The organism is Azonexus sp. (assembly GCF_030824335.1).
Taxonomy (GTDB): domain Bacteria; phylum Pseudomonadota; class Gammaproteobacteria; order Burkholderiales; family Rhodocyclaceae; genus Azonexus.
On sequence record NZ_JAVBXX010000009.1, the window covers coordinates 1 to 93,954 of the forward strand.

83 protein-coding genes are annotated in these 93,954 nt (G+C 57.7%); 58 read left to right on the forward strand and 25 right to left on the reverse strand.

Annotated elements, in window-relative coordinates:
* The first annotated feature begins 191 nt into the window (after nt 1-191).
* On the forward strand, nt 192-605 hold the full coding sequence (locus RCI20_RS05985) for a hypothetical protein (protein WP_306603659.1): 414 nt from the start codon (nt 192-194) through the stop codon (nt 603-605).
* Nucleotides 606-614: 9 nt separating this feature from the next.
* Here the strand turns inward: RCI20_RS05985 and glnE are convergent, their stop codons facing one another.
* A complete protein-coding gene (gene glnE / locus RCI20_RS05990; protein WP_306603660.1) occupies nt 615-3,323 on the reverse strand; it encodes a bifunctional [glutamate--ammonia ligase]-adenylyl-L-tyrosine phosphorylase/[glutamate--ammonia-ligase] adenylyltransferase in 2,709 nt (902 codons plus the stop codon).
* A gap of 102 nt (nt 3,324-3,425) precedes the next feature.
* Here glnE and RCI20_RS05995 point away from each other — a divergent pair, with 102 nt between their 5' ends.
* From RCI20_RS05995 to aroG, 5 genes are read left to right on the forward strand one after another with little or no spacing between them, the layout of a single operon-like run.
* The gene (locus RCI20_RS05995; protein WP_306603661.1) at nt 3,426-7,328 is read left to right on the forward strand and encodes a YhdP family protein; all 3,903 of its coding nucleotides are present in this window, start codon (nt 3,426-3,428) and stop codon (nt 7,326-7,328) included.
* The gene (locus RCI20_RS06000) at nt 7,325-8,146 is read left to right on the forward strand and encodes a carbon-nitrogen hydrolase family protein (RefSeq protein WP_306603662.1); all 822 of its coding nucleotides are present in this window, start codon (nt 7,325-7,327) and stop codon (nt 8,144-8,146) included. The genes RCI20_RS05995 and RCI20_RS06000 overlap by 4 nt, the downstream gene beginning before the upstream one ends.
* Nucleotides 8,143-9,588, forward strand: a complete 1,446-nt coding sequence (tldD, locus tag RCI20_RS06005) for a metalloprotease TldD (protein WP_306603663.1) — start codon at nt 8,143-8,145, stop codon at nt 9,586-9,588. The genes RCI20_RS06000 and tldD overlap by 4 nt, the downstream gene beginning before the upstream one ends.
* Before the next feature lie 31 nt (nt 9,589-9,619).
* Nucleotides 9,620-10,243, forward strand: coding sequence for a c-type cytochrome (locus tag RCI20_RS06010; protein ID WP_306603664.1), 624 nt, complete (start codon nt 9,620-9,622; stop codon nt 10,241-10,243).
* Nucleotides 10,244-10,296: 53 nt separating this feature from the next.
* The gene (gene aroG / locus RCI20_RS06015) at nt 10,297-11,400 is read left to right on the forward strand and encodes a 3-deoxy-7-phosphoheptulonate synthase AroG (RefSeq protein ID WP_306603665.1); all 1,104 of its coding nucleotides are present in this window, start codon (nt 10,297-10,299) and stop codon (nt 11,398-11,400) included.
* A 2-nt stretch (nt 11,401-11,402) separates the two neighbouring features.
* On the opposite strand, the gene RCI20_RS06020 is transcribed toward aroG, so the two are convergent.
* The gene (locus RCI20_RS06020; RefSeq protein WP_306603666.1) at nt 11,403-12,557 is read right to left on the reverse strand and encodes a patatin-like phospholipase family protein; all 1,155 of its coding nucleotides are present in this window, start codon (nt 12,555-12,557) and stop codon (nt 11,403-11,405) included.
* A gap of 176 nt (nt 12,558-12,733) precedes the next feature.
* Here RCI20_RS06020 and RCI20_RS06025 point away from each other — a divergent pair, with 176 nt between their 5' ends.
* Nucleotides 12,734-13,564, forward strand: coding sequence for a radical SAM protein (locus RCI20_RS06025; RefSeq protein ID WP_306603667.1), 831 nt, complete (start codon nt 12,734-12,736; stop codon nt 13,562-13,564).
* Nucleotides 13,565-13,605: 41 nt separating this feature from the next.
* Here the strand turns inward: RCI20_RS06025 and RCI20_RS06030 are convergent, their stop codons facing one another.
* Complete coding sequence (locus tag RCI20_RS06030; RefSeq protein ID WP_306603668.1) at nt 13,606-13,911, reverse strand: DNA-binding transcriptional regulator; 306 nt, start codon at nt 13,909-13,911, stop codon at nt 13,606-13,608.
* A 295-nt stretch (nt 13,912-14,206) separates the two neighbouring features.
* Between RCI20_RS06030 and RCI20_RS06035 the strand changes: the two genes are divergently transcribed.
* From RCI20_RS06035 to RCI20_RS06205, 35 genes are all read left to right on the forward strand, one after another.
* Complete coding sequence (locus tag RCI20_RS06035; protein ID WP_306603669.1) at nt 14,207-14,650, forward strand: CBS domain-containing protein; 444 nt, start codon at nt 14,207-14,209, stop codon at nt 14,648-14,650.
* A gap of 68 nt (nt 14,651-14,718) precedes the next feature.
* On the forward strand, nt 14,719-15,819 hold the full coding sequence (gene aroC / locus RCI20_RS06040) for a chorismate synthase (RefSeq protein WP_306603670.1): 1,101 nt from the start codon (nt 14,719-14,721) through the stop codon (nt 15,817-15,819).
* Between the two features lie 56 nt (nt 15,820-15,875).
* Nucleotides 15,876-16,139 carry a YdcH family protein gene (locus RCI20_RS06045; RefSeq protein WP_306603671.1) on the forward strand — a complete coding sequence of 88 codons (264 nt, stop codon included), beginning with the start codon at nt 15,876-15,878 and terminating at the stop codon, nt 16,137-16,139.
* 45 nt (nt 16,140-16,184) lie between these two features.
* Nucleotides 16,185-17,393, forward strand: coding sequence for a major facilitator superfamily domain-containing protein 6 (locus RCI20_RS06050; RefSeq protein ID WP_306603739.1), 1,209 nt, complete (start codon nt 16,185-16,187; stop codon nt 17,391-17,393).
* Between the two features lie 30 nt (nt 17,394-17,423).
* The gene (leuC, locus tag RCI20_RS06055; RefSeq protein ID WP_306603672.1) at nt 17,424-18,830 is read left to right on the forward strand and encodes a 3-isopropylmalate dehydratase large subunit; all 1,407 of its coding nucleotides are present in this window, start codon (nt 17,424-17,426) and stop codon (nt 18,828-18,830) included.
* 12 nt (nt 18,831-18,842) lie between these two features.
* On the forward strand, nt 18,843-19,094 hold the full coding sequence (locus tag RCI20_RS06060; protein ID WP_306603673.1) for an entericidin EcnAB: 252 nt from the start codon (nt 18,843-18,845) through the stop codon (nt 19,092-19,094).
* Nucleotides 19,094-19,732: a 3-isopropylmalate dehydratase small subunit gene (leuD, locus tag RCI20_RS06065; RefSeq protein ID WP_306603674.1), complete on the forward strand. Its 639-nt coding sequence runs from the start codon at nt 19,094-19,096 to the stop codon at nt 19,730-19,732. The genes RCI20_RS06060 and leuD overlap by 1 nt, the downstream gene beginning before the upstream one ends.
* Before the next feature lie 13 nt (nt 19,733-19,745).
* The gene (gene leuB / locus RCI20_RS06070; protein WP_306603675.1) at nt 19,746-20,801 is read left to right on the forward strand and encodes a 3-isopropylmalate dehydrogenase; all 1,056 of its coding nucleotides are present in this window, start codon (nt 19,746-19,748) and stop codon (nt 20,799-20,801) included.
* 52 nt (nt 20,802-20,853) lie between these two features.
* Nucleotides 20,854-21,987, forward strand: coding sequence for an aspartate-semialdehyde dehydrogenase (gene asd / locus RCI20_RS06075; protein ID WP_306603676.1), 1,134 nt, complete (start codon nt 20,854-20,856; stop codon nt 21,985-21,987).
* A gap of 359 nt (nt 21,988-22,346) precedes the next feature.
* The gene (locus RCI20_RS06080) at nt 22,347-23,246 is read left to right on the forward strand and encodes a glutamate/aspartate ABC transporter substrate-binding protein (RefSeq protein WP_306603677.1); all 900 of its coding nucleotides are present in this window, start codon (nt 22,347-22,349) and stop codon (nt 23,244-23,246) included.
* Between the two features lie 226 nt (nt 23,247-23,472).
* Complete coding sequence (locus RCI20_RS06085; protein ID WP_306603678.1) at nt 23,473-24,210, forward strand: amino acid ABC transporter permease; 738 nt, start codon at nt 23,473-23,475, stop codon at nt 24,208-24,210.
* Between the two features lies 1 nt (nt 24,211).
* Nucleotides 24,212-24,892, forward strand: a complete 681-nt coding sequence (gltK, locus tag RCI20_RS06090; RefSeq protein WP_306603679.1) for a glutamate/aspartate ABC transporter permease GltK — start codon at nt 24,212-24,214, stop codon at nt 24,890-24,892.
* 24 nt (nt 24,893-24,916) lie between these two features.
* Nucleotides 24,917-25,645: an amino acid ABC transporter ATP-binding protein gene (locus tag RCI20_RS06095; protein WP_306603680.1), complete on the forward strand. Its 729-nt coding sequence runs from the start codon at nt 24,917-24,919 to the stop codon at nt 25,643-25,645.
* 45 nt (nt 25,646-25,690) lie between these two features.
* Entirely contained in the window at nt 25,691-26,974 is a 1,284-nt protein-coding gene (locus RCI20_RS06100; RefSeq protein ID WP_306603681.1) for a Glu/Leu/Phe/Val dehydrogenase, read from the forward strand.
* A gap of 88 nt (nt 26,975-27,062) precedes the next feature.
* Nucleotides 27,063-28,979 (forward strand): ATP-binding protein, encoded by a 1,917-nt coding sequence (locus RCI20_RS06105; protein ID WP_306603682.1) that lies wholly within the window; start codon nt 27,063-27,065, stop codon nt 28,977-28,979.
* Nucleotides 28,976-30,298: a sigma-54 dependent transcriptional regulator gene (locus RCI20_RS06110; RefSeq protein ID WP_306603683.1), complete on the forward strand. Its 1,323-nt coding sequence runs from the start codon at nt 28,976-28,978 to the stop codon at nt 30,296-30,298. The genes RCI20_RS06105 and RCI20_RS06110 overlap by 4 nt, the downstream gene beginning before the upstream one ends.
* 269 nt (nt 30,299-30,567) lie before the next feature.
* Complete coding sequence (locus tag RCI20_RS06115; protein WP_306603684.1) at nt 30,568-33,723, forward strand: FimV/HubP family polar landmark protein; 3,156 nt, start codon at nt 30,568-30,570, stop codon at nt 33,721-33,723.
* A 66-nt stretch (nt 33,724-33,789) separates the two neighbouring features.
* Nucleotides 33,790-34,380: a hypothetical protein gene (locus RCI20_RS06120; RefSeq protein WP_306603685.1), complete on the forward strand. Its 591-nt coding sequence runs from the start codon at nt 33,790-33,792 to the stop codon at nt 34,378-34,380.
* Entirely contained in the window at nt 34,377-35,165 is a 789-nt protein-coding gene (gene truA, locus RCI20_RS06125) for a tRNA pseudouridine(38-40) synthase TruA (protein ID WP_306603686.1), read from the forward strand. Before RCI20_RS06120 ends, truA begins: the two co-directional genes overlap by 4 nt.
* A gap of 26 nt (nt 35,166-35,191) precedes the next feature.
* Nucleotides 35,192-35,833, forward strand: a complete 642-nt coding sequence (locus tag RCI20_RS06130; RefSeq protein ID WP_306603740.1) for a phosphoribosylanthranilate isomerase — start codon at nt 35,192-35,194, stop codon at nt 35,831-35,833.
* On the forward strand, nt 35,820-37,019 hold the full coding sequence (trpB, locus tag RCI20_RS06135) for a tryptophan synthase subunit beta (protein WP_306603687.1): 1,200 nt from the start codon (nt 35,820-35,822) through the stop codon (nt 37,017-37,019). Before RCI20_RS06130 ends, trpB begins: the two co-directional genes overlap by 14 nt.
* Nucleotide 37,020: 1 nt before the next feature.
* Nucleotides 37,021-37,827 (forward strand): tryptophan synthase subunit alpha, encoded by an 807-nt coding sequence (gene trpA, locus RCI20_RS06140; RefSeq protein WP_306603688.1) that lies wholly within the window; start codon nt 37,021-37,023, stop codon nt 37,825-37,827.
* On the forward strand, nt 37,824-38,696 hold the full coding sequence (gene accD, locus RCI20_RS06145; protein ID WP_306603689.1) for an acetyl-CoA carboxylase, carboxyltransferase subunit beta: 873 nt from the start codon (nt 37,824-37,826) through the stop codon (nt 38,694-38,696). The genes trpA and accD overlap by 4 nt, the downstream gene beginning before the upstream one ends.
* Entirely contained in the window at nt 38,693-40,000 is a 1,308-nt protein-coding gene (folC, locus tag RCI20_RS06150) for a bifunctional tetrahydrofolate synthase/dihydrofolate synthase (protein ID WP_306603690.1), read from the forward strand. The genes accD and folC overlap by 4 nt, the downstream gene beginning before the upstream one ends.
* Before the next feature lie 3 nt (nt 40,001-40,003).
* Nucleotides 40,004-40,735, forward strand: a complete 732-nt coding sequence (locus tag RCI20_RS06155; protein ID WP_306603691.1) for an SPOR domain-containing protein — start codon at nt 40,004-40,006, stop codon at nt 40,733-40,735.
* Nucleotides 40,735-41,226 (forward strand): CvpA family protein, encoded by a 492-nt coding sequence (locus tag RCI20_RS06160; protein WP_306603692.1) that lies wholly within the window; start codon nt 40,735-40,737, stop codon nt 41,224-41,226. Before RCI20_RS06155 ends, RCI20_RS06160 begins: the two co-directional genes overlap by 1 nt.
* A gap of 13 nt (nt 41,227-41,239) precedes the next feature.
* Nucleotides 41,240-42,778: an amidophosphoribosyltransferase gene (gene purF, locus RCI20_RS06165; protein WP_306603693.1), complete on the forward strand. Its 1,539-nt coding sequence runs from the start codon at nt 41,240-41,242 to the stop codon at nt 42,776-42,778.
* On the forward strand, nt 42,778-43,965 hold the full coding sequence (locus RCI20_RS06170; RefSeq protein WP_306603694.1) for an O-succinylhomoserine sulfhydrylase: 1,188 nt from the start codon (nt 42,778-42,780) through the stop codon (nt 43,963-43,965). Before purF ends, RCI20_RS06170 begins: the two co-directional genes overlap by 1 nt.
* A complete protein-coding gene (locus RCI20_RS06175) occupies nt 43,962-45,206 on the forward strand; it encodes an HD-GYP domain-containing protein (RefSeq protein WP_306603695.1) in 1,245 nt (414 codons plus the stop codon). Before RCI20_RS06170 ends, RCI20_RS06175 begins: the two co-directional genes overlap by 4 nt.
* 49 nt (nt 45,207-45,255) lie before the next feature.
* Nucleotides 45,256-46,548, forward strand: coding sequence for a DEAD/DEAH box helicase (locus RCI20_RS06180; RefSeq protein WP_306603696.1), 1,293 nt, complete (start codon nt 45,256-45,258; stop codon nt 46,546-46,548).
* 138 nt (nt 46,549-46,686) lie between these two features.
* Entirely contained in the window at nt 46,687-48,396 is a 1,710-nt protein-coding gene (locus RCI20_RS06185) for a GspE/PulE family protein (RefSeq protein ID WP_306603697.1), read from the forward strand.
* 6 nt (nt 48,397-48,402) lie between these two features.
* Nucleotides 48,403-49,635, forward strand: coding sequence for a type II secretion system F family protein (locus RCI20_RS06190; protein WP_306603698.1), 1,233 nt, complete (start codon nt 48,403-48,405; stop codon nt 49,633-49,635).
* A 33-nt stretch (nt 49,636-49,668) separates the two neighbouring features.
* A complete protein-coding gene (locus tag RCI20_RS06195; protein ID WP_306603699.1) occupies nt 49,669-50,067 on the forward strand; it encodes a hypothetical protein in 399 nt (132 codons plus the stop codon).
* A 91-nt stretch (nt 50,068-50,158) separates the two neighbouring features.
* Complete coding sequence (locus RCI20_RS06200) at nt 50,159-50,740, forward strand: type II secretion system protein (protein WP_306603700.1); 582 nt, start codon at nt 50,159-50,161, stop codon at nt 50,738-50,740.
* Nucleotides 50,741-50,767: 27 nt separating this feature from the next.
* Nucleotides 50,768-51,193, forward strand: a complete 426-nt coding sequence (locus RCI20_RS06205) for a Tfp pilus assembly protein FimT/FimU (RefSeq protein WP_306603701.1) — start codon at nt 50,768-50,770, stop codon at nt 51,191-51,193.
* Between the two features lie 214 nt (nt 51,194-51,407).
* Here the strand turns inward: RCI20_RS06205 and RCI20_RS06210 are convergent, their stop codons facing one another.
* From RCI20_RS06210 to RCI20_RS06235, 6 genes are read right to left on the reverse strand one after another with little or no spacing between them, the layout of a single operon-like run.
* Nucleotides 51,408-51,776 (reverse strand): hypothetical protein, encoded by a 369-nt coding sequence (locus RCI20_RS06210; protein WP_306603702.1) that lies wholly within the window; start codon nt 51,774-51,776, stop codon nt 51,408-51,410.
* A 42-nt stretch (nt 51,777-51,818) separates the two neighbouring features.
* On the reverse strand, nt 51,819-52,295 hold the full coding sequence (locus RCI20_RS06215) for a hypothetical protein (protein ID WP_306603703.1): 477 nt from the start codon (nt 52,293-52,295) through the stop codon (nt 51,819-51,821).
* Nucleotides 52,292-53,212 carry a type II secretion system protein J gene (locus tag RCI20_RS06220; protein WP_306603704.1) on the reverse strand — a complete coding sequence of 307 codons (921 nt, stop codon included), beginning with the start codon at nt 53,210-53,212 and terminating at the stop codon, nt 52,292-52,294. Before RCI20_RS06220 ends, RCI20_RS06215 begins: the two co-directional genes overlap by 4 nt.
* On the reverse strand, nt 53,209-53,667 hold the full coding sequence (locus RCI20_RS06225; protein WP_306603705.1) for a prepilin-type N-terminal cleavage/methylation domain-containing protein: 459 nt from the start codon (nt 53,665-53,667) through the stop codon (nt 53,209-53,211). The genes RCI20_RS06220 and RCI20_RS06225 overlap by 4 nt, the downstream gene beginning before the upstream one ends.
* Nucleotides 53,657-54,127: a prepilin-type N-terminal cleavage/methylation domain-containing protein gene (locus RCI20_RS06230; RefSeq protein WP_306603706.1), complete on the reverse strand. Its 471-nt coding sequence runs from the start codon at nt 54,125-54,127 to the stop codon at nt 53,657-53,659. The genes RCI20_RS06225 and RCI20_RS06230 overlap by 11 nt, the downstream gene beginning before the upstream one ends.
* Nucleotides 54,127-58,155 carry a DUF6701 domain-containing protein gene (locus tag RCI20_RS06235; protein WP_306603707.1) on the reverse strand — a complete coding sequence of 1,343 codons (4,029 nt, stop codon included), beginning with the start codon at nt 58,153-58,155 and terminating at the stop codon, nt 54,127-54,129. The genes RCI20_RS06230 and RCI20_RS06235 overlap by 1 nt, the downstream gene beginning before the upstream one ends.
* A gap of 16 nt (nt 58,156-58,171) precedes the next feature.
* Between RCI20_RS06235 and RCI20_RS06240 the strand changes: the two genes are divergently transcribed.
* The 8 genes from RCI20_RS06240 to RCI20_RS06275 all read left to right on the forward strand — a co-directional run bounded on the left by RCI20_RS06240 (nt 58,172) and on the right by RCI20_RS06275 (nt 65,646).
* Nucleotides 58,172-58,432 (forward strand): hypothetical protein, encoded by a 261-nt coding sequence (locus RCI20_RS06240; protein ID WP_306603708.1) that lies wholly within the window; start codon nt 58,172-58,174, stop codon nt 58,430-58,432.
* A 687-nt stretch (nt 58,433-59,119) separates the two neighbouring features.
* A complete protein-coding gene (locus RCI20_RS06245) occupies nt 59,120-60,040 on the forward strand; it encodes a hypothetical protein (RefSeq protein WP_306603709.1) in 921 nt (306 codons plus the stop codon).
* Nucleotides 60,018-60,731, forward strand: coding sequence for a PilN domain-containing protein (locus RCI20_RS06250; RefSeq protein ID WP_306603710.1), 714 nt, complete (start codon nt 60,018-60,020; stop codon nt 60,729-60,731). The genes RCI20_RS06245 and RCI20_RS06250 overlap by 23 nt, the downstream gene beginning before the upstream one ends.
* Entirely contained in the window at nt 60,728-61,411 is a 684-nt protein-coding gene (locus RCI20_RS06255) for a hypothetical protein (protein WP_306603711.1), read from the forward strand. The genes RCI20_RS06250 and RCI20_RS06255 overlap by 4 nt, the downstream gene beginning before the upstream one ends.
* Nucleotides 61,408-61,770 (forward strand): hypothetical protein, encoded by a 363-nt coding sequence (locus RCI20_RS06260; RefSeq protein WP_306603712.1) that lies wholly within the window; start codon nt 61,408-61,410, stop codon nt 61,768-61,770. Before RCI20_RS06255 ends, RCI20_RS06260 begins: the two co-directional genes overlap by 4 nt.
* Nucleotides 61,767-63,626 (forward strand): secretin N-terminal domain-containing protein, encoded by a 1,860-nt coding sequence (locus RCI20_RS06265; RefSeq protein WP_306603713.1) that lies wholly within the window; start codon nt 61,767-61,769, stop codon nt 63,624-63,626. Before RCI20_RS06260 ends, RCI20_RS06265 begins: the two co-directional genes overlap by 4 nt.
* Nucleotides 63,627-63,638: 12 nt before the next feature.
* Nucleotides 63,639-64,466 (forward strand): ExeA family protein, encoded by an 828-nt coding sequence (locus tag RCI20_RS06270; protein ID WP_306603714.1) that lies wholly within the window; start codon nt 63,639-63,641, stop codon nt 64,464-64,466.
* 91 nt (nt 64,467-64,557) lie between these two features.
* The gene (locus RCI20_RS06275) at nt 64,558-65,646 is read left to right on the forward strand and encodes a lipopolysaccharide assembly protein LapB (protein ID WP_306603715.1); all 1,089 of its coding nucleotides are present in this window, start codon (nt 64,558-64,560) and stop codon (nt 65,644-65,646) included.
* A 2-nt stretch (nt 65,647-65,648) separates the two neighbouring features.
* Here the strand turns inward: RCI20_RS06275 and recQ are convergent, their stop codons facing one another.
* From recQ to RCI20_RS06305, 6 genes are read right to left on the reverse strand one after another with little or no spacing between them, the layout of a single operon-like run.
* Entirely contained in the window at nt 65,649-67,469 is a 1,821-nt protein-coding gene (recQ, locus tag RCI20_RS06280) for a DNA helicase RecQ (protein WP_306603716.1), read from the reverse strand.
* A 4-nt stretch (nt 67,470-67,473) separates the two neighbouring features.
* Nucleotides 67,474-68,223 (reverse strand): UDP-2,3-diacylglucosamine diphosphatase, encoded by a 750-nt coding sequence (locus tag RCI20_RS06285; RefSeq protein ID WP_306603717.1) that lies wholly within the window; start codon nt 68,221-68,223, stop codon nt 67,474-67,476.
* The gene (locus RCI20_RS06290; RefSeq protein ID WP_306603718.1) at nt 68,220-68,711 is read right to left on the reverse strand and encodes a peptidylprolyl isomerase; all 492 of its coding nucleotides are present in this window, start codon (nt 68,709-68,711) and stop codon (nt 68,220-68,222) included. Before RCI20_RS06290 ends, RCI20_RS06285 begins: the two co-directional genes overlap by 4 nt.
* A 9-nt stretch (nt 68,712-68,720) precedes the next feature.
* A complete protein-coding gene (locus RCI20_RS06295; RefSeq protein ID WP_306603719.1) occupies nt 68,721-69,281 on the reverse strand; it encodes a peptidylprolyl isomerase in 561 nt (186 codons plus the stop codon).
* 2 nt (nt 69,282-69,283) lie between these two features.
* Entirely contained in the window at nt 69,284-70,585 is a 1,302-nt protein-coding gene (locus tag RCI20_RS06300) for a murein L,D-transpeptidase family protein (protein WP_306603720.1), read from the reverse strand.
* Nucleotides 70,585-71,676, reverse strand: a complete 1,092-nt coding sequence (locus tag RCI20_RS06305) for a tetratricopeptide repeat protein (protein ID WP_306603721.1) — start codon at nt 71,674-71,676, stop codon at nt 70,585-70,587. The genes RCI20_RS06300 and RCI20_RS06305 overlap by 1 nt, the downstream gene beginning before the upstream one ends.
* Nucleotides 71,677-71,779: 103 nt before the next feature.
* Between RCI20_RS06305 and cysS the strand changes: the two genes are divergently transcribed.
* On the forward strand, nt 71,780-73,159 hold the full coding sequence (gene cysS / locus RCI20_RS06310; protein ID WP_306603722.1) for a cysteine--tRNA ligase: 1,380 nt from the start codon (nt 71,780-71,782) through the stop codon (nt 73,157-73,159).
* 51 nt (nt 73,160-73,210) lie between these two features.
* Here cysS and RCI20_RS06315 read toward each other — a convergent pair whose 3' ends face one another.
* The 4 genes from RCI20_RS06315 to grpE all read right to left on the reverse strand — a co-directional run bounded on the left by RCI20_RS06315 (nt 73,211) and on the right by grpE (nt 78,342).
* Nucleotides 73,211-74,452: an ABC transporter substrate-binding protein gene (locus RCI20_RS06315; RefSeq protein WP_306603723.1), complete on the reverse strand. Its 1,242-nt coding sequence runs from the start codon at nt 74,450-74,452 to the stop codon at nt 73,211-73,213.
* Nucleotides 74,453-74,522: 70 nt separating this feature from the next.
* Nucleotides 74,523-75,665, reverse strand: coding sequence for a molecular chaperone DnaJ (gene dnaJ, locus RCI20_RS06320; RefSeq protein WP_306603724.1), 1,143 nt, complete (start codon nt 75,663-75,665; stop codon nt 74,523-74,525).
* 83 nt (nt 75,666-75,748) lie between these two features.
* Nucleotides 75,749-77,680 carry a molecular chaperone DnaK gene (dnaK, locus tag RCI20_RS06325; RefSeq protein ID WP_306603725.1) on the reverse strand — a complete coding sequence of 644 codons (1,932 nt, stop codon included), beginning with the start codon at nt 77,678-77,680 and terminating at the stop codon, nt 75,749-75,751.
* Nucleotides 77,681-77,784: 104 nt separating this feature from the next.
* Nucleotides 77,785-78,342: a nucleotide exchange factor GrpE gene (grpE, locus tag RCI20_RS06330; protein ID WP_306603726.1), complete on the reverse strand. Its 558-nt coding sequence runs from the start codon at nt 78,340-78,342 to the stop codon at nt 77,785-77,787.
* 150 nt (nt 78,343-78,492) lie between these two features.
* Here grpE and RCI20_RS06335 point away from each other — a divergent pair, with 150 nt between their 5' ends.
* A complete protein-coding gene (locus tag RCI20_RS06335; protein ID WP_306603727.1) occupies nt 78,493-79,860 on the forward strand; it encodes a serine/threonine-protein kinase in 1,368 nt (455 codons plus the stop codon).
* Between the two features lie 69 nt (nt 79,861-79,929).
* Here the strand turns inward: RCI20_RS06335 and RCI20_RS06340 are convergent, their stop codons facing one another.
* The 4 genes from RCI20_RS06340 to hrcA all read right to left on the reverse strand — a co-directional run bounded on the left by RCI20_RS06340 (nt 79,930) and on the right by hrcA (nt 84,908).
* A complete protein-coding gene (locus tag RCI20_RS06340; RefSeq protein ID WP_306603728.1) occupies nt 79,930-81,552 on the reverse strand; it encodes a methyl-accepting chemotaxis protein in 1,623 nt (540 codons plus the stop codon).
* Nucleotides 81,553-81,587: 35 nt separating this feature from the next.
* On the reverse strand, nt 81,588-82,655 hold the full coding sequence (locus RCI20_RS06345; protein WP_306603729.1) for a VCBS repeat-containing protein: 1,068 nt from the start codon (nt 82,653-82,655) through the stop codon (nt 81,588-81,590).
* Nucleotides 82,656-82,776: 121 nt separating this feature from the next.
* A complete protein-coding gene (gene hemH / locus RCI20_RS06350; protein ID WP_306603730.1) occupies nt 82,777-83,880 on the reverse strand; it encodes a ferrochelatase in 1,104 nt (367 codons plus the stop codon).
* Complete coding sequence (gene hrcA / locus RCI20_RS06355) at nt 83,880-84,908, reverse strand: heat-inducible transcriptional repressor HrcA (RefSeq protein WP_306603741.1); 1,029 nt, start codon at nt 84,906-84,908, stop codon at nt 83,880-83,882. Before hrcA ends, hemH begins: the two co-directional genes overlap by 1 nt.
* 48 nt (nt 84,909-84,956) lie before the next feature.
* On the opposite strand from hrcA, the gene RCI20_RS06360 reads away from it, so the two are divergent.
* The gene (locus tag RCI20_RS06360) at nt 84,957-85,874 is read left to right on the forward strand and encodes an NAD kinase (protein ID WP_306603731.1); all 918 of its coding nucleotides are present in this window, start codon (nt 84,957-84,959) and stop codon (nt 85,872-85,874) included.
* The gene (gene recN / locus RCI20_RS06365; RefSeq protein ID WP_306603732.1) at nt 85,874-87,559 is read left to right on the forward strand and encodes a DNA repair protein RecN; all 1,686 of its coding nucleotides are present in this window, start codon (nt 85,874-85,876) and stop codon (nt 87,557-87,559) included. The genes RCI20_RS06360 and recN overlap by 1 nt, the downstream gene beginning before the upstream one ends.
* 14 nt (nt 87,560-87,573) lie before the next feature.
* Here the strand turns inward: recN and RCI20_RS06370 are convergent, their stop codons facing one another.
* Complete coding sequence (locus RCI20_RS06370; RefSeq protein ID WP_306603733.1) at nt 87,574-88,170, reverse strand: TMEM165/GDT1 family protein; 597 nt, start codon at nt 88,168-88,170, stop codon at nt 87,574-87,576.
* 14 nt (nt 88,171-88,184) lie between these two features.
* Entirely contained in the window at nt 88,185-88,631 is a 447-nt protein-coding gene (gene fur / locus RCI20_RS06375) for a ferric iron uptake transcriptional regulator (protein WP_306603734.1), read from the reverse strand.
* A 94-nt stretch (nt 88,632-88,725) separates the two neighbouring features.
* Here fur and RCI20_RS06380 point away from each other — a divergent pair, with 94 nt between their 5' ends.
* The 4 genes from RCI20_RS06380 to carA all read left to right on the forward strand — a co-directional run bounded on the left by RCI20_RS06380 (nt 88,726) and on the right by carA (nt 93,865).
* Nucleotides 88,726-89,208: an outer membrane protein assembly factor BamE gene (locus tag RCI20_RS06380; protein WP_306603735.1), complete on the forward strand. Its 483-nt coding sequence runs from the start codon at nt 88,726-88,728 to the stop codon at nt 89,206-89,208.
* A gap of 3 nt (nt 89,209-89,211) precedes the next feature.
* Complete coding sequence (gene dapB / locus RCI20_RS06385) at nt 89,212-90,018, forward strand: 4-hydroxy-tetrahydrodipicolinate reductase (protein WP_306603736.1); 807 nt, start codon at nt 89,212-89,214, stop codon at nt 90,016-90,018.
* Between the two features lie 197 nt (nt 90,019-90,215).
* Nucleotides 90,216-92,591: a response regulator gene (locus RCI20_RS06390; RefSeq protein ID WP_306603737.1), complete on the forward strand. Its 2,376-nt coding sequence runs from the start codon at nt 90,216-90,218 to the stop codon at nt 92,589-92,591.
* Between the two features lie 83 nt (nt 92,592-92,674).
* On the forward strand, nt 92,675-93,865 hold the full coding sequence (gene carA, locus RCI20_RS06395; protein WP_306603738.1) for a glutamine-hydrolyzing carbamoyl-phosphate synthase small subunit: 1,191 nt from the start codon (nt 92,675-92,677) through the stop codon (nt 93,863-93,865).
* The last annotated feature ends 89 nt before the right edge of the window (nt 93,866-93,954 follow it).

The following is a 93,954-nucleotide window of genomic DNA, read 5'->3' on the forward strand; positions in this document are numbered from 1 at the left end:
GTCCTGTCTCGCCTGCCGACTCTGCCCAACAGCCGGATCGGCGAGTTGCTACCGCATCGCTGGGCGCCAGAATCCGCCACCTGAATCAGAAATCAACCTGAGTTCGCCGGGCGCTTACCTTTGTGACGCAATTGCAAGCATTCGTAACATTGGTACCGGACGGTATGCCGGTACTCCGACCTCGGCGTTATGTGGGGCAAGATCATCACGTAACGAAAGGTTTTACCATGCGCAAGCGCCTGATTCTGGCGGCACTGCTGAGCAGTTTTCTGACCGGCTGTGTCGTCGCGACGACCCCTTATTACCCGGGTGAGGTGGTGCGCCATGCGCCGCCGGTACGCTACGAATATCCCGGCCATCCACCGGCGGCTGGTTATCTGTGGATTGGTGGTAACTGGACCTTGGTGGGGCATCGCCATGAATGGCGACCGGGCTATTGGTCGCCACCGCGTCCGGCGCATCGCTGGGTCGAGCCGCCCAGAGGGCACGAGCGGCACCGGTATGCGGTCCCCGAGTCGCGCCACGATTGGTCGCGTCACGAGCGCCACGATCACCGGCGGGATGATCGCAGACATGACCGCCGGGGACCGGGCGACTGGCGCTGAAGTGTCTGGCTAGGCGGTGAAAACTGCCTGCCAGAGCGCGTTGACCGCAGTAATGTGCTTTTCGATCTCGTCTCGGGCAACAGGTGCCTTCGGCGTGGCTGAAAGGCGCTTGGCGTGTTGCAGGCGGCGGTACTCGCGGTAGGCGTTGCCGGTTGCCGCGGCCTGTTGTGCATCGATCAGCCCGAGTTCGCCGGCCATGCGCAGCAGTGCGATATTGCCCAGATTGCCGGTCAGTGTTGCATGCTGATGCGCGTAACCGAGGACCAGGTACTGGACGATGAATTCGACATCGATGATGCCGCCGCGGTCGTGTTTGAGATCGAAGTGTGTTTCGCTGTTCGAGGCGTGTGCATCGAGCATTTTCTGGCGCATCGCGATGACTTCGTCGCGTAGTTTCGGGATGTCGCGCTGCTGGCGCAGGATTTCTTCGCGGATGGCTTCAAAGCGAGCACCTACTTCCGGATCGCCGGCGCAGAAACGGGCTCGGGTCAGTGCCTGATGTTCCCAGACCCAGGCATGGTTCAGTTGATAGTCACGGAAAGCATCGACGGTGACCGCCAGCATCCCGGCATCGCCATTCGGGCGCAGGCGCAGATCGGTCTCGAACAGGATGCCGGCTGGCGTCTGGCTGGATAGCCAGGTGTTCAGACGCTGCCCGAGGCGGGTGTAGTTTTCCTGGGCGTCCTGATCGTCGTCGTTGTAGAGATAGACCATGTCGAGATCGGAAACGTAGCCGAGTTCTTTGCCGCCCATCTTGCCGTAGCCGATGACGGCGAATTTCGGCGTATCGCGATGCCGATGCTTGATCTTGCTCCAGATCAGCGGCAGCGTTTCCTGAACAATGTTGTCGGCCAGTTCGGTCAGGTGGTCGGACAGGCTTTCGATGGTCTGCAGACCAGCCAGATCCTGCGCCAGCAGGCGGAAAACCTGGGCGTGGTGCATCTCGCGCAGAATGTCCATTTCGCGTTCGGTATCGCCGGCGTGGTCGGCTAGATTGCGCCGCAACTGATTGCGGAAACCGTTCCAGTCGGTGGCAATTTCGTAGAGCCGTGGGTCGAGCAATTCGTCGAGCAGCAACGGGTGACGGTTCAGGTAATCGGTGGCCCAGGTCGAGGCGCAGACCATGTCGGCAACCCGGCGCAGCGCCATCGGATATTGCTGCAGCAGTGCCAGATAGGAGCCGCGGCGGGCGATGCTCTCGAGGAAGGCAATGCCGCGGACCAGCGTGGTGTCCGGGTCGGCGGTTGCGCCGGCGGCTTCGATCAGGCGCGGGCCGACGGCATCGAGGCGCTGCCGGTTGGTCGCCGGCAACTGCTGGTAGCGACTGGAGGCGCGCAGGTCGCAGAGCCGGCTGATCGCTTCCTTGGGGCGGCGGAAGCCGAGATTGCCGAAGGCTTCGATGGCGGTGTCTTCGTCGAGCTGGTTCAGCCACAGGCCGGTCAGTGGATGTTCGCCGGATTCCGGGTCGGAGAAGACAGCATCGAATTGCTGGCTGACCCGGCTGCGGTGTTGGTCGAGCACCAGCAGCAAGGCATTCCAGTCGGCAAAGTCCATGTTGCGGGCGATGCGTTCGCGGTCGCCCGGATCGCTCGGCAGCATGTGCGTCTGCTTGTCCTCAACATATTGCAGGCGATGTTCGAGGCGACGCAGGAAAACATAGGCTTCGTGCAATTCCTTTTCCGTTTCGCCGGTGATCAATTGTCGCTCAGCCAGCAGCTTGAGCACCGACAAGGTCGGGCGAATCTGCAAAGCGGGGTCGCGCCCACCGCGAATCAGCTGGAAGACCTGGGCCAGGAACTCGATTTCGCGAATCCCGCCGGGCCCGAGTTTGATGTGATCGACCATGTCCTTGCGTGCGACTTCGCGACGGATTTGCGCGTGCAGGTCGCGCATGGCGTTGATCGAACCGAAGTCGAGGTATTTGCGGAAGACGAAGGGGCGCGAAATCTTGCGCAGCGCATCCATCCAATGGCCGATTGCCGCACCGTCGGCATTCGGGCCGGCGTTCATCACGCGCGCCTTGATCCAGGCGTAGCGTTCCCATTCGCGGCCTTGCGTGACGAAGTAGTTTTCCAGCGAGTCGAGCGAGCAGACCAGTGGGCCGGAATCGCCGTTCGGACGCAGGCGCATGTCGACGCGAAATACCTGGCCGTCGGCGGTCAGGTCGCCGAGTGCCTGGATGACGCGCTTGCCGAGGCGGGTGAAGAAATCGTAGTTTTCAATCGACTTCGGACCGGCAGTGTCGCCTTCTTCCGGGTAAATGAAAATGTAATCCACGTCGGACGAGACATTGAGTTCGCGCCCGCCCAGCTTGCCCATGCCGATGACCAGCAAGCGTTGTGGCTGGCCGGCTGCATCGAGCGGTTCGCCGTAGGTGGCGACCAGTTGGCGATGGTAATAGTCGAGGGCAAAGTTGGTGGTGACGTCAGCCAGCATGGTCATGCTTTCGACGATTTCTGAAAGCGGCGCCAAACCGCACAGATCGCGCAGGGCCAGGTGGGCCATGGCACGCTGGCGCAGGCGGCGCAGCGTGGACTTGAGTGCTTCGTCGTCGGCGAAATTCTGGCGCAACGGAGCAAGCAGCAAATCTTCGGACAGCGGTTGCAGCCAGGTTGATTTCAACTCTGGAATCAGCGTCGGATGCGCCTGCAGCAGATTGTTCAGGTAACGGCTGAGTTCCAGCGCGGCTTGCCAGCGGGGGTCTAGGGTGGTGTCCATGAGATTCGGTCGGCTCCTGGCCGAGAGGGTAAAATAGCGGCTTCGATTTTAGTTTCCCGATTGTAGTGATCTCAGACCGTATCTGGCAAAGCGACGTGACGCTTGAGTAATTCGTCCGGCCCTCATCTTCCCGAAGTTTCTCCAGCGGTGCACCGGGTGCTTTATTACCGGCTGCACGGCCTGCGTGCCTTGCTGGCCCGGCCTTTTGTCGCCGCTGCCCTGCGCCTTCTCGGCTGGGGTTTGCTGGCCGGCTGGTTATTGTTCGTGGTGCTGGTGCTGGTGCTGCGTTTTGCCATCCTGCCCAGTATTACCGATTATCGGGACGAAATTGAGCGTGCAGCCACCCAGGCCGTCGGCCAGCAAGTCAAGATCGGGCGCATTGCGGCGTATTGGCGCGGGTTGAACCCGGAGTTGGTGCTGGATGATGTGGCTTTGCTTGATCAGAACGGCGAACCGGCCTTCTCTCTGAACCGGGTCGACAGCGTGCTGTCCTGGCAAAGCCTCTGGCGTCTGCGGCCGATGCTGGCCTTGCTGGCTTTCGAGCAGCCGGTGCTGCATATCCGGCGCGATGTCGATGGCAGGATCCGGATTGCTGGCCTGAACTCGGAAGGCGACAGCGATCCTGCCATGCTGGAATGGCTGCTCGAACAAAAGAGCATTCGCATCCACGACGCCACCATCGTCTGGGAAGACGCCATGCGCCAGGCGCCGCCGCTGATTCTCGAGGATTTGCAGTTCGGCCTGGACAATCGCGGGCGGCGCCATCGTTTCGGTTTTTCTGCCGCGCCGCCGGAAGCACTTGCCGCACGGGTCGATGTGCGCGGTGAGGTGCTGGGCGATGTGCACGATGCGCTGGAGAGCTTTGCCGGCCAGCTTTTTGTCGAACTGGCCTACGCCGATCTGGCGGGCTGGAAGCCGTGGGTCGATTACCCGATGGATTTGCCGCAAGGACGCGGTGCTTTGCGCATCTGGGGCGATCTTGCGGCCGGTGCCGGCCGTCTGACCGCCGATCTGGCCTTGAGTGAATTGCACATACGGCTTGGCGAGTCGCTTCCCTTGCTCGAACTGACCGATCTGCGCGGCCGCCTGAAGGCGGAGTACAAGGCGCTAGCCTGGGCGCTGGCCGGTCAGCAACTGGAATTGCAGACAGCAGACGGCGTGCGCTTGCCGCCAACCGATTTCAGGCTGGATTGGCGCCAGGCCAATGCTGCCGGAGCAGCGACCATTCCTGCGGTCAACGGCAATGCCAGTGCCAATTTGCTCGATCTCGATGTGTTGAGCCAGTTGGCCACCTACTTGCCGCTCGACGCGCGTAGTCGCCAGTTGTTGCTGGCGCATGCGCCGCAAGGAAAAATTTCTGAATTGCGTACCAGTTGGGGCTTGCAGGGCGACCAACTGACCCGTTACGCGCTGGCTGCCCGTTTTGCCGATCTCGGTGTGCGGGCCGCCAGTTATGTGCCCGGTGCCAGCGGCTTGTCCGGCAGTATCGATTTGAATGAAAAGCGCGGCCTGCTTTTGCTCGAAGCCGGGCAATCCGGCCTTTCCCTGCCGGCGGTTTTCCCGGAGCCGGACATGGCGTTCGACAGCCTCAAGGCCAGGGTGAGTTGGGTGAATGCACCGGAAGCCTTGGACATCCAGATCGAGCGCCTGGCGTTTTCCGGCCCGGATGCGACAGGCGATGCGCAGGGAACATATCGCTACAGTGGCGATGGGCCCGGTGAGATCGATTTGCAGGCGAATATCGAAAAAGCCAATGGCAGCGCGGTCTGGCGCTACATGCCGCATGCCGTGAATAGCGACGCGCGGACCTGGCTGCGCCACGGCATCGTTGCCGGTACAGCCCACCAGGGGAAACTTGTACTCAAGGGCAATCTGAAGGATTTTCCCTTCCGCGACCCGTCGACCGGAAAATTCCTGGTGACCGGCAAGGCCAGGGATGCCAAAGTGCATTACGCCGATGGCTGGCCGGATATCGACGCCATTTCGGCCGATATGAGCTTCGATTACGGCATGCGGATCAAGGCGCATGCCGGGAATATTCTTGGTGCCGGGATTTCGGCGGTCGCGGTGGAGATTCCCGATTTCGATGTGCCGGATGAAATGCTGCTGGTCCGGGGGGCGGCGCAGGGGCCAACCAGCGAGTTTCTCGATTTCATCGAGCGCAGCCCGGTGGCCGAAACGATCGACCGCTTTACCGAGGGCATGAAGGCGCAAGGCAATGGCCGGCTCGATCTGGAGCTCGACATTCCGCTGCGTCGGCCACATCAGACGCGCGTTCGTGGCAAGTACCATTTCCACGACAATCAGGTGCATCTGGTCGATGGCTTGCCGATGATCACGCAGGTTAATGGCAATCTCGAATTGAGCGAAAAATCGGTGGCGGCCAAGGAGATTACCGGTCGTGGTTTCGGTGGTCCGCTCAAGGTGCAGATCGGCAGCAATGCCGGCAAGGTCGCGGTGGTCGCGAGCGGCACCGCGAATATTGCCGAAGTGAGCCGTCACTTCGAGTGGCCGCTGATCAATCATTTGACTGGTTCGACGCCCTGGAAGGCTGAAATCGGTATTCGCAAGCGCAGTGCCGATGTATTGGTGACCTCCGACCTGGTCGGTATCAGTTCGCCCTTGCCGGATCTGCTCAACAAAACTGCGACCAGCCGTTTGCCATTGCGCGTCGAGCGGACGGCCCCCTCCGCAGCCGATGAGCGTTATCGGATTACGCTGGGCAATGTGGCGCGTGGCATCGTTGTGCGGCGTGCCGGCAAATGGGCACAGGGGGCAATTGCGCTGGGTGACAGCGAGTTGACGTTGCCGGAGCGCGGCTTGGCGGTACGTATTGCTTTGCCGGAGATCAATGCCGATGCGTGGCGCAATTATCTGCCGGCCCAGGGAGCGGCCTCGGACGGGGCCGCCGATGATGGTCTGGCGCTGACCCAGGTCAGCCTTAAAACCCCCGCTTTGCGCCTGCTGGGGCGTGATTATGCGCAAGTTAATTTGTCGCTCAAGCCGCAGGATAACGGTTGGCTGATCGGGCTCGATACGCGTGAGGTGGCTGGCGATCTGCTCTGGCGCGGGGCTGGAGATGGCTGGATCGAGGGACGTCTGCGGCGTCTTCATCTCAGCTCGGCGACGGCGGGTGGCGATACGGCTTCGGCGACCGACTCCTTGCCCGGCATGAGTCTGCAGGTCGACGACCTGTGGCTGGATAAAAAGGCGCTCGGCCATCTTGAGCTGCGGGCGCGTAACCAGCGCGGCAGCTGGCAACTGGAAAAGTTGCGTTTGCGTAATCCGGATGGCGAACTGGTCGGCAGCGGGCGTTGGACGCAGGAGGGTCGGCAGCGGACGGATCTGGAATTCGTGTTGACCACGAACGATATTGGCAAATTGTTGATGCGTCTCGGCTATGAAGACGCGGTGCGTCAGGGCAAGGCCAGTCTGTCGGGCGATTTGCGCTGGAATGGCGCGTTGACCGCGCTGGATTACGCTTCTCTGGCCGGAGATTTGCAGGTCAAGGCAGAAAAGGGGCAGTTCAACAAGCTGGAGCCGGGGGTTGGTCGCCTGCTCGGCCTGATTTCGCTGCAATCGCTGCCGCGTCGGTTAACCCTGGATTTTCGCGATCTGTTCAGCGATGGTTTGGCTTTCGACAGCATCGACGGCAAACTGGCCGTCGAGGCTGGCGTGATGAAAACGCAAGGTAGTTTGAAGATCAGTGGTCCGGCAGTTCAGGTCGTGATTGATGGCAAGACCGATTTGCAACAGGAAACGCAGGATCTGCAGGTGCTTGTCCGGCCGGAAGTCGGCGGGCTGGCTGCTGTTGGTGCTGCTGCACTGGTCAATCCGGCTGTTGGCGCGGCGGCGCTGGTGGCCAATACCATCCTGCAAAACCCGCTGAACCGCTTGTTCAGCTACCGCTATCATGTGACGGGTACCTGGGATGATCCGCAGGTCAGGAAGGCCGGCCAGATTGAGGAAATCCTGCCGGCAGCCAGCGAGGAAGAGAAACGATGAGTTTGCAGAATTGCCGCATTGCCGCGATCCAGATGGTTTCCGGCCCACGGGTCGAGGAAAATCTTGCCGTTGCCGGTCGATTGGTCGAAGACGCGGTGGGGCAGGGCGCACAACTGGTCGTCTTGCCGGAGTATTTTCCGATCATCGGTGCCGCCGACGCGGACCGGGTCAAGGCGCGTGAAGACTTTGGCAGTGGACCGGTACAGACCTGGCTGGCCGAAACCGCGCAACGGCACGGCATCTGGATTTTTGCCGGCTCCCTGCCGTTGACCGCAAGTGTGCCGGACAAGATGCGCAACGCCTCGCTGGTCTTCAATCCGGTCGGCGAGTGTGTTGCCCGTTACGACAAGATTCACCTGTTCGGCTTTCGCAAAGGCGACGAGTCCTACGATGAGGCCGCGTTTATCGAGGCCGGTGAGCAGCCTGTTGCGGTCGACACGCCGTTTGGCCGGATTGCCCTGTCGATCTGTTACGACCTGCGTTTCCCCGAGCTTTACCGGGCGCTGGCGCCGGTCGACCTGATTCTTGTGCCGGCTGCTTTTACCGAAACGACCGGCCGGGCGCACTGGGAAATCCTGCTGCGCGCCCGCGCCATCGAGAACCAGTGCTACCTGTTGGCCGTCGGACAAGGCGGTCGGCATGAAAACGGTCGCCAGACGCACGGCAACAGCATGATCATCGACCCGTGGGGCGAGATCCTTGATCGCAAGCTGAAGGGGCAGGGCGTCGTCATCGCCGATCTGGATCATCAACGTATTGCCGAAATTCGCGAGAGCCTGCCGGCGCTCGCCCACCGTAAATTAAAGGATGTGTCATGACCCAAAAAAGCGCGCTGGCGCAAGCTGAATCTCTGTTGCTGGCCCCTTTTTCGCTGACTGAACGCGACTTGGCGCGGACCTTCGGACAAATCCTGAATCATCAGGTCGATTACGCCGATCTCTACTTCCAGTATTCGCGCTCCGAAGCCTGGAGCCTGGACGAGGGCATCGTCAAGTCGGGCAGTTTCAATATCGACCAGGGAGTTGGCGTGCGTGCCATTTCTGGTGAAAAGACGGCCTTTGCCTACTCCGACGATATCAGTTCGCAGGCGCTGGGCGATGCGGCGGCGGCGGTGCGGGCGATTGGCGCGGCCGGGCAGAATGGCGTTTTGCCGGTATTCAGCGCGTCGACCGCGGCACGTTCGCTGTATCTGCCGAACGATCCCATTTCGTCGCTGCCGGCCGATGCCAAGGTCAAATTGCTGGAACGTTTCGAGGGCTTTGCCCGGGCCATCGACCCGCGGGTATTGCAGGTCAATGCGTCGATTGCCGGTGAGTACGAGGTGATTCTGGTTGCCGGTTCCGATGGTCGTCTGGCAGCCGATGTGCGGCCACTGGTCCGTTGCTCGATCTCGGTCATCGTCGAGGAAAACGGCAAGCGCGAGCAGGGCGCCTCGGGCGGCGGCGGGCGTTTTGATTTTGCCTACTTCAGCGACGAAGTACTGCAGCGCTATGCGCAGGAGGCCGTGCATCAAGCCGTGACCAATCTGCATGCCGAACCTGCGCCGGCTGGCCAGATGACTGTGGTGTTGGGCGCTGGCTGGCCCGGCATCCTGTTACACGAAGCGGTCGGCCACGGCCTGGAAGGCGATTTCAACCGCAAGGGCAGTTCGGCCTTTGCCGGGCGGATCGGTGAGCGGGTGGCGGCGAAGGGCGTGACCGTGATCGATGACGGTACGATTGCCGAACGCCGCGGGTCGCTGAATATCGACGATGAAGGCAATGCCACGCAGCGTACCGTACTGATCGAGGATGGCATTCTCAAGGGCTATTTGCAGGACAGTATGAACGCCCGTCTGATGGGGGTCGGTCCAACCGGCAACGGGCGCCGCGAGTCGTTCGCCCACCTGCCGCTGCCGCGCATGACCAATACCATGATGCTGGCCGGTGAGCGCGATCCGCAGGAAATCATCCAGTCGGTCAAGAAAGGCATTTATGCGGCCAATTTCGGTGGCGGCCAGGTCGATATCACCAGCGGGAAATTCGTTTTTTCGATGAGCGAGGCTTATCTGATCGAGGACGGCAAGATCACCCGGCCGATCAAGGGGGCGACATTGATCGGCAACGGGCCGGATGCCATGACCCGCGTTTCGATGATCGGCAACGACCTGAAACTGGACCCCGGTGTTGGCACCTGCGGCAAGGAAGGACAGAGTGTTCCGGTCGGTGTCGGCCAACCCACATTGCGTATTGATGGACTGACGGTGGGCGGAACGGCATAATTCCATTTTGTTAAAAACCCGGAGTCCATTCATGCGTGCTTTCCTGTTGCTGGCCGGTTTGTTGGCAAGTGCCCCGTTATTTGCCCAGGCTCAGACCGCGGCCCAAGAACGCATGAAAGCCATTCAGGCGGATCCGGCGGCTTTGCAGGCTGCTGTGACGGCCGGGAAAAAGGCCAGTTTTTTCTGTGCCAACTGCCATGGTGAAGGCGGTGTCGCCAAAACGACTGACGTTCCCAACCTTGCCGGACAAAATCCTGGCTATCTGCTTGAGCAGATCCGGAAGTTCGGTAGCGGGGAGCGCAAGGATCAATTCATGCAAGGATTGATCAAGGTGCTGAAGGACGAGGAGCGTGTCCAGATCGCCCTTTACTACGCCAGCGTGACGGTACCGCCGTCTCGTGCTGATGCAACGCAGGTGGCACGTGGCAAGGTCATGTTCGACAAACTGTGTGCGCGCTGCCATGGCGAGAATGCCCGCGGCCATGAACTCTATCCGCGTCTGGCCGGTCAGCAGCAGCCGTATTTGCAGAAATCGATCACGCATTACCGCGATGGCACCGGGATACGCAACAACCAGTTGATGTCGATCGCAACGGCGCCGTTGAAAAATGAAGATATCGTCGCCTTGTCGCATTATCTGACGCAACTGCCCTGATCTCGCTCTGCCGTCGGCTTCCGGTAGAATCGGCAGTTTTCGGCAACGAGTGGATGGTTCTGGATATGGCAGCGCACAGCACGGCAGCAGGCAAACCGGTTACTGATGATGTACGGATCAGTGAAATCAAGGAACTGGTACCGCCCACCCACATTTTCCGGGAATACCCGCTTTCCGAAGCGGCGGCCCAGGCGACCCACGTCGCCCGGCAAGCCATTCACCGGATTCTGCACGGGGCCGACGACCGGCTGCTGGTGATCATCGGCCCCTGTTCCATCCATGACTACGATGCCGCCATGGAGTACGCCCGGCGATTGGTAAACGAGGCTGAAAAGCATGTGAACGATCTGGTGATCGTCATGCGTGTGTATTTCGAGAAGCCAAGGACAACCGTCGGCTGGAAGGGCTTGATCAATGATCCTCGCATGGACAACAGCTTCCTGATCAACGAAGGCCTGCGTCTGGCGCGCCGTATCCTGCTTGAAATCAACGAACTCGGCCTGCCTTGTGCGACGGAGTTCCTCGATACCATCACACCGCAATACACGGCGGACCTGATTGCTTGGGGCGCCATCGGGGCGCGGACCACCGAGTCGCAGATACATCGCGAACTCGCTTCCGGCCTGTCTTGTCCGGTAGGTTTCAAGAACGGTACCGATGGCAACATGCGTATCGCGGTCGACGCCATCCGTTCGGCAAATTCGCCGCATCATTTCCTGTCGGTCACCAAGTCTGGCCATACCGCCATCGTCTCGACCATGGGGAATGAGGATTGTCATGTCATCCTGCGCGGTGGCAAGGAGCCTAATTTCGATGCGCCGAGCGTTGATGCAGCGGCGCAGGAAATTGCCAAGGCCGGCCTTGCGGCGCGTTTGATGGTCGATTTTTCGCACGGCAACAGTCGCAAGCAATACAAGTTGCAGATGGAAGTCTGCAGCAGCGTGGCAGCACAACTGGCGGCTGGCGAGGAACGCATCATGGGCGTCATGGTCGAGTCGCACCTGGTCGAGGGGCGTCAGGATTTGTCGCCGGAGAAGCCTTTGACCTACGGGCAGAGTATTACCGATGCCTGCATCAGTTGGGATGACAGTCTGAGCGTGCTTGAACAACTGGCGGCGGCGGTGCGTGCCCGGCGCCTGGTCGAGGCTGCTGAGTAAATCTATAGGTCGAGAAAGATGCCGACTTCACTGCTGCGTGCCAGTGTGTCGGCGTAGCCGAGATCAATCAGCGTTCGGGTAAAGCGTTTTTCGAACAGCAGATAACTGGTCAGGGCACCGCCGTGACGGTTCAATGCCCCGATGCCGCCAAGCAGCATCTTGATGGCGCCAGGCAAGGCGTCGGCGTGCTCAGCAGCGATCCGGTCAATGCGTTCGGAGGGCGAAATCACCAGCGTTTCCAATGGGCGCAGCTTGATGTCGGTCTGTTCCCGGAGATTGTCCGGAATGGCGGCAAGCGTCCGATTGATGCGCTGTATCCGTTCAATGTCGACCGCAAGACCGTCGACAAAAATGCTGGCCAGGGCGTGGCCGGCAATTTGCGCCAGCGACGGATATTCATCGCCCTTGGTGCGCTCGTGTTTCTCGTTTTTCCGATTGGCACCAACAATGAGCAGTCGTTCGGCCCCCAGATGAATGGCAGGTGAGAGCGGCGCCAGTTGGCGCATTGAACCATCGCCAAAATATTCCCGGTTGATGCGGGTTGCCGGAAAAATGAAGGGAATGGCGCTTGATGCCAGCAGGTGCTCAACCCCAAGTTCGGTGCGCATGCCGATACGCTGGAAGCGATGCCAGGGCGTCGCGCTGGGATGGGCCTGGAAAAAATTGATGTTTTCACCCGACTCGTAACCGGATGCCGAGATGCTGATGGCGTGTAAGGCGCCCTTGGCGATTGCGCGCTCAATACCGGAAAAATCTACATTGCGCCGGAGCAGTGCGTGTAGCGGTGCGTTATCGAGCAGGGAGCGGGGTGGTTTGCCGAGCAGCCAGCCCAGAGTCAGTGCTGATAACCAGCGTGTACCGGATAGTGCAACCCCGAGTGGGTCGGTGCGGTAAATGTCGCCAGCGTGCATGTTGCGCCAGAAGCTGGCGAGAATACTTGTGGCTTTGCCGAAATGCTCAGCCTGACAGGCCAGACCGACCGCGTTGATGGCGCCAGCGGAAGTGCCGCAGATGATGGGGAACGGATTGTGCCGCCGGTTTTTTGAAAGTTTGGCAATTGCCAGCAGAACGCCTACCTGATAAGCCGCGCGAGCGCCGCCGCCGGTCAGGACGAGCGCGGTCCCGATGCCTTTTTCTGTCTGCTGATCCTGCTTCAATCCAGTTGGTGCCGGGGCTTGTCTGTCCGGCAGGGTAGTTTCAATAGCATGGCGGGATTGTGCAGGTGGCGATACGAGCTGTGTGGGGTATGGTGACCGACATCGAGCGCCAGACTGCGGGCGATGTGCATGTGGGGAAAACTTCGACAAGTCGGGCACAGATTATACAATGGGTCATGCTCCGTACCGATGATCACAGCCGCGACAGTGCCGGCCTCCGCTATGTCTATCCCGTTATTTCTCGCCGTGCTGGCGGGGTGTCGGTCGGCATCAATCTGAATCCGAACAATGCCTGTAATTGGGCCTGTGTTTACTGTCAGGTGGAAGGCTTGACGCGCGGTGGGCCGCCACCGATTGATCTGGATTTGCTGGAGCAGGAACTCTCGGGCTTTCTTGAGGCTGTGCTGCACGGCGATTTCATGCAGCGTTGTGTGCCGCTCGAGGCGCAGCGTCTGATGGACATTGCCTTTTCCGGCAATGGCGAGCCAACTTCGTCTCCCGAGTTTCCTGGTGCAGTGGCGCGAGTGGCGCGGGTGCTGAGCAATTTTTCCCTGAACCTGCCGCCGCGTCTGATTACGAATGGCAGTTTGTTGCATCGTTCCGACGTTCAGTCCGGCATCCGTCATCTGGGGAGTCTGGGGGGGGAGGTCTGGTTCAAGCTGGACCGGGCTGGTGCCGACGAAATTCAGGAAATCAACGGGGTCCCCGGCGCACCGGAAAAAATTTCCCGCGCCCTCGAAACTTGTGCCGGTTTGGCTCGAACCTGGGTGCAAACCTGCTGGTTTGCGCTCGATGGCGATCCGCCGTCTGCTGGTTCGGTTGATGCGTATTGCCTGTTACTGCGCCCGTTGGCTCACCAACTGGCTGGCGTTCATCTGTATGGTTTGGCGCGCCCCTCAATGCAGGCGGCAGCCAGTCGTCTGACCGCCCTGCCTGAACCGGATATGCAATTGTTCGCTCGGCGGATCGAAATTGAAACGGGCCTCAAGGTGATCGTCTCACCCTGAAGCCCGTTGTCGGGTTGCTGCAGCGCCTTGCGGCGCGGAGGTCAGGCTGCTTTCTTGGCGTGGGTACGAGCCGATTTTTTCAGCGATTTGAACAGTTCCGGTTCCTGCTGCTTCAAGTACTCGACCACTTCCAGGTCTTCACGCTTGATGGTCTTTATGTCGATTTGCTCAACGTGCACCAAGCGGAGCAGTTCGCGAACCGGTTTCGGCATGTTGCGACCGCTTTCGTAACGGGAGCCGCCACTCTGGGTTACACCCAGCGCGGACCAAAATTGCTGTTGATTCAGACCGAGCTTGCGGCGGATTTCACGAGCGTCGATTTTTTCGATGGTTTTGACGGAAGTCATGGTGCTTTCTCTCCTATGCTGTTCGATTTGATATAACCGTCTGTCTTAAGTGGGTATTACTTAAGTCATATGAAAATTTTATATCTATCTATGACGTTCGGCAAGTGTCAAAGCCATAAATTTTGTCAAATAGGGCAATAGTTTTTTTCATTCGGCAAAATTTTTGGTTTTTCCCGTTGCTTTGATCGGCTTCAATTGCCTCCTCGCTTGCCGCCCATGCTTCGGCCCTTTGCGAATTAGCCACCTTCATCTAAGATCGCTCGAATAACGACGAAACTGAATCAAGGAGAGAAAAATGCTGGTCAAGGAAATACTGCGTGTCAAAGGTGGTGCGCTCTACACCGCAACCCCCAGGCAGTCACTGGCCTCGGCCATTGATGTCATGGCTGATCTGGATGTCGGCTCTTTGGTCGTCATGGATGCCGGGCAGATGGTGGGTGTCGTGACCTTTCGCGAGGTATTGAAAGCACTGAAGACTGGCGGGCTCCAGCGGGATGCGCTGATCGGTGATGTCATGGTGGCCGATCCGGTGATCGCCTTCCCGGACATGGATGCCAATGATTTGCGCCGCCTGATGATCGAAAAACACTCGCGCTACCTTCCCGTAGTCGACCAAGGTGAGCTACTCGGTGTGATCTCGTTTCTTGATGTGGCCAAGGCTGTGCTCGAGGAACAGAGCCTGGAGAATGCCCTGTTGAAAAATTACATCAAGAATTGGCCGGAAGAATCAGCAGCCTGAATTGGTCAAGCCGGGAGGGCGAAGCCGGCATGGTAAAATCCGCCCTCCTCAAAACGGTGTGAGCTCGCATGTCCGGCAATACTTTTGGCACTCTTTTTACCGTCACTTCCTTTGGCGAATCGCATGGCCCGGCAATCGGCTGCGTGGTTGATGGCTGTCCACCGGGGCTGATGCTTTGTGAGGCAGATATCCAGATCGAGCTGGATCGTCGCAAGCCCGGAACCTCGCGCCATGTTACGCAGCGGAGAGAGCCGGATAGTGTGGAAATCCTGTCCGGGGTGTTTGAAGGCAAAACGACCGGTACGCCAATTGCCTTGCTGATTCGCAATCAGGACCAGCGCAGCAAGGATTACGGCAATATTGCTTCGACTTTCCGTCCGGGGCATGCCGACTATACCTACACGCAGAAATATGGATTTCGCGATCATCGAGGCGGTGGGCGTTCGTCTGCCCGTGAGACAGCCGTGCGTGTTGCAGCGGGGGCGATTGCCCGGAAGTGGTTGAATGAGCGTTACGGGGTAACGGTACGCGGTTGGATGAGCGCCCTTGGGCCGATCGAAATTCCTTTTGTTTCCGCCGCCGAAATTGATGGCAATGCTTTTTTTGCCCCCAATGCCGCCATCGTGCCGGCGCTGGAAAACTATATGGACGATCTGCGCCGATCACTGGATTCTGTGGGGGCGAAAATCACGGTGACCGCCAATGGTGTGCCACCAGGTTGGGGCGAGCCGGTTTTCGACCGGCTGGATGCCGAGATTGCGCATGCAATGATGGGTATCAATGCCGTAAAAGGCGTGGAGATTGGTGCGGGTTTCGCATCCATTGCCCAAAAAGGCAGTGAGCATGGCGATGAGATGACCCCGGCAGGTTTTGCCAGTAATCACGCTGGCGGCATCCTTGGCGGTATTTCTACCGGCCAGGAAGTCGTGGTCAACCTGGCGATCAAACCCACTTCGTCGATTGCCCAGGCACGGCATTCGATTGATGCCAGTGGGCAGTCAATTGAGGTCGCCACGCAAGGTCGGCACGATCCCTGTGTCGGTATCCGGGCAACGCCGATTGCCGAGGCGATGCTGGCCCTGGTGTTGATGGATCACGCAATGCGGCATCGGGCGCAATGTGGCGATGTCGTATGCCAGACGCCGCGGATTCCAGGAAAAGTCGCGTAAAATCTTTCGTTTTTTTCCGCGCCACAGCGGATATATAAAGCCTTAGGGAGAGAACCATGCAAGTTGAACACCACGATCTTCTCAGCGAATTCCCGGAATTTGCCGATGCCATCAGCGCCTTGAAAGAGGGAAATGCCCATTTTGGCCGCTTGTATGCCACTTACCATCGTTTGACCGGCAAGGTCGAAAATCTGGAAGAGCACGACATGCCGGTCGCCGATTTCACCCTCGAAGACATGAAGAAACAGCGCGTCAAGTTGAAGGATGAGCTTTACCACATTCTGTTGGCTTACCGCGCCGGGCAGCAGGCAGCCAAGTAAGTGCAGTTTCCCCGACAGTGCATCCGCTAGAGGTGCTGGATGCATTTGCTGCCACGTTGGCGCCTGTCGGGCTATTATTTTTTCTATTTCGCCTTCATTGGCGCCTTCTCGCCGTATTTCGGCCTCTACCTCCAATCCCTGAAGTTTTCGGCCTGGGACATTGGCTTGCTGATGTCGCAGATGCAGTTGATGCGCCTGTTCGGCCCCAATCTGTGGGGCTGGCTGGTTGACCGCTTTGGTCGCCGGGTGGCCATCATTCGTCTGGCCGGCGTGGTTGGCCTGGCGGGCTTCATGGCTTTTTTCTGGCTTGACCGCCTGCCCGGCATGCTGGTGGCGATGGCGGTGCTGGCCTTTTTCTGGAGTGCCGCGCTACCGCTGGTTGAAACGCTGACTTTTGATCATCTACGCGAAGAGCGTGGGCGCTACAGCAGTATTCGTCTGTGGGGATCGGTCGGTTTCATCGTTGCAGTCATGGGAACCGGGGCCTTGCTGGACTTTGTTGCACCGGTTGGTGTGCTCTGGGTGTGCACTTTCATTCTGCTGGGTATCCTGGGGGTTGCGCTGGTCTTGCCCGAGGCGGCGCAGAGTCATTCGTTGGCCAGTGAGCAACCGATTGCCCAGGTGTTGCGTCAACCCAAAGTGCAGGCGTTGATGTCGGCCTGCTTTGCCATGTCGGCGGCGCATGGCGCGTTCTACGTTTTTTATTCCATCCATCTCGATGCCAGCGGCTACACCAAGACAGAGGTCGGTTTGCTCTGGTCCTTGGGGGTTCTTGCCGAAATCGTGGTGTTCATGCTGATGCCGCGTATTGCCCGCCGTTTTTCATTGCGCGATATTTTGTTGCTCTGTTTTGCGGCGGCCGTGTTGCGCTTCTTGTTGATGGGCTGGGGGGTTGAGTCCGCCGCGGTGATGATTTTTGTCCAGTTGTTGCACGGCTTGACCTTTGGTGCTTATCACGCCTCGGCCATTGCTGCGGTCAACCAGTGGTTTCCAGGAAAATCGCAGGGGCGTGGGCAAGCGCTTTACTCCAGTTTGTCGTTCGGGGCTGGTGGCTTGCTGGGGGCCTTGATCAGCGGCTGGACCTGGGATGACTGGGGGGCTGGCTGGACCTTTTCGCTTGGTGCGGTATTTGCGCTGGCAGGTTTTCTGCTGATCTACCGTTGGGTGGGGCAGGATGCTGTCCCTCAAGGGGGCTCTGTGCCGGGCGCGGTCGACGTGCGCAAACCGGAAAAAACGTCAGATCCTGTGCAATAATTCAAGGCTTTATTGCACACCTAGAGTTCCATGGCGCAGACCCTTTACGACAAGCTTTGGGAGAACCATGTTGTTCATCAGGAAGCTGATGGCACGGCACTCCTCTACATTGATCGCCACCTTGTACATGAGGTGACCAGCCCGCAGGCCTTCGAAGGTCTGAAGCTGGCCGGCCGCAAGCTGTGGCGGATTTCATCCATCGTTGCAACGGCCGATCACAATACCCCGACCGATCACTGGGAAGAGGGGATCAAGGATCCGGTCTCCCGACAGCAGGTTGAAACGCTGGATGACAACATCCGCGAAACCGGTGCGCTGGCCTACTTCCCGTTCAAGGATCCGAAGCAGGGCATCGTGCATGTGGTCGGTCCGGAAAATGGCGCAACCTTGCCTGGCATGACTGTCGTTTGCGGTGATTCGCATACCTCGACGCACGGTGCCTTCGCCTGTCTGGCGCATGGCATCGGTACGTCCGAAGTCGAGCACGTGATGGCAACGCAGTGCCTGCTGCAGAAAAAGTCGAAAACTATGCTGATTGCTGTCGAAGGCAAACTCGGCAAAGGCGTGACTGCAAAGGATGTGGCGCTGGCCATTATCGGCACCATCGGTACCGCCGGCGGTAACGGTTACGCCATCGAGTTTGGCGGCAGCGCCATTCGCGGTCTGTCGATGGAAGGTCGTATGACCCTGTGCAACATGGCCATCGAAGGTGGTGCACGCATGGGTTTTATTGCGGTCGACGATACGACAATCAATTATTTGCAAGGTCGTCAGTTTTCGCCGAAGGGTGAAACATGGGACAAGGCCGTTGCTTACTGGCGGACATTGCATTCCGATGCCGGTGCGCAGTTTGATCGCGTGGTCACGCTTAAGGCAGAAGACATCCGTCCGCAGGTGACCTGGGGGACTTCGCCCGAGATGGTGGTTGCCATCGATGCCATCGTGCCAGACCCGGCGAAGGAAGCCGATCCGGTCAAGCGCGAGGGTATGGAACGTGCGCTGCAATACATGGGCCTGAACCCGAATACGCCGATGCAGAATATTGCGGTCGACAAGGTATTTATTGGCTCCTGTACCAATTCCCGCATCGAAGATTTGCGCGAAGCCGCTTCGGTTCTGAAGGGGCGCCATGTGGCTGCCAATATCAAACTGGCGTTGGCGGTGCCGGGTTCCGGTCTGGTCAAGCGCCAAGCCGAAGCCGAAGGCCTGGACAAGGTTTTCGTTGCGGCAGGTTTTGAATGGCGGGAACCGGGGTGCTCGATGTGTCTGGCGATGAACGCCGATCGTCTGGAGCCGGGTGAGCGCTGTGCCTCGACCTCGAATCGCAATTTTGAAGGTCGTCAGGGGCCCGGTGGGCGTACCCACCTGGTTAGTCCGGCAATGGCGGCTGCGGCGGCGATTGCTGGCCGCTTTGCTGATGTGCGCGAAGTCCTGTAAGCGCTAGTCGGTATGGTGCGCCCTCTTTTTTTTATCCTGATGCTGTTCGGTCTGAATGCTTGTCATACGGCCGAGGGTGTCAAACGGGATGTGGCGGTTGGTGCCGAGAAAACCGGCGAGATTGTCGAGAAAGGGGGCGAAGCCGTTGGCAAGGCCCTGCAAAAAAGTGGCGAAGCGGTCGAAAGCGCTTTGCAGAAGAGTGGAGAAGTGGTCGGCGAAACCTTGAAGAAAGGTGGCGAGGCCGTGCAGAAGGTGGTGAATTAATGGATAAATTTATTCGTCTTGAAGGGCTGGTGGCGCCGCTTGATCGCAGCAATGTCGATACCGATGCGATCATCCCGAAGCAATTCCTGAAGTCGATCAAGCGTTCCGGTTTTGGCCCGAATGCCTTCGACGAATGGCGTTACATGGATGTCGGCCAGCCGGGGCAGGACAGCTCTCAGCGGCCGAAGAACCCGAATTTCGTGCTCAATCTGCCGCGTTATCAGGGCGCCGAAGTGCTGTTGACTCGCGCCAATTTCGGCTGCGGCAGCTCGCGCGAACACGCACCATGGGCGCTGCTCGATTTCGGCTTCAAGGCGATCATCGCCGAATCCTTCGCCGATATCTTCTTCAACAATTGCTACAAAAACGGCATTGTGCCTATCGTGTTGCCAGCGGCCGAAATCGATACCTTGTTCCAGCAGGTCGAGGCGACACCGGGTTACAAACTGGTGGTCGATCTGCAGGCGCAAGCAGTGATTCGTCCGGACGGCTATGGCATTCCATTCCCGATCGATGCTTTTCGCAAGGAATGTTTGCTCAATGGCTGGGACGATATTGGCCTCACTTTGCGCCATGCCGAGAAAATTCGCGAATTCGAAGAAAAGCGCCGTATCAACCAGCCATGGCTGTTTGCCTAACCAAGGAAAAATCATGAAGATTTGTGTTCTGCCGGGGGACGGCATTGGTCCGGAAATCGTTACTGAAGCCGTGCGCGTGCTCAAGTCGCTCGATCTCAAGCTGGAGCTGGAAGAGGGCCTGATTGGCGGCGGCGCGGTCGATGCGACAGGGACCCCGTATCCGGAAGCGACCAAAAGACTGGCTGCTGAGGCCGATGCCATCCTGCTCGGTGCTGTCGGTGGTCCGAAATGGGACGGGCTGGCCCGTGAGCTGCGGCCTGAGCGCGGTCTACTCGGTATTCGCAAGGATTTGAACCTGTTCGCCAACCTGCGTCCGGCCATTCTTTACCCGGAACTGGCGAATGCCTCGACCTTGAAGCCGGAAATCGTTGCCGGCCTCGATATCCTGATTGTTCGTGAGTTGACCGGGGATATCTATTTCGGCCAGCCGCGCGGTGTGCGCGAGGAAAATGGTGAGCGTGTCGGTTTCAATACGATGGTCTACAGCGAATCGGAAATCCGTCGCATCGGCCATGTCGCTTTCCAGGCGGCGCAGAAGCGTAACAAGAAGTTGTGCTCGGTTGACAAGATGAACGTACTCGAATGCACCCAATTGTGGCGCGACGTGATGATCGAGATTGCCCACGACTATCCGGACGTCGAACTCAGCCACATGCTGGTTGACAACGCCGCCATGCAACTGGTCAAGGCGCCGAAGCAGTTTGACGTGATGGTCACCGGCAATATGTTTGGCGACATCCTGTCCGACGAAGCCTCTATGCTGACTGGTTCGATCGGCATGCTGCCGTCGGCCTCGCTCGACGCTAATAACAAAGGAATGTACGAACCGTCGCACGGCTCGGCACCGGACATCGCCGGCCAAGGTGTTGCCAATCCACTGGCCACCATTCTGTCGGTGGCGATGATGCTGCGCTATACCTTCGGCCTTGAGGCGCAGGCATTGCGCGTCGAAAATGCGGTCAAGAAGGTACTGGCCCAGGGCTATCGCACCGGCGATATCTACGAGCGTGGGACCAACAAGGTCGGTACCAAGGAAATGGGCGATGCCGTGCTGGCGGCACTGGCGTAAACCGAACGGCACATTCGTGCGTTAAATACAGGTTCTATTCGGAGAGTTAGTCATGAAGAAGGTTGGTCTGGTCGGTTGGCGTGGCATGGTCGGTTCCGTGCTGATGCAGCGTATGGTCGAAGAGGGCGATTTTGCTCATATTGATCCGGTGTACTTCTCTACTTCCGCCGCTGGTGGCAAGGCGCCGGTATTTGGCGGCAAGGAAGCCTCTCTGCCGCTGCAGGATGCCTCCAACATCGATGCGCTGAAGGCCTGCGAAATCATCATTACCTGCCAGGGGGGCGATTACACCAAGGAGGTCTTCGCCAAACTGCGTGCTACCGGCTGGAGTGGTCACTGGATCGACGCCGCCTCTTCTCTGCGCATGGCTGACGATGCCGTAATCGTCCTTGACCCGGTCAACATGCACGTCATCAAGGAGGCGCTGACCAAGGGCGGTAGAAACTGGATCGGCGGCAACTGTACGGTTTCCCTGATGCTGATGGGGCTCGGTGGGCTGTTCCAGAACGACCTGATCGAATGGGCAACCTCGATGACCTATCAGGCCGCCTCTGGTGCTGGTGCGCAGAACATGCGCGAGCTGATTTCCCAGATGGGCGCCATTCATTCGTCGGTTGCCGACCTGCTGGCCGATCCGGCATCGGCCATTCTCGATATCGATCGCAAGGTCGCCGAAACCATTCGTTCTGACGCCTTCCCGAAGAAGAACTTCCGCAATACGCCGCTCGCCGGCTCGCTGATTCCGTGGATTGATGTGCCTTACGAGAACGGCCAGTCCAAGGAGGAATGGAAGGGCGGTGCCGAATGCAACAAGATCCTCGGCAAGCCGGCTTTCCGCTCGGCCGGCTCGATCCCTATTGATGGCCTGTGTGTGCGCATTGGTGCCATGCGTTGCCACAGCCAGGCGCTGACCATCAAGCTGAAGAAGGATGTGCCGCTCGACGAGATCAGCGACATGCTGGCCAAAGCCAATCCGTGGGCCAAGGTTGTGCCGAACGACCGCGAAGTCTCCGAGCGCGAACTGACCCCGGCAGCCGTCACCGGCACGCTGACTGTGCCGGTCGGTCGTCTGCACAAGATGGCGATGGGCCCGGAATACCTGGCCGCATTCACCTGCGGTGACCAGCTGTTGTGGGGCGCTGCTGAGCCGCTGCGCCGCATGCTGCGCATCTTGCTGGATGCTTGATTCGGCTTGCTTGCGATGCGGGATTTTTCACAAAGTGTAAAAATCCCGGTTTGACAGAACAAAAAACGCCTCGCTTTACAGTGAGGCGTTTTTGCTTTCCGGGTTTCGCGAGTGATGCCGCTTTGTTTCTCGGATGGGGCTCATACGATTGAGGCAGCTGCCCCTGCAGGCCTCGGAAAACCGATGGCTAAATCCTTCTGGTGTCGGTTTTCCGTGTTTCAATATCATGGTGCGAATTGAAACTGTATTTAAAATCAAATATTTATGGGTTTTTGGTGCGTTAGCAAAGGCTGGCATGTCGTTTGCAATGATATGGTCACCGAAGCCCTTTCCCGGCTTCCTTACTTTCAGGAGAAGACATGAAACGTATTGCCCTCGCCGCCGTCCTCGCCGCCGTGTTTTCCACTGCGGTCATCCCGCCGGTCTTTGCCCAGGAAGCCTCGACGCTGAAAAAAATCAAGGATACCGGGAGCATTACGCTCGGTCACCGCGAATCTTCGATTCCATTCTCGTATTACGATGACAAGCAGCAAGTTATCGGTTATTCGCATGAATTGATGCTCAAGGTGGTCGATGCCGTCAAGGCTGACCTGAAACTTGCCAAGCTCGATACCAAACTGATGCCGGTGACTTCCGCCAATCGCATCACCTTGATCCAGAATGGCACCGTAGATATCGAGTGCGGTTCGACCACCAATAATCTGGAGCGCCAGAAACAGGTTGCCTTCTCTTCTACCATTTTTGTCATCGGCACTAAGTTGATGGTCAAGAAAACTTCAGGGATCAACGATTTTGAAGATCTTGCTGGCAAGAATGTCGTTACTACGGCAGGCACCACTTCTGAGCGCCTGATTCGCAAGATGAACGAAGACAAGCAGATGAAGATGAACGTCATCTCTGCCAAGGATCACGGCGAGAGCTTTCTGACCCTGGAAACCGGTCGTGCCGTCGCCTTCATGATGGACGACGCGTTGCTCTACGGCGAAATGGCCAAGGCCAAGCGTCCGGCCGAGTGGGCGGTGGTTGGTACTGCGCAGTCCAAGGAGGCCTACGGCTGTATGTTGCGCAAGGACGATGCTGCATTCAAGAAGGTCGTCGACGCAGCGCTGACCAAGGCCATGACTTCTGGTGATGCCGAGAAAATCTACAACAAATGGTTCATGAATCCGATTCCGCCTAAGGGGCTGAATCTGAACATGCCTTTGTCGGCGGAAATGAAAGCGTTGTACAAGGCGCCGAACGACAAGGCTTACGAGTAATCCCAAGAAACTCAGTAGTGACTCAGGCACCCCGGCTGGGGTGCCTGGATCGGCTTGTCCCGAAAATGGTGAGGAGTTCTATGTTTAACCTCTTCTTCCATGCGGCCTCCTCGCTTGCAGCGCGTTGAGCGATAACAGGAAACTGCATTGCGTTTTCAGGAAATGCTGATTCCGCTCACCGGGAGTTTTGGTGCTCCCGCTCTTCCCGCTCCGACGAGGAAACTTCATGAACTATCAATGGAACTGGCACGTCTTCCTGCAGCCGACGGCTTCGGGTGATGACGTCTATCTTGGCTGGATGCTCTCCGGCTTGCAGATGACCGTGATGCTCTCGCTGAGCGCCTGGGTCATTGCCTTGCTGCTCGGTGCGCTGATGGGCGTCCTGCGTACGGTGCCGAACAAGCTGCTGAGTGGGCTGGCAACCGCCTACGTCGAGCTGTTCCGCAACATCCCGCTGCTTGTGCAGCTGTTCATCTGGTACTTCGTGCTGCCTGAACTTTTGCCGGAAGCCATCGGCAACGCCTTCAAGCAGTCGAACCCGGTGTTCCAGCAATTCCTGGCAGCGATGGTCTGCCTCGGCTTGTTCACCAGCGCCCGGGTTGCCGAACAGGTGCGTTCCGGCATCAATTCCCTGCCGCGGGGGCAGAAGAACGCTGGCCTGGCGCTGGGCCTGACGTTGCCGCAGACCTACCGCTTCGTCATGCTGCCGATGGCGTTCCGCCTGATCGTGCCGCCGCTGACTTCGGAATTTCTCAACATTTTCAAGAATTCCGCTGTCTGTTCGACCATCGGCCTGCTCGAACTGGCCGCCCAGGGGCGCCAGCTGGTCGATTACACCGCGCAGCCCTACGAATCCTTCATTGCCGTGACCGTCGCCTACGTTGCCATCAACGTCATCGTCATGACCCTGATGAAGAAGATGGAAGACAAGGTCCGCGTGCCGGGCTACATGGGAGGCAAATAGCATGTACGAATTCGATTGGTCCTCTATCCCTGGTGCGCTGCCATTCCTTTGGGATGGCATGAAAATTTCACTGGAAATTACCCTGCTGTCGGTTGTTGTCGGCATCGTTTGGGGCACGTTGCTGGCGATGATGCGCCTGTCCTCGATCAAGCCCTTGTCGCTGTTCGCTGCCGGCTACGTGAACCTGTTCCGCGCCGTGCCGCTGGTCATGGTGCTGCTGTGGTTCTTCCTGATCGTGCCCAAGTTCATCGAGCAACTGTTCAACTTGCCGCCGGGTACCGATCTGCGCCTGACGTCGGCGATGATCGGCTTCGCGCTGTTCGAGTCGGCCTACTACTCGGAAATCATCCGCGCCGGCATCCAGTCCGTGCCCAAGGGCCAGATGGCTGCCTGCCAGGCCCTGGGCATGAACTACACGCAGTCGATGCGCCTGGTGATCCTGCCGCAGGCCTTCCGCAACATGATTCCGCTGCTGCTGACCCAGGCCATCATCCTGTTCCAGGACACCTCGCTGGTCTATGTGTCGGCGCTCGCCGACTTCTTTGGCGCGGCCTACAAGGTTGGTGACCGCGATGGGCGACTGGTCGAGATGCTGCTGTTCGCCGGTGCCGTCTATTTCGTCCTTTGCTTTGCTGCTTCGACGCTGGTCAAGCGCCTGCAGAAAAAATACCACCCGGCCTGAGCGCCGCGTTCCCAGGAGAATTCCATGATCCAGATTTCCAATGTCAGCAAGAGCTACGGTACCTTCGACGTACTGAAGGACTGCTCCACCACGGTCAGCAAGGGCGAGGTGATCGTCGTTTGCGGCCCGTCGGGTTCCGGTAAATCGACGCTGATCAAGTGCGTCAATGGTCTCGAACCGTTCCAGTCCGGCGAGATCATCGTCAACGGCATATCAGTCGGCGATCCGAAGACCAACCTGTCCAAGCTGCGCGCCCGTGTCGGCATGGTGTTCCAGAATTTCGAGCTGTTTCCGCACATGAGCATTACCGACAACCTGGCCATCGCCCAGATGAAGGTGCTCGGTCGCAGCCGCGACGAGGCGGTGGACAAGGGACTGAAACTGCTCGACCGGGTCGGCCTGAAAGCGCATGCACACAAGTTCCCCGGCCAGTTGTCCGGCGGTCAGCAACAGCGCGTGGCGATCGCCCGGGCGCTGGCGATGGACCCGATCTGCATGCTGTTCGACGAGCCGACCTCGGCACTCGACCCGGAAATGGTCAACGAAGTGCTCGACGTGATGACCGAACTGGCCCAAGAAGGCATGACCATGATGTGTGTCACGCACGAAATGGGCTTTGCCCGGCGCGTCGCCAACCGGGTCATCTTCATGGACCACGGCCGCATCGTCGAGGACGACGCCAAGGAAGCCTTCTTCGCCAATCCGCGTTCCGAGCGGGCGCAGCAGTTCCTGGCCAAGATCCTGCACCACTGAACAAGCGCACCACAGATCAAAAGACCTCAAAGAGGAGACAACAGCATGACCGAGAATACCCTGCCGTCCTATCTCTCGCCTGAGCATCTCGGGCCATGGCAGACCTACCTGAGCCAGATTGAGGCGGTCGCACCGCATATCGAGGTTTCCTTGCGCCCCTGGATCGAAACGTTGCGTCGGCCGAAGCGCTCACTCATCGTTGACGTGCCGTTGCGCCGAGATAATGGTGAGATCGTGCATTTCGAAGGCTACCGTGTACACCACAATACTTCGCGCGGGCCGGGCAAGGGAGGCGTGCGTTATCACCCTGATGTCACGCTCTCAGAAGTGATGGCCTTGTCTGCCTGGATGACCATCAAGAATGCTGTAGTCAATGTGCCCTACGGCGGCGCCAAGGGAGGTATCCGCGTCGATCCGAAACTGCTCAGCATGCCCGAACTGGAGCGCATGACCCGGCGCTATACCAGCGAGATCAACATACTGCTTGGACCGGACAAAGATATTCCTGCGCCGGACATGAATACCAATGAACAGGTCATGGCCTGGATGATGGATACCTATTCAGTCAACCAGGGACGGACGACGACAGGGGTTGTCACCGGCAAACCGATCTCGCTGGGCGGTAGTCTGGGGCGGCGTGATGCGACTGGTCGAGGTGTATTCGTTACGGCTTGTGCGGCGGCGGCAAAGATCGGGTTGGCCATACCTGGGGCTCGTATTGCCGTGCAGGGGTTCGGTAATGTTGGCGAGGCGGCCGCACGCATTTTCCACGATGCCGGTTCCCACCTGGTGGCAGTACAGGATGTTGGGGGGACTATCTACCATCCGGCAGGTATTGATCCGTATGCCTTGAAGCAGCATTTGCTGGTTGGTGGAAAAATCGGTGAGTTTCCCGGTGCGACATTGATTGCTCCCAGCGAATTCTGGTCGCTGGATTGCGACATCCTCGTACCGGCGGCGGTTGAGGGGCAGCTTACCGCCGATAATGCTGTAGGCATCCGGGCGCAGATGATCGTCGAAGGGGCTAACGGTCCAACCACGCCGGCTGCCGATGCCATCCTGCACGAGCGCAACGTGCTTGTAGTGCCGGATGTTCTGGCCAATGCGGGCGGTGTCACTGTCAGCTATTTTGAATGGGTGCAGGATTTCTCCAGCTTCTTCTGGACCGAGGAGGAGATCAATGCCCGTCTGGCTCGTATCATGAGCGAAGCTTTCGATGCTGTCTGGGAAGTTGCCGGGGAGCGTGGCCTGCCTCTGCGAACTGCCGCCTTCGTGGTGGCGTGCAAACGGGTGCTGGCGGCACGGGCAATGCGCGGCCTCTATCCCTGATCGGAAAAATGGCTTGGCTGCACTTCCTTGTGCTCAGCCGGGCCTGTGGCATTCCCCGTACAATGACCCATTAGCCCAGACGATGATCATGCCGGAATCCGACACTTCCCTGCCAAGCTCGCTGCCCCGTCCGCATCGCGTGCTTGGTTTGCTTGGACTGCTTGTCGCTTTTCTGCTGTTGGCACTCCTCTCCTATCGGGTATCCGAGCACTTTGGTATTGAGTCCATGCGTCGGGATGCTTCGCACCAACTGGACATTCTTGGTGCTGCCATCGATAGCGAGGTGACGCGCCATGCCTCGATTCCTAGTGCGGTCGAACTCAATCCGGATGTGCTTGCTTTGCTGCGTGCGCCGAGCGAGGCGCAGGACATTCGTCAGGTCGAGGCCAACCGCTTCCTGCAGAAGCTTAATGATCATCTGGGCGGCCCGGCCATTTTTGTCCTTGATATGACAGGCCGCGTGGTCGCTTCCAGCGACTGGATATTCTCCGATAATCTGCTCGACTCCGATCTGTCGTATATGCCGTTCTTTCGCGATGCAGTGCGGGGTACGCCAGCGCGCCATTATGCGGTTGATCATGTCCGGCATGAGCCGGGTTATTACTTTGCGTTACCGATCCGCGACGAAACTCGGGAATGGGCCATCATCGGTGTCGCCGTCGTCAAATCGGGCATTCGCGAGGTCGAGCGGCGATGGCTGGCGCAGGAAGCGCCAGCCTTGATCGTCGACCGCAATGATGTGGTTTTGCTCGCGTCGCCATCGACCTGGCGTTATGCAACCTTGCATCAACAGCCGCCAGCCGTGCTGGAGCGTCTCGGTCGGCAGCAGTTCGCCGGACAACCGCTGGGGACGATCAGTCTCGATATCGATCTCGACGGGACCAATGAGGGGAAAGTCATCCATCTGCCCAGGCACTTGCGCGCTGACGTGCCGCCGACGCTGGGCGCCCGCCCATATTTGGCGATGGCTCGCCACTTGTCGGGAACGGCCTGGCGCGTTGTCGTTTTTTCCGATCTGCGGCCGGTTGGCGTGCAGGCTGCGACGCATGCAGCGCTCAGCGTCGCAGCCTTGGGCTGTCTGCTGCTCGGCATCCTTTACACCCGCCAACGGCGGCGCCTGGCGCGCGGACGCGAGGAGGCCAGGGCGATGCTCGAACGCGCCAATCAGGAACTGGAATGCAAGGTCGAAAAACGTACTGCCGATCTATCGGAAGCAGTTAGCGGTCTGCAGCGCGAGGTCCAGGAGCGGCAGCGCGCCGAACAGACTTTGCGCGCGGCGCAGGCTGAACTGGTGCAGGCCGCCAAGTTGGCCGTGCTTGGTCAGATGGCCACCGGCATTACCCATGAACTCAGTCAGCCGCTGGGTGCCATTCGCACACTCTCGGCCAATGCCGCCGAATTCATGCGCCGGGGCGATGCGGCGACGGCTGGCAAGAATCTGGCTATCGTCGAGCAGTTGACTGAGCAGATGGGGAATATCATCGGGCCGCTGAAAACTTTTGCTCGCAAGTCGCCTGCCGTATCGAGCGCTGTTGACTTGGCGCAGGCGCTGGATGGTGCATTATTCCTGTTCGAGTCGCGACTGAAGAAGGAGTCGGTGGTGATTGAGCGCCGCATCGCTGCCGATGCAGGTATGGCATGGTGCGATCGAAATCGTCTGCAGCAGGTGTTGGTCAACCTGATCGGAAATGCCCTTGATGCGATGCAGGATGAGCCGGTGCGGCGTTTGAGCTTTGCCGTGGACCGGGCCAGTTCAGGGAAACTTGCTTTGGCGGTCAGCGATAGCGGCTGTGGCTTTTCCGAAGAGGCGCTGGCGCATTTGTTTGAACCTTTTTTTACCACCAAGCAACCGGGTGAAGGGTTGGGCCTGGGTCTGACCATTTCGCGCGATATATTGCGCGATTTTGGCGGTGACCTGATGGCTGGGCCGGCACCCGGGGGCGGCGCCCGTTTCGTCGTCTTGCTGCCGCCACTGCCGGCGGATTACCGGAAACCCACGCCATGAAGATGCTGCTCCAGGTCCTGCTTGTTGAAGATGATCCGAATGTTCGCCTCGGTTGTGAGCAGGCCATGCAACTGGCTGGTATTCCGGTCGTCGCCGTTGCCTCTGCGGAAGAGGCCGAGAAATATCTGACGGCCGATTTTCCCGGCGTCGTTGTCACCGATATGCGACTGCCCGGGATTAGCGGCATGGACCTGTTGTGTCGGGTGCGCGCGCGCGATACTGGTTTGCCGGTGATCATCATCACCGGCCATGGTGATGTGACGCTGGCGGTGGAGGCCATGCGCAATGGCGCCTACGATTTCATGCAGAAGCCGTTTTCGACCGACGACCTGATCGAAGTCGTGCATCGGGCGCTGGAAAAGCGCGCGCTGGTGCTGGAAGTCGAGGCTTTGCGCCGCCGTCTTGATCAGCGTGACGACTTGGAGGCCCGGTTGATCGGGCGCTCGCCGCAGATGCAGAAAGTGCGCCGGTTGATCCTGGATGTCGCTGATGCTGGGGTCGACGTACTGATTTACGGAGAAACCGGAACTGGCAAGGAAATGGTCGCACGTTGCCTGCACGACTTGTCGCGCGCCGGCCAAGAGAACTATGTCGCGCTCAATTGTGGCGGCATGGCCGACAATCTGCTTGATAGTGAGCTGTTCGGACATGAGTCCGGTGCGTTCACCGGTGCCCAGAAGCGGCGTATCGGCAAGATTGAATATGCCAGTGGCGGCACGCTGTTTCTCGACGAACTGGAAAGCATGCCGATGAGCATGCAGATCAAATTGTTGCGTGTGTTGCAGGAACGGGTTATCGAGCGTCTCGGTTCGAACCAGCAGATTCCGGTCAATTGCCGGATTGTCGCGGCCAGCAAGGAAGACTTGAAAATCTGGTCGGAACAGGGCAAGTTCCGCGCTGATCTTTATTACCGGCTGAATGTTGTGCGAATCGAGTTGCCACCCTTGCGTGAGCGGCGTGAGGATATTCCTGCGCTTTACGACGCTTTTCTGCTGCAGGCGGCCAAGCGCTACAACCGGCCATTGCCGGTGGTTTCCCCAGAAAATATGCACCGCCTGATGGCACAGGACTGGCCGGGCAATATCCGCGAATTGAAGAACGTTGCCGATTGCCATGTGCTCGGGATTGGCAGCGATGCGGCGCCGGTCGGCGAGGTCGGCAGGGCCTCGCTGACCGAAGCGGTGGAAAACTACGAGCGCTTGTTGATTACCGACGAGTTTTCACGACAGCACGGCAACATTCAACGTACTGCGGATGCACTGAAAGTTGCCCGGACGACGATGCACGACAAACTCAAAAAATATGGCTTATTACAGTGAGCCGGCTTGCACGAACCCGATGTGGATGCAGAATGCAACGGGAGCCTGGGAAAGCGTCTGAATTAGTATATTTTGCCGTAAAAGCAAGGTCCGGCAAGAGCGGGGGCACAAGGAGGCAGAGAAATCGTATAAGAGTATTGTGTGGTGCGACTGCTTGATTTCCTGTTGTTTTGGTGATTTTGCCCCATGCTGAGAAAGCAATTCAGCTTGCATTGCTAAGTGCATGATGTTAATTTGATTATCCCAAATTGAACGCTCAGGGCATGGCCGTGACCGAGAATAATTCTTCCAAACTCAAGAAACGTGCGCTGGCGGTAGCCGTCGCTTCCTGTTTGTCGCTTGCGTCTGTGGCTTCAGAAGCCGCCGGGCTTGGAAAACTCACGATTTTTTCCGGCTTGGGGCAACCGCTCAGGGCGGAAGTGGAAATATCGGCCACCCCTGAGGAGCTGGCGGGAATGACCGCTCGTCTGGCATCGGCCGATGTGTTCAAACAGGCCGGCGTGGATTTTTCACAAGCGCTCTCCAGTTTGCGTTTTGATATCGAGAAGCGGGCTGGTGGTAGGTCGGTTGTCAAGCTGACATCAACGCGTCCGGTCAATGACCCATTTCTTGACTTTTTGGTCGAGTTGAATTGGCCGGCTGGTCGTTTGGTTCGCGAATATACTTTCCTGCTTGATCCGCCTGAGTTTGCTGCGGCGCAAGGTTTGCAAAGCAGTGTTGATGCAAAGGTTGTCGAGACGGTGCGTGGCGGAGGGCGTCTCCCGGAGCCACGAGTGGCGCCGCTTGCTCCTGTTGCAGCCAAGCCGGTAGCCAAGCCGGCGCAAACTGAAAAGCCGAAGTCGCAACCCGATCAGACGACCCGTCTTGTCGAACGTGGCGATACGTTGCGCAAGATTGCCGGAGAAACGCAATATCCTGGCGTTTCGCTTGAGCAAATGCTGGTCGGCTTGTACAGAAATAATCGGGATGCATTTATTGCCAACGATATTCATCGTTTGAAGGCGGGTGCCATTCTGAATATTCCGGATGAGGCTGCTGTGGCTGCCGTATCTGAAAAAGACGCGCGTCAGGTGTATGTTTCCAGCGGTGATTTTTCGGCCTACCGCCGTAAGTTGGCAACTGCTGCAGCAACAACTTCGCAGGATGACACGCCAGCGGTGCAGCGTTCTGCCGGGCGTATTACGCCGAAAGTTGAAGAAAAAATGCCCACAATTGATCCGCTCAAGGATCAGGTGCGGGTTTCACGTGCTGACGCTTCGGCGAAGGGCGATGGCAGCGACTTGGATAAATTGGCTCGCGAGAAGGCGCTGCAGGAGGCACAAACCCGCCTTGCCATGCTGGAAAAAAATGTTAGCGAGTTGCAGACCTTGCTCGCGATGAAGAATCAACGACTGGCCGAGCTTGAGAAGCCGGTTGCGCCGAGCGTTCCCGCACCAGCGGAGCCGGTGAAGCCTGCGGTGGAAGCAATGACTCCCCCGGTTGTCTCGGAGGCCGTGCCGCCAGTTGCCGCGCCGAAGGCTGAGGCTTCGGATACAGCGAGCCAGGTGCCTGTTGAGTCAGCGCCTAAGCCTGTCGATGCTCCGCCGGTTGCCAAGGCTCCGCCACCGCCGGTACCTTTAGCGCCAGTAGCTGTCGAAGAGCCGGATTTGCTGGATTCGCTTTTGGAAGATCCGTTGCCTTTGGCTGGCGGTGCGGCGGTCTTGGCTCTGTTGACGGGCTTACTGGTGTTTCGCCGGCGCAAGCAGGGGCAGTCATCCCAAGGGGCGACAACTTTGCCTGCGGCTTCCGGTCTTGGTCCAAACTCTGTTTTCGGTTCAACCGGGGGGCAGAGCGTAGATACCGGTAGCGTGCCGCAGCATACCGGCGAGTTCAGTCAGGCTGGTCCGGGCACAATTGATACCGATGATGTTGATCCGGTAGCCGAAGCGGATGTCTACATGGCCTATGGCCGGGATGCGCAAGCCGAGGAGATTCTGCTCGAAGCGATGCAGAAGGATCCGAATCGTTTGGCCATCCATGCCAAGTTGCTAGAGATTTATGCGAATCGTCGCAGCCTCAAACAATTTGAAACCCTGGCTGCAGAGTTGTATGCACAGACGGCAGGTATCGGGCCGGAGTGGGAGAAAGTCGCGGCTTTGGGTGGCGGGATTGATCCTGCCAATCCGTTGTACGGGCAAAAAGATCACGCGGCAGGTTTGTCGGACGTCTCGGGGAAAACCTTCGATCCTGATGCGACGCTCGTGGTTCGGCCTGCCCAGGCTGCTGCGACGATGGCCGGGATGGTCCCGATGCTTGATGCCAGCGATACGGGTGATGAGCAGTCGGCTACCGATGTATTGGGGTTTTCTTCCGAGCCTGCCAAGCTTGCCGGCGCTGAGCCATCTTATGAGGCAACCTTGGTTAGTAGTACACCGCTGGCTCAGGAATTTTCGTCCTCGGCCGGGTTGGGTGAGGTTGAGGATGGTTTGAGTCTGGACTTCGATCTGGGGAGCGCCTTTGAGGCATCGCAGCCCATCGAGAAAAAACTTGATGCCGTTGCTGATCCGCTGCCAGAGCCAGTCGTTACGCCTGGTTTTGCTGCCACCGAGAACAGTGATTCTTCCGAGGCCCTTGATTTCGATCTGAGTGGCATGGTTGGCGGTGATTCCGGGCTTGGTGTTGGCAAGCCGCCGGTTGCTGAACCGATTGTTGATGATCTTGCCGTGCCAGATTTCGGCGCCATTGATCTGTCGCCGCCGGCCACCAAAGAGTCAGTCTCGCCGATGGATTTTTCCCCGGAAGAAACCGTGGTGAATGCAGGCGGTGTGGGTGGTGGAAACTCGATTGATACTGGGTTCGATCTGGGTGAGATGCCGGTGGGTACGGTGCCGGATCTTCCGGTCGATGTTTCCGTGATGGAAGATTTGGCTTTTGTGCCAGGCATGGCGGATTTGCCGGAGTTTGAGTTGCCGCTGTCCGGAATCACCAAGGCACCGACAGCCAAATCTGTGGATACAGATCTCGCGGTCGTGACAGATGATTTTCCTGATATTTCGTCTGTGCCAAGCGCCGATGCGGGCAATGAGATGGATTTCGATGTCAGTCTCGGTGATTCAGCCGTTCTTGGCGAGTCGGTGCCTGCTTCTGAATTCGATCTCGGTGCGATCAATCTCGATTTGTCAGCAGCACCGAACAGCCAGCTTGTGGATTTTTCTGCCGGGCCCGCAGGTGACGACATAATCCCGGTCGAGCTCGAAGAGGCTGCATTTGCTGCGCCGAACGATCCGCATTGGGAGGAGGTCAATACCAAGCTGGATCTTGCCAAAGCCTACGAAGAAATGGGTGATCTGGAAGGTGCTCGCGAGTTGCTGCAGGAAGTCCTTGGCGACGGTCCTCCCGACTTGGCGGCGCAGGCCAAGGCAATTCTTGAGCGCGTGGGCGGTTAAAATACTGTCTGGCAAACGGCAAATGGCCCCGTGTGGGGCCATTTGTATTTATGGAGCCTCTTTTTGTTGCATCCTTCTTCCGCGCTCATTGCATGGTTTGCCGCTCTAGTGGCGGTTCAGTCCCTTGACTACCCGGGTTTGTCGGCGTGTGCCGTGCTGTTGATGCTGGTTCCTGGTGTCGCTCAGCCGTGGTTGGGTTTCGTGCGTCGGGCGCGCTGGTTGCTGGCGACCTTGTGGCTGATCCTGGCTTACAACACGCCCGGTGAGGCGTACGCGGATATCGTTTGGGCGCCGACCTACGAGGGGCTGGCAGAGGCCAGTGTGCATGCTGTACGGCTGATCGTCATGCTCGGTTGCCTGTCCTGGCTTTTTGTTCGTTTGGGACGGGATGGGCTGCTGGCTGGCCTGTGGGGCGTGCTGCAGCCCTGGCGCTACTTTGGGCTGGATACCGAGCGACTGGTCGTGCGTCTGTCGCTGGTGTTGGAAAGTCTGAAAACACCACAGGAAAAAGGGGCCTGGCGAAAAATTTTGCTTGCCGAGCCGGATTTCGCCGATGGGGCGAACAGCATAAAATTCGCCTCCGCTGTGTGGACCGGGCGAGACAGTTTGCTGATTGCCGGTGCCTTGTCGTTATTGATGGTTGTGGTGCTATTTTGAGAATTGCGCTGGGTGTCGAATATTACGGAACGCCGTTTCGCGGCTGGCAAAGCCAGGCTGGCGGCGGCACGGTGCAGGATGTGCTGGAAGCGGCGCTGGCGGTTATCGCCGGGCAGTCTGTCGGTACGATGTGCGCCGGGCGCACCGATGCCGGCGTGCATGCGACGCAACAGGTGGTGCATTTCGACGCGCCGGTCGACCGACCATTGACGGCCTGGGTGCGCGGCGTCAATACCCATTTGCCGGACGGTGTGGCGGTGCGCTGGGCGCAACCGGTCGGCGACAATTTTCACGCTCGCTTCAGCGCTCGCGGCCGACGCTATCGCTATCTGCTGCTCAACCGGCCGCAGCGTCCTGGCTTGTGGCAGGGGCGAGTCGGCTGGTTTCATTTGCCGCTGGATTTGGCCGCGATGCAGGATGCTTGCGGTCGACTGCTCGGTGAGCACGATTTTTCCGCCTTCCGCGCTGCACAGTGCCAAGCCAAGTCACCGATCAAGACCGTGAGCGCAGCAAGCGTGCGCCAATGCGGATCGATGTTCGTTTTCGATTTTGCTGCCACTGCTTTCCTGCATCACATGGTGCGCAACCTGGTTGGCACGCTGGTGCATGTCGGCAAGGGGGCGCGGGCGGCCGACTGGGTGGACGAACTGCTGCAGATGCAGGATCGCAAACTGGCCGCGCCGACCTTTTCGCCGGATGGCTTATATTTTCGCGGGCCGGTTTACGAAGCGCAGTGGAACTTGCCGGAGCCGGTTGATGATTTTCTCGATGGAATGTTGAAATGAAATCCGCTGACATGAAACCCGCCGCCATGAAAACCCGCATCAAGATCTGCGGCCTGACCCGCGAAGAAGATGTCGATGCCGCTGTCGCCGCCGGTGCTGACGCCATCGGTTTCGTCTTCTACCCGCCCAGCCCGCGTTACGTGACGCCGCAGCGGGCGGCTGAACTGGTCCGGCGCATTCCGCCCTTTGTCGAGGTGGTCGGCCTGTTCGTCAATGAGCCGGCAGAGAATGTGCTGGCCGCCTGCGCCGCCGTGCCGATCAACGTCCTGCAATTTCACGGCGATGAGGATGCGGCGTATTGCCGTCAGTTTTCAAGGCCTTATCTCAGAGCGGCACGGGTAAGGCCGGGGCTTGATCTGGTAGAATTCGCCGGCTCGTTTCCTGACGCCCGGGGTTTGTTGCTGGATGCATTTGTCGACGGTTACGGTGGGGGTGGCCATGTCTTTGACTGGACGCTGATTCCACCGGGGCTACCCGGCTTTTTGATACTTTCCGGCGGGTTGACCGCAGAAAATGTCGGTGCCGCCATCGAACGCGTGCAACCGTTTGCGGTCGACGTCTCTTCCGGTGTCGAAATGAGCAAGGGCGAAATACGTAAGGGCATCAAGGATCACCAAAAAATCGCTGCCTTCGTGGCGGCTGTACGGAAAGCCGATGAATCAATATAACTTCCCAGACGCCAAAGGCCATTTCGGCCCCTACGGTGGTGTGTTCGTGGCCGAGACGCTGTTTGGCGCACTCGATGAACTGAAGCAGGCTTACGCCGCGGCGCAGGCCGATCCGGCCTTCCGGGCCGAATACGAATATGAACTGAAGCATTTTGTCGGCCGTCCGTCGCCGATCTACCACGCCAAGCGCTGGTCCGAAATGCTCGGTGGCGCGCAGATTTACCTGAAGCGCGAGGATTTGAATCACACCGGCGCGCACAAGGTGAACAACTGCATCGGTCAGGCCATGCTCGCCAAACGCATGGGCAAACCGCGCGTCATCGCTGAAACCGGTGCTGGCCAGCATGGTGTGGCGACGGCAACCGTTGCCGCCCGCTACGGCATGGAATGCGTGGTCTATATGGGTAGCGAGGACGTCAAGCGCCAGGCGGCCAACGTCTATCGCATGAAGCTGTTGGGGGCGACTGTCGTGCCGGTCGAATCCGGCTCGAAGACGCTGAAGGATGCGCTGAACGAAGCGATGCGCGACTGGGTGACCAACATCCACAATACCTTCTACATCATCGGCACGGTGGCCGGCCCGCACCCGTACCCGATGCTGGTCCGAGATTTCCAGAAGATCATCGGCGAGGAATGTCTGGAGCAGATGCCGGAAATGACCGGGCGTCAGCCGGATGCGGTGATCGCCTGTGTCGGTGGCGGTTCCAACGCGATGGGCATTTTTTACCCCTACATCAACGTCGAAGGCGTTCGCCTGATTGGCGTCGAAGCGGCTGGCGATGGTATGGAAACCGGCCGTCATTCGGCGTCGCTGACTGCCGGCGTACCCGGTGTGTTGCATGGCAACCGCACCTACCTGCTGCAGGATGAAGACGGTCAGATCATCGAGACGCATTCGGTATCAGCCGGTCTCGATTATCCGGGCGTCGGTCCGGAGCATGCGTGGCTGAAAGACCTCGGCCGCGCCGAGTATCAGCCGGTGACCGACAGCGAAGCGCTCGATGCTTTCCATACGCTGTGTCGCATCGAAGGCATCATTCCGGCGCTGGAGTCCAGTCACGCGTTGGCCTACGCCGCCAAGCTGGCGCCGACGCTGGACAAGGACAAGATTCTGCTGGTCAACCTCTCCGGTCGGGGTGACAAGGACATGCATACCGTGGCCGAAAAATCAGGGATTCAGTTCTGATATGTCACGTATTCAAAAAGCTTTCGAACGCCTCAATGGCGAGGGCCGCAAGGCGCTGATTCCGTTCATTACCGCTGGTGATCCGAGCGCCGATCTGACCGTACCGTTGATGCATGCGCTGGTCGATGCCGGGGCCGACATCATCGAATTGGGTGTGCCTTTTTCCGATCCGATGGCCGACGGCCCGACCATCCAGCGGGCTTCCGAGCGTGCATTGGCGCGTGGCATGACGCTGCGCAAGGTCTTGCAGCGGGTGAGCGCCTTCCGTACCGAAAACGACAAGACGCCAGTCGTGTTGATGGGTTACGCCAATCCCATCGAAGCCATGGGCCTCGACGTGTTTGCCGAAAAGGCTGCGCAATCCGGCGTGGACGGCGTGCTGGTGGTCGATTATCCGCCGGAAGAGGCGGAGAAATTCGGTGCTGCGATGAAGGCGAACGGCATGGATCCGATTTTCCTGATCGCGCCGACGTCGACCGCAGAACGTATCGAGCAGGTGGCAAAAATCGCCAGCGGCTATGTGTATTACGTGTCGCTGGCCGGGGTCACTGGTTCCGGCGCGCTGAATGTCGAGGCGGTCGCTGAAAAGTTGCCGGCCATCCGGCAAAAAACCGGGCTGCCGGTCGGTGTCGGCTTCGGTATTCGCGATGCGGCCACCGCGTCGCGCATTGCCGTCTTTGCCGATGCCATCGTCGTCGGTAGTCGCATTATTGAAGAAATTGAGCAGTCGACCGCAGAAACGGCCTGTGCCAACGTCAAGACGCTGGTTGCGGACATTCGTCGCGGTGTGGATGAGGTAAAAAAATGAGCTGGTTGACCAAACTTCTCCCCCCGAAAATCAAGCGTGAACAGGGCGTGCAGCAGCGCCGCGGCAATCTGCCGGAAGGTTTGTGGAGCAAGTGCCCGGCCTGCGAAGCCGTACTCTATGCCACCGATCTGGCGAGCAATCTGCAGGTTTGCCCAAAGTGCGGCCATCATCACCGGATCAACGCCCGTCAGCGGCTTGACCTGCTGCTCGACCCGGAAGGTCGTTTCGAGATCGGTGCCGAGGTTGTTCCGGTCGACACGCTGAAATTCAAGGATTCCAAGAAGTATCCGGATCGTCTGATGGAAGCCAATCGCGATACCGGCGAGACGGATTCGATGGTGGTCATGCAGGGCGCCATCAAGACCCTGCCGGTTGTTGCGGCGGCCTTCGAGTTCGACTTCATGGGCGGCTCAATGGGTTCCGTGCTTGGCGAGCGTTTTGTCCGCGGGGTCAATGCGGCGCTGGAACATAACACCGCGTTCATTTGCATCACCGCATCCGGCGGGGCACGCATGCAGGAAGGCTTGTTCTCGCTGATGCAGATGGCCAAGACGACGGCAGCGCTGACCAAGTTGTCCGAAGCCGGTCTGCCCTTCATCTCCATCCTGACCGACCCGACCATGGGCGGCGTTTCTGCCTCGTTTGCCTTTGTTGGCGATGTGGTAATTGCCGAACCGAAGGCGCTGATCGGCTTCGCCGGCCCGCGTGTGATCGAACAAACCGTGCGTGAAACCCTGCCGGAAGGCTTCCAGCGGGCTGAATTCCTGCTCGAAAAGGGGGCCGTCGACATGATCGTGGATCGGCGCGAAATGCGCGATCAGCTTGCCCGGACTTTGGCGCTACTGCAAAAATTCCCGGTCGCCGCTTGAAATCGCTGAACGACTGGCTGGCCCATCTCGAAGCCTTGCACCCGAAAGGGCAAGCCGGCATCGAGCTGGGTCTGGACCGCATCCGCCAGGTCAAGGCCGTTCTCGGCCAGCAGCAACACTGTCCGGTAATCGTGGTCGGCGGGACGAATGGCAAGGGTTCGACCTGCGCCTATCTGGCCAACATCATTGCCAAAGCCGGTTACAAGGTCGGTTGCTATACCTCGCCGCATATCCTGGCTTACAACGAGCGGGTGCGTCTGAACGGCGAAGCGGTTTCCGACGCGGCGCTGTGTGCGGCCTTTGAGCGGGTCGAGGCGGCGCGCCTGAGCAGTGGCGTGGCGCTGACTTATTTTGAATTCGGCACGCTGGCGGCCTGGGAGGTCTTTGCTGCGGCCGGCGTCGAGGCAGCTGTGCTCGAAGTGGGGCTGGGTGGCCGTCTTGATGCGGTCAACGCCTACGAACCGGATGTTTCCATTGTTACCGGCGTGGCGCTGGATCACACCGACTGGCTGGGGCCGGATCGGGAGTCCATCGGTTTCGAGAAAGCAGGAATCTACCGGGCCGGCAAGCCGGCCTTGTGTGCCGATCCTAACCCGCCGCAATCGCTGCTCGATCATGCCGCAGTGATCGGTGCCGATTTGCGTTTGCTCGGCCGCGATTTCGGTTTCGAGCGGCCGGCTGCCGAGGCGGCGGAAAATCGCCTGCAATGGCGCTGGTGGTGTCGCTCGGGCGACCAGTTGATCAAACGCTCGCTGGCCTTTCCCGGCCTGCGCGGCCCGACCCAGTTGCTCAATGCAGCCGTCGCATTGGCTGCGCTGGAAGCCATCGTCGACAAGTTGCCGGTAACCATGCAGGCGATCCGGCCGGGCTTGATCGAAACCGAACTGACCGGCCGCTTCCAGGTCATTCCCGGCAAGCCGGCCATCGTTCTCGATGTCGGCCATAACCCGCAAGCCGTCTCGGTGCTTGCCGGCAATTTGTCCAATATGGGTTTTTTCAATGCGACCCATGCGGTCGTCGGCATGCTGGCCGACAAGGATATTGCCGGTGCGCTGGCGCCGCTCAAGGGGCGCGTCGATGTCTGGCATCTGGCGACACTGAGCGGTCCGCGTGCTACGCCGGCTACCGTTTTGGCCGATCTGGTGCGGGCTGGTGAACTGGGGGGCGAGGTCGTTTGCTACGACACACCAGTAGCCGCCATGCAGGCCGCCCGGGAGAGCGCCGGGGAAAGTGATAGAATTCTGGCCTTCGGATCGTTCTACACGGTGGCCGGAGCACTCGAAGCGCTCGGCAGGAAAGCCTGATTGATGGAAGACAACGACGCTCAAACGCAACTCAAGAAACGTGCTCGCCGGCGCCTGGTCGGTGCGGTTTTTTTCGTTTCCGTGGTGGCCCTTGTCCTGCCCATGATCATGGACCACGATCCGCGTCCGCCGGTGCAGGATGTGGAAATCAGCATTCCGGGTCAGGACGACAAGGCATTTGCCCCGCGTTTTGCTGCCGCACCGCAGGAAGGACCGGCGGAAAAGCTGCCCGCCGAGGATGCACCTGCAGCCCGCCCGGCTGACGCGGCACCCGCGCGAAGCGTTGATCCTGTGCGCGATACGCCGCTCAAGGCAGTTCCGGTCGAGAAGCCGGCAATCGAGAAGCTGCCGCCGGCGAAGACGCTTCCCAAACCTGTTGAAAAACCCGTCAAACCAGCAGAGAAACCTGAACCGACGCCACCTAAACCTGTTGCTAACGACGATGCCAAGCGGGCTGCTGCCATCCTGGCGGGGCAGGGACTCGCGCCCGCCCCGGCAGCTGCGGCTGGCGAACATCTGGTGCTGATCGGTGCATTCTCGAACCAAGCCAACGTGGTAACGATCAGGAAAAAACTGGGCGAGCAGGGAATCAAAACATTTACCGAGCCGCTGGATACCCCGCAAGGTAAGAAAATCCGCGTGCGGGCCGGGCCTTTTGCCAGTCGCGATGCGGCGGAAAAGGCGCTGGATAAAATGAAGCGCATTGGTGTTTCTGGTGTTGTCGCTGCCAAATAATGACGCTTTTTGACTATATCGCACTCACCATCATCGTGTTGTCGCTGGCTTTCGGCCTGTGGCGCGGTATGGTCAGCGAAATCATTGCACTGATTGCCTGGGGTCTGGGGATTTTTGCCGCATTCCAGTTCGGTAGCGAAGTCGGCGCTATGCTGCCCGGCGGTATCAATGATCCGACCTTGCGGGCACTGGTAGGCTGTGTGCTGGTATTTCTCGGCGTACTGATCGTCATGGCGATCATTCGCATCCTCATCGTCAAGGCCGTCAAGGCGCTTGGCTTGTCCGTTTCCGATCGCTTGCTCGGCATGTTTTTTGGCCTGGCCCGTGGTCTTCTCATAACGCTGGTGCTGGTCGCGCTCGGTGGCATGACCGCCGCGCCGACCCAACCTTGGTGGCGCGGTGCGACGCTGGCGCCACCTCTTGAAACAGCCGTGCTGGTGATGAAACCCATGTTGCCGCACGATTTGGCCAAACGAATTCGATTCAGTTAGTCAGGAAAAAACTATGTGCGGGATTCTCGGTGTCTTGGCGACCACGCCGGTCAATCAGTTGCTTTACGATGGTTTGATGGTGCTGCAGCATCGCGGCCAGGATGCAGCGGGTATTGCGACGGCGGAAGGTAATACCTTTCACCTGCACAAAGGCCCCGGCTTGGTGCGCGATGTGTTTCGCACGCGCAACATGCGGGCTTTGCCGGGCAACTGCGGTATTGGCCATGTCCGTTATCCGACCGCCGGTTCGGCCTACAATTTTGCTGAAGCGCAGCCGTTCTACGTCAATTCGCCGTTCGGCATCGTGCTCGGCCACAACGGCAACCTGACCAATGCCGAGCAGTTGAAGGGCGAGATGTTCCGCATGGATCGTCGCCACATCAATACCAATTCGGATTCCGAAGTCCTGCTCAATGTGCTGGCGCATGAGCTGCAGTCGGCGGCGCATGGCTACGAGCTCGATGTGGACAGCATTTTCCAGGCGGTGGCGGGCGTGCATCGCCGTTGCCGGGGGGCTTATGCTGTTGTTGCCATTATCGCCGGTTACGGTCTGCTGGCTTTCCGCGATCCGCACGGCATCCGTCCGCTGATTTACGGCAAGAACGAGACACCGGAAGGTACCGAGTACCTGATCGCTTCTGAATCGGTCGCGCTCGATACCCTGGGTTTCGAGGTGGTGCGCGATATCGAACCGGGCGAGGCAGTATTCGTTGATCTCAACCACAATCTGCACAGTCGGCAGTGCGCACAGCAGGCGATGTATGCGCCGTGTATTTTTGAATATGTCTATCTGGCTCGCCCGGACACCGTGATCGACGGCGTGCCGGTTTACGAAGCTCGTCTGGCGATGGGCGAACTGCTGGCTGAGAAGGTCAAACAGAATATTCCGGTCAACGAAATTGATGTGGTCATTCCCATTCCCGACTCCAGCCGGCCTTCCGCGATGCAACTGGCGCACGCGCTGAATATCCCGTTCCGTGAAGGGTTTGTGAAAAACCGCTATGTCGGCCGGACCTTCATCATGCCCGGTCAGGCCATGCGCAAGAAATCGGTGCGGCAGAAGTTGAATACTGTTGGCCAGGAATTCAAAGGCAAGCGGGTGTTGCTGGTCGATGACTCCATCGTACGCGGCACGACCAGCCGGGAAATTGTCGAAATGGCCCGTGCCGCCGGGGCGACCAAGGTGTATTTCGCCTCTGCCGCGCCCCCGGTGCGGTTCCCGAATGTCTACGGTATCGACATGCCGACGCGTGCCGAATTGATCGCCACCGGCCGGACGGATGCCCAGATCGCCGCTGAGATCGGTGCCGATGCCCTGGTCTATCAGGATCTGGAGGCCTTGAAGGAGTCGGTAACCCGGCTGCGCAGCGATCTGACGGTGTTCGACGCCTCCTGTTTCGACGGCCACTACATTACCGGTGATATCGACTCGTATTACCTCGACGCAGTGGAAGGCAAGCGTAACGGTAAGCCGTCCAAAAACGACGACGATGGCGACAACAGTTCTTCGGAACAAATGGTGCTCGGTCTGGGCAATAGCGGACAGAACTGATGACCGGCATGGAAAACTACCGTCCCGAAACCCTGGCGGTGCGTGCCGGCCAGGAACGAAGCCAGTTTGGCGAGCATTCCGAGGCGCTGTACCTGACCTCCAGCTTTGTTTTCCAGAGTGCGGCACAGGCAGCGAAGCGTTTTTCCGGTGAGGAAGAAGGGAATGTTTACGCCCGTTTTTCCAACCCGACCGTCACCATGTTCGAAGAGCGTCTGGCGGCGCTTGAAGGTGCCGAAGATTGCGTGGCCACGGCCAGCGGCATGTCGGCCATCATGGCGCTGTGCCTGGCGCACCTGAAGCAGGGCGACCACATCGTCGCGTCGAACAGCCTGTTTGGCGCGACCGTTCAGCTGTTCAACAACATCCTGTCGCGTACCGGCATCACGACGACTTTCGTCTCGCACACCGACCCCGCTGCATGGGAAGCGGCGATCCGTCCGGAAACGAAGCTGTTTTTCCTCGAAACCCCATCCAATCCGCTGACCGAAATTGCCGATATTCGGGCGTTGACCGCAATCGCGCACGCCAAGGGCATTCTGGTTGCCGTCGACAACTGTTTCTGCTCGCCGATCCTGCAAAAGCCGCTCGCAATGGGGGCTGATCTGGTCGTTCATTCGGCCACCAAATACATCGACGGCCAGGGCCGCGTGCTGGGCGGTGCCGTGTGCGGACCGAAGAAGCTGACCGACGAAGTCTTCAAGTACCTGCGCACCGCTGGCCCGACGCTGTCCGCGTTCAATGCCTGGGTGCTGCTGAAGGGACTGGAAACCCTGAAGATTCGTCTGGATGCGCAAGCTGCCGGGGCGGCGAAACTGGCCGCCTGGCTGGAAGCGCATCCGAAAGTCGCACGCGTCTTCTATCCCGGTTTGCCGTCGCATCCGCAATACGAACTGGCCAAAACCCAGCAGAAATCCGGCGGTGCCATCGTATCGTTTGAAGTGAAGGGCGGACGTGACGAAGCTTGGACCGTGGTCGACAATTGCCACTTGCTGTCCATCACCGCTAATTTGGGCGACACCAAGACCACGATTACCCATCCCGCTTCGACCACGCATGGCCGCATTACCCCGGAAGCACGGGCGGCGGCCGGTATCAATGAGGGCTTGTTGCGTATTGCGGTGGGCCTGGAAGCCGTGGAAGACTTGCAAGCCGACCTCGAGCGAGGGCTGGCGCGGATTGCCGGATGAAGCAGCTTATTTCGGTCGACCGACTGCAACCTGGCATTTTCATCTCGATCAGTGGCCTGGGCTGGCTGGAGCATCCGTTTCTGCTCAACCGGTTTCGCATTGCTGACGCTGAACAGATCAAGGTGCTGCGCAGCCTTGGTTTGAAGGAAATCGAATGGGACCCCGCGCGCAGCACGGCTCAGCCCCTGCCGGAGAAAGCGCCGGAAAGTGAACCGGAAGAAGATTTTTCTGCCGGGGTGATTGCCTCCATGCTGGACAGCAAGCGTGACCGTACCGAAAAAGTGCGCGCGCAGCGTGAAGGGCTGGCGCGTTGTGAGCGTTTATATGAGCAGGAAGCCACCGGCGTGGGCGACATCCTGAAGGCGCTGCACAGTCGGCCTGCGGAGTCGTTCAATCGGGCAAAGTCGACCATCGGTCGTCTGGTGGGCGGTCTGATCGGTAGCAAGAGCGTGGCTATCCATCTGGTCAACATGAAGGTCAAGGAAGCGGGCGTGGCACAACATGCGATGAACGTTTCGGTGCTTTCGCTGCTGCTTGGCAAAGAAGCGGGGCTGGACGAAGAACAACTGCGTCAGTTAGGTCTTGGGGCGCTGTTTCACGATATCGGCAAGGTGGATGTGCCGGCGCGTATCCTGCGCAATGCCAAGCGTACCGCTTCCGAAGAGCAGTTTTATCAGGCCCATGTCGGTTATGGCATCAAGCACGCTGCGGCGATGACCGAGTTGGCAGCAGGGGCCAGGAATATCATTGCCTGTCACCACGAGCGTTGGGATGGCAGCGGTTTTCCGAGTCGTTTGCTGGAAAGCAAGATTCCACGTCTGGCGCGCATCGTGGCGATTGCCAATCGTTACGACAATCTATGCAACCCGTTCGATTTAAGTACGGCAAAAACGCCGGGCGAGGCTGTGGCGTATTTGTTCAAGCATGAAGGCGCGTATTTTGACCCGGCCTTGCTGCAGATGTTTGTCCGGGCCGTGGGGGTTTATCCACCGGGTTGTTTCGTTGCCCTGGATGATGGAAGTATTGGTCTGGTGGTGGAAACCAACACCGGTGACCTGCTTCGTCCGCTGGTCATGCTGTATGATCCCGACGTCCCGCGCACCGAAGCTTTGTTGCTCGACCTGAGCGAAGCTAACACCAAGATAGAGAGCGCGCTCAATCCGGCCAAAATACCGCTGGCCGTCGTTGAGTACCTGGCGCCGCGCGGTCGGGTCGACTACTACATTGAAGGCGTCAACTGACCTTCACCGCCGAATTTTCGGCCATCAGAAGCAATTTCCGGAGTATTACATGCTGTTTTCCGAACTCGGCCTGAAGGCCGAACTTCAACGTGCCGTGGCCGAACAGGGCTACGACACGCCGACCCCCATTCAACAGCAAGCGATTCCCGCTGTGCTGGCTGGCCACGACCTGATGGCAACTGCCCAGACCGGCACCGGCAAAACCGCCGGTTTTACCTTGCCCATCCTGCATCGACTGGTTTCCGGCCCGAATGGCACAAGCAATGACCGCCTGACCCGCGTCGCCAAAACCCCGCGCGTTCTGGTGTTGACCCCAACCCGCGAACTGGCGATTCAGGTCGAGGAAAGTGTGCGGATCTACGGTAAGCATTTGCCGATCAATTCGCTGGCTGTGTTTGGCGGTGTCGGCATCAATCCGCAGATTGCCAATCTACGCCGCGGTGTCGATGTCCTGGTGGCAACGCCGGGTCGTCTGCTTGATCACGTGCAGCAGCGTACGGTCGACCTTTCGGCAATCGAGATTTTCGTCCTTGATGAAGCTGATCGCATGCTCGACATGGGTTTCATCCGCGATATTCGCAAGATCATCGCGCTGTTGCCGAAGCAACGGCAGAACCTGATGTTCTCGGCCACCTTCTCGCCGGAAATCCGTGAGTTGGCCAGCGGTTTGCTGAACAACCCGGTGTCGGTCGATGTGGCGCCGCGCAATACCTCGGCCGAAACCGTGACGCAGCGGGTCATCGAAACCGACCGCGAAAAGAAGAAGGAACTGCTTTGTCATCTGTTCGAGACGCGCGGTTGGCACCAAGTGCTGGTTTTTGCCCGTACCAAGCATGGTGCAGATGCGCTGGCGCGGACCTTGGACAAGGCCGGCATCAAGTCGGCGGCGATTCATGGTGACAAGTCGCAAGGCGCGCGTACTCGCGCCTTGTCCGATTTCAAGGATGGCAAACTGGTCGCGCTGGTCGCTACCGATATCGCCGCCCGTGGCATCGACATTGATGCCTTGCCCTACGTGATCAATTACGAACTGCCCAATGTGCCGGAAGATTACGTGCATCGGATTGGCCGGACCGGCCGTGCCGGCATGGAAGGTGAAGCACTGTCGCTGGTTTGCCACGACGAGCGCGGCAACCTGAAAGACATTGAAAAGCTGATCAAGCGCAGCATCGAGCGCGTCGTGATTCCCGGCTTCGAGCAATCCGCCCATGCGGTACCGCGTCCAGCCCAGCCGCCACGCGGCGCTCGCAAGCCGGCCCAGCCTGGTCGTGCGCCGGGGACAAAAACAGCCCAAAAGCCCGGTGGACCGCAACAACATCGCAGCGGCAGTCGGCATCGTTGATCCGCTTTCGCTCAACAGGCCTGTTTCCCCTGATTGTGGAAACGGGCTTGTTGGCGCCGGAAAAAACCACTACTGTTGAAGCTGTTGCCATAATTTCATATCGTTAACGCTGGTTTTTAAGGTGTTTTGGAGGTTGGGATGCCCCCCCCGCAGAAAATTCGTCTAGGTGACATGCTCATCGAGCAAGGCTTGCTCACCATGGAGCAGTTGAAGCTGGCGCTTGAAGAGCAAAAACGCACCGGTCGCAAACTGGGCCGGGTGTTTGTCGAAAGCGGTTACGTCACCGAAGAAGGTATTTCCAAAGCACTGGCGCATCAATTGCGTGCGCCCTTTGTCGATCTCCGCAATTTCACGCCTCGACCTGAACTGATCAAGCTCTTGCCGGAAGCACCAGCCCGTCGCTTTCGTGCGCTGATTCTCGATCAGTTGCCCGATGGTCGGCTACAAGTCGGCATGTCGGACCCGACCGATCTGCAGGCTTACGATGAAATCACCCGCGTCCTGAAGCGCGATATCGAACAGGCGGTGGTCACTGAGAGCCAGTTGCTTGGCCTGATTGATCGGGTTTACCACCGTGGTGAGCAGATTACTGGTCTGGCCAAGGAGTTGACCGCAGAATTGGGCGATACGCCCATCGAGTTCGGTGAATTGCTCGGCACGGCGCCGGGGGCCGAAGATGCGCCGGTGGTCAAACTGCTGCAAACCGTGTTTGAAGAAGCGGTTCGGCTACGCGCTTCCGACATTCATTTCGAACCACAGGAAAAGTCCCTGCGCATCCGTTTCCGGATCGACGGCGTGCTGCATATCCAGACCGAAGCCGATGCCAAGGTGTCGTCAGCCGTTGCGCTGCGCCTCAAACTGATGTCCGGCCTCGACATTTCCGAAAAACGCCTGCCGCAAGACGGGCGTTTTGGTATCAAGGTACGGGCCAATCCACTGGATGTCCGTATCTCGACCTTGCCGACCCAGTATGGCGAATCCATCGTCATGCGTTTGCTCAGCCAGAATACCGGCATGCTCGGGCTGGACAAGATGAACATGCCGCCGCGCGTGCTGGAGCGTTTCCGTCATGCGCTGAAACGGCCAAGTGGCATGGTGCTGGTCACCGGTCCGACCGGCTCGGGTAAAACGACAACGCTGTATGCCGCGCTGAACGAACTGAACAGTCCAGAGAAAAAGCTGATTACCGTCGAAGACCCGGTTGAATACCGCTTGCCCGGCCTGAACCAGGTGCAGGTGCATGAAAAAATCGACCTCTCCTTCGCCCGCGTCCTGCGTACCGTGCTGCGTCAGGATCCGGACATCGTGTTGATCGGCGAAATGCGCGATCAGCAGACGGCAGAAATCGGCATGCGTGCCGCCATGACTGGCCACTTGGTCTTGTCTACACTGCACACCAACGACGCCATGTCCACGCCAATTCGCCTGCTCGATATGGGCGTGCCGCGTTACATGGTCGCCTTGTCGGTGCACATGATCGTCGCGCAGCGTCTGGTTCGCGTCATTTGCGCCAATTGCAGCGAGCGTTACATGCCAACGCCGAATGAACACGAATGGCTGCGCTATGAACTGGGGGGTGAAGCCGATCAGCACACTTACCAACATGGCCGCGGCTGTGCCCACTGCGCTAATACGGGTTATCAGGGACGGAGCGGGGTTTATGAATTCCTCGAAATGAGCGATGCGCTGGTCGAAGCGATCAACGATGATGACCCCAGTGTCTTCATGCGTGCGGCGCGTGAGCAAATGGCCGGTGAAACCCTGCGTCGCGACGCAGTTCGACTTGTGCTTGCCGGTAAAACCACCATTGCCGAAGCCATGCGCATCAGTAATCAGTTCGAGGAATAATCGGCCGTGGCCAATTTTGCCTACAAGGGTCGCGATGGTGCCGGCAAGGCGGTAGAAGGGGTGCTGGAAGGCATCAACTCCGGTGCCGTCGCCGATCAACTTGTCGGGCGCGGTATTACGCCCTTGTCGATCAAGGAAACCCGGGCCAAGGCAGCGAATGCTCCCTCCGGGGGCATCGAGATCAAACTGTTCGCGCCACGTGTCCAGCATATCGATATCCTGTTTTTCTCCCGCCAGTTGCATACCCTGCTCAAAGCCGGTGTGCCGATCATGCGGGGCTTGGCCGGGCTGCAGGAATCGGCGATCAATCCGGCAATGGCCGAAGTCATCCGGGATGTGCGGGAAAGCCTGGAGGGAGGGCGCGAATTGTCCGTTTCCCTGGCCCGCCATCCGAAGGTGTTTACGCCCTTTTATGTCTCCATGGTCCGCGTTGGCGAGGCTACCGGCCTGCTCGACGAGATTTTCCTGCGGCTGTATGAACACATGGAGTTCGAGCGTTTCATGCGTGAGCAGGTCAAATCTGCCCTGCGCTACCCGATGTTCGTGGTGATCGCCATGGCGGTTGCGATTGTGGTCGTCAATATGTTCGTGATCCCGGCCTTCGCCAAGGTATTTGAAGGTTTTGGTGCCGAATTGCCGTTGATGACCAAAATCCTGCTGGGCTTCTCCAATTTCATGGTCGCTTGGTGGCCGGCGATGCTGGTCGGTTTGATCGGCTGTATCCTCGCCTTCCGGGCTTGGGTGGGGACGCGTAATGGGCGCATGCAATGGGAGGCCATTGCACTGCGCATCCCGATTGCCGGAAAGATTCTGCACAAAGCTGCGATGTCGCGCTTTGCTCGCAGTTTTGCCCTCGGTGCGCGTAGTGGGGTGCCCTTGATGCAGGCGCTCAGCAACTCGGCGCAAACCGTCGATAACACCTATATCGGCGGCAAGATCGAAGGCATGCGCGATAACGTTGAACGCGGTGAGAGCGTCTTGCGCGCGGCGATCAGTTCCGGGTTTTTCTCTCCCATCGTGTTGCAGATGATTGCCGTGGGTGAAGAATCCGGCGCACTGGACGACATGATGGACGAAGTGGGCCAGATGTATCAGCGCGAAGTCGAGTACGAATTGAAAACCCTGGGCCAGCAGATCGAACCGATCCTGATCGTCTCGCTCGGCATCATGGTGTTGATCCTGGCGCTCGGCATCTTCCTGCCGATGTGGGATCTCGGTAAAGTCGCAACCAAGCGTTAATCGACCATGCGGCGCTACCTCGAATCCGCAGTCATGATCCTTGTGATAGGTACTCTGGTCATGGTGCTGTTCAGTTCGCTGAACTCGGCGCGCGACGATATGGAAGAGGCCACCGTTCAGGGCGTCGCGCAGTCGATTCGTACCCAGTTGATGGAAGCGGTCGCCCACCGTGAGACGTTTGGTGGTCAGTTGCCGGCGAGTGATAACCCGATGGACTGGGTCCAGGCGAAGCCGGCGAATTACCTTGGTGCGGTCGACCGCATGCCGGAGGAAAAAAGCGTCTGGTATTACGACGCCAATTCCAGAGTCTTGATTTATGGATACCGTGATGGACGCACGGCCCGATTTCAGCTCAGCCGTGCCGCGCGCGCAGCCGGTGTGCGCGGTGTCATGTCGGGGATCGGGCTGGTTCGCCTGGAGACAAGTCAATGAAAAAGCTTGATCAGGCAGCGGATTGAATTAAGTACTTGAGAAATAACCTTAGCATGGCTACATTAATGAGCTTGCGCAGCGTAGGGTAAATATGTCAATTCAACACACACCGTCCAGCACAGACCAGCAACGTGGTTTCACGTTGATCGAACTGATCGTTGTCGTGATTATCCTCGGCATCCTTGCCGCAGTGGCGTTGCCGCGTTTCATTGATCTCCAGCGCGATGCGCGCATTGCCAAACTGCAGTCGGCGCGTGGCGCAGTCTCTGCTGCGGCATCGCTGGTTCACGCCACTACGCTGTCCCGCGGTAGCGTCGCCGATGTCGCCGCGTGCCCAGGTGGCGGCGGTACTGCCAATAACGATAATAATGCTGCCAGCGGCGGCACGGTATGTACCGAAAACGGTCTGATCTACATGGCCTACGGTTACCCGGCTGTCACTGGTTTTGGCGGCAATCCCGGCATTTTGTCTATGGCCGGTTTAACGGGTATTTTCAACCCGACCGAACTCGAATTAAAGGCCGAAGGCTATACCTATGCCGGTGGCGGCAATGTCGCAACCTTCAGCGTGGTTGGCGCGACCAATCCGGCCAGTTGTTTCTTTACCTACACCCAACCGACCGCGGCCCGTTCTGCTGCGACGATCAGTGGGCTGACGGTATCGGGTTGTTGATTTTTAAATTTTAATAAGGAGCAGGTAATGAAGGCGAGACAAGCGGGTTTTACCCTGATCGAACTGATCGTTGTGATCGTGATTCTGGGTATTTTGGCAGCGACGGCATTGCCGAAGTTTACCGATTTAGGGAGTGATGCACGTAAATCCGTACTGGATAGTGTCCAAGGAGCGGCCCTTTCAGCAGCCAATATGGCTTACGCAAAAGCCCTTGTTGCTGGTGCCGATGTGACCGCTGCATCCGGTGCAACAGCGACGATTAATAGTGTTTCAGTTGCTCTGGTTTACGGATATCCTGCGGCAGCTGCGATACATGGACTATTGCAGGATGCTGGTGGTGCTACGTTTGCTGCTGGTACTTGGACTCTGAAAACGAATTGCACGCTAACGTATGTTGTGCCCACCGCTGCTGGTAGTACCCCAACCTTTACTCGCGTAGATACTGGTTGTTAAGACGTCAGACAGAAAACAGTGGGCGGGGCTATATTCCGCTCACGTAGGAAATAGGGGACCTGCCCCTGTTTCCAAAAAAGGTGAGGCGGAGATTCCTCCTCGCCTTTTTCACGTTCAGCGTTTCCAGTTTTTCCAGAATATTGCGGTCGACCGCAAAAAATCCCTAAAAATCGCAGCATTTTTCTTCTGCGGGAACGCGTCGATTCCTCGTCAATCAGCGCTCAAACCAGCGTCCATCAATTTCAAATTGCACGATCTGGGTCTCACACGTTCTGGCGCGTATGGGTTTCCCGATATTTTTTTCGAGTGCTTTTTGTGCCGGACTGGCTTTGGCGCAGCCCTGGCGGCCAGCGTCGGGATGGCAGCGCATCAGCAGGAAGCGCCATTTTTTATCTTCGAGCAGGTAATAGCCGGAACCGGCGAGAGCGACACGGCCGTTGATTTCCGGTAATTGGCTGTTTGCCGAAGCGCAGGCACGGCGTTTTTCCTGTTCCGTATTCTGTTTTTGACCAAACAGGAAAGGGAAGACCAGAACGCCGATCAAAGGGATGCCAAACAGCAGGGTGAGGTGTGTTTTATTCATCGCTCCGGATAAGGTAAAGCCTGTTTTTCTTTTGATCGGCCCTTACTCGGGGGCAATACTGGTCGCTACTGTCTGCAGGACACGTTCGACATAGCCGGCCGACGTGACGGCAGTGGCGTTGGGACAAGCGCCACCTGTCGGCATGTTGCAGGCCGTTGCGGTGATGTTGTAGACAGTTAGCTTCTTTGGGACGCCCGGCGTACTTTCGCCTTCGTGGAACTCGCTTGAAGGCGTGCATCTGATGCTGACAACAAAACCCGTATCGCTAGTCAGGTCACGATGCCAGGTTGCGGTGGCGGCGCATTCATTATTCCGCAGCGCGCGATACAAGCCTTCTTCCAGGCCGCTGCGTGCGGCGGCCAGTGCGCGCACTGACAGCACGTCCTGGGCTGAGGTCATGTGCTGTATCGAGCCGAAGCGCGTCATGGCTGCGGCCAGTGCTGCCAGGATGACGAGAACGATGATCGCCATGACGGCGCCGAACCCACGTTGTCTGGATAGGTTTGCCGTGTGTTTCATGGGATGTTGCTCACATGGGCGCCGAAGGCGAGGTTGACGCTTTCCTCGGCATCGGTCAGGGTGATTTCCATCCATACCAGCCCGTTCTGCTGCGTGCCGCCGTTGGCCGAGTAGACGAAGTTGCAGGATGCGACTTTATCGGCCAGTACCGGGGCGCCAGCGACAGCCGGGCAACTATTGGGTGTGGTCGTGCCTAATTCACGTTCGACACGATACAGAATGCCAGTGCCTCGGCCGTTGGTGGTGCCGGCACCTGAGCAGACAAAGGCTACTGAGCCGCTGGCCGGTACAACCGAGAAACGGCCCATGTCGTAACCGAGTGCCGATGCCAGCGAGCCGTTGCCCAGGCCGATGCGGTGCGTGCCGAAGGCATTGGTTGCGGGCAGTGTGGTGAAGCTGCTGATCTCTCGGCGATTGGTTCCGCTATAAACCTGTGCGGGCTCCTGATTGCCGATAACCACAAAGTCGCCAACCGCAGGCGTAACAGATTGGGACAGTTGCAGAACATCGAAGGCTTGTTTCAGTGTCGCTGCCGTCAAGTCCAGCGCACACGATTCGGTTGTGTTCGGACAGGTGAGGCCGGCGTTTTCACGTGGCGTACCGTCGTCGTCGAGATGTGCGGCCATGCGGAAACGTCCACCGGCCCTGCTCGGGACGAACTCAACGCAGCTACCGTCGTGTTCCAGAATTGAATTGGGCACGGCGCCACGAATTTCCCGGGCCATGCGCCGTACTGTTGTATCTGCCGTATCGGCCAGTGCCGCCCGGCGCAGTGTCGCGAAATAGCTGTCTACGGCCGGTTTGAAGAACACGGTCACCGATCCGGCGAGGATGCCTGTCAAAACGATGACAACGATCAGTTCGATGAGCGTGAAGCCGCGTTGCCAATTCATCGCGTTGGCTTGTCCTTTTGTCATTGTGCCCAGCCTGTTCGCCAACTGATCAAGGACACGCTTTCATTGGCGTTACGCTGAACGGTTACAGTGATTTTCTTCGATGTTTCACCGGTAAGCTCCATACCAAGCGTGGCATCGTCAACAGCGACACTGACGCTGTAGCCGCTCAGGATGGTATTACCCTCAAGATCGCAGATCGGCTGGCTGTTATAGGCGGCAAAATCACCAATGTCGTCGAATGCCTCCCGCACACATCCCGTGCCAGTGCCTGTTCCAGCGGTGTAAGGAAGCAGCATCACCTCATCGAGCATTCCTTCGGCGATGGCCAGCAACTGCTTTTGCACCATCGGATCGGCGCTGGCCCGGACATTGGTGTTGAACACCGAGAGCACGCCCGCCAGACCGACGGCGATGATGACGATGGCGACGATCAGCTCGATCAGGGTCATGCCGGATTGGTGGTGCTTATTCGACATGACCGGTCTCCGCCCATAAGGTGAGCTTGTATTCTCCACCGCCAATCAAAAATTCGTATTTTTGCGAGTTGTTACCGGTCACCTGGCCGGAGGGCTGGATCACCAGTGTTGCCGGTGTGACCGACAGGCTGACGCCGGGAACACTAACGGTTGCGGCGCCACCGGGAATGCTCAACGTCTGGTTGCAGCCGTTGGCTGGGTGCGCATCGGCAATTTGAAGCGCAAGGACATCGCCGGCAACGCTGATGCAGACATTGCGTCGATGGCTGACCGCCGTCTTTTGTGCAAAACGCAGAGCAGCAGCGACTTCGTCACGCAACTGTACGATACGAAATTCGTTGGAGCCGCTCAGTCGCGGTAGCACCGTGACCGACAGAATGCCGAGCAGCACAATGACGATCACCAGTTCAACCATCGTGAAACCCTGCATGAGACGCAGGGATGCGGTGGGATGGCGCATTAATACAACTCCCTCGTATGCACCGTCCGCCGTGATTCGGCCGGGTAGATACCGAAAGTGACCTTGGCGCAGGGATCGCCGGGGTTTTGTAGCCAGGGCATCGTTGCCAGATTGGCGCAGACATCGGCCGAGCCTTGGCTGATTGCGCTGAAGCGAACCTGCCAGGGGCCAACTGCACCACTGGTGTTCAGGGTCGGCGTCGCCTTGTTCGGTGAGACGGTGAAGAGGGCTGTCGTCGGCAGCGTACAGGTGTCGTTGACGGCGATCCAGCTATTGCCGCTCCAGTATTGGGTTCGCACGGCCATTGGTGGCGGGTTGGCGACGGTACCAAAGGCATTGCTCAGGCGCAGGCGGCCGGAACGAAGCAGGGTAGTTCCTTCGCTGCCGGTTGCCGATGAGACGCCATCGCTATCCACGGTGCGAACCTTTATGGTTGATGGTGCGGTCAACTTGTTAGTGAAGGTAAATTTCACATCGCTGGCCGGATTGATGGTGCCGCTGGAAAATTTGTCAGCCGTGACCGAAGCAGGGGCAAAACTGCCCGCATTAGTGTTCGCGTCCGACAGGGTCAGGTCGCGCGCCCAGTTACCTGCGTAATTTTCGGTAAGGTGATTAAACAGATCTAGTGCACTGACCTTGATTTTGAAAAACTGGCCGGAGTAAGTGAAGTCACTGCATCCTTGAGTGATTTCAGTATTGAAGCGAGCCGGGATGAAGCGGCCGATCAGTGAGCCGCTGCCAGCGATGGCGGGAATCGTCGTGCCCAGATACGGACCGCTGGCAGTGAAACGGAAGGCCCCGGTATCGTCAATGCGCAAATTATTGATCGACTCATCGTTATCCGGCATGTTGAACTTTGGTGGGTCGGTCGGGATGGCGCCAGTGCTGTCGAGGAAATTTGCATTTTGGTCCAGCGATGCATCGCCTTTTTCTACCTGAAGTTCGAGGTCTGCGGCAACGAAACCTTTGGCCAATGCATTGTTGCCCAGATTGGCATTCGCATCACCGATCCCGTCCCCATTGGCGTCATCGGCAGCTTGCCAGCAAACAGCTTTGGCACGTAACGCAAAAGGCTCCCCTGCGACTGCGTACTTGGCGCAGTCTGATGCCGGAGTTGTAGTGCATGTGCCGCTGTCGGCGGTAATCCAGATGGCGAAGGGGCGGAAGGTTGTTATCACTTCACCGTTACGATTCTCGCCAGCATCGCCTGTGGCAGTGCTGCCAGTGTATTGGGCTGATAGCTTGATCTTGCCTGCTGAGGCGTAGCCAAGATTACTCAAAGTCGCTATGCCGCTCCCATTGAAGCTGAGATTGATACCGTTGCCGGTACCTGGGTCGGTGCTTGGTAGATTGGTTCCATTCAGGGTGACGGGGTCGCTGCCTGTTGTCGGTGTGTCGTAGTTGAACCATAGACGAATTTTTTTTGTCTTGTTGTTCCAATTGGCGCTACCGCAGCTTTCGGCTTTCAGTGTCCAGTTTTCCGTCCGTGCGCACATTCGGTCGCCACTGGGCGGGATGAAGCTGAGCTGAGCCCCGGAGGAAGAAAAGGTCATCTGGCAGTTACTGATACTGCCATCGCTGCGTTTGCACACTAGCGGATTCGGCGCGGTTGGGGTGCCGCTGGCGCCAAGGGTTACCGTACTGTTGGCGGTATGTGACAGCTGTACTGTCGCACTGCCACCTGTAAAAACAACCTGGTTGGCTTCGACGCCGGTTCCTAGCCAGTTGCTTGATGCACTTGCCGGTGTAAGGCTGAGTGTTACCGAACCCGTATAAAGTGTGTTGCAGGCTGCATCAGAACAGGCCTTGAGCGTGATGTCGCTGGGGCTGCAAGTCAGGCCTGTGGCCGGGTGATGGATCTCGATGTGGTGCAGGTTGACCGCTGTTGTGACGAAATTATCGGAAAAAACGACGATGCCGGCGCGTTCGGCGATGTTGTGCGTGCGGTTTTTATCGTAGTTCGTGCTACCCGTCCGGACCTCGTCGACCGCTAAGGAAATTCGCTTCGATTCGTTGGTCAGATTTTCAGTACAGCGTCGGAACCAGCCGCCATCGTCATCGCCGCCTGTGCCGGCATCACCCTCCCGAGTATTGGGGGTGGCCAGCGGAATCGGGCGGAAAGGTTGACCGTTGCGCAGCCATTGAGAGGAGTAATTGATTGTGCTGCAAGCATTCCAGCCTTTGACGACGGCTGCTGAACGAATGATTTCGTAATCAATCGTTTTGGTGCCTGCGATGAATGACTTTCGTCCATTGCTTGGCTCGGCAGAGAAGTAGGCCATGGTTTCTGGAGTATTGATTGAGCCGGTCGTGGTTTCCGAGCGTTCGAGCGCAATCTGCATGCTACCGGGAAGAACGTTGGAAATAACGCTGGTTAGCCAGGGTTGCGAGGGGGTGCTGGGAACATTGCCGGTTTCGTTATTCATAGTCTGAACCTGAGCTAGAACAGCCGGGTTAGTCGTGAATCCCGATTGAAAAGCAAGATATTCCCATTCTTTAGTACCACGGGATTGCTGAGCTTTTGTAATTGGAAAGGCGCATGCTTCGAGTTTGTGCCCATCGGGCAGGACAAAGCGTCCAGCTTCAATGGCAAGGAAGTTAACTGCCATGGCAACGTGCGGACCATCTTCGCCTTGGGGTTCGAGTGTCATGATTTCAAACCCCGATTTGGTGACGTTTCGAATGCGGTGTGCTCCTGCATTGTCGCCATCATCAGTCGGCAAGGTGAAAACTAGCGGCGGTACGGTGAAGGATTGGGTGAAATTGACGACAGTCGGTGTTTTTTTTGCGTAGGTATCGATTAGCGTCAGTGCTCCCACCTCCATTTTCGGGGTGCCGTTGATAACCGGACTGCTCGCACAAGCGAGTGCGACGATGTAAACCTCGCCAGTAAAATTACCGTTGTTGTTTCCTGTGCCACCCAATGGTGTGCTGCCATTTTTGATCGAGTCGTTATCAACCAGATTCAGCCCTAGCTTGCCGGTTTTGCTGCCGGTAAAGGCGCTAACTTGCCAGGTGGTCCCTGAGCCGGTAACACTCAGGATGGAGTGACCCGTGACACCATCGCTTGCCGCCAACTGAAAGTCTGTAGCGTCAACGCCGCTGACTGGTGCGCTGAAGGTAACGGTCCATGAGATATTTGAACCGACAAAGGCTGGGTCAGGTTGGTTTCGGGAGATTGAAACGACCTCAACTTTAGTATTGGAATTGTCTTTGCTGTCGTTCTGCCAATTGCTTTCATTCCATGCACAGCCGCCATCGGGGATTCTGGCAAAGTTTCTCTGGCCGTTGTTGCTACGTTGCAGGATGTTGCAACTGTTGGCCAACTGGCATTGTTGTGCGGTGGCCGATTGCAAGGTGTGGGCACTCAAGTCCATGCCGACCCGGAAGTAGTCGACGAGTTTGCCTGTGTTGTCCTTCAGCAGGTAATCGGTGAGTTGCTCATGAAAGCCCAACGAGAACGAAATCACCACGAATTGTCCGTCCGCAGCTGGAGAATAGGAGAAAGTCTTGGTCTCACACACCTGATTGAAGTTGTTTCCCTGTTTTTCCAGAGAGCAGGCGGTGAGTGTCCAGTTGCTGAAGGCAACTTGATTCTTGGCGTAAATTTCGACCCAGTTGTCCTTGGTGTTCGCTTCGTTGATGTAAAAGCTTCCCCGGGAGCTTGAACAAGTTGATGGTGTGCATTTGGGATGTGACGGCGAGCAGGTTCCATAAACCGCGCTTGTGTCCTGAATGTCCAAGGCACTATTCCAGTTGCCAGCAGTGACATTGCCGTAAACCGTGGTGGAACTTTTCAGGGTGACTACATTGCCGCTGGTGATGGAAACCGTGCTGTCCGGTGTTCCCAGGCTGCTATTGGTGACGTTGATTGGCGTTGTGGCGGTGTTCAGGCTACCGTTGGGCATGCTGACATTGGTCAGATTAATGCCGTTGCCAATAATGGCAACAGGGAGTGCGCCTGTGCCGAGCGTGCTGTTGGTAACAGTCACGGCAACGTTCGTGCCGGTGATATTGCCGCTTTGCAAGGTGACTCCGCTCAGGATGATGCCACTGCCACCGCTGGTCGAAAAATTTCCGGAAATGGTGCCGCCGGTGATCGTGAGGGTGCTGCTCGCACTGCTGGCGCCGCCGCTCAGGTTGGTGTTGGTGGTGCTGACGGCGCAGCAACCAGACGAAACCAGCCCCTGGACCGAGCCTCCGTTCAAGGTGATGCCACCATTGCTGTTGCTTACCGTGCCGCTCACCGTTGTGCCAGACAGTTGTAGATTGCCGCTGGTGTTTTTAACGTTGCCGTATATGTAGCTGGTGCCAGCCGCCTGCAGGCCACCGTAATTGTTCTCCAGATTGACGGAGACGCTCCCTGAGCCGAGCGTGTTATTACCCGAAAGCAGGGCGCCAGCTTCGGTCTTGATGGTGATGGCAGTCGAGGGGAGGATCGAGTCGCCAGCGGCCAGTGTCATTGAGCCATTGCAACTGTGTGTGCTGCCGCTGCTGGACCAAGTGCCACCTGTGCAAGTTGGCTTGCTGCTTCCGGAGAAAGTGTATATCGCGGCCTCGCCAATTACGGGAAATAGCAGCAGAAAAACAGGGATTGACCACAATTTTCTGCCCAGATTTCTAGTGAACATGAACCGCGATTTCATGGGGTGTTCCTTCGCTTGTCGCTGTACGACGCCATTGCCAGAATGAGGATGTGCGGCGGCCGAGTGTTTCGTTGCCTGCTGGATTGATGATTCTATGCCTTATCCCGTTTGCGAAACAGGGTCATCCGTTTCTGGCTGCCGTGCCGATGTAGCCTGGGCGGCGATGTGTTGGGTTTTGCCAGGTTTGGTTTTTGGCCGTTGCTTGCGGTCGACCGCAAAATTCTTCCAATTTGGTGCTGGTTTTTTGCTCCATCAGGAATCTGGTTGTATTGGTTTTGTGTTGAAAACCATTGAAAATTAAAACCTTACCAGCTATCCTTCGATAAACACTTTAGATATATGGACAATGTGGTCAAAATTCGGGGCTAAGTTTTCGGCGGGTTGGGGGGCTGTCGTTCGACAAGGCGGCCGCCTTGATCTCGTCCATGCCGTTGCGCTTGCTGGCCAGCGGCCGCTGATCCACGTCCTTGATTCCTTCCAGATTGAAGTCGATGAAGCCGATGCCTTGAGTCGGTTGGCTGCCGCACGGAATCTGAAGCGCTTGCGCTGCACCACTTTGCTGGATGAGGGACAGTACAGTCTGGTTCAGTTTGAAGCGCCCGCCGGACCGGCTGAAGAAAGGGTGGAGGCTTTGCGTTGGCGCCTGAAGGATTCTGTGGATTTCGCGGTCGACGATGCCGCAGTGGCAATTATTGATATTCCGAATGATGGGGCGCGCCAGGCGAATGTTTTTGCTGTGGCAGCAGCTTCGAGTGTGGTGGGGGCTCGAATGGGCCTGTTTCGCGAATCGCATCTCGCGCTGGAAGCTATCGATATTCCGGAGTTGGCATTGCGCAACGTGGCCGCATTGTTCGAGGAAGATAACCGTGGGCTGGCTTTTGTTTCCTTGACCGACGCAGGGTGCATGTTGGTTATTACCTTTCGCGGAGAGTTGATTTTGTCACGGCGTATCGACATGACTTCCGGTGCGCTGGCCAAGGCCGATGAGGAGCGGCGAGCGCAGTTGCTGGAAAGGTTGGCGCTGGAGTTGCAACGAACGCTGGATAATTTTGACCGGCAATATGGGTATGTTTCGATTTCACGCTTGATTTTGGCCTGTGAGCATGATGCTCAGGGAACCGTCACAGCCTTGGCGCAGAATCTCTATTTGCCGTTGGTGGCGATGGATTTGGCCGAGGTTGCTGATTTTCCCGATCTGCCGGACTTGAAGAGTCTGGAACGCCAAGCGCAGGGTTTGCTGGCAGTTGGCGCTGCATTCAGGACGTGAACCCATGAGCCAGCAGATAAATCTTCTCCTGCCCGCACTGCGGCCCCGTTTCGACTGGCTGGGCTTGCCCGTGGTCTTGGCGCTTGCTGTTATTGGTTTGTTGTTGCTGGGTGGCTTGGTCAGCTATGAAAAAAGCCAGGTGCAAGCGTTGGAGGCGCAAGATCAGGAAATCAAACTCCAGATAACTGCCATGCAACAAGCGATTGTGTCTTTGGGGCAGGCAGTATCCGGACGAAAAGGTGATCCCGCGTTGCCCCCGTTGCTTGATGCCTTGCGCTCGGGTAATGAGGAACGGCAGATGGTCCTGAAGGCGCTGGACGGTGGCGTTGGTGGAGAAAAATCGGGTTTTGCCGGAGTGCTTGAGGGTTTTTCCCGCCAAACGATAGAGGGACTTTGGTTGACGCATTTTGAGTTGACCGGGGGCAACGTTCTGATTGAGGGGGCAGTCATTGATCCCTCGCTGTTGCCCCGGTTTATCGAAAAATTGAATGCCGAACCAGTTTTTTCCGGACGACGTTTTGCTGCGCTGGATATGAAAGCCGTCGAGCCTGATGCTGAGCCAACTGCATCTGCGCCTGCTGCGCCGCCAAGTGCGGTTGCTGGTGCGCCGACTAAGGTGCGAGTTCCGTTGCGTCATACCCAATTTGTGATGCGTAGCGATTTGCCCGCCAATACCGGAGGGGCTCGATGAAAGCGTTAATCGCCCGCTGGAAAACTCTCGATGGTCGTTACGCTGCCTTGAGTCGTCGCGAACGTTTGTTGCTCGCTGCTGCTTTGGTGCTGGGGCCCCTGTTTATTGCCAACACTTTGTTGCTGGATCCTCTGGCTGTACGCAAGCGCAACTTGACTGCATCGCTGGCGACTCAGCAAGGTACGCGCGCCGATATGCAGGTGCAGTTGGTTACTTTGCAGCATCAGTCCAGGCAGGATCCGGACGCAGCAAAAAAGCAAGAGCGAGCCAGTCTGCAAGCCACGCAGGCGACGCTGGATGGGCAAATACGGGCATTTTCCGATTCACTGGTTCATCCTGCAGAGATGAATGCACTGCTTGAGGGCTTGCTGGCGCGCCAAACGGGCTTGCGCCTGCTCGGTTTCAAAACCCTTGCGCCACAGAGCATGTTGCCAGCGCCGTCCACAAAGGAGCCGGGAAGCGTTCGGAGGTCACCGTCATTTGATCTCTATCGTCATGGTGTCGAGCTTCGGATTGAAGGGACATACGCTGAATTGTCCACTTATCTGGCTCACCTCGAAAAACTTCCGTCGCGCCTGCTCTGGGGGCAGTTGGATTATCAGGTGATCGACCATCCACGGGCTGAGATGCGCCTCACTGTGTACACATTGAGCAATGAAAGTACGTGGCTGAGACTATGAGATTTTTTCTCCTGATTACACTTCTGGCGAGTGGCCTGGTGCAGGCCGCAGATCCGACACGGCCACCTGAGGCTTGGTTGAGTGCCTTGCAGGGAGAGTCCGCGAAGCCGGAAGAAGAGAGTCCGCGCTTGCAGTCTGTCTTGTTGCCGCAGCGGGGAAAACCCGTGGCGATTATTGGTGGCAAAACGGTTCGCCTGGGCGAGCGTTATGGCAACGATACCTTGATCAGGATTCGGGAGACTGATGTGGTTTTGCGCGGTGCCGATGGCGATACGCGCCTTTACCTGACCCCAGAGGTCGACAAACGAATGATAAAGCCCAAGACCGGCCAGGCCGGCAAGAAGAAGGACGTGCCATGAGTACCAAATGGATATTTGCCTTGTCCTGTGTGACGCTGACGGCTTGCAATTACGAGGTGGTACGCCGCAGCGAGACCTTCGAGCGTATCAATCAGGAAATCGCAACTGCCGCTACACCCAAAGGGCGCACGAGCGAGGCAGCGCAAAATGAAGCCTTGTCGTTGGCCATGTTGCCACCGTTGCAGTTGGATATTCCCGCTGCGCCGCCGCCTGAGTCCCGTTTCGACATGGCGGTAAGCAATGCATCGGTCACACAAGTATTGACCGCGTTGGTGACTGGTACCCGCTACAGCATGCTTTTTTCGCCGGATGTCAGCGGAACGGTGAGTTTGAATCTGAAGAACACTACGGTTCGTGAGGTCTTGGAAACTTTGCGTGAACTGTATGGTTACGATTTCACGATTCAGGGGCAGCGTATTACTGTGCTGCCCAATACGATCCAGTCGCGGATTTTTCGCATCAACTATTTGGCGGGTGAACGCTCTGGGCGGAGTGTGACGCGTGTACCAGCTCCCTCGGCAGGTCCTACGACTCAGGGACAGGGGGCGCGTACAGGCGGGCAAGGAGCTACCGGGGCTTCGGATTGTGAGGGAAATTCCGGTGGGGCTGCGGATAGCGCTTGTGTGTCTACCCGGTCGAAATACGATTTCTGGGGGGCTTTGACGGAAGCGCTGGAAAAGTTGGTGACGGATAAAAACAACTTGATCGTCAATCCCCTATCCGGCGTCATCGTGGTCAAGGGAACGCCGCTGGAGTTACGCAAAGTAGATGATTACCTCAAGGCGACGCAGTTATCGGTCGAGCGCCAGGTAATGCTGGAAGCAAAAATTATCGAGGTTGAACTGGGGGACGATTTCAACTCCGGGATCAATTGGGCTTCGTTCAACAAGAAGGGTGATCCGCGTTGGTCGGTGAACGGTAATACCGATGTATTCCGGCGAGGTGGCGGGGTGACGAGTACGTCATCTCAAACCATGAGTTTGCAGGATTCTCTGGGGAGTACTGCGAATAGTGCTGCAGGAGCCTTTACTTCGGGTAACTCAAGACAGTCGGATACTTCGATGACCTCAAGTGTGACGACCAATTACGATTCGGCGGCTGCCGTAAGCGGTCTGGCCATGACCGGGGTTGGCGGATTGCTGAAATCCTTTCCCGTGCAAGGGGCGCTCGGCCTGGCTTTCCAGAGTGCCAACTTTTCTTCGTTGATCAGTTTTCTGCAGACTCAGGGTACGGTCTACGTGCTGTCCAGCCCGCGTATTGCCACACTGAATAATCAGAAAGCCGTGTTGAAGGTGGGTAGCGAAGATCGTTTCGTGGTTGAAATCCAGCCGCCGACCAGTACAAGTACCGGCGCTAACAATGGTACGACGAGTAATCCGCCGACCGTTATAACCAGTCCATTCTTTTCAGGTATCGCATTGGATGTGACGCCGCAAATTGATGATCAAGGCAATATCACCTTGCACATGCGGCCATCGGTAACCTCGGTGACCGAACGAGCGAAGACCATAGATTTTGGTGCTTCCGGTCAATTCACCATCCCGTATGCATCGTCCAAAGTCAAGGAGAGCGATAGTATTGTTCGGGTGCGTGACGGCATGATTGTGGCGATTGGCGGTTTGATGTCCGAATCTCAATCGGGCAGCGTGGATAAGGTGCCCGAGCTGGGCGACATTCCCTTGTTCGGGCATTTGTTCAAGCAAACGGGGCGCTCGATGCGTAAGCGCGAGTTGGTCATTTTGCTGAAGCCGACGCTGATTCAGGATGATGCCGATTGGCAGCAAATGACTCAGGAAATGCAGAATCGCATGCCGGCCTTCGATCCGCGTACCCAACCGCGTTCGGAATGGAAGTGATAAGAGGCTACCGTGTATCTTGAATATTTCGGTCTGCGCGAATTGCCTTTTGGCATCACGCCGGATACCTCGTTTACTGTAGTGACTCGCGGTCATCAGGAGGCGATCAATACCTTGTTGATCGCCTTGGCCAGTGGTGAAGGATTCATCAAGATCACCGGTGAGGTTGGCAGTGGCAAAAGTCTGTTATGCCGACGTTTGTTGCAGGCGCTGCCGGAAAATAATGTTTCAGCTTACTTGCCCAACCCTTTTTTGGCACCGCGTACCCTTTTCCTGGCATTGGCCGAGGAGTTGCGCTTGCCGGTTGATGTGACCGATGACGACTACCACGTCCTGAAGCGCCTGAATCACGGGCTGCTGCAATTTGCCGCCGAGGAGCGACAAGTGGTGGTTTGCATTGATGAAGCGCAAGCCATGCCGCTCGAAACCTTGGAGTCTCTGCGTCTGTTATCCAATCTGGAGACGGAAAAGCGCAAATTGCTGCAAATCATTTTGTTCGGTCAACCGGAGCTGGATCAAAAATTGGCTGAGCCATCGGTTCGCCAGTTGCGCCAGCGCATTGCATTTCACTATGAATTGCCTGGTCTGGCGCCGGATGAGGTGGCAAATTATCTGGCGCATCGGTTGCGCGTTGCGGGTTATCGGGGAGAGCTTTTGTTTGGCAAGCGGGTTGTCCGCTGCCTGCATCGTGCCAGCCGCGGGCGCCCGCGGCTGCTCAATATTCTGGCCCACAAGGCCATGCTGGCTTGTTTTGGCGAAAATCGACTGGTAGTCAAGGTGTCGCATGTGCGACGGGCCGTGGCAGATACGGAAGGCGCAACGGCGCCGGGGTGGTGGTGAGATGAGCTTGATCAACGAAGTATTGCGCAATCTTGAAGTCAGTCGTCCGGATGATCCGGCGCGGCAAAATTTGCAACGCGAAATTCGTGCCTTGCCGGTTGCCAAGAAAGGTCATGGCAAAGTCTTGTTCTGGGGGATATTCGGTGGTTTGTCGATTGCCGCCGCCGCTGGGCTCATGATGTTTGATGGTCAGCGCCTTGTTTTGCCTGATTTGCCATGGCTCCGTGATCTCGTGCCTGCCTCTGCGCCAGTCGTTGTAACACCGCCGCCCGCGCCGGCACCGACCGCATTGGCCAGTGACAAACTGCCGCCGCAGGTGCCGGTCGTTCTGACTGAGGCAATGTTGCCGCAGCCCAGTATGCAGCTCGATTTGGCAACATCCGAAAACAAAGGCCCCGTGATTTCGTCACCGGCAGCTGTTGTTACATCGGAGCCGGCTCTCCAGGTTGCTGCAACCCTGAATTCTTCTGTGCCAGCAGCAACTCCGGCTATACAGGGGCAAAAGTCTCCCGAGTCCGTTACCGTTGCTGCCCCTGTCCCCGTCCACACTACGGTGTCTGCTCCGCCAGCCCTGCCGGTAGCGGTAACACGTATCGAAAAAACTGCGGTGCCGCCGTCAACCCGGGAATTGGCCGAAAAGGATTATCGTCGGGCCGAATCGCTGATTACTGCTGGGCAAGTGGAGCTTGCTGCGGCAGCTTTGATGCAAGCACTCAAAATTGATCCTGGGCACTTGCCGGCACGTCAGAAGTTGATACGTCTGCAATTGGGGCAGCGCCAGAACGATGAAGCCATGGCGTCGCTTGAGGGCGGCCTTGTTTTGACCCCAAATCAGACTGGTTGGGCGATTTCATTGGCTCGCCTCCAGCTCGACAAAGGGGATATCGGTGCTGCTGTACACACGCTGGAACGTTCGCGGCCACATGCGGAAAACAGGCCTGATTACGCGGGTTTTCTCGGTCATTTGAAGTCGCGCCAGGGTGAGCATGCGGATGCCGCAAAATACTATATGCATGCTGCCCGCCTCGCGCCTGCTGAAGGGCGTTGGTGGTTGGGCTTGGGTTTGGCGCTGGCAGCAGATAATCGCCAAACTGACGCGGCGGAAGCATTCCGCCAAGCTGTGGCGACCGGATCGCTCAGCGGTGATTTGCTGCGGATGGCTCAGCAGCAAGGGAAGTAAGCTTAGCTGGCCTGGCGGATGAGGGCCAGCAGGTCTTCCCCATAATGCTCGATCTTGGCGCTGCCCATGCCGGTGATGGTCGTTAGCAGGCCATGGCTGACCGGCCGTACTTCGGCCAGCTCACGCAAGGTCTTATCGTGCAGGATGACGTAAGCCGGTACGCCTTGTTCGCGTGCTGTGTCGGCACGCCACCGACGCAATAGCTGGAACAGCGCCTCGTCGGCAGCGGACAGTTCGCTGACGGGCTGATTGCTTCTGATGCTGCTGCTAGTCGTCGTTTTTCGTTTGACGGGCCGGCGCAACTGTACGCTGCGTTGCCCTTTGAGTACTTCGCGCGCCGCTTCGGTCAGTTGCAGTGCGCCATGCTCGGCCATATCGACATGTACCAGCCCAGCGGCAGCCAGTTGGCGGAAAACGCTTTTCCAGGCGTGATCGTCGAGATCGCTGCCCACCCCGAAGGTGGGTAGTTTATTGTGTCCATATTGCTGCATGCGCTCGTTCATCTTGCCGCGCAGCACATCGGTCAGGTGCGTGACGCCAAAGCGCATGCCGGTGCGGAAAATGGCTGACAGGGCTTTTTGGGCGGCCAGCGTTCCATCCCAGAGTTCCGGCGGGTCCATGCAAACGTCGCAATTGCCACAGGCTTCGCGTGCTTCGCCAAAGTAGTTGAGCAGTACTTGGCGGCGACAGCGTGGTGCCTCGCAATAGGCCAATAATGCGGTCAACCGTTGTGATTCGAGTATTTTCTGTGCTTCGGCGGCGCCGGATTCGGCAATGCGGGAATGTTGCAGCGCTACGTCCTGCATGCCGTAGCTCATCCAGGCGTCCGAAGGCTCACCGTCGCGGCCGGCACGGCCGGTTTCCTGGTAGTAGGCTTCAATGCTCTTTGGCAGATCCAGATGCGCGACGAAGCGCACGTCGGGTTTGTCGATACCCATGCCAAAAGCAATGGTGGCGCACATGATCAGACCTTCCTCGCGCAGGAAACGGCGCTGGTTGGCGGCGCGCTCCTGGGCCGGCAGGCCTGCGTGGTAAGGCAGTGCCGGGTAGCCCTGGGCGGAAAGCCATTCTGCCGTTTCTTCGACTTTTTTGCGCGACAGGCAGTAAACAATGCCAGCTTGGCCTTTGCGACCGGTCAGGAAGCCGAGTAGTTGTTTTTTGGCATTGTCTTTCTCGACGACGGTATAGCGGATGTTTGGCCGGTCGAAGCTGGACAGGAAGACGCGGGCGGCACCAAGGCCAAGGCGAGCCAGGATTTCGTTGCGCGTCGCCTGGTCGGCGGTAGCAGTCAGTGCGATGCGCGGTACGTTCGGATAGCGTTCGTGCAGCGCCGAAAGCTGCAGATATTCGGGACGGAAATCGTGCCCCCATTGCGAGACGCAGTGCGCTTCATCAATGGCGAACAGCGCTAGCTTCCCCGCTTCGTCCAGCGCGTCGAGCATGGCCAGCGTGCGGTCGAGTAAGAGTCGTTCGGGGGCGATATAGACGAGGTCGAGGTTGCCGTTGAAAACGGACTGTTCGACGGCTTGTGCTTCGCGCCAGTCGAGTGTCGAGTTGAGTACAGCGGCTTTGACGCCAAGCTGGGTCAAGGCGTCGACTTGGTCCTGCATCAGCGCGATCAGCGGTGAGACGACGACAGCGCAACCTGGGCGAAGCAGGGCAGGAATCTGGTAGCACAGGCTTTTGCCACCGCCAGTCGGCATCAGGACCAGCGCATCGCCGCCGCTGGCGACATGGCCGATGATTTCTGCTTGGGCACCGCGGAAGGCGGGGTAGCCGAAGACGTCGCGCAGCAAATCAAGGGCGGATTTTGCGGTCGACACGCGTTCAGGCCTGGTTTTCGGGGAGAATGGCTTGGCGCTTCAGTGCTTCGCCATCCCAGACCAGGCATTCGCCTTGGGTTTTTCCATCGACTTCACGCCAGTCGGCCAGTACCCAGCGTTCGACGTGGATGCCGTCGACGATGTGATCGTGCTTTGCCGGCTGGTGCGTATGGCCGTGGATGAAGGTGGCGTAGCCCTGCTGGCGCAGGAAATCATCGGTCGCGGCAGTTTTCAGATCGGTATAGGGATGCTCTTTTTCGCGCTGGCTGGATTCGCTGACTTGGCGCATATGCGCCGCAATTTCCCGCCGTTCAGCCAAGGGCTTGGCGAGCAGATCGGCTTGCCATTGCGGGCTGCGGACTTGGGCGCGGAACTTCATGTAGGCGACGTCATCCAGACATAGTGCGTCGCCGTGCGACAAGACAAACTGCCATTCTGCGGTCGACAGCGTGTAAGGGTCATTGATCAGGCGAACGCCGCTGGCCGCTGCGAACTTCTGGCCGAGCAGAAAGTCGCGGTTGCCATGCATGAGGCTTATGCGTAATCCGGCATCGGAGGCAGCGCGCAGCGCGGCAAGGATTTCGGCATGGTACGGATCATCGATGTCGTCATCGCCAATCCAGGTTTCGAACAGGTCGCCGAGAATAAACAATTCACTGGCGAGGCGGGCGCGTCCGGCAAGAAAGTCAAGAAACAAACGCGTCGCCCCGGGTGAGCGGGGCGACAGGTGCAGATCGGAAATAAAGAGGATCAAACGACTTCCGCTTTTTCGATGATCACGTCTTCCTTCGGCACGTCTTGATGGAAGCCCTTGTTGCCGGTGGGGAGGGCGCGGATCTTGTCGACCACATCCATGCCTTCAACGACTTCACCGAAAACGCAGTAGCCCCAGCCTTGGCCGGAGGGCGCCTTGAAGTCGAGGAAGTCGTTGTCCACGGTATTGATGAAGAACTGCGCAGTAGCCGAGTGCGGATCGTTGGTGCGTGCCATGGCGACGCTGCCCCGCTTGTTCTTCAGACCGTTGGCGGCTTCGTTTTCAATCGGCTCGCCGCAGTCTTTCTGATTCATTCCCGGTTCCATGCCGCCGCCCTGAATCATGAAGTTCTTGATGACACGATGGAAGATGGTGTTGTCGTAATGGCCGGCTTCGACGTAGGAAATGAAGTTGGCGACAGTCTTCGGTGCCTTTTCAGCATCGAGTTCGAGCGTGATGACGCCGTGGTTGGTGGTGAGTTTGATCATGAGGTTTCCTTATTTTTCGGAGATGATTTTGACGTTTTCAATGATGACCGGTGCCTGGGGCACGTCGGAGTGCATACCGGCGCTGCCGGTCGGAATCTTGGCAATCTTGTCGACCACGTCCATGCCTTCGATGACTTTGCCGAAAACGGCATAGCCCCAACCATCACGGCTGGGATAGTCAAGCGGACCGTTGTCGCGGTGATTGATGAAGAACTGGGCGGTGGCAGAGTGCGGGTCGCCGGTGCGTGCCATGGCGAGCGTGCCGCGCAGGTTTTTCAAGCCGTTCTTGGCTTCATTTTCGATTGGTGCGTGCGGCTTTTTCTGATTCATTTTCTGGTCGAAACCACCGCCCTGAATCATGAAGCCGGGAATGACGCGATGAAAGATAGTGCCGGCGTAAAAGCCATCCTTGGCGTACTGGAGGAAATTGGCGGTGCTTTTTGGTGCCTTCTGGGCATCCAGTTCGACGACAATTTTGCCCTGGTTGGTTTGCAACTCAAGCGTTGGTGCCGCCCAGGCTGCTGCGGTCGACAAGGTCAAAGCGGCAAAAATGCCGATTAGCTTTTTCATGATCAGGCTGTTCCTTCGTAAATGATTTTCCACTGCCCGCTTTCTCGTACCCAATACTGGCGTTTTTTCATGCGGTTGGTGAGGTTGTTGCTCTGGTAATCTTGCTCGAACGTTACGACAAGTACATCTTCTTTGCCTGGGTTGCGGAACATCGACAAATTGTCGAGCTTGATCTTGATCCAGGTTTTGCTGGCATTGACTTGGCGTTTTTGCTCAGCGAATTGCTCAAAATTCTGACCGTTAGCCTTGAAGGTTTTCGAATAGTGCTTCAGGTAACGGTCATTATCCCGGCTTTCCCAATCGCTGCGCCAGGCTTCGATACTTTGATTGAACTGCTCTCGTTCGCGTGACCACTCGTCGACTGAGAGCCACTCAATAGCGTTACTGATGATGACTGGGGTCAGTCCAACCTGCATGTTCCCGGCAATGGAATCCAGATCCTGATTGGTCAGCACGACGCACCCATCGGAGGCCAGCGGTGGGCGAGCAAAGGTGTTGGATGGCGTTCCATGCAACCAGATGCCACTGCCACCACGTCCCTCCCGTTTGTCCAGTTCGTTGGGGTAGTTAATCGGAAAGGCGCCACTGCCGTAGAGATCCGGGAGCTTTTGGCGGGCAAGATTGGCTGTTACGTGGTAAACGCCAATCGGGGTTTTCTTGTCGCCCTCATTCAGTTTGTTGGCCCCCAGTTTGCCTTGGGTGATGTAATAGTCGGCAACAAAGCGCGGGCGACCACCACGGGAGAGGTCGTTTTCGTAGAGATAAAGGCGCGAGCGTTCGGTGTCGACCACCACGGCATGGCGTTGGTCGGGGCGCATTTGCAGCAGGTAGCGCGGCACGTAATCGGCCGGCGGTTTTTCCCGGTAGCCCTGGAGTCGTTTCAGCGCTTCTGCACGCAAATCCTCGATTTGTTCGCGCGGAGCCCCCTTGAGGGCACCGAAGTCCTGAATTGGATGGGTGCGGGCCAGTAGCAGGTCTCCCTTGATCAGGTGCGCCAGCCGATAGTTCGGATATTGTTGGAGCAAAGTTTCGGTGAGCTTGAGGGCCTGGCCGAGATTTCTTCCTTCAATTTCCCGAAAAACCCGAGCCAGCATGGCTTCCGCCCCTGCGTCGGCCTGGCTTGCGTCGGATTCCGTTTGCTTGATCCCCGGACGTTCTGGCCAGACCGGGGTGGATTCTGCTTTTTGGGGGGCGGCAAGATTCTCAGCCAGAGGAGAATCTTCGTCCCGCTGTTGGATCAAGGCGACAGCCGCAATTACTGCCAGACCCAGCAGGCCTGGCAGCACAAACTTCAATTTGCGCATCAACGAGCGTTTTCTTCCTTGATCAACCACTTGCTGCCGGCGCGGACGAAGACCAGCGTCTTGTTGCTGGAACTATTCATGCCGGGCGCCTTGTAGTGCTGTTTGAAACGAACGGTAGCCCGATCACCATTGATCGTAATGCTCGGCTCGTCATAGGTGACGGAGATTTTGCCGGGGCGCGCGCCAATGCGTTGTTCACGCTCTTTTTCCCAATTTGACCGGCTGACTCCCTTTGGTGTGTTGAAGTCACTTGCATAGGTCGCCAGGTAAGCTTTCATGTCCTTGCGTGACCAAGCATTTGCCCATGCGGCCAAGGCTTTGGCTACGTCCTCGCTGGCGGCATCCCTGGCGACAGGCTTGGCTTCAATCGCTGGCGCAGGAGGAGGGGTCGGTTTGGCCTCATTGATGGCCGGTGCGGCAGCTCCCGGCGTCGTTGCGACGACGGTTGCCGTTGCGACCTGTTTGACGACTGGTTGAGCCGGCGTCGGTGCTGGGACAGCTACGGGGGGCGGTGCGCTGACTGCAGGTGCACTGGCGCTTGGCTTGACATTGCTCTTGCCCGAGGTTGTGATCAGGTCGCGGATCAGTGCCAGTTTGTTCTGGGTTGTTGTGTTGCCACCATCGAACTGGAGTGCTTTGTCATAGGCCTGACTGGCCAGCTTGGCATAAATATCACCAAGGTTCTCGTAGGCGATGGCATAAGCCGGGTGAGTCCGGATGGCCATTTCAAGCGCGGTACGTGCCTTGTCGTATTGCTTTTGCTGAGCGTAGAGCACGGCGAGATTGTTGTAGGGCTCAGGCAGCTCCGGGTAGTCCTCGGAAAGCTTGGTGAACACATTGATGGCGTCGGCTGATCGGTTCATTTCGGTAAAAATGAGGCCTTTCAGAAAACGGCCTTGCGCATCCTTGGGACGGCTGCTCAGGTAAGCGTCTACCTTTTCCAGTGCCTGAGCGTGCTGGCCTTGCTTGATCAGGCGCTGGATGTCGGGCAGGTTGTCGGCAAAAACCGGAGCGGCAAAGCCGATAGAGAGGCCGAAAGCCACGGCGCGGAGCGTCCGGAAGCGAGGCTGGAGCAAGGATTTGGTGGTCATCGCCGTGCTATAATTTCCAGGATTTTAATCTTTCAATTCTACCAAAAAAGCAGGCAAATCCATAGATTTAGAGTGCTTTTGCCCACTTCGTCATATTCCCCACATGCTAAAGATATTCAACTCCCTGAAGCGCGAAAAACAGCCTTTTGAACCAATTGAAGCCAACAAGGTTCGCATGTACGTTTGTGGTATGACGGTTTATGACTATTGTCATCTTGGTCACGCTCGTGTCATGGTGGTTTTTGATATGGTTTATCGTTGGCTTAAGGTCTCCGGTTACGATGTGACTTATGTCCGGAACATCACCGATATCGACGACAAGATCATTCGTCGGGCGCAGGAAAATGGGGAGACGATCCAGCAGTTGACCAATCGGTTCATCGCCTTCATGCATGAAGATGCCGACGCTTTGGGCGTTTTGCGACCGGACCACGAGCCGCGGGCGACAGAGTTCGTGCCGCAAATGCTTGAACTGATCGACAAACTGCAAGCCAAGGGCCTCGCATACCAGGCGGCGGACGGTGATGTGAACTACGCGGTCAGGAAGTTTGAGGGCTACGGCAAGTTGTCCGGCAAATCGCTCGACGATCTGCGGGCTGGTGAACGTGTCGAAGTCGATAACGCCAAGCAGGACCCGCTGGACTTCGTGCTCTGGAAGAATGCCAAACCGGGTGAGCCATCCTGGCCATCTCCTTGGGGAGACGGGCGGCCTGGCTGGCATATTGAGTGTTCGGCAATGAGTTCCAGTTTGCTTGGCAAGCATTTCGATATCCACGGCGGCGGTCAGGATTTGCAGTTTCCGCACCACGAGAACGAAATTGCCCAATCGGAAGGGGCGAATTGCTGCCATTACGTCAATTACTGGATGCACAATGGCTTTGTCAGGGTCGACAACGAAAAAATGTCGAAATCCTTGGGCAACTTTTTCACCATCCGCGAGGTGCTGAAAAAATTTGATGCCGAAGTGGTTCGCTTCTTCATTCTGCGGGCGCATTATCGTAGTCCGTTGAATTATTCCGATGCGCATCTTGATGATGCCAAGCGCAGTCTGGACAGCCTTTATTTCACCCTGCGCGATGTGCCGCCCAAGGTTCAGGCAGTTGCCGGTATTGATTGGACGAGCGGTTTTGCTGCCCGCTTTGCGGCAGTGCTGAATGAAGATTTCGATTCGCACGGGGCGATTTCGATTCTTTTTGAACTGGCTGCGGAAGCCAATCGGCAGAAGTCGGGCGAATTGTCGGGTTTGCTCAAGGTCTTGGGGGGCGTTATTGGCCTTCTAGAGCGGGAGCCGATGGCTTATCTGCGTGCAGGTGGTCCTTCTGATGGGTTTAATGACGCAGATATTGAGGACTTGATTGCCCGTCGGGCTGCAGCGAAGGCTGCGCGGGATTTTGCTGAGGCTGACCGGATTCGCGATACCCTGAAAACTGCCGGTATCGTGCTTGATGACAGTGCACAGGGGACCAGTTGGCGACGTGCCTGATCGGTCGAAAAAAAAGCCCGTGAAAACGGGCTTTTTTTTCGACCGCAGCTTTTAGCGTAAAACCTTGCCGCCTGCACCGATCACGGTGAGTTCGACAAAACGTGAGCCGTAGCGAATGTTTGGCGAATAGTTCATGCGATAGCCACCAAGGTCTGTGTTGTTGAGGCTTTCCAGCGAACTGATCAGTTTCTCCCGGGTCAAGTCGCGTCCTGTACGTCGCAAGCCTTCGACCATGGTGCGTGCCATCAGATAGCCCTCCAGTCCGTAGTATGAATAACTGCCTGGTTTTGCGGCAACCTTCTGGTAATCCCGTACGACCGGCGTGACATTGTTCCAGGGGTAAGGAACGACTTGGGATATGCCAATGCCACGGGCTTCTGCGCCCAGTTCTTGAATAAGTTGTTCCGTGCCGACCGGCGATAGTGTCATCAGCATCGGATTCTGCCCGGCACGCTTCATGGCTCGTACAAACGCGGCAGTCGGTTTGTATAGCGTGACCATGACGACAGCTTGCGGATTGGCTTTGGCAATCGATTGTACGGCCGAGGTGACATCGAGCGAGTTGCGTTCGACGGTACCAACGGCTGATGGTGCCAAGTCGTGTTTCTTCAGCGCGGCACTTACACCTTCGAGGCCTGCTTTGCCAAATCCGTCGTTTTGATAGAAGACGGCGATGTTGCGCAAGCCCAGAGAAACCATCTGATTGACGAGGAGATCCGTTTCGTCGGCATAGCTGGCGCGAACATGAAACATGTAGCGACTGTTCGGGTTGGCAGAAATCGGTTCACGCAGCGTGCCTGCGCCTGAGATGGTGCCAACGAGCGGTACCTTTGCCGGTCCGAATACGGTATTCATTGCTTCGGTCGTTGGGCTGGAGCCATAGAACGACAGCAAGGCAAAAGCATTTTTCTCGTTGATCAGGCTACGTGTATTGGCCACCGTACGCTCTGTCTCGTAGCCATCATCGAGTGCGACCAATTGCAGTTTCCGGCCGTGAATACCCCCATTCTTGTTGATTTGTTCAAAATATGACTGAATGGTTTGCCGCATGTCTTCACCGTACGCGCTATTCGGTCCCGAGAAGGGGGCGGACATGCCAAGGGTGATGCTGGTGTCGCTGATGCCGGGCTCTGCCCAGCATGATGCTGAAAGTGCCATGGCAGTTGCTGCCATGAGTCTTTTGAATGACTGCATATTATGTCTCCCCTGTAAACGACCGCTTGATTTTAGCAGTGGATATGCTTCAGGGGGAGTGGTCCCGACAGGTTTGTATTTGACCTGCCGGATTTGCATGTTTTATCACCGAGTCATTTCAGTTGCGGAGGCGTATTGCAACTTGAATGACCCGGTGTGCATACATCGGTCAGTCGCCAAAAAAGTCTTTGACTTTATCCAGCCAGGATTTGGCGCGCGGATTGTGTTTGTGATCGCAATCCTTGCTCGATTCTTCCAACTCTGCCAGCAATTCCTTCTGTCGATCCGTCAGATTGACCGGCGTTTCCACCACGACGTGACACATCAAGTCACCATGCGTGTGACTGCGTACGCCCTTGATGCCCTTCCCGCGCAGGCGGAAAACCCGACCTGTCTGAGTTTCCGGTGGAATCTTGATGGTCGCGGCACCGTCCAGTGTCGGAATCTCGATTTCGCCACCGAGTGCTGCCGTGGTGAACGAAATCGGCATCTCGCAATGCAGGTCATTGTGGTCGCGGGTGAAGACGGTGTGTGCCTTGAGATGAATCTGCACGTACAGATCGCCCGGCGGGCCACCATTGACGCCATGCTCACCTTCGCCAGCCAGCCGGATGCGATCACCTTCATCAACCCCGGCCGGAATCTTGACGGCCAGCGTCTTGTGTTGCTTGATGCGGCCGGCGCCGCCACAACTCTTGCAGGGGTCGGCGATGTAGCGACCCGTGCCGTGACACTTGTGGCAAGTCTGCTGGATCGAGAAAAAACCTTGTTGCAGGCGCACCTGACCGGAGCCCCCGCAGGTGGGGCAGGTCTTGGGTTGTGTGCCGGGCTTTGCCCCTGAACCGCTGCACGGCTCACAGACCTCCATGGTCGGAATGCGAATCTTGGTTTCCGTACCGTGGGCTGCTTGTTCGAGCGAAATTTCCAGGTTGTAACGCAGGTCGGCACCGCGATAGATATTGGAACGTCCGCCACCGCCACCGCCGCCGCCGCGTCCGCCAAATATCTCGTCGAAGATGCCCCCGAAGGCATCGGCAAAACCCGCGCCACCCCCACCGCCACCAAATCCACCCATGCCGGCCTGCGGGTCTACCCCGGCGTGGCCATATTGATCGTAGGCGGCACGCTTCTGAGCATCCGACAGGATTTCGTAGGCTTCCTTGCCTTCCTTGAACTTTTCCTCAGCTGCCGGATTATCCGGGTTGCGGTCCGGGTGGTGCTTCATGGCCAGCTTACGGTAGGCCTTCTTGATCTCGTCGTCTGAGGCATCCCGGTTGACCCCGAGAATCTCGTAAAAATCGCGTTTTGACATTTCTTCTACCCGTCAAGTGACAAAGGCGCCGAGCGCCGCCGGAGGTTTCCGGTAGGCTCGGCGCCGGGCTGTTGCGTCAGGACTTACTTCTTGTCCTTGACCTCGGTGAACTCGGCATCAACCACGTCGCCTTCGTCTTTCTTGTCTTGCTGGGCGCTGGCTTCGGCACCGCCAGCGGCACCTTCGGCGGCTTGCTGCTGGGCGTACATCTTTTCTCCCAGCTTCTGTGCAGCCTGGCTCAGGGCTTCGGTCTTGGCGGTGATGACATCCTTGTCGCCTTCGCGCAGCACGTCTTCGACTTCCTTGATCGCCGCTTCGATGGCTTCCTTTTCAGAAGCTTCGAGCTTGTCGCCGTATTCGGTCATCGACTTCTTGACCATGTGCACCATGCCATCAGCTTGGTTGCGGGCATCGGCCAGTTCGTGCGCCTTCTTGTCGTCCTCGGCGTGCAGTTCGGCATCCTTCACCATGCGCTGGATTTCTTCCTCGCTCAGGCCGGAGTTGGCCTTGATGGTGATCTTGTTTTCCTTGCCGGTGGCCTTGTCCTTGGCAGTGACGTGCATGATGCCGTTGGCGTCGATGTCGAAAATGACTTCGATTTGCGGCGTGCCGCGCGGCGAGGGCGGGATGCCTTCCAGGTTGAACTGGCCGAGGCTCTTGTTGCCGGAAGCGACTTCGCGTTCGCCCTGCAGCACGTGAATGGTCACGGCGGACTGGTTGTCGTCGGCGGTCGAGAAGGTTTGCGAGGCTTTGGTCGGGATCGTCGTGTTCTTCTGGATCAGCTTGGTCATGATGCCGCCCAGCGTTTCGATACCGAGCGACAGCGGGGTCACGTCGAGCAGCAGCACGTCCTTGACTTCGCCTTGCAGCACGCCGCCCTGGATGGCAGCACCGACGGCAACGGCTTCGTCAGGATTGACGTCCTTGCGTGGTTCCTTGCCGAAGATTTCCTTGACCTTGTCCTGCACCTTGGGCATGCGGGACTGGCCGCCGACCAGGATCACGTCGTCGATGTCGCCGATCTTGCAGCCGGCATCCTTGAGTGCCATGACGCACGGGGCAACCGTACGCTCGACCAACTCGTCCACCAGCGACTCGAACTTGGCGCGAGTGATTTTCAGTGCCAGGTGCTTCGGACCGGAAGCATCGGCGGTGATGTAAGGCAGGTTGATTTCGGTTTGCTGGCTGGAGGACAGCTCGATCTTGGCCTTTTCGGCGGCTTCCTTCAGGCGTTGCAGGGCCAGCACGTCCTTCTTCAGGTCGACGCCGGATTCCTTCTTGAATTCATCGATGATGTAATCGATCAGGCGCTGGTCGAAGTCTTCGCCGCCGAGGAAGGTGTCGCCGTTGGTGGCCAGCACTTCGAACTGCTTTTCGCCATCGACGTCGGCGATTTCGATGATCGAGATGTCGAAGGTGCCACCGCCGAGGTCATACACGGCGATCTTCTTGTCCTTGCCGGACACCTTGTCCATACCGAAGGCCAGCGCGGCAGCCGTCGGTTCGTTGATGATGCGCTTGACGTCCAGACCGGCGATGCGGCCAGCGTCCTTGGTGGCCTGGCGCTGGCTGTCGTTGAAGTAGGCCGGCACGGTGATGACCGCTTCGGTGACTTCCTCGCCGAGGTAGTCTTCGGCGGTCTTCTTCATCTTGCGCAGCACTTCGGCCGAAACCTGTGGCGGGGCGATTTTCTTGTCGCGCGCTTCAACCCAAGCGTCGCCGTTGTCGGCCTTGACGATCTTGAACGGCATCAGCGAGATGTCTTTCTGCACTTCCTTCTCTTCGAAGCGGCGGCCGATCAGTCGCTTGACAGCGTACAACGTGTTCTTCGGATTGGTCACGGCCTGGCGCTTGGCCGGTGCGCCGCACAGGATTTCGCCGTCTTCGGTGTAGCCGATGACCGACGGGGTGGTGCGTGCACCTTCTGCATTTTCAATAACCTTCGGCGTGCCGCTTTCCATGATGGCAACGCAGGAGTTGGTGGTGCCGAGGTCGATACCGATGATCTTGCCCATGATGTCTTTCCTAAAGTGAATTACCGATGTTCGTGAGTTGGGGGTTGCTACCCCGATTTCAAGCAATTTTTTGCGGTCGACCGCAAAAAATCGCACTTTTTCGTCTATTTGCCCTGTGCCACCATGACCAAGGCCGGACGCAGTACGCGGTCGGCAATCAGGTAGCCTTTTTGCAATACTGTCACGACAGTATTAGCTTCCTGGTCAGAAGGCACCATGCCGATGGCTTGATGCTTGTGCGGGTCGAATTTCTCGCCGACCGGGCTGATTTCAATCAGCGCATTTTTTTCAAAAGCGGAAACCAGTTGCTTCAGGGTCAGTTCGACACCGGCCTTGAAACTGTCGACGGTTTGCTCAGGCACGGCCAGCGCAGCTTCCAGGCTGTCCTTGACGGCCAGTAATTCGCCAGCGAACTTCTCAACGGCAAATTTGTGTGCCTTGCTGATGTCTTCCTGGGCGCGACGACGGATGTTTTCGCCTTCCGCCTTGGCGCGCAGCCAGGCATCGTAATGTTCTGTTGCCTTCAGTTCGAGCGCACGGAATTGCTCCTCGATACTCGGGAGGGTGTCTGTGTGGACCTCTGCAGCAACCGTCTCGGTGATCGTTTCGCCAGAAATGGTGTGAGCAGCATTTGATTCGGGGGTGTTTTCAGGATTGGACATGCGTGTGATTCTCCAAAAAATCTGAAACAGTATCTGGGGGCGAAGACTGGTCTTTCAAGAGGGTCTCAGGATTTTTTGCCAACAGTTAGTTGGCAGGCTCTTCTGTCATGCGTGCTACGATTAATCCATGATTTTCCGGAAGTGCGGCGCATGGAAACAATAGGTAAATACCGCGTGGTACGTGAGTTGGGCAAAGGGGCAACCGCCAAGGTCTATCTTTGCGAGGATCCGGACAATGCGCGACAGGTTGCCGTCAAGGTGATTCAATTCGGCGGAGACAGTGCTGCCGTATCGCGACGCATGCGCAAGCTTTTTCAGAACGAGGGGATGGTGTCAAAGCGTCTCGATCATCCGAATATCGTGCGTATTTACGATGCCGTGGTTGAAGACGATTTTGCTTACCTGGCAATGGAGTATGTCGACGGCTTCAGTCTGGAACAACATTGCCGCATTGATCGTCTGCTGCCCATGCACCGGGTCATCGGCATCATTTTCAAATGCTGCATGGCGCTCGACGCCGCTTACCGGCAGGGCATCATTCATCGCGACATCAAACCAGCCAATATCATGGTGGCAGCCAACGACGAAGCGAAAATCGCCGATTTTGGCCTGGCCCTGAATATGAACAAGGACATGGACCGCGACTCGACCTTCATCATGGGCGTCGGTTCGCCGGCCTACATGTCGCCGGAGCAGATCAAGGGCTATCCGCTGAATCAGAAAACCGATCTGTATTCGCTGGGTGTCGTGATGTTTCAATTGTTGACCGGTCGACTGCCTTTTCGGGCCAATAATCAGGCAACGCTGGTGTACAAGATCGTCAATGCCGATGCGCCCGCAGTGACTTCGCTCAATCCGAATCTGCCGCCGGCTTTGAATGCCATTTTGAAGAAAGCGCTGGAAAAGGATCTGTACGGCCGTTACCGAAATGGCGCGGAGATGGCCAAGGATTTATCTACCGTGCGTTTCCAGATCCTTGAAGAAGATGAAACGGCACAGGACTGCAGTCATTTCGAACAGTTACGCAGCCTTGATTTCTTTACTGAATTCGAAAATGTCGAGCTTTGGGAGGTACTTCGGGTTTCAGTGTGGCGCGAAATATCGTCTGGCGTGACCTTGATTCGCGAAGGGGATCGCAACAAGCTGTTTGGCATCATTGTTTCCGGCAGTGTCGAAATCTCCATTGAGGGCCGGGTGCTATGTCGCCTGGCTGCAGGGGAGCCGGTAGGCGAGGTTGCTTTTCTCCATCCGTCCAGCGATTTGCGACAAGCGACCGTCGTGACGTTGGAGCCGGTTTTGTTCGTCGAAATCAACGCAGCCGCGCTCGCCTTGTCTTCTGAAGAATTGCTGGGGCGCATGCGTGATGCCTTATTGTCGCGCCTGATTTATCGTTTTCGCGAGGTCAACAAAATCGTTGCTGCGTACGGTCAGCATGCCCTGCTGCCGGATGATGGATCGCGCTCCGGGGAGCGTCAGGCATCAGGCAGTAGTGCGCCGTTAGAACTGGCGCCGGAATGAATTTGCGGGCTGGCAGCGGGCGTAAAACCCGTTGTCAGCCCGCCGCTGGCTCTTGGTATTGCCGGAAGTTCAGACTTTGAAACGACCGACCAATGTGGTCAAACCATCCGCCAGACGTTTCAGGTCGTGGGCTGCTCCTGCGGTTTGTTCAACTGCGCCAGTATTGTTGCGTGCCATGCCGGCAATCGCTTCAATACTCGATTCAACTTCGCCGGAGAAGCGGTGTTGCTGTTCCGTTGCCGCAGCAATCGCATCCAGGCCGTGGCCGACTTCCGTTACGGAACCGTTGGTTGCCTGCAGCACATCTGAGACCAGCGCTACTGCTGATTGACTACTTTCCAGATGATGCATGCCTTCTTCGATGCTGCGTCTTACGGCAACTGACTGGGCACTCAGGTTGGCCGTGATGGCGTCAATCTCGCTGGCTGAACGGGATGATTTTTCTGCCAGCTTGCGTACTTCGTCAGCGACCACCGCGAAGCCTCGCCCTTGTTCGCCTGCACGTGCGGCTTCGATTGCGGCATTAAGCGCCAGCAGGTTGGTTTGTTCGGCGATGTCTTTGACTTCGCGGGTCATCAGGGTGATCGACTCGGTGTTACGTACAAAATTGTTGACCGAATCGGCCATTTCCCGGACTGCACGCTCGACGACATTCATTTCGCCCAGAAGTGTCTGCAGATTCCGGTTGCCTTCGTTGGCCCGGGCCAGGCTTTCCTGAGACTGGTGCTGGACATGTTCGGCACTTTGCGCAATGGAAGAAATGCTGGACACCAGTTGTTCCACTGCTGCAGCGGCATCATTGGACTTTTCGTTTTGCTGGTGCGAGCTTTGTGATACGAGGTCGGCGCTATCGGAGAGTGCCGATACCCGCGCAGAAACCTGGCTGGCACCATCACGTACTTGGCTGACCAGTTGCTGGAAATTACCCATCATTTCATTGAATACGAAAGCCGCCTGTCCCACTTCGTCATTGCCATTTACCGGCAAGCGGCGGGTCAGGTCGCCTTCGCCGCGGGCAATGTCGCGTAGTCCCTGGCGGAGTTGGTCCAGAGGCGCGGTGACAAAGTGATGCGTCAGGAAATATATGATTACCAGCAGTGCTCCCAGCGCACCGAGTGCGGCCCCGGCGATTTTCAAGCGGAAGCTGGCGACTTCGGCTTCAACCGAGTCGAGAGAGACCTTCATGCTGACGACGCCTAGCACGGTTCCTTCCGGAACCTGATGGCAAACCAGGCAATCCTTGCCAAGGTAATTGTTCGATGCCTTGGTTGGATTGATTACTCGGAGGAAGGAGGAGCCTGCGTCATGACCGACGGCTGTGTAGGCCTGACCGGTTTCCATGACTTTTTGCTCCAGTGCATCAAGGGTGCGCCCCCCGCTCTTTGCATCTGGACCGTAAAGCTTGACCACCGCCTCTCCCCGTGCAACATGGAGGTCTTTGATGATTGAAAGCTGCTTGATCTGGTCAAGGAAAACTTCACGCTGATCAACTGTACCGGTAATCATCATGCCGGTGAGGCCGGCCATGGTCATCTCGTGAATGCTTTTTGAAAAATCTTCGGCTTGGCGAATGGCAGTTTCCCGATTGACTTGCGTCATCCAGACGATGGCCCCTGCCCAGATTAATGCGAGAACCAACCAGATCGCAGCGGTTAGTCGGACCCAGATTTTCAAATCAGCAAAACGTGGCATTGATCAGCCCTTTTTTATGAGTACCAACAGTCCGGTCAGACTGTCAGGTCGATTTGTTGGATTGTGCCAGCCTTGCCATTTTCGTGCAAAAAAATTCCTGAAGTGCGAATTTGGCCGAGGAGTTCGTTTTGCTGATTTTTCAGGTCGAAGGGTGTGCTGATATTGGCCAGTGCCAAGGCGCCAATGCCTGTATCGCCCAGTGAGCGCAGTGTCCCCGCCGTGTCGTCGCCCTGTTGCCAAAGACTCAGCTTATTGAATGCACTGTCGTTTTCATCAATCCATCCATTTTTGTCGTCGTCGAGTGCGGCAAGTTCGGCAAACCCATCCCCGCTGGTTGGGCCGAACATCTCGCGACCGTCGTTGATTTTTCCGTCGCTGTTGCGATCAAAGACCAAGTAGGCGCTACCGCTGGCCAAACGGGAAATCTGCTCATCTGTTCCGTCGGCATTCAGGTCGAAGGAGAAGCGTTGGTCGGTCAGGCTGGCCGCATTGCCAGCGAAGTTGAGAACCAGAGGGTCAATTTTTTTTGCCGCATCGCCCAAACGCAAACTGAGCGAATTTTCTTCGTAATACTGGCGTGACATGCTGAGTTCCAGGTCAAAACTTATTTCACGGCCGTCGCTGGTTTTTACGACGCCGGATGTCGAAAAATGGCTTTCCTCAATTTCCGTGTAGGACTCATGGTAGTCGTATTCAATCCCGTACCCTGCCGGCCTGGCCGGCGCTGGCGTGGCAGGGCTGCTTTGCTGAGCGGGGATTTGCACATCCGCGCCTTTGCCCTCTAATTCCCGAGGGTTGAAAACACGTGCGGTTTTTCCGGTCATTGCTTCCAGCATCATGCGGATCAGTAGAAGGCGAGGATCGTGTTCCGTTGCTTCGTCAATGGCTTCATCCGTATTGACGGATGCGGCAGCTGCTTTTCCGGCATCGGACAAAACGACATTTTCATGGGCTGGTGGGCGTTGGGGCGCAGGGGGCGTGGCCCGATTTTCAAAATTTGGCCGCTGCGGGCCAACCCACATTTTGAGCGACTCGCTGACTTCACGCTGCTGCTGGCTGCTATGCAATGAACTCATCTGCAATTCTGCGTTAGCGATTTTCATGGCAGTCTCCGAAAAGGTATAGGTGCATACCTTTTTAACGGCGATGCTGCAGCGAAATTAAGCTATTTCCCCCGACTTTCCTTGCGTTAGCAGTTTGTGCCCTGCTGCGCTTCGCCCCTGCTCAGGTTCTGGCGCCAAACTTGAATGCTTCACGCGCTGATTTTTCCAGGGCGTGCGGGTCGAATATTTCTTTGGTCTGCCAGCCGGCCAAATGTTGCTCGGCGATATCGGCTAGCGCCTCGATCCAGGCCGGGTCTTCATTCAGCGCCGGGATGTAGTGATATGCCTTGCCGCCAGCGGCCAAGAAATCATCGCGTCCTTCGAGGGCGATTTCTTCCAGTGTCTCCAGGCAGTCCGCAGAAAAGCCCGGACAAATGACGTCGACCCGGGAAATCCCCTGTTTTCCCCATGCTTGAAGCGTGGGGGCGGTGTAGGGTTGCAACCATTCGGCCTTGCCGAAGCGGGATTGGAAACAGATTTGGTATTGCTCGGGCTGAAGATTGAGACGTTCGGCCAGCAGGCGACCGGTTTTGTGGCATTCGCAAAAGTACGGGTCGCCAAGATCGAGGCTGCGCTTGGGCAAACCGTGAAAGCTGATCAGCAATTTGTCGTTTTTACCCAGTTGACCGCAGGATTGCCAGTGCCGGCGAACGGATTGTTCCAGCGCGCCGAGGTAGCCGGTATCGTCATGGAAATTGCGCACAAAGCGCATTTCGGGTTGGTTGCGGGCCTCGATCAACCAGCGGGCGGCTTCGTCAACGACGGTGGCTGTCGTGCTGGCCGCGTATTGCGGATACAGCGGGATGAGCAGAATGCGTCTGGCACCTTCTGCTTTCAGGTGACTCAGCACACTGGGCAGTGCAGGCTGCCCATAGCGCATGGCATAGCTCACGCTGACATGGTGGCCGCGTTCTCCCAGGATGCCTTTGAGTAGCTTGGCCTGGCGTTCGGTGTGTACGCGCAGCGGTGAGCCTTCTTTCATCCAGACCTGGGCGTATTTGGCGGCGGATTTTTTCGGTCGGGTGTTGAGAATGATGCCGTTGAGAATCAGCCACCAGAGCGGTTTGGGTATTTCAACGACGCGTGGGTCGGAAAGAAACTGCTTCAGGTAGCGACGCAGTGCCGGTGCGGTCGGCGCATCGGGCGTGCCGAGATTGACCAGGACGACGGCGGTGCCAAGTGGCGTGCCGTGACGGTACGGCGGTTCTGGCTGAAAGCGGGGCATCAGTTCTCGTTCTTGTAGGAGAGGGCAGAGGACAGCAGACGGGCGGTGATGTCGACGATGGGGATGACGCGTTCGTAGGCCATTCGGGTCGGGCCGATGACACCGACCGAGCCGACCACCTGGCCATCAACGTTATACGGTGCGGTAATCACGCTGCATTCATCCAGTGTGGCGATGCCTGATTCGCCGCCAATGAAAATCTGGACGCCTTCGGCCCGATTCGAGACTTCGAGCAGACGCATCAGGCTGGAGCGCTGTTCAAACAGGTCGAATAGTTCGCGTAGGCGCTTCATGTTGGAAGATAGTTCTTCCACGTCGAGCAGGTTGCGCTCGCCGGAGATGACGCAAGGCTTGGTGTTTTCTGCCAATGCGGCGTCGCCGGCATCCAGGGCCAGTGACATCAGTGGTTTGATGTCGTCGCGCAATTGCTGGATTTCACTGCTCAGGCGCTGGCGGATTTGTTCGAAATCCAGGCCGGCGAAATTCTGGTTCAGATAATTTGCGGTGCTGACCAGTTCGGCAGGCGTGTAGGCCTTGTCGCTGTTCAGTATCCGGTTTTGTACGTCGCCGTCGGTGGTGACGATGATGAGCAGGATGCGCTTTTCCGAGAGGCTGAGAAACTCGACCTGGCGGATCCGGTTGCTCGCCCGTCGTGGCGCAATGACTACGCCGGCAAAATGGGTCAGGCTGGAGAGCAATTGTGAGGCGTTGGCGATGATCTGGTTGGCTGGCAGCCCGTGCAGCGCTTCTTCCATTTGATCCAGTTGTCGGGATTCCAGCGTTTGTACGGTCAACAGGCTGTCGACGAATAAACGGTAACCGCGTGCTGTGGGCACGCGCCCGGCCGATGTGTGTGGGCTGGCGACAAAGCCGGCCTCCTCGAGATCCGCCATGACATTGCGGATGGTCGCCGGTGACAGATCGAGGCCGGAAAACTTTGACAGTGCACGTGAGCCGACTGGTTGTCCGTCGGCGATATAGTGTTCGACCAGTGCCTTCAACAGGGTGCGTGCGCGTTCATCAAGCATGGCGATGATTTTACCGAAAAGCGGGGAGGCCACGGCAAAGCGTTTTTTATGCCAGAATTCGGACCCATGAATCGTCTGTCCAATCCTCGTACCATTGCCCTGGTTGGCAAATACCATAGCCCGGAAATCGCCGAGTCGCTGGTGCGTTTGGCTGAATACCTGCATGAGCGCGGCGTTTCTGTTTTTATCGAGCGGGAAACGTCAGAACATATCGGCAAGCTGGTCGATCTGGCGCGTTGGGTGACTTGCGGTTTCAACGATATCGGTGCGCATGCCGATCTGGCCATTGTGCTGGGTGGTGACGGCACCATGCTTAACGCGGCGCGCCGGCTGGCCCGCTATTGCGTGCCCTTGGTTGGCGTCAATCAGGGGCGTCTCGGTTTCATGACCGATATTGCCCGCGACGACATGCTGACTTGCATGGATGATCTGCTCGATGGTCGCTTCCAGCGGGAAAACCGGATGCTGTTGGCGGCCGAGGTGATTCGCGATGGCAAGGAACTGGCCTCCAACATCGCCTTGAACGACGTGGTGGTGGATAAGGGGGCGATTGGTCGAATGATCGAATTCGAACTGTTCATCGATGGGGCATTCATCTACAACCTGCGCTCCGATGGGCTGATTGTGTCGACGCCGACCGGTTCGACTGCGTACTCGTTATCTTCCGGCGGGCCAATTTTGCACCCGACGCTGACCGGTATTGCGTTGGTCCCTTTGTGCCCGCATTCGCTGACCAATCGACCGATTATCGTCAACGATCAGGCCGATATCGAATTGCGCATTACCCAGGCAGATGATCCGCGCGCCCATTTCGATGGTCAGCTGACGCTTGATCTGCAGCGTGGCGATAGCGTGCGTCTGCGCCGGTCCGAACACACCATTTGTTTCCTGCATCCGCCAGGCTACAGTTACTTTGCCATGTTGCGCCAGAAGCTGCACTGGAGCGAACGGCCCAGGGGGCTTTGATGCTGCAACACCTGACTTTGCGCGATTTCGTCATTGTCGACCGGCTGGAGCTTGAGTTTTCTGCCGGTTTTGGCACGTTGACCGGAGAAACCGGCGCAGGAAAATCCATTTTGATTGACGCGCTGGCGCTGGCGCTCGGTGAGCGTGCCGATGCCGGGGTGGTGCGTGCCGGTTGTGAGAAGGCGGAAATCGCCGCCACTTTTGATATTGCCGCTTTGCCGGCCGTAGCGAGATGGCTTGAGGAAAACGGTTTTGAGACCGAAGGCGACCTGCTGTTGCGGCGAGTGATTGATGCTGGTGGTCGTTCGCGGGCCTGGATCAACGGTTCGTCGGCAACCATCCAGCAATTGCGCGAAGTGGGTGAATGGTTGGTCGATATCCACGGTCAGCATGCCCATCAGTCCTTGTTGCGGGCCGATGCGCAGCGTCAGTTACTGGATGCGCATGCCGGCCTGGAAGATCTGGTGCGTACCGTCGGTGCTGCCTGGCGACGCTGGCGTGATGCCGATCAGGCCTGGCGGCTGGCCAGCGAGGGGAGTGATGCGCTGTTGCGCGAGCGCGAGCAACTTGAATGGCAGGTGCGCGAACTTGATGCGCTGGCTTTCAATGCCGAGGAATGGGCGACGCTGGATGGTGAGCAGCGTCGTCTTGGGCATGCCGCTAGTCTCATCGAAGGTGCGCAATACGCTTTGGGCGTGTTGGCTGACGACGAGACTGCCTGTGAACGCCAGATCGACCGGGTGTCCACTCGTCTTGCCGGACTGGCCGAATACGATCCCGCGTTGGCCGAGGTTGCCGGGGTGCTGGGTTCAGTGCAGGCTGAGTTGTCCGATGCCGTCTCGACACTGCGGCGCTATACCGACCGGGTCGATCTCGACCCTTCGCGTCTGGCTGAGGTTGAGCGTCGGATGGACTCCATCCTGGCGTTGGCCCGCAAGTATCGTGTTCAACCCGTCGAGCTTCCTGTTCTGCTGGCCGAATGGCGTGAGCGCCTGGCGACGCTTTCGGCAGCGGCTGATCTGGCTGCCTTGCAGGCGAATGTTGAATTGTTGCAGCGTGCTTATCTTGAATCGGCCACGCTCTTGTCGGCGGGTCGGCAAGTTGCCGCGCAGGAAATGGGGGTGCAGGTCAGTGCCGTAATGGGCCAGTTGGCACTTTCGTCCGGCCGTTTCGAGGTGGCTCTGTTGCCGGTCGAGAATGCGGCTTCCCAAGGGGGTTTCCTTCGCGGTGCTGCGTACGGCCTTGAACAGGTCGAATTCCGCATTGGCGGCCTGGCCGGTAACGAAGCGAAACCCTTGGCCAAAGTCGCTTCAGGTGGTGAATTGTCGCGCATCAGTCTGGCCATTCAGGTGCTGACCTCGCGTTCAGCCAGTGTGCCGACGCTGATTTTCGATGAGGTTGATGTGGGTATCGGTGGTGGCGTTGCCGAGATTGTCGGGCGCTTGCTGCATGAGCTCGGTCAGGAACGCCAGGTGTTGTGTGTCACCCATTTGCCACAGGTTGCGGCGCGGGCCGACTGGCAATGGCAGGTGAGCAAGGCCAAGCGTGATGGCGTGATGCTGTCTGCCATACAGCCGCTGGATGAAGCGTCGCGCGTTCAGGAAATCGCCCGGATGCTGGGCGGCGTCGATATCACCGAGATTACCTTGCAACATGCGCAGGAATTACTGCGGTCGACGCCCTGAAAAGACAAAAATCGTTACAGTAGTCGGCTGATGGCGTAAGCGGCGAGAGCCAGGAAAAAAACGCCGCTGATCCGGTGTATCCAGCGTAGTGGCAAACGATTCAGTAATCGTTGGCCGGCGAAAATGCCGAGCAGCGAGGTGCACGCCAAAGCCAGCGTGGCGCCCAGCCAGACCGCGCTGGCAGTGTTCGTGCTACTCAGGCCGGCGACGGCAATTTGTGTCTTGTCGCCGAATTCCGCCAGGAAAATCAGCGTGAAGGTTGTGGCGAAGATGCCGTGGCTGGGTTTTTCTTCTATCTGCTCATCTTCGTCATCGTCCGAGTAACGCAGGGCGCTGATGCCGAATACGGCAAACAGCACGGCGACGGCGACAGTGACAATCCATTCGGGCAGCCAGGCAGCAACTGCGGCACCGAACAGCACCGCAAGCAGATTGAGTAGCGAGAAAGCCGCAATGGCACCGAGCGCAACCGGTAGGCCGCGATGGCGGGCCGCCAGTGTCATGCAGACCAGTTGGCTCTTGTCGCCGAACTCGGCCAAGCCAATCAGCAGAAAGCTGGCGCCAATGGAAGACAGCCATGCACTGCTGCCAAGTGCAGCTAATTCAGTCATTTGTGGCAGGAGACTCAGTCGTCGTGGGCAGCAGGGGGGTTGCGGTGCGGGCATGCTTCCTTGGTGCACTGTGCGTAGAGGTACAGTGCATGATCCTGAATCTTGAAGCCGCGTTCTTCGGCCACAAGATTTTGCCGACGCTCGATTTCCGGATCGTAAAATTCTTCAACACGGCCGCAGTCGACACAAACCAGATGGTCGTGGTGTTTGCCGCGATTGATTTCGAACACAGCCTTGCCGGATTCGAAGAAGTGACGCTCCAGCAAGCCCGCCTGTTCAAACTGGGTCAGTACCCGATAGACCGTTGCCAGGCCAATATCCATGTTCTCAGCGATCAGCATGCGGTAAACGTCTTCTGCCGTCATGTGGCGCATGCCGCCTTTTTCGAACAACTCAAGAATTTTCAGGCGCGGAAATGTTGCTTTCAGGCCGATGTTCTTGAGGCTCTGGGGGTCGCTCATTGTGGTTTTTCCTGTTATCGGGTGGAGCAGAGAGAGTGCTTATTTCGGGTATGATATACCGCTTCACAGTTGATCGAAACCTCTGGAAATCCGCATGCGTCGTTCTCGCACCCTGCTTTTCGTTGTGGCTTGCTCCTTGCTCGCAGCTTGCTCTTCTTACAAGCCCAGCTTTATCAATGAATACAGAATTGATGTTCAGCAAGGTAATGTGCTGACGCAGGAGATGGTTGGGCAACTCAAGCCGGGCCAGACCCGCGACCAGGTGCGCTTCATTCTGGGTAGTCCTTTGATTACAGATATTTTTCATCGCCAGCGGTGGGATTATGTCTATCGTTTCCGCAATGGGCGCACTGGTGCTGTGGAAGCCCGGCAGTTTTCCGTTTTCTTCGATGCAGAAGATCGACTGGCGCGTGTCGCCGGACTGGCCGAAGTTGGGGCTGTCGATGAATTGAACACGACCGTATCCAGATCGCGCTTGATCGATCTTGGCACACTGTCGGCGGAGGCTGCTGAGCAGCCATTGGTGACCGAAGAGCCTGGATTTTTCCGGCGAATGATGAACAAGGTTGGACTTTAAGCGATGAGCAGAACACGGATTGGTATTGTTGGTGCTGGTGGCCGCATGGGCCGTATGTTGATTGAGGCTGTTCTCAAGGATGATTCAGTTGCGCTGGGCGCAGCCTTCGATGTGCCGGGTAGCCCGGCGATTGGTGCCAACGCCGGGGCATTGGTCGGGATGGTCAGCGATGTGTTGATTTCCGACGATTTGCCTGGTGGCATGCAATATATCGATTGTCTGATCGACTTCACTCGCCCGGAAGGTACGCTTGAGCATCTGGCTATTTGTCGCAAGGCCGGGGTAGGCATGATTATCGGGACGACTGGGTTCGATGTCGCTGGCAAGGCGGCAATTTCGGAAGCTGCTTCTGACGTGCCAGTGGTTTTTGCGCCGAACATGGCCGTCGGGGTGAATCTGGTCTTCAAGCTACTGGAGACCGCAGCACAAATTTTGAATCAGGGTTACGACATCGAAATCGTCGAGGCGCATCACCGCATGAAAGTTGATGCCCCCTCAGGGACTGCGTTGCGCATGGGTGAAGTAGTGGCCGGTGCGCTGGGTCGCGACCTCAAGGAGTGTGCTGTTTACGGCCGTGAGGGCGTGACTGGTGAGCGGGATCCCTCGACGATCGGCTTTGCTACCGTCCGTGGCGGCGATATCGTGGGTGATCACACGGTGATGTTCTGCGGCTTGGGTGAGCGTGTCGAGGTAACGCACAAGGCGAGTAGCCGGATGCCTTACGCCCTTGGTAGCTTGCGGGCCGCCCGTTTTATCGCTGGGCGCAAGAGCGGTCTATTCGATATGCAGGATGTGCTCGGCTTTCGCTGATCGCCATGAAATCCCGTCTGCTGCAGCGGCAGCTCGTGGAGTTGTTTGGCGGCGAGGGTGATGTCGAGTACCTGCGCTTGCTTGAGCGAGCCAAAACTGCAGTGGTTCCGGAGTTCGTGCAGGGAATGGCCAAGCTTGTCGATTTGGTCGATGCGTCTTATGTGGCTTATGTCGGCTTCAATCACTGGAATGGTTTGTTGTCCGGCGATGCGCTGGCTGACTGGAACCTGCGCAGTGGCACCATAGAGTCAGGGCGCCAATGGAAGGAAATGCTGGGTTATTCCCAGCAAGAGATTGATGATTCGATCATCAGTTGGCAGCGCCTTGTTCATCCAGAAGATCAGCGCATCCTGCAGTCGCGGATGGCTGAGCATATTGCGAAGCGTGATCGCTGGTTTGAGCTCGAGTGTCGGCTCAAGGCAAAAGACGGGGCGTGGCGCTGGTTTCAGTTGCGCGGGGCCGTGGTTGCGCGCGATATGGAAGGAGAGCCGGCGCGTATCCTGGTTTTGCAGCGCGATATCAGCAAGATAAAGGAAGCCGAGGCTGCATTGATTGCAGCCAAGGAATTGGCTGAATCGGCCAATAAGGCGCGCGGTGCTTTTTTGGCCAACATGAGCCATGAAATCCGTACGCCGATGAACGGCATTATCGGGATGACGGGGCTGGCTCTGGACACCCAGCTTGATGCAGAGCAGCGACATTACCTGAAAACAGTCAAATCGTCGGCCGAGTCGTTACTGGTCATCGTTAATGACATTCTCGACTTTTCGAAGATTGAAGCGGGACGAATGGAGGTCGAGTCGGTCTCGTTTCTGGTTCAGGATGTGCTGCTTGAAGCGGTGCGGGTGCTGGCGCTGAGCGCGCATCGCAAGGGCCTCGAGTTGGTTGTCGATATCCGTCCCGAAGTGCCGTTGCGCTTGGTTGGCGATCCGACGCGCTTACGCCAGATCATCATCAATTTGGTCGGCAATGCCATCAAGTTTACCGAAGCGGGCAATGTCGGCGTAACGGTGGCTGTGGAACGCGCCGATGCTCAGCAGGCGTTGTTGCATGTGGCGGTCAGCGATACCGGTATTGGCGTTGCCGCGGATAAGCAACAGGCAATATTTGATTCCTTTTCCCAGGCCGATGTGTCGACGACCCGGCGTTTTGGTGGAACAGGTTTGGGATTGGCTATCTGCGCAAAGCTGGTGCAGTTGATGGGTGGCCGAATCTGGTTGGACAGTACGGAGGGGCAGGGGTCCATTTTTCATTTTACGGTCGGTTTGGGTGTTGACCGGGCTAATGCTGTTGTCGAGCCGGAAAAAGCCATCTATCGCGGGCGCCGGGCGCTGCTTGTCGAGGATAATCTGCTGGCTGCTCGGTGTTTGCAGGCCATGCTTGAACGATTTGGCTTGCATGTTTCCGTGCTTGCCGACCCCGTGCAGGCTGTTAGCGCATTTGATCAAAGCCGGCGCCTTGATTTTCCCTATGACTACCTGTTCGTCGATGCTGCAATGTCTTCGCCGGGCGGGATGTCGCTGGTCGAAAGTTGGCGAGATGGGGGTAAGCGTGAGCGTCTGATGGTCATGCTGACGACCGAGAATCAGCGCCATGATCTGGATCGTTTGCGCGAACTGGGTGTGTCAGTGCATCTGGTTAAGCCAATTGGCAGAGGTGATCTGGATGTGGCGCTCGGTTTGGCCGAGATGTCCGCTTCCGGAGATGGGGGCGAGATTGTGCTTGATGCCTTCGAGATTGACGAGAATGCTGCTTGCCAAGCGACGCAAACTCAAGATGTGCGTTTGCGTATTCTTCTGGTTGAGGATAATCCGGTTAACCAGGAGTTGGCGCTGCGTCTGCTGGAACGGCGCGGCCATCAGGTTGCTGTTGCTAACAATGGCGCCGAGGGTGTTGATATGTTCGATGCGGGATCGTTTGATCTGATCCTTATGGATATGCAAATGCCTGTGCTGGGTGGAATTGAGGCCACCGAAGCGATAAGAGCCCACGAAATGCGGCGAAGCTGGGTGATTTCGCATGAATTCAAGCCGATTTATATCGTTGCCATGACGGCTAATGTCATGGAGAGTGACCGGGAGCGTTGTTTTGCTGCCGGAATGAACGATTATGTGGCCAAACCTCTGCGCCCGGAAGAATTGTATGCTGCTTTGGCGCGTGCGGTTGAAGGTGAGTTGGTGCAGTTGCCCCCTGCTGATTCGGTGCTTTCAACAGGGCAGGCGAGCAAGCTGGACCTGAAGGCTGCCTTCGATAATCTTGGTGATGTGGACTTGCTGGCGACCATGGCGGAAATGCTGCTCGCCGAATGGCAGGATCATCTGGATAACTTGAAACAGTCAATTGCGGACCAGAATCTCTCCGCTCTTGGTCGACATGCGCATACGTTGAAAAGCTTGCTTGCTATGTTTCACGCAGAAGATGCAAGACGTCTCGCGCTTGAGATGGAGCATGCGGCAATCGCCGGTAATCAAGACTGGTCAGCCTGTCTGCGCACCTTTTTGGCGCTGGAGCAGGAGATGGAGAAGATACATCCGCGCTTGCAGTCTTTTGTTGAAACTCGCCTAATTCCTTGAATTTGCCTGAAAACCCTGTTTTCAGCTAAAATACGAAGGTTAAAAAGCACGAGCGGGGAGGCGCAAGCCTTCCCGCTTGGCACATGAACAAGCAGAAAAATTCAGGAGAGCCGGCCGTGTCCTTACTGCCCTCAATTACCCCCGCCATTCTCGCCCTCGCCGACGGAACGGTTTTCAAAGGGCAATCTATCGGCGCTGATGGTGTGACCAGTGGCGAGGTGGTGTTCAATACCGCCATGTCCGGTTATCAGGAAATTCTCACCGATCCTTCCTACTGCCGGCAGATCGTGACGCTGACCTATCCGCACATCGGCAATACCGGTTGCAATGCAGAAGATTTCGAGTCCGACGCCAATTACGCTGCCGGTTTGGTCATTCGCGATTTGCCTCGCGTTGCCTCCAACTGGCGTTGCCAGGACGATCTGTCGTCCTATCTGAAAAAACATGGGATTGTCGCCATTGCCGGTATCGATACCCGCAAGTTGACCCGTATCCTCCGGGAAAAGGGCGCGCAAGCCGGTTGCATCTTGGCTGGCGAAGTCGACGAAGCCAAGGCGCTGGCGATGGCCCGCGCGTTTCCCGGCCTGGCCGGCATGGATCTGGCCAAGGTTGTGTCGGCCAAGGAAAGCTGTGTCTGGAACGAAGGTGAGTGGACGCTGAAGGGTTACGCGTCCGGCCCGGCGCCACGGTTCCATGTGGTGGCCTACGATTTCGGTGTCAAGCGCAATATCCTGCGCATGCTGGCCCAGCGTGGCGTCAAGCTGACCGTCGTGCCGGCACAAACGCCGGCGGCCGATGTGCTGGCGATGAATCCTGATGGCATTTTCCTGTCCAATGGCCCGGGCGATCCGGAACCTTGCGATTACGCGATTGCCGCTATCCAGGAGTTTCTGGCGCGTGGTATTCCGACTTTCGGTATCTGTCTGGGGCATCAACTGCTGGCGCTGGCTTCCGGCGCGAAAACGCTGAAGATGAAGTTCGGCCACCATGGTGCCAACCACCCGGTCAAGGACATGGATACCGGCCAGGTGCTGATTACCAGTCAGAACCACGGTTTTGCGGTCGACGCTGATTCCTTGCCGAAAAACCTGCGGGCCACGCACGTCTCCTTGTTCGATGGTTCGCTGCAGGGGATTGCGCGTACCGACGTGCCAGCCTTCTCGTTCCAGGGACACCCGGAAGCGAGTCCCGGTCCGCACGACGTGGCCTATCTGTTCGACCGTTTCCTCGACACCATGACGCGCGGCGTTGCTGCGCTCAATAGCGCGCAATAAGCGGCACAGAGAGAGATAAAGATGCCGAAACGTACAGACATAAAAAGTGTTTTGATTATTGGCGCCGGCCCGATCATCATCGGTCAGGC

Bases quoted from the DNA above. Each gene is read 5' to 3' on its own strand.
- glnE (WP_306603660.1), bottom strand. From the start codon at position 3,323: ATGGACACCACCCTAGACCCCCGCTGGCAAGCCGCGCTGGAACTCAGC.
- RCI20_RS06000 (WP_306603662.1), top strand. From the start codon at position 7,325: ATGAGTTTGCAGAATTGCCGCATTGCCGCGATCCAGATGGTTTCCGGC.
- tldD (WP_306603663.1), top strand. From the start codon at position 8,143: ATGACCCAAAAAAGCGCGCTGGCGCAAGCTGAATCTCTGTTGCTGGCC.
- RCI20_RS06010 (WP_306603664.1), top strand. From the start codon at position 9,620: ATGCGTGCTTTCCTGTTGCTGGCCGGTTTGTTGGCAAGTGCCCCGTTA.
- aroG (WP_306603665.1), top strand. From the start codon at position 10,297: ATGGTTCTGGATATGGCAGCGCACAGCACGGCAGCAGGCAAACCGGTT.
- RCI20_RS06025 (WP_306603667.1), top strand. From the start codon at position 12,734: ATGCTCCGTACCGATGATCACAGCCGCGACAGTGCCGGCCTCCGCTAT.
- RCI20_RS06030 (WP_306603668.1), bottom strand. From the start codon at position 13,911: ATGACTTCCGTCAAAACCATCGAAAAAATCGACGCTCGTGAAATCCGC.
- RCI20_RS06035 (WP_306603669.1), top strand. From the start codon at position 14,207: ATGCTGGTCAAGGAAATACTGCGTGTCAAAGGTGGTGCGCTCTACACC.
- aroC (WP_306603670.1), top strand. From the start codon at position 14,719: ATGTCCGGCAATACTTTTGGCACTCTTTTTACCGTCACTTCCTTTGGC.
- RCI20_RS06045 (WP_306603671.1), top strand. From the start codon at position 15,876: ATGCAAGTTGAACACCACGATCTTCTCAGCGAATTCCCGGAATTTGCC.
- leuC (WP_306603672.1), top strand. From the start codon at position 17,424: ATGGCGCAGACCCTTTACGACAAGCTTTGGGAGAACCATGTTGTTCAT.
- RCI20_RS06060 (WP_306603673.1), top strand. From the start codon at position 18,843: ATGGTGCGCCCTCTTTTTTTTATCCTGATGCTGTTCGGTCTGAATGCT.
- leuD (WP_306603674.1), top strand. From the start codon at position 19,094: ATGGATAAATTTATTCGTCTTGAAGGGCTGGTGGCGCCGCTTGATCGC.
- leuB (WP_306603675.1), top strand. From the start codon at position 19,746: ATGAAGATTTGTGTTCTGCCGGGGGACGGCATTGGTCCGGAAATCGTT.
- asd (WP_306603676.1), top strand. From the start codon at position 20,854: ATGAAGAAGGTTGGTCTGGTCGGTTGGCGTGGCATGGTCGGTTCCGTG.
- RCI20_RS06080 (WP_306603677.1), top strand. From the start codon at position 22,347: ATGAAACGTATTGCCCTCGCCGCCGTCCTCGCCGCCGTGTTTTCCACT.
- RCI20_RS06085 (WP_306603678.1), top strand. From the start codon at position 23,473: ATGAACTATCAATGGAACTGGCACGTCTTCCTGCAGCCGACGGCTTCG.
- gltK (WP_306603679.1), top strand. From the start codon at position 24,212: ATGTACGAATTCGATTGGTCCTCTATCCCTGGTGCGCTGCCATTCCTT.
- RCI20_RS06095 (WP_306603680.1), top strand. From the start codon at position 24,917: ATGATCCAGATTTCCAATGTCAGCAAGAGCTACGGTACCTTCGACGTA.
- RCI20_RS06100 (WP_306603681.1), top strand. From the start codon at position 25,691: ATGACCGAGAATACCCTGCCGTCCTATCTCTCGCCTGAGCATCTCGGG.
- RCI20_RS06105 (WP_306603682.1), top strand. From the start codon at position 27,063: ATGCCGGAATCCGACACTTCCCTGCCAAGCTCGCTGCCCCGTCCGCAT.
- RCI20_RS06110 (WP_306603683.1), top strand. From the start codon at position 28,976: ATGAAGATGCTGCTCCAGGTCCTGCTTGTTGAAGATGATCCGAATGTT.
- RCI20_RS06130 (WP_306603740.1), top strand. From the start codon at position 35,192: ATGAAAACCCGCATCAAGATCTGCGGCCTGACCCGCGAAGAAGATGTC.
- trpB (WP_306603687.1), top strand. From the start codon at position 35,820: ATGAATCAATATAACTTCCCAGACGCCAAAGGCCATTTCGGCCCCTAC.
- trpA (WP_306603688.1), top strand. From the start codon at position 37,021: ATGTCACGTATTCAAAAAGCTTTCGAACGCCTCAATGGCGAGGGCCGC.
- accD (WP_306603689.1), top strand. From the start codon at position 37,824: ATGAGCTGGTTGACCAAACTTCTCCCCCCGAAAATCAAGCGTGAACAG.
- RCI20_RS06155 (WP_306603691.1), top strand. From the start codon at position 40,004: ATGGAAGACAACGACGCTCAAACGCAACTCAAGAAACGTGCTCGCCGG.
- RCI20_RS06160 (WP_306603692.1), top strand. From the start codon at position 40,735: ATGACGCTTTTTGACTATATCGCACTCACCATCATCGTGTTGTCGCTG.
- purF (WP_306603693.1), top strand. From the start codon at position 41,240: ATGTGCGGGATTCTCGGTGTCTTGGCGACCACGCCGGTCAATCAGTTG.
- RCI20_RS06170 (WP_306603694.1), top strand. From the start codon at position 42,778: ATGACCGGCATGGAAAACTACCGTCCCGAAACCCTGGCGGTGCGTGCC.
- RCI20_RS06175 (WP_306603695.1), top strand. From the start codon at position 43,962: ATGAAGCAGCTTATTTCGGTCGACCGACTGCAACCTGGCATTTTCATC.
- RCI20_RS06180 (WP_306603696.1), top strand. From the start codon at position 45,256: ATGCTGTTTTCCGAACTCGGCCTGAAGGCCGAACTTCAACGTGCCGTG.
- RCI20_RS06185 (WP_306603697.1), top strand. From the start codon at position 46,687: ATGCCCCCCCCGCAGAAAATTCGTCTAGGTGACATGCTCATCGAGCAA.
- RCI20_RS06195 (WP_306603699.1), top strand. From the start codon at position 49,669: ATGATCCTTGTGATAGGTACTCTGGTCATGGTGCTGTTCAGTTCGCTG.
- RCI20_RS06200 (WP_306603700.1), top strand. From the start codon at position 50,159: ATGTCAATTCAACACACACCGTCCAGCACAGACCAGCAACGTGGTTTC.
- RCI20_RS06205 (WP_306603701.1), top strand. From the start codon at position 50,768: ATGAAGGCGAGACAAGCGGGTTTTACCCTGATCGAACTGATCGTTGTG.
- RCI20_RS06210 (WP_306603702.1), bottom strand. From the start codon at position 51,776: ATGAATAAAACACACCTCACCCTGCTGTTTGGCATCCCTTTGATCGGC.
- RCI20_RS06215 (WP_306603703.1), bottom strand. From the start codon at position 52,295: ATGAAACACACGGCAAACCTATCCAGACAACGTGGGTTCGGCGCCGTC.
- RCI20_RS06220 (WP_306603704.1), bottom strand. From the start codon at position 53,212: ATGACAAAAGGACAAGCCAACGCGATGAATTGGCAACGCGGCTTCACG.
- RCI20_RS06225 (WP_306603705.1), bottom strand. From the start codon at position 53,667: ATGTCGAATAAGCACCACCAATCCGGCATGACCCTGATCGAGCTGATC.
- RCI20_RS06230 (WP_306603706.1), bottom strand. From the start codon at position 54,127: ATGCGCCATCCCACCGCATCCCTGCGTCTCATGCAGGGTTTCACGATG.
- RCI20_RS06240 (WP_306603708.1), top strand. From the start codon at position 58,172: ATGATGCCACTGCCACCGCTGGTCGAAAAATTTCCGGAAATGGTGCCG.
- RCI20_RS06245 (WP_306603709.1), top strand. From the start codon at position 59,120: ATGTGGTCAAAATTCGGGGCTAAGTTTTCGGCGGGTTGGGGGGCTGTC.
- RCI20_RS06255 (WP_306603711.1), top strand. From the start codon at position 60,728: ATGAAAGCGTTAATCGCCCGCTGGAAAACTCTCGATGGTCGTTACGCT.
- RCI20_RS06260 (WP_306603712.1), top strand. From the start codon at position 61,408: ATGAGATTTTTTCTCCTGATTACACTTCTGGCGAGTGGCCTGGTGCAG.
- RCI20_RS06265 (WP_306603713.1), top strand. From the start codon at position 61,767: ATGAGTACCAAATGGATATTTGCCTTGTCCTGTGTGACGCTGACGGCT.
- RCI20_RS06290 (WP_306603718.1), bottom strand. From the start codon at position 68,711: ATGATCAAACTCACCACCAACCACGGCGTCATCACGCTCGAACTCGAT.
- RCI20_RS06295 (WP_306603719.1), bottom strand. From the start codon at position 69,281: ATGAAAAAGCTAATCGGCATTTTTGCCGCTTTGACCTTGTCGACCGCA.
- RCI20_RS06300 (WP_306603720.1), bottom strand. From the start codon at position 70,585: ATGCGCAAATTGAAGTTTGTGCTGCCAGGCCTGCTGGGTCTGGCAGTA.
- RCI20_RS06305 (WP_306603721.1), bottom strand. From the start codon at position 71,676: ATGACCACCAAATCCTTGCTCCAGCCTCGCTTCCGGACGCTCCGCGCC.
- cysS (WP_306603722.1), top strand. From the start codon at position 71,780: ATGCTAAAGATATTCAACTCCCTGAAGCGCGAAAAACAGCCTTTTGAA.
- RCI20_RS06315 (WP_306603723.1), bottom strand. From the start codon at position 74,452: ATGCAAATCCGGCAGGTCAAATACAAACCTGTCGGGACCACTCCCCCT.
- dnaJ (WP_306603724.1), bottom strand. From the start codon at position 75,665: ATGTCAAAACGCGATTTTTACGAGATTCTCGGGGTCAACCGGGATGCC.
- dnaK (WP_306603725.1), bottom strand. From the start codon at position 77,680: ATGGGCAAGATCATCGGTATCGACCTCGGCACCACCAACTCCTGCGTT.
- grpE (WP_306603726.1), bottom strand. From the start codon at position 78,342: ATGTCCAATCCTGAAAACACCCCCGAATCAAATGCTGCTCACACCATT.
- RCI20_RS06335 (WP_306603727.1), top strand. From the start codon at position 78,493: ATGGAAACAATAGGTAAATACCGCGTGGTACGTGAGTTGGGCAAAGGG.
- RCI20_RS06340 (WP_306603728.1), bottom strand. From the start codon at position 81,552: ATGCCACGTTTTGCTGATTTGAAAATCTGGGTCCGACTAACCGCTGCG.
- RCI20_RS06345 (WP_306603729.1), bottom strand. From the start codon at position 82,655: ATGAAAATCGCTAACGCAGAATTGCAGATGAGTTCATTGCATAGCAGC.
- hemH (WP_306603730.1), bottom strand. From the start codon at position 83,880: ATGCCCCGCTTTCAGCCAGAACCGCCGTACCGTCACGGCACGCCACTT.
- hrcA (WP_306603741.1), bottom strand. From the start codon at position 84,908: ATGCTTGATGAACGCGCACGCACCCTGTTGAAGGCACTGGTCGAACAC.
- RCI20_RS06360 (WP_306603731.1), top strand. From the start codon at position 84,957: ATGCCAGAATTCGGACCCATGAATCGTCTGTCCAATCCTCGTACCATT.
- recN (WP_306603732.1), top strand. From the start codon at position 85,874: ATGCTGCAACACCTGACTTTGCGCGATTTCGTCATTGTCGACCGGCTG.
- RCI20_RS06370 (WP_306603733.1), bottom strand. From the start codon at position 88,170: ATGACTGAATTAGCTGCACTTGGCAGCAGTGCATGGCTGTCTTCCATT.
- fur (WP_306603734.1), bottom strand. From the start codon at position 88,631: ATGAGCGACCCCCAGAGCCTCAAGAACATCGGCCTGAAAGCAACATTT.
- RCI20_RS06380 (WP_306603735.1), top strand. From the start codon at position 88,726: ATGCGTCGTTCTCGCACCCTGCTTTTCGTTGTGGCTTGCTCCTTGCTC.
- dapB (WP_306603736.1), top strand. From the start codon at position 89,212: ATGAGCAGAACACGGATTGGTATTGTTGGTGCTGGTGGCCGCATGGGC.
- carA (WP_306603738.1), top strand. From the start codon at position 92,675: ATGAACAAGCAGAAAAATTCAGGAGAGCCGGCCGTGTCCTTACTGCCC.